This is a genomic window from Deltaproteobacteria bacterium (assembly GCA_016709225.1).
Lineage (GTDB): Bacteria > Myxococcota_A > Polyangia > Nannocystales > Nannocystaceae > Xiheibacterium > Xiheibacterium phototrophicum.
Genome location: JADJEE010000001.1, coordinates 1,153,431 through 1,268,773, shown reverse-complemented (window position 1 = coordinate 1,268,773; position 115,343 = coordinate 1,153,431). Strand labels below are relative to the sequence as shown.

General features: G+C 72.3%; 93 protein-coding genes and 3 tRNA genes (2 of these 96 cut by a window edge). 53 read left to right on the top strand and 43 right to left on the bottom strand.

All coding sequences use genetic code 11. The features are described from left to right. Together IPH07_05315 and mazG are read right to left on the bottom strand one after the other, a co-directional pair. Window positions 1–540: the 5' portion of a hypothetical protein gene (locus tag IPH07_05315; protein ID MBK6916799.1), read on the bottom strand. The gene continues 78 nt to the left of window position 1, outside the view; only the first 540 of its 618 coding nucleotides appear in the window; it begins with the start codon at window positions 538–540; its stop codon lies off the left edge, out of view. 184 nt (window positions 541–724) lie between these two features. After that, complete coding sequence (gene mazG / locus IPH07_05310) at window positions 725–1,621, bottom strand: nucleoside triphosphate pyrophosphohydrolase (GenBank protein MBK6916798.1); 897 nt, start codon at window positions 1,619–1,621, stop codon at window positions 725–727. 76 nt (window positions 1,622–1,697) lie between these two features. On the opposite strand from mazG, the gene IPH07_05305 reads away from it, so the two are divergent. The 10 genes from IPH07_05305 (at window position 1,698) to IPH07_05260 (ending at window position 12,726) form a co-directional block, all read left to right on the top strand. Further along, entirely contained in the window at window positions 1,698–2,756 is a 1,059-nt protein-coding gene (locus IPH07_05305; GenBank protein MBK6916797.1) for a PhoH family protein, read from the top strand. A 73-nt stretch (window positions 2,757–2,829) separates the two neighbouring features. Next, window positions 2,830–4,557: a TldD/PmbA family protein gene (locus IPH07_05300; GenBank protein MBK6916796.1), complete on the top strand. Its 1,728-nt coding sequence runs from the start codon at window positions 2,830–2,832 to the stop codon at window positions 4,555–4,557. 136 nt (window positions 4,558–4,693) lie between these two features. Further along, complete coding sequence (locus tag IPH07_05295) at window positions 4,694–5,437, top strand: hypothetical protein (GenBank protein MBK6916795.1); 744 nt, start codon at window positions 4,694–4,696, stop codon at window positions 5,435–5,437. Between the two features lie 58 nt (window positions 5,438–5,495). Continuing rightward, a complete protein-coding gene (locus IPH07_05290) occupies window positions 5,496–7,352 on the top strand; it encodes a GAF domain-containing protein (protein ID MBK6916794.1) in 1,857 nt (618 codons plus the stop codon). Further along, window positions 7,349–7,819: an rRNA maturation RNase YbeY gene (ybeY, locus tag IPH07_05285; GenBank protein ID MBK6916793.1), complete on the top strand. Its 471-nt coding sequence runs from the start codon at window positions 7,349–7,351 to the stop codon at window positions 7,817–7,819. The genes IPH07_05290 and ybeY overlap by 4 nt, the downstream gene beginning before the upstream one ends. Next, window positions 7,816–8,715, top strand: a complete 900-nt coding sequence (locus tag IPH07_05280; GenBank protein MBK6916792.1) for an isoaspartyl peptidase/L-asparaginase — start codon at window positions 7,816–7,818, stop codon at window positions 8,713–8,715. The genes ybeY and IPH07_05280 overlap by 4 nt, the downstream gene beginning before the upstream one ends. Window positions 8,716–8,765: 50 nt before the next feature. Then, window positions 8,766–10,046, top strand: coding sequence for a hypothetical protein (locus tag IPH07_05275; GenBank protein MBK6916791.1), 1,281 nt, complete (start codon window positions 8,766–8,768; stop codon window positions 10,044–10,046). After that, complete coding sequence (locus IPH07_05270; protein ID MBK6916790.1) at window positions 10,046–10,858, top strand: hypothetical protein; 813 nt, start codon at window positions 10,046–10,048, stop codon at window positions 10,856–10,858. Before IPH07_05275 ends, IPH07_05270 begins: the two co-directional genes overlap by 1 nt. A gap of 176 nt (window positions 10,859–11,034) precedes the next feature. Continuing rightward, a complete protein-coding gene (locus IPH07_05265) occupies window positions 11,035–12,183 on the top strand; it encodes a hypothetical protein (protein MBK6916789.1) in 1,149 nt (382 codons plus the stop codon). Window positions 12,184–12,216: 33 nt separating this feature from the next. Beyond that, window positions 12,217–12,726: a hypothetical protein gene (locus IPH07_05260; GenBank protein MBK6916788.1), complete on the top strand. Its 510-nt coding sequence runs from the start codon at window positions 12,217–12,219 to the stop codon at window positions 12,724–12,726. Window positions 12,727–12,737: 11 nt separating this feature from the next. Here IPH07_05260 and IPH07_05255 read toward each other — a convergent pair. After that, window positions 12,738–12,821: transfer RNA gene (locus IPH07_05255), tRNA-Leu, on the bottom strand. A gap of 187 nt (window positions 12,822–13,008) precedes the next feature. Here IPH07_05255 and IPH07_05250 point away from each other — a divergent pair. The 4 genes from IPH07_05250 (at window position 13,009) to IPH07_05235 (ending at window position 16,776) form a co-directional block, all read left to right on the top strand. Then, on the top strand, window positions 13,009–13,560 hold the full coding sequence (locus IPH07_05250) for an OmpA family protein (GenBank protein ID MBK6916787.1): 552 nt from the start codon (window positions 13,009–13,011) through the stop codon (window positions 13,558–13,560). A gap of 127 nt (window positions 13,561–13,687) precedes the next feature. Further along, window positions 13,688–14,287, top strand: a complete 600-nt coding sequence (locus IPH07_05245) for a YqgE/AlgH family protein (protein MBK6916786.1) — start codon at window positions 13,688–13,690, stop codon at window positions 14,285–14,287. Window positions 14,288–14,419: 132 nt separating this feature from the next. Beyond that, a complete protein-coding gene (locus tag IPH07_05240; GenBank protein ID MBK6916785.1) occupies window positions 14,420–15,928 on the top strand; it encodes a hypothetical protein in 1,509 nt (502 codons plus the stop codon). Window positions 15,929–16,029: 101 nt separating this feature from the next. Continuing rightward, window positions 16,030–16,776 (top strand): hypothetical protein, encoded by a 747-nt coding sequence (locus IPH07_05235; GenBank protein MBK6916784.1) that lies wholly within the window; start codon window positions 16,030–16,032, stop codon window positions 16,774–16,776. Between the two features lie 50 nt (window positions 16,777–16,826). Here IPH07_05235 and IPH07_05230 read toward each other — a convergent pair whose 3' ends face one another. From IPH07_05230 to IPH07_05220, 3 genes are all read right to left on the bottom strand, one after another. Further along, on the bottom strand, window positions 16,827–17,300 hold the full coding sequence (locus IPH07_05230) for a PilZ domain-containing protein (protein MBK6916783.1): 474 nt from the start codon (window positions 17,298–17,300) through the stop codon (window positions 16,827–16,829). A 49-nt stretch (window positions 17,301–17,349) separates the two neighbouring features. After that, window positions 17,350–17,709, bottom strand: a complete 360-nt coding sequence (locus tag IPH07_05225; protein ID MBK6916782.1) for a DUF423 domain-containing protein — start codon at window positions 17,707–17,709, stop codon at window positions 17,350–17,352. Window positions 17,710–17,777: 68 nt separating this feature from the next. Then, the gene (locus IPH07_05220) at window positions 17,778–18,530 is read right to left on the bottom strand and encodes a DUF5329 family protein (GenBank protein ID MBK6916781.1); all 753 of its coding nucleotides are present in this window, start codon (window positions 18,528–18,530) and stop codon (window positions 17,778–17,780) included. Between the two features lie 111 nt (window positions 18,531–18,641). Here IPH07_05220 and IPH07_05215 point away from each other — a divergent pair, with 111 nt between their 5' ends. After that, window positions 18,642–20,138 carry a replication-associated recombination protein A gene (locus tag IPH07_05215; GenBank protein ID MBK6916780.1) on the top strand — a complete coding sequence of 499 codons (1,497 nt, stop codon included), beginning with the start codon at window positions 18,642–18,644 and terminating at the stop codon, window positions 20,136–20,138. On the opposite strand, the gene IPH07_05210 is transcribed toward IPH07_05215, so the two are convergent. Continuing rightward, complete coding sequence (locus IPH07_05210; GenBank protein ID MBK6916779.1) at window positions 20,135–20,278, bottom strand: hypothetical protein; 144 nt, start codon at window positions 20,276–20,278, stop codon at window positions 20,135–20,137. The genes IPH07_05215 and IPH07_05210 overlap by 4 nt on opposite strands. 186 nt (window positions 20,279–20,464) lie before the next feature. Between IPH07_05210 and IPH07_05205 the strand changes: the two genes are divergently transcribed. After that, on the top strand, window positions 20,465–21,238 hold the full coding sequence (locus tag IPH07_05205; GenBank protein ID MBK6916778.1) for a pyridoxine 5'-phosphate synthase: 774 nt from the start codon (window positions 20,465–20,467) through the stop codon (window positions 21,236–21,238). Here the strand turns inward: IPH07_05205 and IPH07_05200 are convergent. Beyond that, complete coding sequence (locus tag IPH07_05200) at window positions 21,216–22,928, bottom strand: hypothetical protein (GenBank protein MBK6916777.1); 1,713 nt, start codon at window positions 22,926–22,928, stop codon at window positions 21,216–21,218. The two genes, IPH07_05205 and IPH07_05200, sit on opposite strands and share 23 nt — an antisense overlap. 107 nt (window positions 22,929–23,035) lie before the next feature. On the opposite strand from IPH07_05200, the gene IPH07_05195 reads away from it, so the two are divergent. Next, a complete protein-coding gene (locus tag IPH07_05195; GenBank protein MBK6916776.1) occupies window positions 23,036–23,743 on the top strand; it encodes a hypothetical protein in 708 nt (235 codons plus the stop codon). A 16-nt stretch (window positions 23,744–23,759) separates the two neighbouring features. Here the strand turns inward: IPH07_05195 and IPH07_05190 are convergent, their stop codons facing one another. The 5 genes from IPH07_05190 to IPH07_05170 all read right to left on the bottom strand — a co-directional run bounded on the left by IPH07_05190 (window position 23,760) and on the right by IPH07_05170 (window position 29,860). Further along, window positions 23,760–24,143, bottom strand: coding sequence for a thioredoxin family protein (locus tag IPH07_05190; GenBank protein ID MBK6916775.1), 384 nt, complete (start codon window positions 24,141–24,143; stop codon window positions 23,760–23,762). Between the two features lie 122 nt (window positions 24,144–24,265). Continuing rightward, a complete protein-coding gene (locus IPH07_05185) occupies window positions 24,266–25,564 on the bottom strand; it encodes a thioredoxin family protein (protein MBK6916774.1) in 1,299 nt (432 codons plus the stop codon). A 74-nt stretch (window positions 25,565–25,638) separates the two neighbouring features. Further along, entirely contained in the window at window positions 25,639–27,405 is a 1,767-nt protein-coding gene (locus tag IPH07_05180; protein MBK6916773.1) for a hypothetical protein, read from the bottom strand. A gap of 12 nt (window positions 27,406–27,417) precedes the next feature. Next, window positions 27,418–28,104, bottom strand: coding sequence for an ABC transporter substrate-binding protein (locus IPH07_05175; GenBank protein ID MBK6916772.1), 687 nt, complete (start codon window positions 28,102–28,104; stop codon window positions 27,418–27,420). 85 nt (window positions 28,105–28,189) lie between these two features. Then, window positions 28,190–29,860 carry a TolC family protein gene (locus IPH07_05170; protein MBK6916771.1) on the bottom strand — a complete coding sequence of 557 codons (1,671 nt, stop codon included), beginning with the start codon at window positions 29,858–29,860 and terminating at the stop codon, window positions 28,190–28,192. A 100-nt stretch (window positions 29,861–29,960) separates the two neighbouring features. Here IPH07_05170 and IPH07_05165 point away from each other — a divergent pair, with 100 nt between their 5' ends. Continuing rightward, complete coding sequence (locus IPH07_05165) at window positions 29,961–30,845, top strand: hypothetical protein (protein ID MBK6916770.1); 885 nt, start codon at window positions 29,961–29,963, stop codon at window positions 30,843–30,845. 48 nt (window positions 30,846–30,893) lie between these two features. Here the strand turns inward: IPH07_05165 and IPH07_05160 are convergent, their stop codons facing one another. From IPH07_05160 to IPH07_05130, 7 genes are read right to left on the bottom strand one after another with little or no spacing between them, the layout of a single operon-like run. Further along, window positions 30,894–32,276, bottom strand: coding sequence for an FAD-dependent oxidoreductase (locus IPH07_05160; GenBank protein ID MBK6916769.1), 1,383 nt, complete (start codon window positions 32,274–32,276; stop codon window positions 30,894–30,896). A gap of 22 nt (window positions 32,277–32,298) precedes the next feature. Further along, window positions 32,299–33,207, bottom strand: a complete 909-nt coding sequence (gene hpnD, locus IPH07_05155; GenBank protein MBK6916768.1) for a presqualene diphosphate synthase HpnD — start codon at window positions 33,205–33,207, stop codon at window positions 32,299–32,301. A 14-nt stretch (window positions 33,208–33,221) separates the two neighbouring features. Continuing rightward, on the bottom strand, window positions 33,222–34,196 hold the full coding sequence (gene hpnC / locus IPH07_05150) for a squalene synthase HpnC (protein MBK6916767.1): 975 nt from the start codon (window positions 34,194–34,196) through the stop codon (window positions 33,222–33,224). Window positions 34,197–34,199: 3 nt separating this feature from the next. After that, window positions 34,200–36,443 (bottom strand): hydroxymethylglutaryl-CoA reductase, degradative, encoded by a 2,244-nt coding sequence (locus IPH07_05145; protein MBK6916766.1) that lies wholly within the window; start codon window positions 36,441–36,443, stop codon window positions 34,200–34,202. After that, entirely contained in the window at window positions 36,440–37,435 is a 996-nt protein-coding gene (mvaD, locus tag IPH07_05140; GenBank protein ID MBK6916765.1) for a diphosphomevalonate decarboxylase, read from the bottom strand. The genes IPH07_05145 and mvaD overlap by 4 nt, the downstream gene beginning before the upstream one ends. After that, entirely contained in the window at window positions 37,432–38,349 is a 918-nt protein-coding gene (gene mvk / locus IPH07_05135) for a mevalonate kinase (GenBank protein ID MBK6916764.1), read from the bottom strand. The genes mvaD and mvk overlap by 4 nt, the downstream gene beginning before the upstream one ends. Window positions 38,350–38,354: 5 nt before the next feature. Beyond that, a complete protein-coding gene (locus IPH07_05130) occupies window positions 38,355–39,431 on the bottom strand; it encodes a type 2 isopentenyl-diphosphate Delta-isomerase (protein MBK6916763.1) in 1,077 nt (358 codons plus the stop codon). Window positions 39,432–39,736: 305 nt separating this feature from the next. Between IPH07_05130 and gluQ the strand changes: the two genes are divergently transcribed. Beyond that, the gene (gene gluQ, locus IPH07_05125; GenBank protein MBK6916762.1) at window positions 39,737–40,663 is read left to right on the top strand and encodes a tRNA glutamyl-Q(34) synthetase GluQRS; all 927 of its coding nucleotides are present in this window, start codon (window positions 39,737–39,739) and stop codon (window positions 40,661–40,663) included. A gap of 86 nt (window positions 40,664–40,749) precedes the next feature. Continuing rightward, a complete protein-coding gene (locus IPH07_05120) occupies window positions 40,750–42,978 on the top strand; it encodes a S9 family peptidase (protein ID MBK6916761.1) in 2,229 nt (742 codons plus the stop codon). On the opposite strand, the gene IPH07_05115 is transcribed toward IPH07_05120, so the two are convergent. Next, window positions 42,979–43,320 carry a divalent-cation tolerance protein CutA gene (locus tag IPH07_05115; protein MBK6916760.1) on the bottom strand — a complete coding sequence of 114 codons (342 nt, stop codon included), beginning with the start codon at window positions 43,318–43,320 and terminating at the stop codon, window positions 42,979–42,981. 136 nt (window positions 43,321–43,456) lie between these two features. On the opposite strand from IPH07_05115, the gene IPH07_05110 reads away from it, so the two are divergent. Beyond that, window positions 43,457–44,194, top strand: a complete 738-nt coding sequence (locus IPH07_05110; protein ID MBK6916759.1) for an SDR family NAD(P)-dependent oxidoreductase — start codon at window positions 43,457–43,459, stop codon at window positions 44,192–44,194. 59 nt (window positions 44,195–44,253) lie between these two features. Next, window positions 44,254–47,211, top strand: a complete 2,958-nt coding sequence (locus tag IPH07_05105; protein ID MBK6916758.1) for a serine/threonine protein kinase — start codon at window positions 44,254–44,256, stop codon at window positions 47,209–47,211. A 15-nt stretch (window positions 47,212–47,226) separates the two neighbouring features. On the opposite strand, the gene IPH07_05100 is transcribed toward IPH07_05105, so the two are convergent. From IPH07_05100 to IPH07_05085, 4 genes are all read right to left on the bottom strand, one after another. Further along, window positions 47,227–47,859, bottom strand: coding sequence for a hypothetical protein (locus IPH07_05100; GenBank protein MBK6916757.1), 633 nt, complete (start codon window positions 47,857–47,859; stop codon window positions 47,227–47,229). 96 nt (window positions 47,860–47,955) lie between these two features. Next, complete coding sequence (locus tag IPH07_05095) at window positions 47,956–48,408, bottom strand: D-tyrosyl-tRNA(Tyr) deacylase (protein MBK6916756.1); 453 nt, start codon at window positions 48,406–48,408, stop codon at window positions 47,956–47,958. Continuing rightward, window positions 48,405–49,502 (bottom strand): glycosyltransferase family 2 protein, encoded by a 1,098-nt coding sequence (locus IPH07_05090; GenBank protein MBK6916755.1) that lies wholly within the window; start codon window positions 49,500–49,502, stop codon window positions 48,405–48,407. The genes IPH07_05095 and IPH07_05090 overlap by 4 nt, the downstream gene beginning before the upstream one ends. Before the next feature lies 1 nt (window position 49,503). Continuing rightward, window positions 49,504–50,106, bottom strand: a complete 603-nt coding sequence (locus IPH07_05085; GenBank protein MBK6916754.1) for a class I SAM-dependent methyltransferase — start codon at window positions 50,104–50,106, stop codon at window positions 49,504–49,506. A 137-nt stretch (window positions 50,107–50,243) separates the two neighbouring features. Here IPH07_05085 and IPH07_05080 point away from each other — a divergent pair, with 137 nt between their 5' ends. Then, window positions 50,244–51,203, top strand: coding sequence for a GDP-mannose 4,6-dehydratase (locus IPH07_05080; GenBank protein ID MBK6916753.1), 960 nt, complete (start codon window positions 50,244–50,246; stop codon window positions 51,201–51,203). Here IPH07_05080 and IPH07_05075 read toward each other — a convergent pair. From IPH07_05075 to IPH07_05060, 4 genes are all read right to left on the bottom strand, one after another. Continuing rightward, entirely contained in the window at window positions 51,200–51,634 is a 435-nt protein-coding gene (locus tag IPH07_05075) for a tellurite resistance TerB family protein (GenBank protein ID MBK6916752.1), read from the bottom strand. The genes IPH07_05080 and IPH07_05075 overlap by 4 nt on opposite strands. A gap of 153 nt (window positions 51,635–51,787) precedes the next feature. Then, window positions 51,788–53,467, bottom strand: coding sequence for a hypothetical protein (locus IPH07_05070; GenBank protein ID MBK6916751.1), 1,680 nt, complete (start codon window positions 53,465–53,467; stop codon window positions 51,788–51,790). Between the two features lie 64 nt (window positions 53,468–53,531). Continuing rightward, window positions 53,532–54,563 (bottom strand): flippase-like domain-containing protein, encoded by a 1,032-nt coding sequence (locus IPH07_05065; protein MBK6916750.1) that lies wholly within the window; start codon window positions 54,561–54,563, stop codon window positions 53,532–53,534. Beyond that, on the bottom strand, window positions 54,560–55,498 hold the full coding sequence (locus tag IPH07_05060; GenBank protein ID MBK6916749.1) for a glycosyltransferase family 2 protein: 939 nt from the start codon (window positions 55,496–55,498) through the stop codon (window positions 54,560–54,562). Before IPH07_05060 ends, IPH07_05065 begins: the two co-directional genes overlap by 4 nt. Before the next feature lie 222 nt (window positions 55,499–55,720). Here IPH07_05060 and IPH07_05055 point away from each other — a divergent pair, with 222 nt between their 5' ends. Next, a complete protein-coding gene (locus IPH07_05055; protein MBK6916748.1) occupies window positions 55,721–58,324 on the top strand; it encodes a hypothetical protein in 2,604 nt (867 codons plus the stop codon). 136 nt (window positions 58,325–58,460) lie between these two features. Next, complete coding sequence (locus tag IPH07_05050) at window positions 58,461–59,375, top strand: hypothetical protein (protein MBK6916747.1); 915 nt, start codon at window positions 58,461–58,463, stop codon at window positions 59,373–59,375. A gap of 3 nt (window positions 59,376–59,378) precedes the next feature. Here the strand turns inward: IPH07_05050 and IPH07_05045 are convergent, their stop codons facing one another. Continuing rightward, window positions 59,379–60,854: a thioredoxin domain-containing protein gene (locus IPH07_05045; GenBank protein MBK6916746.1), complete on the bottom strand. Its 1,476-nt coding sequence runs from the start codon at window positions 60,852–60,854 to the stop codon at window positions 59,379–59,381. A 162-nt stretch (window positions 60,855–61,016) separates the two neighbouring features. On the opposite strand from IPH07_05045, the gene IPH07_05040 reads away from it, so the two are divergent. Further along, window positions 61,017–62,339, top strand: coding sequence for a hypothetical protein (locus IPH07_05040; GenBank protein MBK6916745.1), 1,323 nt, complete (start codon window positions 61,017–61,019; stop codon window positions 62,337–62,339). Window positions 62,340–62,361: 22 nt separating this feature from the next. Here IPH07_05040 and IPH07_05035 read toward each other — a convergent pair whose 3' ends face one another. Beyond that, on the bottom strand, window positions 62,362–63,144 hold the full coding sequence (locus tag IPH07_05035) for a 1-acyl-sn-glycerol-3-phosphate acyltransferase (protein ID MBK6916744.1): 783 nt from the start codon (window positions 63,142–63,144) through the stop codon (window positions 62,362–62,364). 349 nt (window positions 63,145–63,493) lie between these two features. On the opposite strand from IPH07_05035, the gene IPH07_05030 reads away from it, so the two are divergent. From IPH07_05030 to IPH07_04970, 13 genes are all read left to right on the top strand, one after another. Continuing rightward, the gene (locus IPH07_05030; protein MBK6916743.1) at window positions 63,494–64,561 is read left to right on the top strand and encodes a hypothetical protein; all 1,068 of its coding nucleotides are present in this window, start codon (window positions 63,494–63,496) and stop codon (window positions 64,559–64,561) included. Between the two features lie 7 nt (window positions 64,562–64,568). After that, complete coding sequence (locus tag IPH07_05025; protein ID MBK6916742.1) at window positions 64,569–65,120, top strand: sigma-70 family RNA polymerase sigma factor; 552 nt, start codon at window positions 64,569–64,571, stop codon at window positions 65,118–65,120. Beyond that, window positions 65,117–65,905 carry a hypothetical protein gene (locus tag IPH07_05020; protein MBK6916741.1) on the top strand — a complete coding sequence of 263 codons (789 nt, stop codon included), beginning with the start codon at window positions 65,117–65,119 and terminating at the stop codon, window positions 65,903–65,905. Before IPH07_05025 ends, IPH07_05020 begins: the two co-directional genes overlap by 4 nt. Before the next feature lie 53 nt (window positions 65,906–65,958). Next, window positions 65,959–66,717 carry a hypothetical protein gene (locus IPH07_05015; GenBank protein ID MBK6916740.1) on the top strand — a complete coding sequence of 253 codons (759 nt, stop codon included), beginning with the start codon at window positions 65,959–65,961 and terminating at the stop codon, window positions 66,715–66,717. Window positions 66,718–66,759: 42 nt separating this feature from the next. Further along, a complete protein-coding gene (locus IPH07_05010) occupies window positions 66,760–69,273 on the top strand; it encodes a hypothetical protein (protein MBK6916739.1) in 2,514 nt (837 codons plus the stop codon). A 141-nt stretch (window positions 69,274–69,414) separates the two neighbouring features. Then, complete coding sequence (locus IPH07_05005; protein ID MBK6916738.1) at window positions 69,415–71,250, top strand: hypothetical protein; 1,836 nt, start codon at window positions 69,415–69,417, stop codon at window positions 71,248–71,250. Between the two features lie 35 nt (window positions 71,251–71,285). Then, window positions 71,286–71,948: a methyltransferase domain-containing protein gene (locus IPH07_05000; GenBank protein MBK6916737.1), complete on the top strand. Its 663-nt coding sequence runs from the start codon at window positions 71,286–71,288 to the stop codon at window positions 71,946–71,948. A gap of 54 nt (window positions 71,949–72,002) precedes the next feature. After that, window positions 72,003–73,235, top strand: coding sequence for an AAA family ATPase (locus IPH07_04995; GenBank protein MBK6916736.1), 1,233 nt, complete (start codon window positions 72,003–72,005; stop codon window positions 73,233–73,235). Beyond that, entirely contained in the window at window positions 73,235–73,870 is a 636-nt protein-coding gene (locus IPH07_04990) for a TIGR02646 family protein (GenBank protein ID MBK6916735.1), read from the top strand. The genes IPH07_04995 and IPH07_04990 overlap by 1 nt, the downstream gene beginning before the upstream one ends. A gap of 63 nt (window positions 73,871–73,933) precedes the next feature. Beyond that, window positions 73,934–77,773: a DUF3857 domain-containing protein gene (locus tag IPH07_04985; protein ID MBK6916734.1), complete on the top strand. Its 3,840-nt coding sequence runs from the start codon at window positions 73,934–73,936 to the stop codon at window positions 77,771–77,773. Further along, window positions 77,770–81,561: a tetratricopeptide repeat protein gene (locus IPH07_04980; GenBank protein MBK6916733.1), complete on the top strand. Its 3,792-nt coding sequence runs from the start codon at window positions 77,770–77,772 to the stop codon at window positions 81,559–81,561. The genes IPH07_04985 and IPH07_04980 overlap by 4 nt, the downstream gene beginning before the upstream one ends. Window positions 81,562–81,609: 48 nt before the next feature. Further along, window positions 81,610–83,358 carry a DUF4215 domain-containing protein gene (locus IPH07_04975; GenBank protein ID MBK6916732.1) on the top strand — a complete coding sequence of 583 codons (1,749 nt, stop codon included), beginning with the start codon at window positions 81,610–81,612 and terminating at the stop codon, window positions 83,356–83,358. A gap of 64 nt (window positions 83,359–83,422) precedes the next feature. After that, window positions 83,423–84,082: a glutathione S-transferase N-terminal domain-containing protein gene (locus tag IPH07_04970; protein ID MBK6916731.1), complete on the top strand. Its 660-nt coding sequence runs from the start codon at window positions 83,423–83,425 to the stop codon at window positions 84,080–84,082. Window positions 84,083–84,121: 39 nt separating this feature from the next. Here IPH07_04970 and IPH07_04965 read toward each other — a convergent pair whose 3' ends face one another. Next, complete coding sequence (locus tag IPH07_04965; protein MBK6916730.1) at window positions 84,122–85,981, bottom strand: hypothetical protein; 1,860 nt, start codon at window positions 85,979–85,981, stop codon at window positions 84,122–84,124. Window positions 85,982–86,072: 91 nt separating this feature from the next. On the opposite strand from IPH07_04965, the gene IPH07_04960 reads away from it, so the two are divergent. Beyond that, a complete protein-coding gene (locus IPH07_04960) occupies window positions 86,073–86,510 on the top strand; it encodes a hypothetical protein (protein ID MBK6916729.1) in 438 nt (145 codons plus the stop codon). Between the two features lie 11 nt (window positions 86,511–86,521). Here IPH07_04960 and IPH07_04955 read toward each other — a convergent pair whose 3' ends face one another. Further along, a complete protein-coding gene (locus IPH07_04955) occupies window positions 86,522–88,060 on the bottom strand; it encodes a hypothetical protein (protein MBK6916728.1) in 1,539 nt (512 codons plus the stop codon). Window positions 88,061–88,209: 149 nt separating this feature from the next. Here IPH07_04955 and IPH07_04950 point away from each other — a divergent pair, with 149 nt between their 5' ends. The 3 genes from IPH07_04950 (at window position 88,210) to IPH07_04940 (ending at window position 91,647) form a co-directional block, all read left to right on the top strand. After that, on the top strand, window positions 88,210–89,742 hold the full coding sequence (locus IPH07_04950; GenBank protein ID MBK6916727.1) for a hypothetical protein: 1,533 nt from the start codon (window positions 88,210–88,212) through the stop codon (window positions 89,740–89,742). Then, a complete protein-coding gene (locus IPH07_04945; protein ID MBK6916726.1) occupies window positions 89,739–91,034 on the top strand; it encodes a cytochrome c3 family protein in 1,296 nt (431 codons plus the stop codon). The genes IPH07_04950 and IPH07_04945 overlap by 4 nt, the downstream gene beginning before the upstream one ends. Before the next feature lie 70 nt (window positions 91,035–91,104). After that, entirely contained in the window at window positions 91,105–91,647 is a 543-nt protein-coding gene (locus IPH07_04940) for a hypothetical protein (protein MBK6916725.1), read from the top strand. A 386-nt stretch (window positions 91,648–92,033) separates the two neighbouring features. Here the strand turns inward: IPH07_04940 and IPH07_04935 are convergent, their stop codons facing one another. Continuing rightward, the gene (locus tag IPH07_04935; GenBank protein ID MBK6916724.1) at window positions 92,034–93,128 is read right to left on the bottom strand and encodes a hypothetical protein; all 1,095 of its coding nucleotides are present in this window, start codon (window positions 93,126–93,128) and stop codon (window positions 92,034–92,036) included. 148 nt (window positions 93,129–93,276) lie between these two features. Between IPH07_04935 and lepA the strand changes: the two genes are divergently transcribed. The 3 genes from lepA to IPH07_04920 all read left to right on the top strand — a co-directional run bounded on the left by lepA (window position 93,277) and on the right by IPH07_04920 (window position 98,924). Beyond that, complete coding sequence (gene lepA, locus IPH07_04930; protein MBK6916723.1) at window positions 93,277–95,118, top strand: elongation factor 4; 1,842 nt, start codon at window positions 93,277–93,279, stop codon at window positions 95,116–95,118. Next, window positions 95,115–97,451, top strand: coding sequence for a signal peptidase I (lepB, locus tag IPH07_04925; protein ID MBK6916722.1), 2,337 nt, complete (start codon window positions 95,115–95,117; stop codon window positions 97,449–97,451). The genes lepA and lepB overlap by 4 nt, the downstream gene beginning before the upstream one ends. Window positions 97,452–97,718: 267 nt before the next feature. Next, window positions 97,719–98,924 (top strand): hypothetical protein, encoded by a 1,206-nt coding sequence (locus IPH07_04920; GenBank protein MBK6916721.1) that lies wholly within the window; start codon window positions 97,719–97,721, stop codon window positions 98,922–98,924. A 25-nt stretch (window positions 98,925–98,949) separates the two neighbouring features. Here IPH07_04920 and IPH07_04915 read toward each other — a convergent pair whose 3' ends face one another. Next, the gene (locus IPH07_04915; protein MBK6916720.1) at window positions 98,950–100,815 is read right to left on the bottom strand and encodes a hypothetical protein; all 1,866 of its coding nucleotides are present in this window, start codon (window positions 100,813–100,815) and stop codon (window positions 98,950–98,952) included. A 533-nt stretch (window positions 100,816–101,348) separates the two neighbouring features. Here IPH07_04915 and IPH07_04910 point away from each other — a divergent pair. The 5 genes from IPH07_04910 (at window position 101,349) to IPH07_04890 (ending at window position 106,682) form a co-directional block, all read left to right on the top strand. Further along, a complete protein-coding gene (locus IPH07_04910) occupies window positions 101,349–101,609 on the top strand; it encodes a hypothetical protein (protein MBK6916719.1) in 261 nt (86 codons plus the stop codon). A 53-nt stretch (window positions 101,610–101,662) separates the two neighbouring features. Further along, a complete protein-coding gene (locus IPH07_04905; GenBank protein MBK6916718.1) occupies window positions 101,663–102,031 on the top strand; it encodes a hypothetical protein in 369 nt (122 codons plus the stop codon). A gap of 37 nt (window positions 102,032–102,068) precedes the next feature. After that, window positions 102,069–102,142 (top strand) — tRNA-Arg (locus IPH07_04900). A 69-nt stretch (window positions 102,143–102,211) separates the two neighbouring features. After that, the gene (locus IPH07_04895) at window positions 102,212–103,792 is read left to right on the top strand and encodes a family 43 glycosylhydrolase (protein MBK6916717.1); all 1,581 of its coding nucleotides are present in this window, start codon (window positions 102,212–102,214) and stop codon (window positions 103,790–103,792) included. Window positions 103,793–103,889: 97 nt separating this feature from the next. Further along, complete coding sequence (locus tag IPH07_04890) at window positions 103,890–106,682, top strand: serine/threonine protein kinase (GenBank protein MBK6916716.1); 2,793 nt, start codon at window positions 103,890–103,892, stop codon at window positions 106,680–106,682. Between the two features lie 8 nt (window positions 106,683–106,690). Here IPH07_04890 and IPH07_04885 read toward each other — a convergent pair whose 3' ends face one another. Continuing rightward, a complete protein-coding gene (locus IPH07_04885; protein ID MBK6916715.1) occupies window positions 106,691–107,875 on the bottom strand; it encodes a penicillin-insensitive murein endopeptidase in 1,185 nt (394 codons plus the stop codon). A gap of 544 nt (window positions 107,876–108,419) precedes the next feature. Between IPH07_04885 and IPH07_04880 the strand changes: the two genes are divergently transcribed. Together IPH07_04880 and IPH07_04875 are read left to right on the top strand one after the other, a co-directional pair. Then, window positions 108,420–109,580 (top strand): hypothetical protein, encoded by a 1,161-nt coding sequence (locus tag IPH07_04880; protein MBK6916714.1) that lies wholly within the window; start codon window positions 108,420–108,422, stop codon window positions 109,578–109,580. Beyond that, on the top strand, window positions 109,577–110,206 hold the full coding sequence (locus IPH07_04875) for an ATP-binding cassette domain-containing protein (GenBank protein ID MBK6916713.1): 630 nt from the start codon (window positions 109,577–109,579) through the stop codon (window positions 110,204–110,206). Before IPH07_04880 ends, IPH07_04875 begins: the two co-directional genes overlap by 4 nt. A gap of 24 nt (window positions 110,207–110,230) precedes the next feature. On the opposite strand, the gene IPH07_04870 is transcribed toward IPH07_04875, so the two are convergent. The 7 genes from IPH07_04870 to pheS all read right to left on the bottom strand — a co-directional run. Beyond that, on the bottom strand, window positions 110,231–110,788 hold the full coding sequence (locus tag IPH07_04870; GenBank protein MBK6916712.1) for an adenine phosphoribosyltransferase: 558 nt from the start codon (window positions 110,786–110,788) through the stop codon (window positions 110,231–110,233). A gap of 31 nt (window positions 110,789–110,819) precedes the next feature. Continuing rightward, window positions 110,820–111,614 carry a 5'/3'-nucleotidase SurE gene (surE, locus tag IPH07_04865; GenBank protein ID MBK6916711.1) on the bottom strand — a complete coding sequence of 265 codons (795 nt, stop codon included), beginning with the start codon at window positions 111,612–111,614 and terminating at the stop codon, window positions 110,820–110,822. A 75-nt stretch (window positions 111,615–111,689) separates the two neighbouring features. Then, a tRNA-Pro gene (locus IPH07_04860) sits at window positions 111,690–111,763 on the bottom strand. A gap of 85 nt (window positions 111,764–111,848) precedes the next feature. Beyond that, window positions 111,849–112,301, bottom strand: coding sequence for a MerR family transcriptional regulator (locus IPH07_04855; GenBank protein MBK6916710.1), 453 nt, complete (start codon window positions 112,299–112,301; stop codon window positions 111,849–111,851). Between the two features lie 106 nt (window positions 112,302–112,407). Next, a complete protein-coding gene (locus IPH07_04850; GenBank protein MBK6916709.1) occupies window positions 112,408–112,689 on the bottom strand; it encodes an integration host factor subunit alpha in 282 nt (93 codons plus the stop codon). Window positions 112,690–112,806: 117 nt separating this feature from the next. Further along, complete coding sequence (locus tag IPH07_04845; GenBank protein ID MBK6916708.1) at window positions 112,807–115,308, bottom strand: phenylalanine--tRNA ligase subunit beta; 2,502 nt, start codon at window positions 115,306–115,308, stop codon at window positions 112,807–112,809. After that, window positions 115,302–115,343 carry the final stretch of a phenylalanine--tRNA ligase subunit alpha gene (gene pheS, locus IPH07_04840; GenBank protein ID MBK6916707.1) on the bottom strand. The gene runs 984 nt beyond the window's last position, so 42 of the gene's 1,026 nt are visible here — the last part of the coding sequence; its start codon lies off the right edge, out of view; it ends in the stop codon at window positions 115,302–115,304. The genes IPH07_04845 and pheS overlap by 7 nt, the downstream gene beginning before the upstream one ends.

Genomic DNA, 115,343 nt, shown 5'->3' with positions numbered 1-115,343 from the left:
GAGCGCGCCGAGCAACGGCAGGCCCCACATCATGCCCATCGCGGCGACGCCGAGCGCTACGCCGCACCAGCGGTAGCGCAGCGCGCGATCGATCTTCGCGCCGCGCTTCACCCCCGCGACCATCACTGCCAGCTGACGCTCCTCCTCGGGAAGCAGAGGTTGTGCTTCCGATCTCGCGGGCAAGTACGCGTGATTCTGCCAGAGTAGCCGCGTCGCGATCTGCTGCAGTCGGGCCAGCTCCATGGCCGGGCGCGGGTCGACCGACAGCAGGTAGGGCAGGTCGTAGGTCTTGAGCTTGGGCACGTAGACGCGCGCCCGCCCGAGCGCACCGACCGCCTCGACCAGGAACTGCCGCGCCTGCTCACCGCGTCGCAGCTTGTCGCCGCGATCGTCTCCACCACGACCGTCGAGGGTGAGTACCGCCAGCGTCAGCGCGTCGCTCGCGAGCTGGAGCTGACGGGCGATCTCCTGGCGGGTCGCCGGCGACATGGCGGCGTCGCGGTATCCGGTGACGAGGGCGGGCAGGGTCGCGAAGCGCATCGCAGGATCAGGGGCGGGCGGTGGGCGGAACTCGGAAGGGAGCCCCACGATCCAATCTAGTGTACGGACCCGGCAGCGGCCAGCGGCGCGTCGCGACTTGGGACGGTCGTCCCCGCGACGCCAACGCGGTTGGCATCCGACCCGACCGACGCGCGTCCGCGGTGCCGTTGCGGGCGCGTGGCCGCTAGGACCGCGACGCGGCGCTTCGCTCGGCGCGCTTGGCGTCATCCCACAGTCGATCGAGCGCCGCGAGATCGACGCTCTGGGGATCGACGCCGCGCTCGGCGAGCGTGCGCAGCACGTGGCCGAAGCGCCGCTCGAACTTCTCGTTGGCGCCGGCCAGCACCGACTCGGCGTCGAGCCCCAGCTTGCCAGCGATGCGCACCAGCACGAACAGCACGTCGCCGAGCTCGTCGGCGATCGCGGCGTGGGTCGTGGGCGACGGCACCGCGACGGCCTCGTCGCGGGCGCGCTCGAACTCGCGCAGCTCTTCGTCGAGCTTCGCGAGCGCGCCGTGGACGTCGGGCCAGTCGAAGCCCAACGCGGCGGCCTTCTCCTGCAGGCGGGCCGCCCGGTGCAGGGCGGGCAGTGTGCGCGGGACCCCGAGCGCCGACGGATCGCGCTCGGGCTTGGCACGCTTGCCCGCCTCCCACCGACGCGTGACCTCCTGCGCCGTGAGGGTCTCGGCCTCAGGCCCGAACACGTGGGGGTGCCGATCGATCATCTTCTCGCGGATCGCCGCGACCACGTCGTCGAGATCGAAGGCGCCCTCGCGCTCGCGCAGCGCGGCGTGGAACACGATCTGGAACAGCAGATCGCCGAGCTCGCCGAGGTGCCGCGACGGGGTGTCCATCGCCTCGAGCACCTCGTGGGTCTCCTCGAGCAGGTAGGGCCGCAGCGAGTCGAGGGTCTGCTCGCGATCCCAAGGGCAGCCATCGGGCGCGAGCAGCCGCGCCATCAGATCGCGCAGGCCCTCGAGGCCATCACGTAGGCCCAGGGCCCGGTGCCGGGGCGTCGTGGCGCCATCGGCCGCGTCTGCGGGCGATGGGTTCTCCTGGGTCGGCCGCCGTGCTACGGTCATGGGGACTCGATCTCCCTTACCACGACCCATCGCTTTGGCAGAGTCCGTCAAGCTCACCTTCGAAGACCAGGCGCCGATGCAGCTGATGCTCGACGCGGTCGGACGCAACCCTTCGACGATGGCGCGCGACGGCACGGCCGGCGTGCTCGAGCGGGAGACCGGGGTCGCGCTGCACGTGCGCGGCCACGAGGTCACCCTCGAGGGCGACGACGACGGGCTGGTCGAGCGGCTGCTCCGGCAGCTGTACGCGCTGGCCCAGCATGGCTCGCCGGTCGCCCCCGCCGACCTGCCCCGGGCGCTCGAGGTGTTGCGGCAAAACCCCGCCGCCGAGCTGCGCGAGGTGTTCGAGGACACCATCCTCGAGCGCCAGAGCGACGGCAAGCCGATCGTCCCGCGCAGTCTGACGCAGAAGCGCTACGTCGCGTGCATGCGCCGCCACGTGCTGACCTTCGGGGTCGGCCCGGCCGGCACCGGCAAGACCTTCCTCGCGATGGCGGTCGCGGTGCGGATGCTGCTCGAGAAGCAGGTGCGCCGCATCATCCTCTCGCGGCCCGCGATCGAGGCCGGTGAGCACCTCGGGTTCCTGCCCGGCACCCTCGAGGAGAAGATCAGCCCCTACCTGCGGCCGTTGTACGACGCGCTGCACGACATGGTCCCGGCCGAGAAGGTGCTGCGGCTCATGGAGCGCGAGACCATCGAGATCGCGCCGTTGGCCTACATGCGCGGGCGCACCCTGAACGACGCGTTCGTGATCCTCGACGAGGCGCAGAACACGACCCGCGAGCAGATGAAGATGTTCTTGACCCGCATCGGCACGAACACCCGCGTGGTCGTGACGGGCGATCCATCGCAGATCGATCTGCCGGGGGGGCAACGCAGCGGGCTCATCCACGCGCTGCGGATCCTGCAGGGGACCGAGGGCATCGCGGTCACGACCTTCGCGCCCGAGGACGTCATGCGGCATCCGCTCGTGCAGGCCATCGTCGTGGCCTACGAGCGGGATGCTCGCCGCCGCGCCGAGGCGCGGGAACGCGCCGAGCCCGCGGGCGACGGGCCCGGCGTGGGCATCGCGGGACCCGCGGGAACGCCGGGCGACGGCGCGCATGCGGGGGGGATCGGCGAGAACGGCAGCTGAACGGGGTTCGGCCGCGATTCTTGCCGGTTCGGGGCGCGCCGGCTATGCCGGGGGTTCGAACCCGGACCCATCCATGGCTGCCCGCACGCTGCCCAAGCTCGAACCCATCCCCCGTACCGCGCTGCGCGACACCGTGCTCGAGGTCATGGAGCGCGAGCTCGCGCGCTCCATGCAGGGCCTGCAGGTCCCTGGCAGCCCCAAGCCCTACTTCATGCAGTACACGCTGCGGCGGGTGCACTCGCTGCGTCTGCGTGCGGCCTACGGCTCGCTGACGCGGGCCCGCGAGCATACCGGCGCGCAGATCTACACCGACGTCCGCGTCGGCAGCCACAAGTTCGACAACGTCATGGATGGCGGGCTCGATACCCGCGCCGAGGAGCGCGAGAGCGCCGACTGGGTCGACGCGCCCGACGACCTCGATCTCGCGGCGCTGCAGGTCTCGCTGTGGAAGCTGAGCCAGCTCAAGTTCGACGAGGCGCTGCAGGACTACTACGACCACCGCAAGGCGCTGGTCTCCGAGTACCTGCGCGACGAGGTCGACGCATTCTCGCGCGAGACGCCCGTGATCCACCGCGAGGAGCTCCACCAGGATCCGTTCCCGCGCGCGGCGTGGGAGGGCATGTTGCGCGACCTCTCGCGTCGCTTCCTGCAGCATCCCGAGGTCCACGACCCCGCCATCACGCTGACCGCCGAGCGCGTGCACCGCTGGCTGGCGACCAGCGAAGGCACCCGCGTGGTCACCGAGGACGTCTACGTGGAGCTGTCGATCGGCGGCTGGATCCACACCGACGACGGCGTCTACACCGAGGCCTCGCGCGAGCTCTACCTGCGGGCGGTCGACGAGGTGCCGACCCGTGCCGAGCTCGAACGGCTGGTCGACGACGTCATCGTCGAGCTCGGTGAGCTGCGCCGGGCCGCGACCCCGGGCTCGTTCATCGGGCCGGCGCTGCTCGCCGGGCAGGCCGCCAGCACGCTCTTCCACGAGGCGCTCGGCCACCGTCTCGAGGGCGAGCGCCTGGTGGCCCGCAACGAGACCCGCACGTTCGCGCAGAAGGTCGGCCAGCGCATCCTGCCGCCGGGCCTCGACGTGTTCGACGATCCCACCCAGACCAAGCTCGGCGCCCGCTCGGTGTGGGGCAGCTATCGCGTGGACGACCAGGGCGTGATGGCCCAGCGCGCGGTGTTGGTCGAAGATGGCGTGTTGAAGGGCTTCCTGCAGGGCCGCAACCCCACGCCCGACGCGGCCCACAGCAACGGCCACGGCCGCCACGACGGCCTGCAGCCACCCACGGCGCGCATGGCCAACTTCGTGGTGCAGCCGCGCCCCGGGACCGCGCGCACGTGGCCCGAGCTCGAGGCCAAGCTGATCGAGATCGCCAAGGCGCAGGGCCGATCGCAGGCGATGATCATCCACCGCGTCCGCGCCGGCGAGACCCAGACCCAGGCCTATGACTTCCAGGTCTTCAAGGGCGAGCCCGCCGAGGTGTGGCTGCTGGACGTCGAGACCGGCAAGCGTCGGCGGGTGCGCGACGTCGAGCTGATCGGCACGCCGTTGTCGGCACTGCAGCGCATCGTCGCGTTCGGCGGCGACGCGGATCTCGACCAGGGCTACTGCTACGCCGAGAGCGGGTCGATCCCGGTCAGTGGGATCGCGCCCGCGATCCTGCTCTCGGAGGTCGAGATGCAGCAGGGCAGCACCACCGGCTTCCACGAGCCGCTGCTGCCACCGCCGTTCGCCGACGACGGCTCGCGTGGCCGCACCGCAGCGCTGCGCCGTCGCGGCAACCGTCGCCGGCGTTGATCCGGGCGCGCCGCCGTTGCGTCCGCAATGCGGCCGGACGCGCGGACGCACCGCACCGCGAACGCACGTCCGCGCGCGGGCCACGACCGACCATGGCCCCCTGGCAGCCGCGCCGCGACCACTGCACGAGGAAGGGGTGTCCGCCGCAGCTCCCCATGCGATCGAGTCGACGCCCTCGGCCTGGCTCGAGCTGCGCGACTGTGCCAGCGCGGCGCAATTCGCCGCGGCGCTGCTGTGCGGTCCGCTGGCCCCCTTCGCCGATCCGCCGCCCTCGCGCGAGCAGCTGCTCGAGATCCTGACGGCGCTCGACCGCGAGACGAGGCGGGTGTGCGCGCTGGTCAACGCGCTGCAGCCCGCCGCCAACGAGCGGCCGGCGGTCGCGGTGGTGCCGTCTTCGCTCGCCACCCCACCGATCGCGGCCACGGCGTCGCCCGTCGTCGCGCCCGCGAGCAAGGCCGCGGCGCGCCGGGTTCGCGCGGCGGAGCCCGCCGCCGGTGACGAGGTCGATGCGATCCTGCAGGCGGTCGAGCTCGAGCTGCTGTCGCGCGCGCAGCTGATGCCGACCGTCGAGGTCGGCAGCCACGGCCGCGCCCGCGTGGCCGGGGCCCACGGTGATCTCGCGCCGGTGTTGGTGCAGCTCCTGCTCGACGCGGCTGCTCTGGGGCCGGCGGATCCCGGCGTGCAGCTGCGGGTGTTCACCGACCTCGCCGAGGATCTCGGCGACGCGACCTGCGTGGTGTTCGAGGTCCGTCCCGACCCGCGGGCGCCGGGGAGCTCGTGGCCGACGCACCCGCAGACCGCCGCGGGCATCGCGGTCATGCTCGGTCGTCGCGGCGCGCGTCCGTTCGCGCAGCTGCGCGTGCCGGCGCTCCGCCCCTAGAAGGGCACGCCGCGGCCGATCGGCCGGCGAGCCGGCGAGCCCCCGTATACTGGCGCCGGTGCCCCGCACGTTCGAGGACTTCGCCCAGGTCCGCGCGCACATCCTCGGCCAACCGCGGATGTGGGGCACGCTCGACATCCTCGCCGACGGCAGCCTGTCGATCCGCCGCAAGCGGGCCAACGTGGTCGTGCTCGACGCGCGCACCAGCTGGCCGCCGGAGCACTACGACGTGCTGCTGGCGGTGGCCCCGGCCCACGAGCTGTCCGAGGCGCTGGCGCGGCTGCGGACCCGGCGGGTGCAGGTGCTGCCGCTGCCGGCCACCTCCCTCATGGTCGAGCGGGTGCTGGGCGAGGCGCTGCACTCGGCGGTGCAGAACGACCAGGCCGCGATGGCCGATCGCCTGCTCGCGCTGGGCACGGCGCTGAACGCCGAGCGCGACGCGACCCGCGTGCTCGAGCTCATCCTCCGCTACGCCCGCGAGTTCACCCGCGCCGACGCTGGATCGATCTACCTGGTCGAGGACGAGGGCAAGCGGCTGGTCTTCAAGATCTCCCACAACGACTCGGTGTCGGCCGATCTGTCGGAGTTCTCGTTCCCGGTCAGCGCGCAGTCGATCGTCGGCAGCGCGGTGCTGCGCGGAAAGACCGTGCGGGTCGACGATCTCTACGGCGAGCTCGATCCGCAGGCGACCATGCCGCCGTGGAGTCATGACCGCAGCTTCGACCAACGCTTCGGCTACCAGACGCGCTCGATGCTCACGGTCCCGATGATCACGCCCGACCGGCGCGTGCTCGCCGTGATCCAGCTGATCAACGCACGCCGCGACGTCGCGCCGCTGCGGACCCCGCAGGACTTCGCGCTGCGGGTCGAGCCGTTCGGCGACGAGGACGAGACGGTGTGCAACGCGCTCGCCGCCCAGGGCGCGGTCGCGCTGGAGAACGCGCGGCTGTACGCCGAGATCCATGCGCTGTTCGAGGGCTTCGTGCGCGCCAGCGTGCACGCCATCGAGCAGCGCGATCCGACCACCAGCGGTCACAGCCAGCGGGTCGCCGACCTCACGGTCGCGCTGGCGAAAGCGGCCGACTCGGCCAGCTCGGGGCGCTTCCGCGACGTTCGCTACAGCGCCGACGAGATCCGCGAGATCGAGTACGCCGGGCTGCTGCACGACTTCGGCAAGGTCGGCGTGCGCGAGCAGGTGCTGGTCAAGGCCAAGAAGCTCTACCCCCACCAGCTCGAGCTGCTGCGTTCGCGCTTCGATCACATGCGCACGGCGCTGCGGGTGGAGCTGCTCACCGCCCAGCTCGCGCGCGCCCGCGACGGTGGCGGCGACGACGAGGACCTGCGGTTGCAGCACGCCGCCCGGGTCAGCGCGCTCGACGACGCCATCGAGGCGGTGATGCTGGCCAACGAGCCGACGATCCTGCCGCAGGCGGTCAGCAGCAAGCTGGCCGAGATCGCGAAGCTGGAGTTCGCGTTCGAGGGCACGCCGCTGCGCCCGCTGGGCCACGAAGAGCTGGTCGCGCTCACGGTGCGTCGCGGCAGCCTCACCGCCGCCGAGCGACTCGAGATCCAACAGCACGTCACCCACACCTACAATTTCTTGGTGCGGATCCCGTGGGGCCAGCAGCTGCAGGGCGTGCCCGACATCGCCGGCAAGCACCACGAGTACCTCGACGGCTCGGGCTACCCCGCGCGCGCGGACGCCCCCGCGATCCCGCTGCAGGCACGCATGATGACGGTCGCCGACATCTTCGACGCGCTGACGGCCGCCGATCGGCCCTACAAGCGCGCGGTGCCGCTGGCGCCCGCGCTCGAGATCCTGCGCGCCGAGGCGAGCGCGGGTAAGCTCGACCCCGACGTGCTCGACCTGTTCATCGGTGCCAGGGTCTACGACGCGCTGGCGGTGCCGCGGTGATCCGCGTGCGCCTGCAGGTCGATCGCGCGGTCGATCGCGCCGTCGATCGCGACACCCGACGCGCGCTGGTCGAGCGTTGCCACCGCATCGCGCGGGCGCTCGGCATCCGCAGCGGCGCGCTCGAGCTGCTCGGCCTGCGCATCGTCGACGACACGACCATGATCGCGTTGCACCGCGAGCACATGGGCACCGCCAAGCCGACCGACGTGCTGTCGTTTCCTGGCGAGGGCTACGGCGAGGGGGACATCGCGATCGACTGGGATCAGCTGCGCCGCCAGGCCGCGGTCGCCACCCCCGCGGGCTTGCGCGCCGAGGCCGAGCAGCTGCTGCTGCATGCGATGGTGCACCTGTGCGGCCACGATCATGCGACGCCGTCCCAGGCCCGCCGCATGCGCCGCGCCGAGACCCGGGCGGCCCGCGCGGCCGCGTTGCCCCGGCCCACGCGGCCGTACGGAGCCGGCGCGTGATCACACCGGTGCTGGTCGTGCACGGCGGTGCCGGACGACTCGCGCCGGGCCACGAGGACGCCGCGAAAGCTGGCGTGACCGCGGCCGCCGCGGCCGGCCGCGCGATCCTGCAAAGCGGTGGCGAGGCACTGGACGCCGTGGTCGCTGCGGTGCGCGTGCTCGAGGACGCCGAGGTCTTCAACGCCGGCCGCGGCGCCTGCTTCAACGCCGACGGCATCGTCGAGGTCGACGCCGGCGTGATGCGGGGCCGCGATCGCGGGGTCGGGGCGGTCGCGGCGGTGCCCGAGCTGGCCGACGCCGTCTCGCTCGCCCTCGAGGTGCTGCGCGATGGTCGACACTGCCTGCTGGCGGGACCGGGTGCGGTGGCGTTCGCCCGTGAGCGCGGCGTGGGTCGCTTCGGGCGCGACGCGGTGTGGACCGCCAAGGCCCAGGCGCGCTGGCGGCAGGCCCAGGCCGGCGGCGGCCGCGACGGGCAGGCCGACACCGTCGGTGCCGTCGCGATCGACCGGCACGGCGAGCTGGCCGCGGCATGCTCGACCGGCGGCGTGTTGTTCAAGCGACCCGGGCGCGTCGGCGACTCGCCGCTGCCGGGCGCCGGCTACTATGCCGCCGCCGGCCTGGGCGCCGCGTGTGCCACCGGCACCGGCGAGTTCATCCTGCGGCAGGTCGCCTGCCACGCGCTGCTGCTGCGGGTGCAGGCAGGGCTGCCGCTGCAGGCGGCCGCCCAGGCGGTCTGCGACGAGGTCGCAGCGATGGACCCGCGCGCCAGCTGTGGGCTCATCGCGATCGATCCGACCGGCGAGCTCGCGGTCGCGTGCCGCAGCGAGCACATGAGCCACGCGATCGCCCGCGGCGACGCGGCGATCGTCGCCGACGTGCGCGTGCGTGCAGGGTAGGGCGGGCGCGCTTGCCCAAGTCCCCGGGTCCGTGCCACAAGGCCGATGGCGTGCGCACGCGTCGATCCCACCCGCGACCAGCGGTCCCGTCGGCGGCGCGACGCGGGCTCGCGTGGCGCGGGCCCGCGCGTTGCTGGCTCGCGCGGCTGTCGTCGCTGGCCCTCGTCGGCGTGCTCGCATGGCCGCGCACGACCCTCGCCGCGCCCGTGACGACCACGTGGATCGTCGAGGACGCACAGGGCCAGCGGGTCGCGCAGGTCGTCGTGCGCGACGGCAGCGCGCCGCCGCTGTCGCTGCCGCCGGGGCGGTACGTGCTGGTGGCGGCCGACGGCGACCGACGCGAGGTCGTGCTCGACGATGGCGAGCCGCTGCAGATCGGCTCGCCGCCGCCGTCGCCGGCCGCTGCGGTCGACGACCGCGCGGCGCCTGGCCACGCGAGCGCCGACGCGCCGGCCCCCGCGGCCGCGCCGAGCCGCACGCGTCGCGGCAAGCCGCGGGATCCCGCACGTGCGCGCGCCATCGCGGCGCCGCTGTCGGCCATCGTGATCCCCGGCGTCGGCCATGCGGTCGCGCGCCGCCCCGCGCCGGCGTTCGGCATCTTCGCCGGCGCCGCCGTGCTCGGCTTCGCCGCCTTTGCGCTGCACCGCGCCGCGCCCGATCGCGAGGGCGCGGCGCTCGGCGATGCCAGTCACGCGGCCACGCGCGAGGCGCTGCGCCAGGGCGCGTTCACGCTGGCGACCGACACCCTCGCGCTGCTCTGGATCGGACAGATCGCCGACGCGTGGGTCGCTGCCACCGGCCACCGCGTGCGGGCCCGCCGCGATCACGTGGTCGCGGTCTCGCTGCAGCGCGCGACCACCGTCGGCCTGCGCCCCGGCGCGCCGACCGTGGGCCGCTACGACGAGCTCTCGCTGGGCGTGGTCGGCCAGGTGATCCCGAAGCTGTGGTTCGGGCTGTCCGATCTGAGCCTGCACTTCGGTCGCGGCGACCGTCGGGTCAGCGTGCAGGCGGGCCTGCGCGTGGCCGGCCGCGTACTCGAGCGCCGCCGCTTCTGGTTGGTCGTGGCCGCCGGCGCGATCCTGCAGGGCACCAGCGCCCGCAGCAGTCGCCGGGCCATCGCCGACGACGCCACCACGCCGGTGCGGGGCATGGTCGGCAGCACGGTATGGGCCCAGCTGGAGTCGCGGATCTTCGTGCTCGATCGGCTGTCGTTCACGATCGCGCCGCGGCTGTCGCTGCCGCTGGCGACCCGCATGTACGGCGCCGATGCAGCGCTGCCACGCTTCGCCCCCGCGCTCGAGCTGGTGGTCGCACCGGAGGTCTACTTCTGATGCGCGCACGGCTTGCCATCGCCGCCGCGACGCTGACGAGCGCGTGCGTGTTCGGCTTCCGCGGCGAGGCCGAGTTCGACGGCGAGCACGACCTCGCGGACGTCACCGCGCTGCGCGTCGACTTGCCGAGCACGCCGCTGTCGGTGTTCGGCTGCGATGCGGCGGCGCCCGGCACCTGCCCGGCCGCGCTGCGCTACGAGGGCCGCTGGCTCGCGACCGGCGGCACCCGCAAGGACGCGCGCCGTCACGCCAGCGCGCCGGCGCTGGTGTTCGAGCGCGACGATGCGTTCGCGTGGCTGCAGGCCGACATCCCCCTGGCCACGCGCGGGCTGGTCGACCTCGAGCTGACCGCGATGGAGCTGCCCGGTGATCGCGATCTCGAGCTGCATACCGACCTCGGCGACATCGACGTCGCGGGCATGACCGGTGCCGTCACGGTCGAGATCGGCGTGGGTCACGTGCACGTCGACGGCGGCGACGGCGGGGTCAGCATTGCGGTGCAGCGCGGTGATGCGATCGTGATCGGCCCCGGCGATGCCTTCGTCACCTGCGACGCCGGGCGGGTCGAGATCGACAGTACGGCGGCGGGTCGCAACCTGTTCGTGCGCGCGCCCGCGGGCGCGGTCGCGGTGACGCTGACGGACGCGACCGACGTCGACTACGACGTCACCGCCGGCGGCACGATCCGCGTCGGCACCGACGCGGCGGTGGTCGTGACCGAGGGCCGTTGGCGGCGGCGCGTGGGCGAGGGCGCCGCACAGGTGGTCATCACGGCCGGCGGCGACGTGCGCATCGACGAGCACGCAGGCTAGCAGTCCGATCGCCCTGCGCAGTTCTGCGTAGGCGCGGCGACGGGCCGCTGGGAACCTGGCCGGGTCTGCGGCGAACCTGGTGTCGGACTCCCGTGCTGTGCCCGATCCCGAGGCGTGGGCGACGTGCTGCCCGCGGTCGTTACGCGTGCGCCTGGGTGCGGCCGGGGCTCGTCGCCGTGGCCGTCGTGCTCGCGGCCTGTGACGACGGCGGACGCAACCGCGGCGCACCGCAGTGGCAGCCGACCCAGGGCGACGACGGCGACGGCGGCCCCAACACCACGCTCGATGTCGATCCGCTCGACGACTCGACCGGCCTGCCACCCGAGGGCGAGGGCGAAGGCGGTGACGAAGGCTTCCACTGCGCCGGCGAAGACGTGCAGGCGTGCCCATGCCCCGATGGCGAGGGCGAGGGCATCCAGTCCTGTGTCGAGGGCATGTGGGGCCCGTGCGAGTGCATGGTGCCCAGCAGCGACACCGGCGTGTCCGGTGGGTCGAGCGGCGGCGACGAGTCGGGCGGCGAGGCCGGCGACGGCACCACCGGCATGCCCGAGCCGCCGGCGACCGAGGTCTGCTACCCCGGCGCCGACGGCTCGTACACCACCTGCTTGCCGCTGGTCGCGATCGATCCCGATGCGCCGCCGGCCGGCTACGAGTACCCGCCCACGCTGGGGGGCGATCCGAACTATCGCCGGCCGATCGCCGTGCTCGACCTCGAGGCCATCGACGACGCCACCGCGCTCGCGCCCAACTTCACCCTGGGCGAGCTCGCACAGGCCTACAAGGGGCGCTACGGCATCGTGCAGCCCCACGCAGTCGCCTCGCTGCAGGCCCTGCGCGACGACAACGGCGCGCTGAACGTGAACTCGGGCTACCGCTCGCCCGACTACAACCTGCAGGTCGGCGGCGCGACCTACTCGCGGCACATGTACGGTGACGGCTTCGATCTCGATCCCATCAGCGTCAGCATCGCGACCCTCGAGGGCGCGTGCACCGACGCGGGCGGCATGCTGGTCGAGTACGAGACCCACGTGCACTGCGACTTCCGCTTCGACGACGTCGACCCGGCGTTCTACGGCAGCCCCGACATGGCCGCGCCGGTCGAGCCCGCCTTCGTCGCCGACGTGCACCACCAAGGCGATGTGCACTGGCTCGAGCTCGGCGGCTTCGACGAGGGCCTGCCGCGCATCACCTGGGTCGCGCACGACGACCACGGCCTGGTGCTCGCGCGCGGTGGCGGGCCGATGTTCGTGGCCCCCGCGGGCGCAACCGTGATCGACGTCGGCATCGGCCATGTGATCGATCGCAGCGTCGCGCGCGAGCCTTGACCTCGGCGCGCGCGTGCGCCCAAACTGGCGACCATGCGCTCGCGCAACGCTTCGCTCGTCGTCGTCGCGCTGCTGCTCGCGTGCGGCGGCGACGAGACCTCCGTGCCGAGCAGCAGCGATGGCAGCGGTGGTGCCACCACGGGGGCGTCGACGAGCGGCGGCAACACCACCGGCACCACGCCGGGCGACGACGGTCGCACGGCCACCGACGCCACGAGCGTCGGCACGACGGCCGGTGACGACGACGGCGTGCCCCACGAGTGCAACGAATCGCTGCCGTGTCCGCCGGGGGAGGGCTGCTACCTCTCGCTCTACGACGGCGAGTACTGCGTCGAGGTCGAATGCGTCGACGATGCCGATTGCCCCGCCGGCCTGGTGTGCGTGCACGGGGCCGTGCGGCTCATCGGCGGCAACTGCGAGGCGCCGAGCGACGATGACAGCAGCGGGGGCTCGAGCTCGGGCGGGGGCTCGAGCTCGGGCGGGGGCTCGAGCTCGGGCGGCACCGCGGGCTCGAGCGGGGGCTCGAGCTCGGGCGGGGCCTAGCAGTGCTCGGGTACCAGAGGTCGGAATCGAACCGACATGACCTTGCGGTCGGCGGATTTTGAGTCCGCTGCGTCTACCAATTTCGCCACTCTGGCGTGGTGGGGCGAAGGAGGTAGCACGACAGGCGGCGCGCTCGCAAGCGTGCTCGCTTGCCCAAGTGGGGCAGACGGAGGTGGCGGGTCGAGATCGGCAGGCCGCGGCGTGTTGCGCCGGGCGACGCGTTGGTCCGCGCACCCGCTGGCGTCACGGCGTGGGCACGGCGCTTGCGAAGGCAGCCGCGCCATGGTCCATCCCCTGTTCTCGCGCGCGTTCCCGCGGTCGTGCTCGGCGCTCGTCGCCCTGGCGCTGACCTCCTCGATGCTCGGCGCCTGCGCGCCACGGGTCTTCCACGACGGCACCACGATCGCGATCGTCGGCACCGCCCCGCCGCCGCCAGCGGTCGTGCAGGTGCCGGCGCGGATCGAGCTGCGCGAGAAGATCCAGTTCGCGAAGAACTCCGATCGCATCCTCGAGGTCTCCCACGCGGTGCTCGACGAGGCCGTCGGTGAGATCCAGGCCCACCCGCAGATCCGCCGCATCCGTGTCGAGGGCCACGCCAGCGCCGATGGCAACGCCGACCACAACCTCGATCTGTCCGCCCGACGCGCACGCGCGGTGCGGGCGTACTTGGTCGCGCACGGGGTCGCCGAGGGCATGCTCGACGCCGAGGGCTTCGGTGCGACCCAGCCCGTCGCCGACAACGACACCGCGCAGGGCCGCGAGGCCAACCGCCGCGTCGAGCTGCGCGTCATCGAGGTCGACGACGGCGCCACCGTCGGGCCGGCGACGCCGTAACGGCGCACGCGGGCGATGCGCCCCGCCGCGCGGCGATGGAACTCGCGCGGCGACGCGGCGCATCGAGATGCACGGCGGCCGCGTCCCGGCCATACTGCGGTTGCAGCCCGCGAGGCGAAGAGCCGCTTTGTCCGCCCACCCCGAGAGCCTCGTCCGCCATGTGCTCTGCGCCGTGCCGCAGCTGGTGGATCCGAACTTCCGCCGCGCGGTGGTGCTGATGCTCGACCACGACGACGAGGGCGCGCTCGGGCTGGTCGTGAACCACCTCGGTCGCAACCACATCGCCGACGTCGTGCCGGGCCTGGGCCTGCGCTGGTGCGGACCCACGCGGGCACGCGTGCGCATCGGCGGGCCGGTGTCGCCCTCGCGGGGCTGGATCCTGCACGACGACGCGCACTGGGATCCCGCTGCGCAGGCGCTCATGCCCGAGCTGTGGCTGACGACCTCGCTCGAGCACGTGGTGGATGCCGGCCACCAGGACACCGGCGCCGGCGACTCGCGCGTGATGTTCCTGCTCGGCTACGCCGGCTGGGCGCCACAGCAGCTCGAGGCCGAGTGCGCCCAGGGCAGCTGGTTGCCGGTGCCGATCGGCGGCGATGCGCCGCTGTCGTCGCGGTGGTTGTTCGAGACGCCGCCCGATCAGATGTGGGAAGCGGCGTTGCGGGCGATCGGCATCGACCCCGGGCGGGTGTCGGGCCTGCTCGGCGGTCGCGTCGGATCCGCCTAACCTCGCTGGCGCAAGTGTGCGGGGTGGATCACCTCGTCGCGTCGGGATGACGCGACAGGAATCTGCGACTAGACGTTTGTGGTGGGTATCGCTAGCCTGCGCGAGCGTTCCCCGCCGCCCTTGGAGCCCTCGATGCGACGAACCATTTTCGTGACGCTGTGCCTCGCCGTCCTGCCCGCCACGGCCTTCGCCGCGGGGGCCCCGATCGCCCCTGACGCCCCGTGGGCGCGGCACGCCGACGACGAGCTGTCGCGACCGCTGCACGAGCGGCTCTACGGCATCACGAGCGAGCAGCTCGCAGCGTTGCCGACCACGCGAGAGGGCGACATGGTCTTCACCCCCGATGGGCTCGGCGCCGACACCCTCGCGGCGTTGGGTCGCGCGCCGCTGCACGCGATGTCGTACGACCCCACGCCCGGCGTGCTGTACGTGGCGATGACCGGCGTGACGCTGTCGCCGACGTGCGGCAACACGGACACCGCCAACGCAGCGCTCAACTGCACGCCGCTGGTCGACAGCGTCACCGAGTTCCCGCCCTACGGCAACGGCAGCGCGCAGGCGTCGATGTTCCAGGAGCTGCAGAACTACTACGAGCCCTTCAACATCGTGATGACCTCGAACCGTCCGCCCGACTGGCTGCCGTACACGATGGCGGTGATCGGCGGCGCGTCGAACCAGGGTGCTGGCGTGTGCGGCGTGGCCAACGTCGCGTGCGACGGCCTCAAGCGCAACCACGTCTCGCTGTCGTTCCCCGAGAGCTGCGGCGGGGTGGCCGAGGTTGCCGCGCAGGAGACCTCGCACAACTGGGGCCTCGAGCACACCGACGATCAGACCGACTTGATGTATCCGTTCAACAACGGCGGCTTCAAGACCTACGTCGACACCTGCAACGACATCAGCCACGCGACCGGATCGGGCGTCACGCAGTGTGGCTACATCCACGAGATCTACTGCGAGGCGGGCGGCGGCGAGCAGCAGAACAGCTACCAGGAGCTCATGGGCGTGTTCGGTCCGCGGGTGGCCGACACCGTCGCGCCGGTGATCACCAGCACCACGCCGGCCGACGGCGCCGTACTCGGCACGCTCGACTCGGTGCTCATCACCGCCACCGTCGAAGAGGACTCGAACTTCCTCGCCGCCAAGTGGACCTGGCTCGAGGGCCTGCCCGAGGGCGTCGACGAGTACACGCGCTGCACCAACCACGTGTGCACGCAGGACATCGACCTCACGCCTGGCACCGATCCGAACACCGTGGCCTGGGACTTCGCCAACTTCGCCCAGGCCCCGGTCGGCACCTACAGCTTCCAGTTCGAGGTGATGGACGCGTACGGCAACTACGACAGTCGCGTCATCACGATCGAGGTCGTCGAGGGCAGCACCACCACCGGAGGCAGCGCCGACACCACCGGCGGCACCGCCAGCGCGGGCACCGGGGAGGGCACCGCCGAGGGCGGCAGCGCCGAGGCCGGCGAAGGGACCGACACCGACGGCGGCACGGATGCCGGCTCCGACACACTCGACGCGACCGGCGGCAACCCGGAGGGCACCGGCTGCGCGTGCGGGCCGACGTCCTCGCCGGCTGCGTCCGCTGCGTGGGGTCTGCCGCTGTTGCTGGCCGCCCGCCGACGCCGTCGTCGCTAAAGCACAGGGCGGTCGGTGCTGCGCGGACGCGGAGCTGGCCGACAACGGGCCGCGGCGGTGGGTCGACAGCGGTCGCACGGGACCGCACGAAGGCACCAGAGGTGTCCGAGCCGATCCATCCCTCGCCGTTGCCGTGGCCGGTCGTCGAGTCCGTGCTGCTGGCGATCGCACGGGTCGCACCGACCAGCTTGCACGTGACCCGCGATCCCGCGGCGCGCATCGGTCGTCACGCAGGCGAGGGCGATCACCCGCGCTTGCAGGTCGAGGCCGACGGCGTCGCGTGTGCGGTGTGGATCGGGGACGGCGTGACCGCGTGTGTCGACGCCCGCGCGGCGCTGGTCGAGCTCGCGGCCCGCTGTCGCCACGACCTGTTCATGGTCGAGCCGATCGTGCCCGGCTGCGGCATCGGCCTGCACATGCTGCGGGCGATCGATCCCCAGCTCGTCGAGCTGACCACCGACGAGATCGGCGACGGCCCCGAGCGCACGCGCGAGCGCAAGCCGTGGGAGCCGCCGGCGAAGTGGGTCGTCGGGCACGTGCGACCGTGGCGATTCGAGGCCGACGCCGAACTCGCGCGCGAGGGCTTCGTGGCGAGGCTGTCGCGCATGTCGGCGCCGCAGATGCTGCTCGCCGCAAGGCGCGTGCTGGCCCGCTTTCCCCGTGCCCACGAGCTGCTGCTGCTCGGTGTGGTGGAGCTGGTCGCGCGCGGCGACGAGGCCGGTGCGCGCGCGCTGTGGGGCGAGCTCGAGGGCAGCGACGATCCCGGCTCGGTGCGACGACTCGCCCGCGCCGCGCTGCTCGATGGCTTCGCCGCGGCGTGGCTCGAGCCGCCGCGCGCGACCGGTTAGCGGACCCTGCGGGCGCCGCGTCGGCCTGACGTGTGCGGCCGAGCGCCGCCTCAGCCGACGGCGCCCATGCGACCGGTGCCGTGCCGCCCGCCGCCGTCGGCGGCCTGCAGTGAGCGCTGCAGCGACAGCGGCGGGCCGCAGAAGCGCACCCCGACCTCGTCGGCGCCGGTCCGGCGCACGACCTCGACCGGCAGATCGATCCGCAGCGACGAGCGCTCGGACGTGAGGCTCACGACCACGCGATCGCCGGTGCGCAGCGGCAGGCGGCCATCGTTGCGCAGCCGCAGCCCGCCGGCTCCGATGTCGAGCACACGCGCCGGCGCCTGCATGTCGGCGTCGCGGGTGATCGCAGCGAGATCGACGAGCATGCGTCGATGGCGACGCCGCTCGTCGGGCGCAGCGTTGCTCTGCTCGAGCAAGACCCGCAGCCCGGTGAGCTCGTCACGCCCGGCGTCGTGGGGCGCGTGCACCAAGGAGACATAGCGCAGCACCGCCGAGAGGAACGCTTGCTCGAAGGGCGTCATGGCGTGCTCGCGGCATCGACGGCGGCGGCCGCCGCGTTGACGGCCAGCGTCAGCTTGGGCCGCGCCGTGCGTCGTCGGGCCCACGCTCGGGCGCCGGCTCGGCAAGCTCGCGCGAGGCCACGGCGGCGGCGGCGAGCGCCAACCAGCCGGCCATCAGGCACAGCCCGCCCAGCGGCGTGATCGCGCCGAACCACCGCGGTGCGCCCAGGGCCATCGCCATCAGCGTGCCCGAGAAGATCGCGATGCCGGCGGCGAACGCCGGCACCGCGACCCGCAGCGCCCGCGCGCGCGCGCGTGACAGCCCGATCGCAACCAGCACCACCGCGTGGAGCTGGGCGTAGTCGGCCGCGGTGCGCCACCAGCCCAGCGCCTGCGCGTCGATGCGGCCCGACAACGCGTGGGCCCCCATGGCCCCCGCGGCCACGCCCACGAAGCCGGCCACACCACCGACGAGCAGCGCCGCGCGCACGGGCGAGCTCACGGCGCACCGCCCTTGGCCAGCGCGGCCCGCCGTGCGTCGAGCTGCGCGAGCAGCCAGCCGCGGAACTCCTCTTCGCTGCCGTCCTCGTGCAGCACGCGATAGGGCTCCATCGTGGAGAACGCATCGGTCGCGATCTCGTCGATGAAAGTCTCGAGATCGCGGACGTCGGCGCCGAGGAACTCCCACTTCTTGCGCAGCATCTCGGCGAAGTCGGGCGCGGTGTACTCCCTGCGCTTGCCCTTGGTCTTGCCGCTCGGCAGCTTGCGGGCCGGCGCGACGAAGGTCTCGCGGCTGCGCTCGACGATCGTCAGCGCGTCGAGGATGCCCAGCGTCACGGGTGCGTTGGGATCGTGCCGTGCCGGGCCGGTCGCGCGCGGTGCCCGGGTCGCACCTTCCATCTCGTCCAATGCCGCGAGGTACCAGTCGCGCGCCTCGAGCACGGTGCCGTCGGTGAGCCGCACCCGCAGCGGCTCGGCCTTGCTGCGGTCGATCGCGGCGACCGCATCGACGAACTGCCGCGCGGTGGCGAACGTCAGCCGCGTGACCCGGTGCTCGAGCTCGTCGGCCATGGTCGCGCCGTCGAAGGTCTCCTCGCCGCGGACGAACACCGCATCGACCTTGCGGACCTCGTCGATCAGCGCCCGGATCTTCTCGGCCTCCGACGGCTCGCCAGCGTGCTCGGCGGGCTCCATCCGCTGGACCTCGTCCTTCTCCATCACCCGCGCGTTGGGGCTGCCGCACGCCGCCACCGACGCGAGTGCGACGACGAACGGGGCGTGGGCCCGCCGCCAGCTTCGGCGTAGACTCGCCCCGCCGCCGCCCCAAGGCCGTGCGATTCGCACGCACGAAGGCTAGCACGCATGGCACGCCGTGACGCCCCCGAGCTCTTCGATCGCGCCGACGATGTGGGCGCGCCTGCGTCGGGCTCCACCGACCCCGACCAAGGCGCGCGCGATGCGTTCGCGCCGCTCGCCGAGCGCATGCGCCCGCGGACACTCGACGAGTTCGTGGGGCAGTCCCACCTGCTCGGACCCGGCCGTCCACTGCGACGTGCGATCGAGACCGGCCGCGTACCGAGCATGATCCTCTGGGGCCCGCCCGGCACCGGCAAGACCACGCTCGCGCGGCTGCTCGCGCGCCACGGCGAGGCCGCGTTCGAGACGCTATCGGCCACCGCCGCCGGCGTGAAGGATCTGCGCGAGGTCATCGAGCGCGCGAAGACCCGCCGACGTCATGCAACCGCGGCCGCGATCCCGACGCTGCTCTTCATCGATGAGATCCATCGCTGGGGCCGCGGCCAGCAGGACGCGCTGCTCCCCCACGTCGAGGCCGGCGTATGCCGCCTGGTCGGCGCGACCACCGAGAACCCCAGCTTCGAGGTGAACTCCGCGCTGCTCAGCCGCGCCCGCGTGTTCGCGCTGCAGCCACTGGGCATCGAGGACGTGCGCGCGCTGCTGCGACGCGCGCTCGAGGATCCCGTGCGTGGGCTCGGGGCCCGCGCGCTGACGGCCGACGACGATCTGCTGCGCGCGCTCGCGGCGGGTGCCCAGGGCGACGGTCGCCGCGCGCTGTCGGACCTCGAGACCATCGTCGACCTGATGCCCGACGGCGCCACCGCGCTGACCGCCGAGCACATCGGTGCGGCGCTCGGCCGTCGCGCGCTGCGCTACGACAAGGCCGGCGAAGAGCACTACAACGTGGTGTCGGCGTTCATCAAGTCGATGCGCGCCAGCGATGCCGACGCGGCGGTCTACTGGCTGGTGCGCATGCTCGAGGCCGGCGAGGATCCGATGTTCGTCGCACGACGCATCGTGATCTTCGCCGCCGAGGATGTCGGCAATGCCGACCCCCAGGCGCTGGTGCTGGCCCAGGCCGCGGCTGCGGCGACCCACCTGGTCGGCCTGCCGGAGGCATCGCTGCACCTCACGCAGGCAACGCTGTACCTGTCGCTCGCGCCCAAGAGCAACGCCGCGCTCGCCAGCTACGCGGCCGCGCGCAAGGAGGTGCAACGCTCGGGCGCACTGGCGGTGCCGATGGACGTGCGCAACGCCGTGACGGCGATGATGAAGGCCGCGGGCTACGGCGCGGGCTATCGCTATCCCCACGATCTCGCCGGCGGCCTCGACCGCGAGCACGACAGCCACTTGCCCGAGGCGCTGCGCCGCACCGGCGCGACCAGCTTCGCGCGCGTCGGCGCTCAGGGCTGGGAGGCCGCCGCGCTCGCACGCCTCCAGGCCGCGCGGTCCGAGGCCGCGCGCACCCACGCGGCCGCCGGGAAAGAACACGCCGACGCGTCGCCGAGCAACGACGACGCGTCACCGCCCGACGACGCGCCGCGCGAGCCGACGGACGACTAGCCCTTCTTCTGCTTCTTCGGCGCGGCGGCGGCCTTGCCGGCCTGGGCCACCTCGCGGCGGCGCTTGAGCCGGTCCTTGAGCTTGCGCTGACGTTGGCGCCGGCGCGCCTTGGGGGTACGACGATTGTCTCCGCGTGCCATGTGGCGGGAAGGTCCCGCACCACCCCGGTCGCCGTCAAGCGCCGTCGAACAGGACGCCCGCAGGTGCTCGCCACCACGTGCGCCTGGCCGCTGGCGCGGTCGCGCCGTCGAAGTCGAGCCTGCGCGGTGAAGGGGTCGAGCGCGGGGTTGCGTCGATGGGCGACGCCCTGGTAGCGAAGCGCGGCCATGGTTGCGCTCTCGGTCAACGTCAACAAGGTCGCGACCCTGCGGAACTCGCGGACCGCCCAGCACGGCGCGCGCGCGGCTGGCCGCCCCAGCGTGGTCGCAGCGGCGCGCACGTGCATCGAGGCCGGCGCACCGGGCATCACCGTGCACCCCCGCGCCGACGCGCGCCACATCACCGCGACCGACGTGCTCGAGCTGCACGATCTGCTCGCACCGCTGCGCGACCGCGTCGAGTTCAACATCGAAGGCGACCCCCGCGAGGACCTCGTGGCCCTGGTCGAGCGCGTGCGCCCGCACCAGTTCACCCTCGTGCCGGTGGCCCCCGGTGAGATCACCAGCGCCGCGGGATGGGCGGGCGATGCCGACGCGCCGACGCTGACCTCCGCCATCGCTCGCGCCCACGCGGTCGGCACCCGCGTGAGCATCTTCGTCGATCCCGAGCCCGCCGCGGTGCGCTGGGCTGCGGGCCTCGGAGCCGACCGCGTCGAGCTCTTCACCGAGCCATTCGGCCGCGCCTTCGCGCAGGGAGGGGCCGCGGCCGACGCCGCCTTCGAGGCCTGCGCCGTCGCGGCGACGCTCGCCCACGGCCTCGGCCTGGGCGTCAACGCCGGGCACGATCTCGATCTCGACAACCTCGTCCGCTTCCGCGCGCTGCCCCACCTCGACGAGGTCTCGATCGGCCACGCGTTGATGAGCGACGCGCTGTGGCACGGGCTCGCAGCAACGGTGCGGGCGTATCTCGACGTGCTCGCTAACCCTCGAGCTCCGCAATGATGCCCTCGACGCGGACCTGCTCGCGGCGGCGACCGGGCACCAGCTCGAGGTAGCGGCGGTAGTGCGCGATGGCCTCGTCGCGGTGACCGAGCTCGCGCTCGATGTCGCCGAGCAGGCGATGCAGCTCGCCGACGTCGGGCGCCAGCGCGTGGGCGACCTGCGCCGAGCCCAACGCGCGCTCGGGGTAGCCGCGCGACAGTAGCTTGCGCGCGTGGGTGATCGCGCCCGTCGCCTCGATGAAATCGCGGTACTCCTCGGTGAAGAACAGCGGGTCGGGCGGAAGATCGTCGAGCGGTACCGCCGGCGCGTCGGTGCGACCGAGCAGCCGCGAGAGATCGAAGGCCTGGAAGCGCCCGAGTGCCGACGGACCCTCGGCGACCCACAGCACCATCGCGGTCGCGTCGACCACCACGGACTGCGCGACCGCGAAGTTCTCCAGCGCGTTGGGATTGCCCAGGCCGAGGTCGGCGCCCTTGGTGCCCCGTCGATCGCGGAGCACCGACACCAGCTCCGCGGGATCGACGTCGCCGGCCTGCGACAGCAGCTCGCCCAGGCGCTCGTAGCGGTAGCCGCTCGAGGTGTAGCGCCGCACCCAGTCGTTCTGCAGATCACCCTCGAAGGCCTCGCGCAGCATGTGATCGGTGGCCCATACCACCGGCTCGCCCTCGCCGCGCACGACCCGATGATCCTCGCGCTGGCGCGCGCCGAGTTCGACGAACACCGCCTTGCGCTGCACGCCGTCGGCGACCAGCACGATGCCCGAGGTGCGCAGCGAGGCCGCGCGCAGGATCTCGACCGCGTGCTCGAGGGTATCGGCCTCTTCCAGCACGCGACGCAGCACGATCGGGCCCGGCGCGCCGTCCTCGAGCGGCTCATCGGTGCGGGCAGGATCGAGCGCCACGAAGATGCCGCGCGCGTTGATGCCGGTCACCACGCCGATCTGTCCGGCCCAACCGACCGAGACGAAGGGATAGCGACCGTCGGGGCGTACCACCGACACGATGCGATCGGGGGCCTCGTCGTGGTCGATGTCGAACCACAGCGAGCGACCGATGAGCAGGTTGCCGGGCTCGGCCGCGCTGCGCTTGCGCGAGACCGCAAACGCGGCGCCCTCGACGATGACGTCGTCGAGCCGCGACACCAACGAGTCGAAGCTCTGGTAAAGGAACAGCCGGTGGTAGGCGCCGATGCGGCCGCCGCCGGCCTCGGGCATCGCCTGCGCCATCGCGGCCAGCTCGCGGCGGTAGACCTCGTCGAGGTGACGGTCGGCGTCGCGGTAGTCCCAGCGGGTCAGCATGGTCGCGGTCCAGCCTTCGAGCCATGCGCCGTAGCGGGCGTCGACGCGGGCGGCGACCAGCTCGTCGAGCTGCTCGAACAGTCGCGCGCTGAGGCGGCCGCGCGCGTCGCCGATCTGCTCGGGGCTGCCCTCGAGGTGGAGCAGCCACAGCTTGCCGTCGCGGGCGAGGTGCGAGCGCCCGTAGTGCAGCTCGCGCCCGGACTCGCTGACCTCGAAGCGCTCGGCCGGCACGTCGATGTCGGGCCCGTCGAGGTCGGTGTAGTTGAGGTAGCCCGAGTAGAGCAGGGCCACCAGCACGAAGGTCGTGCCGAGCAGGGCGAGCGCCGCCCGCAGCAACGCGAACATCGCGTTGTCGCTGTTGCGGGGGCCACCACCGAGCGCGAGCTTCGCCATCGCCGCCAACCGTCATAGCATCGATCGGCCGACGCTTTTAGGTGCCGGCGGCGCCCCATCGGCGCTGCCATCGGCGCTATGCTCCCGCGCCCGAGGCGACACACGTGATGTTCCGCCCGCACCGCCACACATCCATCGCCCTGCTCGGGCCCATCCTGGCCGTCGCGACGCTGCTCGCCAGCGCCTGCGCCCCCGAGACGCCGCCCAAGCCCGACGCCCCCGCCAAGGCCGGCGACGACCCGGCCACGCCTGCGGTCGCCGCGACATGGACGCCGAGCACCCCTGCGGTGCTGACCTTCGCGGCCGAGCGCGGCAGCTTTGCCGACGCCGGCGACGCCGCGAAGATCCCCGAGGCCAGCCGCGGCCTCGTGCGCGTGAGCCTGCTCGATGGCCCCGCGCCGCCGCCCGGCATGGTGTGGGTCGGCAACTTCCGCGATGCGCAGCAAGACGGCAGCGTCGCGCTCACGACCGTGCCGCGCGACGCTTACGAGGAGCTCGCGCTGGGCCAGGGGCTCTCGAGCAGCTTCGAGCTGCCGCAGGGCCTGCAGCCGCCGCAGCAAGTCGCCCCCAGCGACGCCGAGGTCATCGTCTACAAGACCGCGTGGTGTGGCGTCTGCAAGAAGCTCGAGGGTTACCTGAAGAAGAAGGGCGTCGCCTACGTGGCCAAGGACATCGAGAAGGACCGCGACGCCGCTGCCGAGCTGCAGGCCAAGGCCGCCGCCAAGCACGTGCAGACCGGAAGCGTGCCGATCGTCGACGTGCGCGGCGAGCTGCTGGTCGGCTTCGATCGCGCACGGCTCGAGCAGCTGCTCTAAGCGGGTGCGCGTGCCCTCACGGCGTCGGGGCGGCTGCGCCCAGCAGCGCCAGCAGCTCGTCGGCATCGACGTAGGTCTTCACCACCACGCGCGCCCGGGGGGCCTGCGGCGCGGATGCCATCAGCGCCTCGCGCAGCGCCGAGGCGTCATCGAAGACCAGCAGCCGCGGCAGCGACAGCGCGTCGAAGAACGCCTGCATGCCCTCCTGCGCGGGGGTGCCGGCGCTGACGTCGACGCGCACGAGCGCGTGGTCCCGCAGCGCCGCCAGCACGCGGGCATCGGCGAGCGTGTTGCGTTCGAGATCGAGGCACGGCGCGCACCATGTCGCGCCGACGTCGATCACGACCGGCGTGGTGCCGGCCTCGCGCAGCGCGGCGACCAGCGCCTCGCGATCGTGCACGCGTCGCCAGGGGCCGGCGTCGACCGCTGGGCCCGTCTGCGACGCCGGGCTCGCGCCCCCCTCCGCGTGCTCCGTCGCCGGCGCACACGCGAGCGCCACGGCGATCGACGCCGCAGCCCGCCTCATCGCACCGGCGCAATCGCGAGCCGGAAGGTCTCGGCGTCCACCAGCGCCCGAAAGCGCACCGCAGGCTCGGGCATGGTCGCGTCACCCTCGCGGCGCGCCGCGATCTCGGCCCGCAGATCGATCGCCGATCCGTACACCAGCACGCTCGGCAACGTCTCGCTGTCGAACATCTCCTGCAGCCGCGACTGGTCGTCGGTGCCCTCGGAGACATCGATCTTCACCAGCGTGTAGTCGTCGACCAGCGTCGGCTCCACGCTGGGGTGACCGAAGGTCTGCAGCTCCATCTCCTTGCACGGCAGGCACCAGCTGGCCGCGAAGTCGACCAGCACCGGGCGCGTCGGGTCGCGATCGGACAGCGCCGCGTCGAGCTCGGCGAAGTCGTGCACGTAGCGCCACGGCAGCTTCACGAACATCACGTTGTTGAGCGCGACGATGGCCCCGAAGGCCGCCACCGCCACCGCCAACGCCTTGCGCACCTGCTCGCCGCGATCGCCATGGAAGCTCAGGTGCACCGCACCGGCCGCGATGCCGGCCAGCGCCAGCGCGACGCCGATCCAAAGCCCGAACTGCTCGTGCAGCACGAAGTCGGCCAGGTCGTTGGAGAGCGGCCGCATGAACCAGTACGCCATGACCAGCAGCGCGATGCCGAACACGCTCTTGACGTGTTCCATCCACACGCCGGGGCGGAACAGGCTCGCGCCCAACGCGACCGCGAAGAACAGCGTGCCCATGCCGAGCGCGTAGGTGAACAGCAGCGAGGCCCCGAACGCGACCGAGTGCCCCTGCGCGGACGACTTGGCGATCAACGCCAGCAAGGCCACCAGCGCCGGTCCACTGCACGGCGCCGAGATGAAGCCCGACACCAGCCCCATGAGGAACGCGCCGACGGGTCCCGCCCCGCCGACCGTGTTGAGCCGGCTCTGCAGCGACACCGGCAGCTGGAGATCGAAGGCGCCGAACATGCTGGCCGCGAGCGCCAGCAGCAGCACGGTGATGGGCAGCACCACCCGCGGATCGGCGAGCCAGGTGCCGAACGCCCCGCCGGTCGACGCCACCAGCACGCCCAGCGAGGTGTAGAGCGTGGCCATGCCGAGCACGTACGCGCTGGCGAGGAAGAGCGCGCGCGGTCGCGATACGCCCTTGGCCCCGAACACCGCGACGGTCACGGGGATGAGCGGGTACACGCAGGGCGTGAGGTCGACGAGCACGCCCTGACCGAAGGCCCAGGCGTAGGTGCCGAGCTCGGCGGAGGGCGACGCGCCGGCTGGCGCGGCGAGGAGGGCGAGCAGTGACATGGGGTCCTTGCGGCGAGCACAACGATGCAACGCCGCGGCGCAGGACGCCAGCCTTCGCCGGCGCGGCGTGCGTTCTACGGCGGCTCGACCCCGAGGCACACGCCCTGCAGCTGGATCTCCTCGAGCTCGGCCGCGGACAGCGCGGTGCAGCAGGTCTCGTCCTGGGCCTGCAGGATGAAGTCGACCAGCAGCGGCAACGGCAGGCCGTAGCAGCACGCGGGCTGGCGGTCGCGCTTGCAGTCGGGCGCCACCAAGCAGTCTCCCGCGCGGGGATCGAGGCACTCGAGCCGCACCGACGGGTTGGGGTCGGTGTAGTCGAGCACGACCGAGGTGTCCTCGAGCATCCGCGCGCCGATGAGCCCGTCGGGTTGGATCGCCTCGGGCGCGACGTCGAGCCGCAGCGCGACCGGCAACGGATGGCTCGCGGGCACCACGATCGCCTCGATCCACGCGTCGGGATCGGGTGTCGCGGTGGTGCCCTGCAGGAACGGCTCACCGAGGATCGCCATCGATGCATTGGCGCGGTCGCGCTCGATCGCACGCGCGTCGGTGTCGGGATCGGCGGAGTAGGGCGGCGCGGTGTCGCGGACGTCCCCGGTGCTGGTGATCGCCTGGGTGTAGCGGGTGCACTGCGCGACGAGGGCGGCTTGCCGGTCGGCGACGCGGCGACACGGATTCGCGTCGCGCGTGCGCGTCGAGCCGGCGACCAACGCGACGGCCCGCACGGCGATCCGCGGCAGCGGAGCGTCGACCCCGGCCGCCGGCCAGCCCGTGAACGCGATGACGCCGTCGTTGCCCCACAGGCACGCGTGGTCGGCCTGCGTCGCCGCGCTGCACGCCGTCAGCTGATCGAGCGGGCCGAACATCCGGATCGCGCTGTCCTCGAACAGCACCATGCTCGGCACCGAGGTTGCGACCACCAAGCTCGCGGGGCGCCCACCGAGCACGGGATCGGAGGCGGCCGCGCAACCGCCGTCGAGTTCCGGCCCCGGCGTGGACTCGCACACTGCGGCCTCGAACGGGTTGAACGCGTCGACTTGGTAGCGCAACGCGCACGGCGGCGTCGCGACACAGGCATCCAACACCATGCGCGTGGCCTTGAGCGCAAAGTTGGGCTGCGCCCGTGCGAGATCGAAGCCATCGACGCGGCAGCCCTCGGGGTCGTAGTCGCAGCGATCGCCGACGTCGCGTCCGAGCAGGCGCCCGGGGAACTGCAGCGCGAGGAAGGCCCGGCCCTGGTCGGCGAGGTCGTCGTCCGAGCCGGGGAACTCGGCGTAGAACGTCATCGTCGCGGGGCCGTCGTTGGGGTGACGCATCGCGATGGCGAAGTCCCGCAGCAGGTTGCCGCCCAGCACGCCGCGGGGCTCCACGGGCGCAGCGGCGGTGCCGGCGAACCACGACCAGCCGTCCCTGCCGCCCGCGGGCGCGCGCACGAGCGGCAGATCGTGGAAGCGGAAGCGGGCCACCGCCGCGGCCAGGACATCGGCATCGGGCGCGGCCGCGGCGAGCCCCTCCGCGGAGCGAATCTCGAGGCACTCACGATGGAACTCGGGCCCGGTCAGGCCCTCGCGCGCCAGTGCCGACATCGGCGCGAGTGTGTCGATCAGCAGCGTCCCACAGGCTCGGTCGCCGTCGAGCTCACAGCCGCCACGCGCAGCAGCGCCGGGGCAGCCCTCGTCGACGAAGGCGAGGCGCGGCAGCGGCGACGCGTCGCCGCTCATGAGCCGGATCGGATCGCCGAACAGTCCCTCGGCATCGAGCGACGGCGAGCCGCAGCCCACCAAGACGAAGAGCCCGCATGCACGGCGGTGCAGGCGGGCTCGGGCTCGGGCGGGCGTCACGTCCCGGGCAGTCTATTCGGTCTTGGCGAGGTCGGCGAGCTTGGTGTCGAGGCGGGCGATGAGGCCGTCGACGCCCTCGTCGCGCAGGATCTTGCCGAACTCGTAGCGGTAGTTCTTCGCCAGGCTGACGCCGTCGGTGATCATGTCGCGGACCTGCCACTTGCCGTCGACGACGTGCATCACGTACGCAACTTCGACCTGCTGGGAGGCGCCGTCCTTGTTGGTGAAGGTCACGCGGGTGGTGACCTTGCTGGCGCGCGGGCGCTTCTCCTCGCCGAGGTACTCGACCTTGCCGGTGTCGGCCTGGCGCACCCGCTTGAGATAGTTCTGGCGGATGAGGCGGGCGAGCAGCTCCTCGAACTCGGCGCAGCGGGGCTCGCAGCGGCGGTCCGCGCGGTTCTTGCCGCCCAGGGCCAGGTTGGCGATCGCCTTGTAGTCGAGCAGCTGGTCCACCGCCTCCTGCAGGGCCTGGTCGGGGACCTTCGACTTCACCAGCAGCTGCACCACGTCGTGCTGCTTCTTGAACTCGTCCATCGCACTGCCAGCCGCCGCGATCTCCTCGGCGGCGCCGGCCTCGAGTGCCGCGGCATCATCCTCCGTCGCGGCATCACCCCCACCGCCACCACCGCCCGCGGCGTGGGCGGAGACGGGAACCAGGGCGCTGGCGATGACGATGGAGCTGATGAAGAGGCGGAGCATCGGGATGGACCTCGTGGGCAGTTGCGCCCGTTTGGCAGGGGCTTGAGACGGGGGGTCCGCGTCGACGATTCAGCGGGACGCCAGTCTAGCGAGCTTCGGACGACTTTCGCGGTGAGGCGCCCCACAGCGGCACCCCCACGGCGCGGGAGAGCCGCGCGGCGGCGATGTTGTGCTGGCCCACCGCTTCTACGTGGGCGAATCGCCACTTGTACCACTTCTCCAGCGCCCGAAGCAGCTCGCCGGAGTTGCCGCCGCCGACGGAGTCCTTCTGTTCCTGGGACACCACCAGCTTCCACGCCTCCTTCGTGCCGGCCCTGCGCAGCTCCAATGTGGCGCCCGCGTCGACGAGGTCCGCGAAGGCCTCCTCGACGTCACGACCCAGCAACAGCTGGGCGGCATCGCGCTGGTACTCGGCGGCGCGGAGGTCCGCGCGGCTGGCGAGCAGATCGAAGGCATCGTTGTGGAAGTCGAAGCGCCAGCGTAGCGCCAGGGCCGCGGTGACCCGCGAGAAATTGTAGTTGTCGACGTAGTAGAGCGTGCTCATCGCCGTGTCGGCGGCGTTGGTGCGTGCGACGCCGACCGAGAGCGCGATCCCGAGATCGGGCAAGAAGTTCGATCGCGCCAGGCGCTCCTGCGCCTTGCGCAGCTGCACGCCGGCCGCCGCCATCTTCGCCTCCGGGCGGCTGCGCACGGCCAGCTCCTTGTAGTGGGCGAGGTTGCGCCGGCCGCCTTCGAGCTGGACCGCCGCCAGCTCGGACTTCGCGACGTCGAACCCGCGTGGCGCCGCGGCGCCGGCGAGTGCCCACAGGGCGGACAACGCGAGCGACTCGACCTTCAGCGCCTCGCGCATCTGCTCCTCGAGCTCGTAGCTCGCGAGCCGAACCTTCATGCGGTCGTCGGGATCGCGATCGGGATTGCCGGCATCGTCGTCGTCGAAGTCGTCACCGCCGAGGTCCTTCTCGACCCGCGCGCTGGCCTTGTCGAGCACACCCTGGGCCTCGCGCAGGATCACGATCGACTCGCGCGCGAGCTGCAGCGTGGTGTGGGCCTGCTCGACGCGCAGCAGCGTCTCCTGCTCGGTCGCGGTCTTCTGCAGCTTCGTGAGGGCCACGGCCGCGTCGGCGGCCTTGCGCACGTTCTTGATCTTCCCGAAGGTGTACAGCGGGATGACGGTGTCGAGCTGGAACGCGAAGCGCACGCCCGCGCGGCCGAGCTGCTTGAAGTAGTCGCCCGCGCTCTGGATGTCGAGGTTGGGGTCGCCGCCGGGATGGCAGAACTGGAAGTCCTGCATGCTGGCGTCGGCCTTCTGCAGCACGACGTCGTCGCACTTCACGTTGGCGCCCGGGCTGAGCACGGTGGTGGTGTCGATGATCGGCACCCACGCGAACTGGGCCTTGCGTGCACGCGCCCGCATGGCTTCGACCTGCGCCTGTGCGGCACGCACGGCGGGGTTCACCAGCGCGAAGCGGGTGATCTGCTCGAACGAGAGCACGGGCACCCCCGACGGGCGCGGGCCGTACGGGTCATCGCGCTGGGCGACGGGCACCTCGAACGCGGACGCGCCCCCGGCCGTCGTGGCGCCGGCGCCAGGCGCATCCAAGTCGTCGTCGGGGACGTCGCGGGGACCGACGCGGGGCGAGCTGGTGGCGCCGGCGTCGGCGCTCGCCGGCGGTGCCGCCGAACCCCGTGCGGGCCACGCGAGCGCCACCGCCAGCGAGAACACTGCAGGCCCGTGCCAGCCGGTCGCGCGTCGCACCGTGCATGGCGTACTCCGGGCCCGGCCCACAATCAAGGGCCCGGCCTTGCGCGATGTGATCGCGGCTTCGTATGCTCGCCCGCGAACGAGGACGCCAGGAATGCTCTACGCCGCCTTTCTCGATGCGATCGAAGGGCAAGCGCGACGCCTGCTGCGGCTGGGTGGCGCCGATGCCCGGCGATTCTTGTCTGGCAGCGTGTCGGGCGATCTCGACGCACTCGCGCCGGATCGCGCCGTCACGGCGGCGTTGCTCACGGTCAAGGGCAAGCTGGTGTCGGAGCTGGTGGTGTTGGCCGGAGCCGACAGCATCGACGCATGGATCCCACAGGATGTCTTCGATGCGGTCGCGCGCGCGTTCGACGAGCACATCGTGATGGACGACGTCGTGCTCGAGCCGGTGCCGGATCATGCGGCGGCGATCGTCTGGGACGACGACGGCGAGACGGTGGCGCTGCCGGCCGGGATCACCGTGGTCCACACGCGTCACCCGTTGCCCGCGCAGCTCGCGGTGGGCCCCGCCGAGCTGCTGCAGCGCGCGCTGGCGGCGGCCGAGCCGGTCGACCGCGTCGAGTTCGAGCGCGCCCGCATCGAGAGTGGCACGCCCGGCTGGGGCGCGGAGCTGCGACCGGGCTTCTTCCCGCCGGAGGTCGGCTTCGTCTACGCGGTCTCCTACACCAAGGGCTGCTACATGGGCCAGGAGCCGCTGGCGCGCCTGCACGCGCGCGGGCAGGTCCACCGCGTGATGGTGCGGGTGGTGCTCGAGCGCGCGTGTGCGGTCGGCACCGAGCTCGCAGCCGAGGCGCGCGAGGACGCCGGCACGCTGACGACCTGCGTCGGTGAAGTGGGGGGCGCTGCGGGGCTCGCGATCGTGCGCCGCGAGTTCGCGTCGCCAGGCGGCGTGCTGCGGACCCGCGGCGATGCAGCGGTGGCCGTGCGCGTGGTGTCGGGGCCGCTCGGCGACGACGAGGGCCTGCGCAAGAGCTGAGCGGCGCAGCAACGGCCTCGGGGGACGAGACCGTCGACGGGGACTCTGCTAGCGCTCGAGCACGGCGGCGGCGGCCATGTGACCGCTGCAGACCGCAGACTCGATGGTCGCGGGGATGCCGGTGCGCACCCAGTCGCCGGCGAAGTAGAGCCCCCGCACCGGCGCGCGGGTCTCGGGGCGGAAGTGATAGGTGCCGGCGGCGTGGCTGATGGTCGCGCGCTTCTCCTTCACGACCTTGGCCTGTCGCACGATCGGCCGCGCCGCGGGGAAGTAGCGTGTCATCTCGCTCTTCCACAGCTCGACCAGGGTCTCGGGGCTGTCGTCGACGAAGCCGCGGGCCCCCGACATCGTGCAGTTGAGCAGCACGGTGTCGCTGGGATCGCGGCCCTCGATGCGAGTGCGGTCGAACATCCAGTGCAGCGGCGAGTTGACCAGCCCGAGGAACGGCACGTCGTCGAACAGCGGTCGCTCGAGGAACAGCCACAGGTTGATGATCGGGCTGGTGGTGAGCTTGGCGACGTCCTGCAGCACCGGCGTGCGCAGCACCGCCTCGGGTAGGCACTCGAGCAGCGCGAACGGTGGCACCGCGGTCACCACCTCGCGGGTGGCGATGCGCTCACCACCGCGGAGCACGACGCCGGACACCCCACGATCGTCGATCTCGATGGCACGCACGCTGCTGCCGAAGCGCAGCTCGGCGTCACGGCTGCGAAGCCACTGCGTGGCACCGTCGACGTACAGCCGCGACAGCGGCACGCGCGGCACGCCCAGACGCGACGCGTCGCGGGTGCCGAGGAACGCCCGCTCGAGCACCGCGACCAACATCGCCGCCGACGCGATGAGTGGGTCGTCGTTCAGCACGGCCCAGATGAGTGGATCCCAGAACGCGCCGCGGATGCCCTCGGTCTGCCCCAGCCGGTGCAACCACGCGTCGCAGGTCTCGTTGTCGTCGGGCCGCACCACCTCGCCGCGCAGGAACATGCCCATGCGCAGTGCCGAGGCCTTGTGCAGCGGGCCCAGCCCCCGCATCGTGAGCAAGCCGGCCGCGAGGTGCAGCGGCGCCGGCAGTGCGGGGCAACGCAGCTTCACCCGGCGGCCACCCGGCTTGACCATGTCGATCGACAGGTTGCGTTGGAACGCGACGTCACCGTCGGTGCCGATGGTGCGCAGGAACGCCAGCGTCTCGTGGTAGCAGCCCATCATCAGGTGCTGCCCGTTGTCGAGCTCGAGCCCGCTGTCGTGGCCGAACGAGCGCGAGCGTCCGCCGCCGGCCTTGGTCGCCTCCAGCACGATCACGCGACGGCCGGCCTCGACCAGGCGCACGGCCGCGGCGAGGCCCGCGAAGCCAGCCCCGATCACGACCACGGGCGGCGTGGTGTTCGTGCTGGCGCCCGCGCCGTTGCTGTCGGCGTTGGTGCTGGCGGTGTCCATGCGTGTGGCTCCTCGCGCGCCTTCACGAGCGCAGGCCGAAGCCGGCACGCGCAATCGCCAGCGCGGCGACCTTCAGCTTGTCGCGCCGGCGCAGCGAGGCCCGGCGGGTGTAGACGTTGAACTCGCGCTCGCGGATCTCGACGAGGATGCGGTGGTAGGTGCGGCCCATGACCTCCGCGGGCACCAGCGCGCGCAGGTCGGCCTGCGCGAGGGCGTCCCAGGCCTGGCGGTACTCGGCCTCGGCCGCGGCCGCGAACTCGCTGGCGAACGCGACGAAGCGAGCGTCGTAGCGCTGCTCGAGGATGTCCTCGTCGCGCAGACCGTGGCGCTCGAGCAGCGCCAGCGGCAGGTACACGCGGCCGCGCAGCGCATCCTCGCCGACGTCGCGCAGGATGTTCGTGAGCTGCAGCGCGAGCCCGAGGTGCTCGGCGTAGCGGGCCGCGGCTGGCGAGGTGTCGCCGAAGATCGCGATGCACAGCAGCCCCACGCACGACGCGACGCGGTAGCAGTACAGCCGCAGCTCCTCCATGTCGGCGTAGCGCGTGCGCTCGAGGTCCATCTCGCAGCCGGCGATGATCTCGTCGAAGCCGTGGCGCGGGTAGGGGAAGCGCTGGAGGCTCTGCTGCAGCGCCTGGCCCAGCGGCGTGGTCGGAGCGCCATCGCCCGCGTCGTAGACGCGCGCGACCTCCTCGCGCCAGTGCTGCAGCCCGGCGCGCGCCTGCGCGACACCCTCGTCACCGGGCGGACGCTCGTCGACGATGTCGTCGACCACGCGACAGAACTCGTAGACCTGCTTGAGCGCGTCGCGCTGCTCGGGCCCGAGGAACAGGAACGCGAACGCGAAGTTCGAGGAGCTGCGCTTGGTCAGCCGGCGCAGCAGCTTGACCCCACGACGGGGAAGCGACTGCGCGAGCGGGCCCAGGCGGTCCATCGTGGCGGCCCCGTTCACGCCTCTCCGCGCAGGAACCGGCGGCCGAACGCGAACAACGAGCGCAGCGCGATGCCGGCCATGTCGCGCTTCTCCAGCGTCGGGCGGTGGATCAAGGTGGTGTACTCGAGCGCCTCGATGCGATCGAGGATCGCCATGCCGCCGCGCCAGGTCGCGTCGAGCTCCATCGACAGGCCCGGCGAGACCCGGCGGATGAGCGGACGGCCGCGGTGGAACATCGCGCGCACGCGGGCGAGTTCGTAGCGCATCAGCTCGCGGAACTCTTCGGTCATGCGACGACCGAACAGATCGTCGTGGGCGACCCCGAAGTGCACCAGGTCCTCCTCCGGGATGTAGATGCGACCGCGCGGGATGTCGACCGAGAGGTCCTGCAGGAAGTTCGCAATCTGCAGCGCGCTGCAGATCTCGTCGCTGAAGCGGTGCAGGTCGGGCTCGCGATGACCGTGCACGAACAGCACCAGCTGGCCGACCGGGTTGGCCGAGTGGGTGCAGTAGCCGAGCAGCTCGTTGAAGCTGGTGTAGCGGTGCTTGGTGAGGTCCATGCGGAACGCGGTGAGCAGCGCTCGCAGCGGCCCGATCGGGATGTTGTGGCGCCGCACGGTGTCGCGCAGGGCGATGAACACCGGGTGCTCGACGTCGCGGTGGTAGCAGGCCTCGAGCAGGCTCTCCCACGCCGCGAGCGCCTGCGAGCGACGGCCCTCGAAGCGCGGCTCGTCGGCGAAGTCGTCGGCGGTGCGGGCGAAGGCGTAGATCGCCGCGACGTGCGGCCGCAGGTGCGGCGGCAGGAACTTCGACGCGACCGGAAAGTTCTCGTAGTGGCTGGCGGCCATGCGCTCGCACCAGCGGTAACCGGCGGCGGTCGTCCACGGTCCCGGCGGCGCGCCGTCGGGCGGAGCCTGGCGGAAGCTGCCATCGTCGTCGACCAGCTGGGCCGGTACGCAGTAGAGACGGGGTTCGGTGGCGTTGACCATGGTTCAGCTCGATTGCGAGGGGTTGCGCAGGGTCGCGAGCAGGGCGGTCGCGCGCTCGACCTTGATCTCGCCGCACTCGACGAGCAAGGTGGCGAGCGACTCGACCTCGGTTCCAACGGCGCCGGCGGACAGCGCCACGGCGCGCGCGTGCAGGGACATGTGGCCGCGCTGGATGCCCTCGGTGGCCATCGCGCGCAGGGCCGCGAGGTTGCTCGCGAGACCCGCTGCGGCCATGACCTGGCCGAGGAAGGCGGCCGAGGGCGCGCCGAGGATCTCGAGCGCGAGCTTGGCGACGGGGTGGGCCTGGGTCGAGCCACCGACCACGCCGACCGCGGCCGGCAGGCTCATGCGGCCCTCGAGGTGGCCCTCGTCGCCGACGCGCCAAGTCGCGAGCGGACCGTAGCGGCCGGTCTGCGCGGCGTAGGCGTGGGCCGACGATTCCATCGCGCGCCAGTCGTTGCCGGTCGCGAGCACGACCGCGTCGACGCCGTTCATGATGCCCTTGTTGTGGGTCGCCGCGCGGTAGGGATCGAGCTCGGCGAAGCGCGAGGCCGCGACGATGCGCGTGACCACCTCGGGGCCGGTGAAGCCCTTGCCGGCCAGCGCCGACGCGGGCACGCGGCACGAGACATGGGCGCGGCGACGATCGGCGAGGTTGCTCAGGATCCGCAGGCCGGGGTTCCAGCCGGTGAGCTCGGCCAGCCGCACCGCGACCTGCTCGGCCACGGTGTTGAGCAGGTTGGCCCCCATCGCGTCCTGGCAGTCGACCAGCACGTGGACGACGGCCATGTCGTCGGCCAGCACGCGGGCCTCGATCGCACGTGCACCACCGCCGCGGGCGACCAGCCGCGGATGCGCGGCGTCGGCCAGTGCGAGCAGCTCGGGCTCGTGCTCGCGGACCACCGCGAGCACGTCGACGGCGCTGCGCCGCGCGCTCTCGCGGACCAGCTGCACCTGGGCGATCATCCACGGCGGATCGGAGTGGGCCGCGAAGCCGCCGCCCTCGCGGATCATCTTCGCGGCATTCGACGCCGCGGCGACCACCGAGGCCTCCTCGACGCACATCGGCACCAGCACGTCGCGGCCGTTGATGCGGAAGTTGGTCGCGATCGCCAGCGGCAGCTCGAAGGTGCCGACGACGTTCTCGATCATGTGGTCGGCGTGGGCCTCGTCGAGCCGCGCCTGCGCGAGCGCCTCGAGCCGCTCCGGCGGCAGCCCGGTGGCCTCGGCGACCGCACGGCGCCGTGCCGCGGGGCTGAGCTTGAAGAAGCCCGACAGTCGCGACACGGTGGGCACGCGGGCATCGGTGCGCAGGCCTTCGCTGGGCGCCCGTAGCTCGCCGAGCAGCGGCCAGCCGAGCTGGCGCAGCGGCTCGGCCAAGCGGTCGATGGCACCGCGATCGGGCGCGAACAACACCACCAGATCACCGCCGCCGGCCCCCGAGGGCTTGGCCGCGACGCCGGCCTTCGCACACAGCTCGACGATGCCGACGATCGCATCGGTGAGGATCGGCACCGCCGCCGCACGCTGCAGCACGTCGAGGCCCCGCACGTGCAGTGCCACCGCCTCGCGCAGGCTCGCGAAACCGCCGCCTCCGGCCGCAATCGCCTCGGCGAATCCGGCCGCGGCCGCGCGCAGCAGCGACATGCCCTCGCGGTAGCCCTGCGCGGCATGGGTCGCCGACGCACGCACCGCCTGCACGAACGAGCTCGTCACCGCGGGGGCGCCGGCGTCGACGAACCCGAGCGACAACCAGCCGGGCAGGGTGACCGCATCGACCTGGCGATCGACGAAGCGGATGGTCGCGCCGTGCACCGCCGTGGCCACGTCGGCACCGCTACCGGTGCCGCCCTGACTCTCGGCGTGGGCGGCCTGGGCCAGCGCCAGCGCGTGGGTGCGGGTCTCGTCGTCGGCGAGCTCGAGACCGGCGGCCGCGAGGTGATATCCGACCACGGCGGCCGCGACTGCCGCGCTCGAGCCCAGCCCGAGCTTGCGATGGCCGAGCGTGAAGCCGCCGGTCTCGACCGCGGGTGCAGAGCCGATCGCGGCCCCGCGGGCCTCGAGGAAGGCGGCCGTGCGGGCGTGCGCGCAGCTCACCACCGCGGAGCTGGCCGCGGGTCGATCGTCGCTCGCGTCGTGGGCGACCGCGCGCACGTCGACCGCTGTGACGTAGGCGGGCGCGCCCTCGAGCACGGCGTATTCGCCGATGAGGAACGCCTTGCCCGGCGCCGACACGGTCAGCGTCACGGCAGCACCTCGACGTGGGCATCGGGACCAGGCGCACAGGTGCGGACGCCGAGCACGCCGGGCAGCTCACCGAGGCGGCGCGCCAGTGCGGTCGCGGTCGCGGCCTCGCACAACACCTTCACGTGCGGGCCGGCGTCGATGGTCGCGTAGCCCTCGAGCCCCTCGGCCCGCGCGGCCCACAGCGCACGCACGACCTCCACGGTGGTGCCGTTCCAGTACAGGATGCTGGGTGCGCTGGCGATCATGCACGCGTGCATCTTGAAGCAGCTGTGCTCGACCACCGCGCCGAGTGCGGTCAGATCGCGGGCGCGCAGGGCCGCTTCGGCGCGATCGAGATCGGCGTCGCTGCCGTCGACCCAGGCGTCGTAGTAGGGCGAGGTCTGTCGCGAGCGTTCCATGCCGGCGGTCGAGCCGATCGGCTTCTTGCCGGCGGTGGTCTGCACCACGAGCAAGCGCAGATCCCAGGTGTCCGCGGGCAGCAGTGGGCGCGCCACACAATCCGCGCCGTCCGGTCGCACGCCGCGATCGAGCCGCACGAAGCCGCCCCACAGCGAGCGTGCGGCGCTGCCCGAGCCCTGGCGCGCCAGCACCGACAGCGATGCGGGCTCGAGCGGGCCCTCGAACGCAGCCATGCCCGCGAGCGTGAGCGCGGCGAAGCCACTGGCGGAGCTCGCCAGACCGGCGGCGGTCGGCAGGTGGTTGGTCGAGGTCACGCGCGCGCTCGGGCGCGGCCCCTCGCGGCCGGCGGCGCGCCACAGCCGATCGAGCTGCGCGAACACCTTGCGGGCCGACTCGTCGGCATGCACGGCGCCATCGAGCTCGAAGCGATCCTGGGCCGCCGGCGCGACCTCGGTCTGCGTCCACAGCCCATCGAGGGTCATCGACAGCGAGCCGGTCGCGGGCAGGTTGAGCCCCGGCGGGTTCGACTCGCGCTTGCCCCAATACTTGACGAGCGCGATGTTGGAGTGGGCGGCGGCCCGTGCGGTCTTCATCGACCCACCTCCACGACCAGCGGTGAGAGGCCGCGCGCTTCGAAGGCCGCCACGAGTGCGGTCGGGTCACCGGCCGGCCACGCCAGCATGCAGCCGCCACCGCCGGCACCCGTGAGCTTCGCACCCGCGGCACCGGCCGCCCGCGCGACACCACACAGCTCGTCCAGGATCGGCGACGACACGCCGAGCCCCGCCAGCACGCCGTGGGCAATGTCGGCGAGCTGCCCGAGGCGCGCCACGTCGCCCTCGAGCAGCGCGCGCTCGCCCAGCTCGGTGGTGCGACCGAGCACCTCGATCATCGGCCGCGCCAGGGTCGGCCATCGCTCGAGCGCGAGGTGGACCTTGGCGACCTCGGCGGCGGTGCTGCGCGCGTGGCCGGAAGGCACCACGAGCAGCGTCACCGGCCGCGGCAGCGCGACCTGGACCGGCGCCGCGCCGCGGACGAACCGCAGCACACCACCGCGCGCCGCGACCTGGCTGTCGATGCCCGAGGGCGTGCCGTGGAAGACCTGCTCGCCGACCATCGAGGCCTCGACGATCTCTTCGACCGCGGCGTCGGGCCCCAGCGCGAGCTTGGCCAGCGCGACCGTCAGCGCCGCGGACGAGCCCAGCCCGGCGCCGGCGGGAATCGAGGCGTCGCCACGGATGGCCCAGCCCTGCAGCGGTCCGTCGCAGTGCGCGAGCACGTCGGCGCAGGCCCGCGCGACCGGATGCTCGAGCTCGGGCACGAGCTGCAGCGACAGCGACCACGCGGGGATGTCGAGGGTCAGCGGTGCGCGCGGATCGTCGAGGCGCTCGGCCTCGAGTCGCAGCGCGTCGGGCAACGCGGCCGCCAGCGCAGGCTGGCCGTGCACGACGGCGTGCTCGCCGAACAGGATGATCTTCGCGCACGCCGATGCGCGTGGATGCAGCACGGGCATCATCGGGGGACCTTGGCGCTGCTGCGATCGGGCTGCCACGCCGCGAGCGCTCCGGTGATGATCTTGGGGGTTCTGCGTAGATCGGCCACCGTCTTGCAGCCGCACAGCAACATGATCGCGCGCACGGTCAGCATCGTGCGGCGCAGGAAGGTCTTGGCGCCCTCGTAGCCACCGACCTTGTGGGCCTTCAGCACCGCCGCCGCGATGCCGCCGCAGGTCGCACCGAGGGCGACGGCGCGCGCGACGTCGCTGCCGTTGCGCAGGCCACCGGTGGCGATGATCGACAGCGGCAAGTCGGCCATCTGCAACACCGACGCCGCGGTCGGGATGCCCCAGTCCCACAGCTCCTCCGCGATGGCCTTGTCGTCCTCGTCGACGGCGCGGTGGGCCTCGACCGCGACCCAGCTGGTGCCGCCGGCGCCGCTGGTGTCGACGGTGCGCACACCGGTGTCGATGATGCGCTGCGCGACGCGGCGCGAGAGCCCGCAGCCGGTCTCCTTGGCGACCACCGGGATCGCGAGCTCCTCGACCAGGCGTCGCATGGTCTCGAGGCCGCGCGAGAAGTCGCGGTCACCACCTGGCTGGACGATTTCCATCGCGGGGTTCAGGTGCAGGCACAGGGCGTTGGCATCGACGCGACCGCAGAGGTCGGCGATCTGCTGGGTGGACATCGAGCGGGCCTGCACGATGCCGAGGTTGCCGAGCAGCAGTACGTTCGGCGCGACCTCGCGGATTTCGAAGGTCCACGCGGTCTCGGGGCGCACGAACATCGCGCGCTGCGAGCCGAGTCCGAACGCGAGCCCGAGCTCGTCGGCGGCGCGGGCGATGTCGCGGTTGACCTCGGCGGCCTTCTCGGTGCCGCCCGTCATCGCCGCGACGATCACCGGCGCCGACAGCTTGCGACCGAGCAGTTCGGTGGTGGTGTCGACCTCGTCGGCGTGCATCTCCGGCAGCGCGTCGTGGACGAGCTCGACACACTCGAGCAGGGTCGACTTCTCGCGAAAGCCGACGTTGGGGCCAGCACACAGCGCCAGGTGGTCCTTCTTGCGCTGCGAGATGTCGAGCCGGTCGGCCATCTTGGCGTGGAGCTTACAGACTCGAGCGTACAGCGCCAGCGTGGGCGAGTGATCGACCGCACGAGAGATTCTCGAGGCGCGGAGCGGTGTTGCATCGATGCAACACCGTCGCTCGCGGGCCACGGTTTGCGATCGCGCAGCGTGTCGAAAGCAGGCGCGCAGCCGTAGTCGCGGTCACTGCGGCGGCAGCGTTCGCAGCCGCATCGCTCACGGCGCCAGCATGCGGCCGCGCCGCGCGGCGCCGTGGCGTGCACGCAGCTGCACGTGCGGCCGCGCGGGCGCATTTGCGGCGACAATCCAGGCCCATGACCGAGGCCCCCGGAGCCGGTCGCTACGCGCCGTCGCCCACCGGGCCGCAGCACCTCGGCAATGCACGCACGGCCCTGCTGGCGTGGCTGTCGGCGCGTGCCAGCGGCGCGCGTTTCGTGCTGCGCATCGAAGATCTCGATCCCGATCGATCGCAGCCGCGCTTCGAGCAGCTGGTGATCGACGATCTGCGGTGGCTCGGACTCGACTGGGACGAGGGCCCCGACGTCGGCGGCCCCCACGGGCCGTACCGGCAGTCGCAGCGCGGCGATCACTACGCCGCCGCGATCGCTCGGCTCGCGACGTATCCGTGCACGTGCACGCGCCGCGAGCTGCGTGAGATCGCCTCCGCGCCCCACGGCGTCGAGCCGATCTACCCCGGCACGTGTCTGCGGCATGGGTGCGATCCCACGCGGCCGAGATCGTTGCGGTGGCGCGCACCCAGCGGGAGCGCGAGCGCCCACGACCGCCGACTCGGCGAGCTGACGCAGGACGTCGCGCGCGACATCGGCGACTTCGTGCTGCGCCGGGGCGACGGCGCCTTCGCGTACGCACTCGCGGTGGTGGTCGACGACGCGGCGATGGCCATCGACCAGGTCGTACGCGGCGAGGATCTGTGGCCGGCGACGCCGCGGCAGGTGTGGCTGCAGCGAGCGCTCGCGCTGCCGACCCCGAGCCATCTTCACGTGCCGCTGCTGTGCGGACCCGACGGCACCAAGCTCTCGAAGCGACACGGCGCCCCCGATCTCCAGACGCTGCGTGCCGGCGGGGCCGACCCGGCGCGGGTGGTTGCAGTGCTCGCGGCCTCGGCCGGGCTCGTCGACGACCGGCGCACCGCCGTGCAGCCGCAGCGGCTCATCGCGGACTTCGATCCCGCGCGGCTGCAGCACGGCCGCCACACCCTCGATCCCGCGCGACTGCGCTGACACCGGCGCCGCACCACGGGCGTGACAGCGCTTGTCGAGCGCGACGCCGGGGCGCTACAACCCCGTGCCGCCCGGCAGCGACCGCCATGACGACCTCCGCCCCGACCCGTCCGCGCCCTTCGTTCCCCCGTCGAAAGCTCGCGCTCGCGGTGCTGTGCGCGCTCGCGTGTCGGCCGGGGGCGACCACCGAGTCGATCCCGCCCGCGGCCGATCCCTCGGCCCGCGGCCACGGGCCCGCGCCGATCGTGCCGCCGTCCGACGCCAGCTTCACGTACCCCGCGGCCACACGCGGCGACGTGGCCGACGTCTACCACGGCGTCAAGATCGCCGACCCGTACCGCTGGCTCGAAGACATGGACTCGCCGCAGACGCGCGCGTGGATCGAGGCCGAGAACGCCCTGACCGACGCCCACCTCGAGGGCATCGCGGCGCGCCCGAAGCTGCTCGCACGGCTCGAGCAGCTGTGGAACTACGAGCGCTGGGGCGTGCCCACGCGACAGGCTGGGCAGCTGGTGGTCGCGCGCAACGACGGGCTGCAGAACCAGTCGCCGATCTACGTGCTCGACGACAAGGGCAGCGAGCGGCTGCTGCTCGATCCCAACACGCTGTCCGACGACGGCACCGTCGCGCTGGCCGGGCAGGCCTTCAGCCACGACGGCAAGCGCATGGCCTACGGCACCTCGGCGTCGGGCTCCGACTGGCAGGTCTGGCGCGTGCGCGACGTCGCGACCGGCACCGACACCAGCGACGAGCTGCAGTGGATCAAGTTCGCGTCGCCGGCGTGGACCAAGGACGGCAAGGGGCTGTTCTATCCTCGCTATGCCGAGCCCAAGGCCGGCGCCGCGCTGTCGGGCGAGAACTACGATCAGAAGGTCTACTTCCACCGCCTCGGCACGCCGCAATCGGCCGACACGCTGGTCTACGCCCGCGCCGATCAGCCCAAGTGGGGCTACGACACCGAGGTCAGCGACGATGGTCGCTGGCTGGTGATGACGGTGCGCATCGGCACCGATCCCAAGAACACGGTGCTGCTGCAGGACCTGCGCAAGCCCGCCAAGGGACGCCCCACCATCGAGCTGCTGACCGGCTTCACCGCCAAGTGGGAGTTCGTCGGCAGCGACGGCGACACGCTGTGGTTCCGCACCGACGAGGGCGCGCCGCGTTCGAAGCTGGTCGCGATCGACGTGCGCAAGCCGAGCGTGCACCGCGACGTGATCGCGGAGTCGCTGCGCACGCTGCAGACGGTGCACCTGGTCGGTGATCGCTTCGTCGCCAGCTACCTCGACAACGCTCAGTCGCGGGTCGCGATCCACCGCGTCGACGGCAGCCTCGAGCGCGAGCTCGAGCTCCCGGGCATCGGCACCGTCGCCGGCTTCGGCGGCAAGCGCAGCGATCGCGAGACCTACTTCTCGTTCACCGGCTTCGCGACCCCGACAGAGGTCTGGCGGCTCGATCCCACCACCGGCGCGACCACGCCGTGGCGCAAGCCCAAGGTCGCGTTCGACCCCGCCGACTACGTCACCGAGCAGGTCTTCTACAAGAGCGCCGACGGCACCACGATCCCGATGTTCGTCTCGCACCGACGCGGGCTCGAGAAGAACGGCAACAACCCCACCTACCTGTTCGGCTATGGCGGCTTCGACATCTCGCTGACGCCGTCGTTCTCGGTGCCCAACCTGGTGTGGATGGAGCAGGGCGGCATCTATGCCGTGCCGAACCTGCGCGGTGGCGGCGAGTTCGGCGAGGCCTGGCACCAAGCCGGCACCAAGCTCGACAAGCAGAACGTGTTCGACGACTTCATCGCCGCCGCCGAGTACTTGGTCGCGCAGCGCTACACCAAGCCGGCCAAGCTCGGCATCGGCGGGCGCAGCAACGGCGGCCTGCTGGTCGGCGCGGTGCTGACCCAGCGGCCCGATCTGTTCGGCGCCGCGCTACCGGGGGTCGGCGTGCTCGACATGCTGCGCTTCGACAAGTTCACGATCGGCTGGGCATGGACCTCGGACTACGGCTCGACCGCCAACCCCGACGAGTTCGCCGCGCTGCTGGCGTACTCGCCGTACCACAACGTACGCATGGGCACGCAGTACCCCCCGACGCTGGTGTACACCGCCGATCACGACGACCGTGTGGTGCCGCTGCACAGCTACAAGTTCACCGCCGCGCTGCAGTACGCCCAGGGCGGCCGCGCGCCGGTGCTGATCCGTGTCGACACCAAGTCCGGCCACGGCGCCGGCAAGCCCACCCGCAAGCAGATCGAGGAGTGGGCGGATCTATGGAGCTTCCTGGTGTTCCACCTGCGGATGGAGCTGCCGTAGTCAGGCGGTCTGCGAGCGACCGCCGAGCTCGGCGTGGACCCACGCCGCGTACGCGGCCGCGACCGCGAGGGGCTCGAGCGCGATGATCTTCGGACAGTCGTAGGGATGCGCGGCGGCGATGTGCGCCATCGCGGCCTCGAGCGCGTCGGCGGTGGTCTCGAGCAGCACCACCGCCTCGTCTTCGCGGCACAGTGCACCCTGCCAGCGATAGATCGAGCGCCCCGGCAGGATGTTGCCGCACGCGACCACCCGGGCCTCGACCAGCGCCTGCACGAACGCCTCGGCCTGGGTCGGCGGGATGGTCACGAACAGCACGCGGATCGAGTCGGGCGGGGTGACCATGGCGGTGTGCCGTGATGGTCGAGGCGTCGCGCCGCGCTTGGCAAGCGCTGCGCGCCCACGCGGCGGATTTTCGGTATGGTCGGGCCCGCGGCGTGCCGATGCGAGAGCGTCGGCGCGGGGCGGGACGGAGGACGACGTGAAGCTTGCGCTGCTGGGGGCCACCAAGGGCATGGGTCGAGCACTCGCGCGATTGCTCGCTGCGCGCGGTGACGCGGTGTGTCTGCTGGGCCGCGACCCCGACGACCTCGAGCGCAGTGCCGCGGACCTACGTGCGCGCGCACCACAGGCGACCATCACCGTCGCGCGTTGCGATCTCGAGCGGCCCGACGACTTCGAGCCCGCGCTCGCCACCGCCGAGGCGTCGCTGGGTGGGCTCGATGCCGTGGTCGTGACCGCGGGCATGTTCGCGACCCAGGACGCGCTCGAGGCCGACCCGGTGCTGCTGCGTCGATTGTTGACGATCGACTTCACCCACACCGTGTCGTTCTGCGAGGCCGCGCGCGTGCGGCTGCTGGCGCGCGGCGGCGGCACGCTGTGCGTGTTCTCGTCGGTCGCCGGTGATCGCGGGCGCAAGCCGGTCGGGCTCTACGGTGCGGCCAAGGCCGGCCTGTCGGCGTACCTCGAGGCGCTCGATCACCGCTTCCACGCCGCGGGCCTGCGCACGGTGTGCATCAAGCCCGGGTTCGTGAAGACCACGATGACCGCGGGGCTCCGGCCACCGCCGTTCGCCGGCGAGCCCGAGCAGGTCGCGGCCACGGCCCTGCGGGCGATCGATCGTGGCCGTCCGATCACGTACGCGCCATGGATGTGGCGCTGGGTGATGCTGGTCATTCGCGCACTGCCGCGGTTCGTCATGCGACGCGTGGGGTTCTAGAGGCCCCGTGGCCGAAACGACGTCTGCGGGGACGCGTTCGCCGTACGCCGCCACGCGCCATGCATTCCTTGTCGGCGCGCCCCCAACTGCGCGACCATGTCGAGCTGCACATGTCGCCGGAGGGCACGACGGGTGAGCTGGTGGTGTTGGCCGGCGGGCGGGTGAGCTCGCCGACCGTCGGCTACGACGATCCGCCGCCCCAGGCCCGTCCTTCGCTGCCGGAGCTGCCGCGCAAGATCGGTCGCTACGCCGTGCTCGACGTGATCGGCATCGGCGGCATGGGCGTGGTGTGCACCGCCTACGATCCCAAGCTCGATCGCAAGGTCGCGCTCAAGCTGCTGCGTCAGCGCGAGTTCGAGGATCCCAAGCGCACTGCGACCGCCCGCGCGCGATTGCACCGCGAGGCGCGGGCACTGGCCAAGCTCAAGCACGGCAACGTCGTCGCGGTCCACGACGTCGACGTGTTCGAGGGGCGCCTCTACATCGCGATGGAGTATGTCGAGGGGCAGTCGCTGTCGGAATGGCTCGACGAGCGTCCCCGCAGCTGGCGCGAGATCGTGGTGAAGTTCGTGCAGGCCGCGCGCGGGCTCGCGGCCGCCCACGCCGCTGGCATCACCCACCGCGACTTCAAGCCCGCGAACGTCCGCGTGGAGTCGGGCGGGCGCGTGGTCGTGCTCGACTTCGGCCTCGCGCTCGAACACGGCGATCCCCACAGCGTCGAGCGTTCGCTCGATGACGACGACGACGACCGCACACCGATCGCCGCACAGCCCGAGCGACTCACGGCGGTCGGTCGTCGGGTCGGCACGCCGGCGTACATGGCCCCCGAGCAGATGCTCAACCAAGGCGTCGGGCCGGCCGCGGATCAGTTCGCGTTCGGGGTCTCGCTGTACGAGGCGCTGTGGGGCGTGCTGCCGTTTCGCGGCGACGCGAAGACGGCCATGTACGCCGCGCTCGACGGCCAGATCTCGCCGCCGCCGCGCGACCGCGAGGTGCCGGCGTGGCTGCATCGCGCGGTGTTCCGCATGCTCGCGCGCGAGCCGGTGGGTCGCTTCCGCGACATGCACGAGCTGATCGACGCGCTCGAGCGCAGCACGGCGCGGCGGCGGCGTCGACGGTGGTTGGCGGCCGGCGGCGTGGTCGCGGCGGCGGCCGGACTCGCCGGGGCGCTGTGGCTGGGCACCGGCGACCCATGCCCGACGGCGCGCGAGCGGGTCACAGCGGTGTGGGGTCCCGCGCAGGCCGAGGCCGTTCGCAGCGCGTTCGCGGACACCGGCTCGAGCTTCGCGGCGGCGGCATTCGAGCGGAGCAAGGCGATCCTCGACGAACGCATGGCCGGCTGGCTGGCCCTGCATGAGCAGGTCTGCGAGGCCACGCGCGTCCGCGGCGAGCAGTCCGACGCGCTGCTCGACCACCGCATGGCGTGCCTCGACGATCGCCTGCTCGAGGCCTCGGCGCTGGTCGAGCTGCTGGCCGGCGACGAGGTCGACGCGCGCATGGTCGAGCAGGCCATCGACGCGACCCTGCGCCTGCCCGCGACCGCGCCGTGCTTGGCGGCCCGCCCGGGCGAGAACGATGCCCCGCCGCTGCCGCACGAGCAGGACCAGGTGCTGCGCGTGCGCGAGACCCTGGCCCACGCCGAGGCGCAGCTGCGGGCCTATCGCAACGCGCCCGCGCTCGAGCTCGCCCGCGCGGCCTGGCTCGAGGCGGGCGCGCTCGAGCACGCGCGCACCCGCGTACACGCGCGCATGGTGCTGGCCCACGCGCTGCGGCGTGGCGGCGAGTTGGCGGCGGCCCACGAGGCCTACGTCGCCGCGATCCGCGACGCCGCGCGGGCGCACCTGTTCGAGTTCGAGGCCGACGCGTGGACCATGCTCGTGCAGCTGGTCGGGCTCGATCAGCACCGACCCGAGCAGGGCCTGCTGCATCGCGTCGCGGCCGAGGCCGCGCTCGAGCGGGCAGGGGAGCTGCCGTGGCAGCAGGCCGGGCTGGCCCACGCGCTCGGCGTGGTGATGCGCGACGCCGATCAATCCGAGCTCGCGCTCGAGCAGTTCCGCGTGGCCATCTCGGTGCGGCAGTCGATCGATCCCGACGAGCCACAGCTGGCGGGGACCCGCAACGATCTCGGCTTGACGTTGATCCGCATGGGGCGCTGGGCCGAGGCCGAGGAGCAGCTCGCGCTCGCACTCGACGACGCACGCCGCGTGCGCGGCGAGGACCACCCGCTGGTCGCGACGACCTCGCTGAACCTCGGCAACGCGGTGCTGGAGGGGCGCCGCGATCACGACCGGGCGCGCGCGCTGTACCAGCGCGCGCTGGCGATCCGCGAGGCGGTGTATGGTCCGCTGCACCCGAGCGTGGCCGAGGTGCTCATCGCGCTGGGCGTGCTGCACCGGCGCCAAGGCGAGTGGGCCGCGTCGCAGGGGGCGTTCGTGCGGGCGGTCGCGCTGATGGGCGGTCGGGACAGCAAGGACATCCGCGCCGCGGCAGCACTCAACAACCTCGGCCAGAGCGCGATGGCGGCGGGTGACGACGCCGCGGCCGTCGACGCCTTCACCGACGCGATCGCGGTGTTCGAGCGCGCGGGCCGGACCCGCGTGGTCTCGCGCCTGCGCAGCGTCATCCATCGCTGCGAGGCCAACGTCCACCTCGGGCACCTGGCCGCCGCCCGCAGCGACTGCGACGCGGCGCGGCAGCTGCTGCCGGAGCTCGCCGACCCTGCCAGTCACGACGTCTCCGACCTCGCGGTCGCCCGCAGTGCGCTCGCCCGGAGCGAGGGCCGCGGCGCCGAGGCGGTGGCGCTCGCCCGCGAGGCGCTCGAGCACGACCTCGCCCATGATCGTCCGCTCAGCGACCAACGCCGCAGTCAGCTCGCGCTCGCACAGGCACTCGCCGCCCATGAGCCGGCGGCGGCCGAGCTCGCCACGCTGCGCCGGACGCTCGCGCACGACGCCGACCGACTCGACGACGCCGCGCTGCGCGACGAGATCGCCGCGTGGCTGGCCGTCACCCCGTGAGCACGCGCGGCCGCGTCAGGGCGTGTGGTCGCCGTCTTCGTCGACCCACAGGCCGAGCCCGCCGCACTCCGCGGCGATCATCGACGACAGCACCAGCTTGCGGGTCTTGCTGGCGTTGGTGAGCGGCGAGGTCGCGGTCGCCAGCACCGGGCCGTCCCACGGCGAGTGGTCGTAGATGTGTGGACCGTTGAAGGTATAGAGCAGCTGCGCGTCGAGGTCGGCCAGGATCTGCACGATGGTCTTGTTGGCGAAGACCACGTCGCCTTCGAAGACCCAGCGGCCGATGACGGTGAACAACACTTCGTCGGTCTCCTGCGCGCCGATGCGGACCCGCTCCACCAGCTCGTTGCCGTCGCGCGTGCACAGCGTCACGCCGTTCGCATCGAGGATGGTGTTGCCGACCACCTGTGCGATCACCGGCCCGGTGGCGGGGCCCTGGTGCACCTCGGTGCCGACGGTGGTGTAGATGAGGCACTCCTCGCTCGCCGTCGAGGCCCCCTCGTACACGGCGATGTCACCGTTGCCGGGGTAGTTGGCCGGCGACGGGAAGAACCCCGCACGCAGCGTTGCCTCGAGCTCGTCGGCCTCCGGCCCGCGATCCGAGGTCGCACACGCACACACCAACGCGAGTACACATACCGTCCGCATCGTAGCCAAGGTACCCGAGTTCACCGAGGTCGCAAGCGCAGTGCATCACCTTCGCACCATCGATCTCGATGCTCGATCCTTCGGGCAAGTCGTCGCTCACAACAGCGCGCCATCGTGGGTCGCAAAGGGAATCGATACCGGCCCATCGCCGACCTGCCGCACGATCATGTGGGCCGCGAATCGGCCCTGCTGCACCTCGAGCCCCGCATCGCGCAGCGCACTGCACACGCGCTCGTAGAGCGTTCGCGCCAGCTCGGGTGTCGCGGCCCCCTCGAAGCTCGGCCGCCGACCGCGGCGCAGCGACGCCATCAGGGTGAACTGGCTGATCACCAGCAGTGCGCCCTGGACCTCGCGGACGTCGAGGTCCATCGGGGTGCGGCCCGGGAACACGCGCATCTCGGCGAGCTTGCGCGCGGTGGTCAGGGCGTCGGCCTCGACGTCGCCTGGCTCGACGCCCACGTAGGCCACCAGCCCGCGGCCGATGCGACCGACGATCTCACCGTCGACCTCGACCGACGCCTCGCTCACCCGCTGCACCAGCGTCTTCACGGCGGTCGCCCCGAGCTCGATGGCGCTTCGCCACCGCCCGCATGGGCCGGGCCGGAGGCCTCGGACGGCGCGAGCGCGGCGGCGGGGCCGGGCGGCGGCGCCAGGACGGCGGGCGGCCGTCCGTGCTGCGCGAGCACGGGCGAGCGCGGTGGCGACTCGCGCACCGAGACGATCTCGCGGTTGGTGATGGTCGTGCGCACCAGCAGCTCGGCGACCAGACCGGTGCCGACGAACTGGATCGACGCGAGCGTGAGCAACACGCCGAGCGTCAGCAGTGGTCGCGTGCCGATGGGCTCGCCCATGAACCACAGCACCGTCAGGTACGCCAGCAGCGAGAGGCCGACCGTGCCGCTCACGCCGGCCAGCAACCCGAACAGGTGCAGCGGCCGGGTGCGGAAGCGGGTCACCATCAGCACCGTCAGCAGATCGAGCGAGCCCTCGAACATGCGAAGGGCGCCGAACTTGCTGTGCCCGTGCACGCGGGGCCGGTGCTGCACCACCAGCTCCTCGACCCGGAAGCCGCGCTCGCTCGCCAGCACCGGCAAGAAGCGATGGAAGCCGCCGTAGACGCTGAGCTCGCGGATGCACGCGAGCCGGTAGGCCTTGAAGCCGCAGTTGAAGTCGCGCAGCGGCACCCGTGAGACCCACCGGACCACGCGGTTGAAGAACTTCGACGGCAGCGTCTTGCCCAGGGGGTCGTGACGCACCTGCTTGAAGCCCGACACCAGGTCGGCGCCGGCGTCGATGCGCGCGAGGAACTCCGGGATGCAGGCGGGGTCGTCCTGCAGGTCACCGTCGAGGGTGATCACGACCTCGCCGTGCACCCGCTCGAACGCGGCCGCCAGCGCCGGCGACTTGCCGAAGTGCTTGCGCAGGTGGACCACGCGGATGCGGGGATCCGCGGCGGCCAGTGCGTCGAGCAGGTCGGCGCTGCCGTCGGTGCTGCCGTCGTCGGCGAACAGCACCTCGAAGCTGCGGCCGCAGCCCTCGAGCGCTGCGATCAACTCGCGATGCAGCTGCGGCAGCGACTCGCGTTCGTCCCACACCGGCACGACGACCGAGACGCCGAGGCTGGTGGATTTCACGTCCGCCACCTTACTCGTCCGCGCGCGCGCGCGCGACCACCATCGTCCACGGTGGCACGAGCGGCGCGCCGCGCAGCTCGAAGCGTTGGCCGATGAACTCGAGGAAGCCGCGTCGACTCCATGCCTGCAGGTGCTCGGGATGGTTGCCCAGCCGGCGCAGGTGGTGCCCGCGCGCGAGGTTGGCGAGCCGGAACATCGGCTCCCACGGCACCGACGCGACCAGGTACGGGCGGCACAGTCGAGCCAGCACCGGCAACATCGCGCTCGGATCGGCGAGGTGCTCGAGCACCTCGAGCATGAGCACGACATCCGCGGCGTGGTCGTCGGCGAGGGTGAGCGCGTTGCCCTGCTCGATGCGCGCCCGGCTGCCGAGGCGCGCCCGAGCGTGCGTGACGGCGGTCGCCGACAGCTCGACGCCGATGAGCTCCGCGCCCAACCCTGCATCGGCGATCGCCGCCAACATGTGGCCCTCGCCACAGCCGATCTCGAGCACCCGTCGCGGTCGAAGCGCCGCGACCTCGCGCACCAGCACCCGCGTGAAGTGACCGATGAGCGCGCGCTGCAGGGGATTGCGGCTGGCGTGCTTGCGGGCGTTGCTGCTGGGTTCGGCCATGCGGTGGGCCATGCGGTGGGCCATGCGATGGAACGGGTGCGCGGACTCGTGTCCGCGAGCTGCAGGTATACTGACGGCCGGCCGTGCTGACCAGCGCCCGCGCGCGGGGCCGCAGCGGCCATCTGGATCGACCTGCCATGCACTACGCGAAGTATCTCGTCACCGGTGGCGCCGGCTTCATCGGCAGCCACCTCGTCGATCGCCTGCTCGAGTCCGGCGGCACCGTCACCGTCATCGACGACTTCAACGACTACTACGATCCCGCGTTCAAGCGCGCCAACATCCGCGAGCACCTGCAGCACCCGCGCTACCGCCTGGTCGAGGCCGACATCCGCGACCAGGGGCGCATCGACGCGTTGGTGCGCGACACGACGCCGGAGTGCATCGTGCATCTGGCCGCGCGCGCCGGCGTGCGGCCCTCGCTGGTCGACCCGTACCTGTACGAGACCACCAACGCCGGCGGCACGCTCAACCTGCTCGAGGCCGCCCGCCACCACGGCGTGCGCAAATTCGTGTTCGCGTCGTCGAGCTCGGTCTACGGCCTCAACACCAAGGTGCCATTCGCCGAGACCGACGCGCTGCTGCGGCCCGCCTCACCGTACGGCGCGACCAAGCTGGCCAACGAGGCCATGTGCCACGCGTACAGCCACCTGTACGGGCTGCCGATCGTGTCGCTGCGCTTCTTCACGGTCTACGGCCCCCGCCAGCGGCCCGACCTCGCGATCCGCAAGTTCGCCGAGCGCATGCTGGCCGGTCGTAGCATCGAGCTGTACGGCGACGGCTCGACCTCGCGCGACTACACCTTCGTGGACGACATCATCCGCGGGGTGCGGGCCGCGATCGAGCTCGACGCGCAGGGCCACGAGGTGTTCAACCTCGGCAACTCGAGTCCCGTCACACTCGCGGAGCTGGTCACCGCGCTCGAGCAGGTGCTCGGTGTCACCGCCATCATCGAGCGGCTGCCCGAGCAGCCCGGCGACGTGCCGCGCACCTTCGCCGACGTCACCAAGGCCGAGCAGCGGCTGGGCTTCGCGCCCAGCACACCGCTCGGTGAGGGACTGGCGGTCTTTGCTCGCTGGCTGCGGGCCGGCCGCTAGCGCGCGTACTTCTGCTGCAGCACCCAGATCACCGTCTGCGCGGTCTGGTCGTCGATCTGCAGCAGGCGCTGCATGGTCTCGAGCAGCTGGTCCTCGGCCTCGTCGACGTCGCCCGAGCTCATCGCGATGTCGGCGGCCAGCACGAAGGCCTTGTAGCGCAGCGCCGGCGTGCTCAGGTGCTGCAGCGCCGCGACCGACTCCTTGAGGCTGTTGTACTTGCGCAGCATCTTCTGCGCCTCGCCCACCAGGTTGCCGAAGTTCTCGCTCTTGAACTCCGACAGGCAGGTGACGAACGCCTCGACGGTGGCGATCTCCTCCGACTCGATCGCACCGTCGGCACCCGCCATGAGCAACATGGCGTGGACCAACAGCACGTTGTCGTTCGGCTGCTTGGTGGAGGTCATTCCGGTGAGTTTGGAGAGCAGGCCCATGGGTGTTCGGTACTCCGAGGGGATTGGCGGACGTGGCGGGTGCAGGAGGGTGGAGGAGGGTGGGCGGTGGCCCCACGGGGCTCGCCGCCGGCCAAGGGTGGAGTCGTGCCGCCGGCGATTGTGACACCGCCGGCGGCGAGCAGGCCCAGCTCGCTAGGACTGCGGCTTGCCGAGGGCGTAGCCCTGATGCGCGCGATCGACCACCCGGGGCGGCAGCTCGACGACCCGCTGCTCGTTGAGGGTCGGCGCGAAGTTCGACAGCTCGACCCACGGCAGCAGCATCGACTCCTGGAAGTTGGTCGAGTTGGCGACGTAGATCGAGGTCGCGTCGGAGCCGATCGCCATGCGCGCGAACTGCAGGTCGCAGCCGGTGGCGTCGACGCGATCGCGAACGGTGATCGCGTCGTCGGTGAACTCGATCTGCCGCGCGAAGGCGACCTCGGTGCGCGGCTTGCCGGTGATGAGGATCTTCTGCAGCGTGGTGCGCACGAGGTTGGGGTTGTAGCGCCCGAGCGTGAGGTTCATGGCGCGGAACGCCGCCTGCTTGACCGGGCTCGGCAGTTGGTGCTTGCGCTTGCTGAAGCGCCCCTTGGTCGAGAAGCGCCCGGCCGCAGGATCGGCCTCGCAGCTGTGGTCGTCGACCAGGTGCGAGACCAGCACGTCGTCGTCCTTGGTCTTGAGGATCGGCCCGGTGTCGCTGTAGAGCGGGCCGTCCTGATCGTACACCTTGAGCACGCCGCCCTTGTTCATCGCCAGCACCGCGTAGTAGCGCGGGGTCTTCTTCACGAACAGCTTGCAGTTGGGGAACCACTTCGTGAACGGCCCGCGATGATCCTCGAGCGTGCCGTCGCGGTGATCACCCTGCCAGTCGAGCCACGCGTGCATCCAGTCGTAGACGTAGTGCGCGCACATGCGGTTGTCGTCGTTGAAGTAGCGACGGCGCTCGGGCAGCGCGCGCTGCAGGTAGGTCTGCGCCACGCGGCCGGCCAGCGGGAAGCGGTCGGCGAAGACCTCGAACCCGTGGGGATAGAAGTGATAGGTGTTGCGGCTGCCGTACTCGCCGGCGTACGAGCCATCGGGGTGCATGAAGTAGCTGGCGAACTCGATCGCGCGCCCGACCGGTGCGACCAGCGACTCGTCGCGGCTCTTCTGCCACAGCTTGGCGAGGAACGCGATCGAGCACGAGTGGTAGCCCGGGTCGGCGCCCTCGTACTCCTGGAACCAGCCCTCTTCGTTCTGCCACGACAGCGTGATGTCGCGGAAGTCGTCGCTGGCCTTGCGCAGCGCGGGGTCACCGGTCAGCTCGAACACGGTGTAGAGCGCGAGCGCGGCCAGGGCCTGGTGGTTGGCCAGCTGTCCGCTCTCGTTGTGCTTGACCAGCCAGTGCCCGCGCGCCCGCAGGAACTCGAGCAGGTCGGGCCGACGCAGCCCGAGCACGCGGTAGCTCTCGGCCATCGCGTAGGTCGAGAACACGTGCGCGCCCAGGGCCCGCTCGAACGGGAAGTAGTCGTCGCAGGAGCTGTCGGCGTGGGACCAGTTCTTCGCGAACTCGATCGAGCCGATCACCAGCTCGCGCAGCCGCTCGTTGCGGTAGTACGGGTTGCCGGGGAACGGGTGCTCGTAGGCCAGCGCCAGCGGCAGGCAGAACTCCTGGCTCATGCCGCACGGGAAGTCGATCGTGCGGTAGTGCCAGAACTCGCGATCGAAGCAGCCGTAGGTGCTCGAGAACGGGTTCTTGTCGACCATCAGCAGGATGCGAGGCAGCGCGCGGATGGCCTCGAACGCGTACCAGTCGCGGTGACCTGCGGGGGGTTGGGAGAAGCGCTCGGACATGGATCGACCTCTTCGAAACCAGACGGGACCACCGACGCCCCTTGCGACGACGGCGACGCGGGCGTCAACCCGCGCGCGAGAGGCGTAGCACGAACCGCACGGTGAAGGGGATGCCCGCAATCGCGAACAGCAACGTGCCCAGCACGGCGTAGCCGAAGGTGGCCGCCAGCAGCGGCCCCTCGAGGATCGGCCGGTAGCCGGTCGCGCCCAGCAGGTACACGAACGCGCCGTCGCGGGTGCCCATGCCGGCCAGGGTGATCGGCACCATGCCGGCCAGCACGGCCGCGGGCCACAGCGCCAGCGTGCGCAGCGGATCGACCTCGGCGTGGGTCATCCACAGCAGCGTCTGCAGCATCGCGACCGCCGCGGCCCACGACGACAGCGACAGCAGCGCCGCGACCAGCAGGCGCCGGGGCGCGCGCAGCAACGCGCCGAACGCCAGCAGCAGCTGCTCGACCTGCGCGGGGCGCCGCCGCAGCAGCGGCAGGCGCAGCACGAGGTCGGCACGCCGGACCACGAGCACGATCACCGCCCACTCGAGCGCCAACAGCACCGCCGCCAGCACCACCGCGCTGCGGACCCCGACCATGGCGCCCCCGACCAGCGTGATGAGACACAGGCTCTGCAGGTCGATGGCCCTCTCGGCGAGCACGCTGCCGGTGCCGACCAGCACCGGCGCGACGTCGCGGATCGCGACCCCGCGCAGGACGTCGCTGGCGCGCCCGGGGGTGAGGAGCGCCAGCGGCCAGGTCGCGAGCATGGCCTCCAGCGCGCGCGCCAGCGACAGTCGGATGCCCATCGCCGCCAGCACGACGATCCAACGCTGCGCCGCCAGCCACAGGTTCGCCGCCACCAATGCGACCGCGGCCAACAGCAGGCTCCAATCGGCGCCCGCGAGCGCCGCGAAGAAGGCTTCGGGGCCGGCGAGCCGGCGCACCAGCACGAGCATGACCACCACGGTCACCACCAGCGGCGGCAGGATGCGCCAGTCGAGGCGGAAGCGGCGGGCCGCGGGCTCGGGCGCCGCTGCTGTCGCGCGCGCGGGCCCTTCGGGGTCTGGTTGCGGGGTCTCGGGCGGCGGCGCGCCCTCGATCACGGCAGCCTACGGTTGAGCATGTCGGCGAGCATGCCCATCATCAACAGCTGGAAGCCGGTGGTGAACAGCAGCACCGTCGTCACATCCATCAGCTGACCGGACATCGCCGAGATCGACGCCACCAGCAGCGAGGCGATGATGAACAGGCCGGCGGCGGGGATGAACACCCGCAGCGGATCGAAGTAGAGGATGGTGCGGAAGATGAGCTTGGTGAAGCCGATGGTGTCGGCGATGGGGCGGATCTTCGACTTGCCCTCGCGCTTCAAGTAGTCGATCTGCAGGTACTTCACGTGGAAGCCCGCCGAGAACATCGCCAGCGTGATGGTCGTGGTGTAGCTGAACTGATCGGGCAGGATGTTCTCGAAGCGCTGCAGGATGTCCTTGCGCATCAGCCGGAGCCCGCTGTTGAGATCGGGGATGTCCTGCCGGCTGAGGTACGACGCGAGCTTGCGCAGCACGTACTTGGGCGGGCGCCGCAGCATCGCGACCGCGGCCTTGGGCCCGGTGCGCGCACCCACGACCATGTGGAAGTTGCGGCGGTGGCTGAGCAGCTCCGGGATGTGCTTGGCGGGGTAGGTACCGTCGGCGTCCGTGATGAGGATCCACGGGTGGGCCGCCGCATTGACGCCGGTCTTGATCGCCGCGCCGTAGCCGCGGTTGTGCGGGTGACGGATCAGCCGCAGCTCGTCGGATTCGTACTTCGCGATCACCTCGGCGGTGCGATCGGACGAGCCGTCGTCGACGATGAGCACCTCCCACGGGATGTTCGCGAGCTCGCGCCGCAACAGCGCCAACATCTCCTCGATGACCGGGCCCGCGCCGCGTTCTTCGTTGTACGCGGGGATGACGATCGACACCCCGGCGTGCTCGTGCATGAAGGCACCGGTGGTCGTGATGGACGCATCGGCGTTGGTGATCGGAACCAGGTCAGTCATGGAACAGCGCCTAACCGTGCGTTTCCACAAGCACACGGCCCCGATGCTTTACCACAACGAACCCACGCCGGGGCGGGCCACGATCACCTCCGGCGCACCACGCCACGGCGCCGTCGCCGTAGCCGCTGCGGCAGTTGAAGCGAGCTCGGATCGCACTGTAGACTCCGCCGGCCCAAACGGCGTCCGCCCCCCGCGGCGCGGCTTCGGTCTCCAAAGACGCCCATGCCTTCACCGCGCTTCGGTCGGGTCATCGCTCGTGTCGGCGTCGCACTTCGCAGCTGGACGATCGCGCTCGCGCGGCAGTGGCCGAGCTGGATCGTGGTCGCGCTCGCGTGCGTGCTGATCTGGCCGGGCCCGCTCGGGCACATGCCGCTGTCGCAGGATCACACGATCCACCTCGCGCGCGCGTGGATGCTGGGCGAGGAGTGGAAGGGTGGCCATGTCTCCGGCTGGTCGACCTACTGGTACTTCGGCTTCCCGCTCGGCGAGCTGTATCCGGTGTTGGGCGATCTCTCGGTGCTGCTGCTGCGCGCGGCGTCGTTCGGGCTGCTGCCGTGGGCGAAGTGCTACGGCTTCGTGTTCGCCGCCGGCTACATCATGCAGGGCCTCGCGCTGCTGCGGGTGTCGCGGGCGATGGGCCTCGGCCCCGCCGCCGGTGTGATCGCGGCCGCGCTGGCGTACTTCGACGAGGGCGTCCTGCGCGAGGGCGGGTGGAGCTACACGGTCTACTTCGGCGTGTGGCTGCAGCCGATCGCGTGCGCGCTGATCTGGTGGGCGGTCGCCGAGATCGCGATGATCGTCCAGGCCGACACGCTGGCGCCGCGCAAGCTGGTGCTGCCGGCGGTGCTGGTGTGCGCGGCCCTGCTGGCGCACCCGATCGCACTGCCGATGGTCGCGCTGGCGTGCGCGGTGATGGTGCTGGCGTTGGGCCTGCGCGCCCGCATGGCGCGGGTGCTGGTCGGCTTCGGCTCCGCGGTGGGCCTCGGCGGCGCGCTGGCGGCGTGGTGGGTGGTGCCGCTGTTCGCCAACCGGGCGTGGATGGCGAACTTCGGCACGCTCTACAGCGACCTCGGCACCATGGTGTCGCGGGTCGCGACCGCGGGCTCGTGGGCCAAGCACATGCAGCCGGCGGTCGGCTACGGCATCGCCGCGGGCCTGCTGTGGTGCGTCATCCGAGGCACGCGCTTCGCCAAGGGCCTCGCGGTGCTGGCGGTGCTGCTGTGGATGATGTCGACCTCGGACTTCTTCTTCCGCTTCCGACTCGACTGGCTGTCCGAGAGCTTCCGCTACCTGCAGTACCAACGCTTCATCATCTGCGCCAAGCCCGGGCTCTACCTCGCCGGCGCCGCGCTGCCAGTGGCAGCGGTGCGCTGGGGCTGGGCGCGTTGGCGTCGTGACGACGCTGGGGGCCGCGACGTCGCGATGGGGCTCGGCGCGATCGCGTTCGCGCTGGCGGCCGGCGGCGCGATGATGGGCAGCGCCGGATGGGCCGCCAACAAGGGCGGCGTCGGCGACTTCCGCATCGAGCACATCAAGGGCGACAAGCGCTTCGAGAAGGACTTCGCGGCGTTCAACGAGTGGGCGCGCAAGAAGTGGGAAGGCCGCGAGGAGTACTTCCGCTTCGCCTACAAGGCCCGCCGACACAGCCACGTCTACGCCGACGCGCCCGCGTACAACCATGCGCCCGCGTACAAGCTCGGCTACACCCCGGGCGAGGTGTTCGTGCATCGGCCCGAGACCGAGCAGGCCAGCGTGCTCGACCGCCTGCGCGTGAAGTACGTGGTCGGTACCAGCGGTGGACGCGGCGCCAAGGTCGTCAAGCGCTTCGGTCGCATCAAGGTGTTCGAGCGCAAGGTGACCGAGCAGGTCGCTCGCATCGTCGGTGACGGCGAGCTCGAGGTGTTGGTCGACGACGCCGATCACGAGCGCGTGTCGGTGCAGGTCACCGGCGCCACCGAGGGCTCGCGCCTCGAGTTCAACATCGCCGGCTACCCCCGCTGGCAGCTGCTCAAGGACGGCGTGCCCGTCGAGTGGTACGAGGTGCCGGCGACCGGCAAGGGCCGCATCGCGACCCAGGCCGAGCGACGGGCGGGCGAGTTTCGCACCGGCAAGGGCAACCTGACGCCGGCCACCGACCCGATGCTGTTGTCGGTCGACGCCGAGGACGGCGTGTACGAGCTGCGCTACCGCCACTGGATGGCCGCCGATCTGCTCGGCGTGGGTCTGTGGGCGCTGGCGATGGCGCTGTGCGCCGCGATGCTGGCATGGCCGGCCCGCGCGGCGAAGCTGCTGGCCCGCATCGAGGGCTGGCTCGGCCCGTGGGTGATGGGCACCCTCGGTGCCGCGGTGGTGGTGGTGCTGCTCGCCCGCTACGCGATGGGCTTTCGCGCCGAGTCGCACTTGACCTCCGGCTGGCTGCGCGCGGGCAAGGCCGACGACGTCACCGGCTTCGAGAACGGCCCGCTCAAGATCGATCGCCTGATCGGGCCCGCGGTCACGGTCGACGCCACCGCCGACGAGCCTGCGACGATGGTGCTCGAGGGCGTCGAGCCCTCGGGCGACAGCCTCGAAGGATGGTTCGCCGTGGACGACGGCGATCTCAAGAACGTGCGCGGTGACTTCGAGTTCGTGATCGAGGGCCGCAGCAGCGGCGCGCAAGCGTGGGTGCAGCTGCTGCGGGTGCCGATCCGCAACCGCGGCGGCCACCAGAAGCTCGACGTCCCGCTCGCCGCGCTCGAAGGTGCCAGCCCCATCGATCTGAGCGTCACGGTGCGCGGCAAGTCCGGGAAGACCGCGCGCATGGGCTTCGACATCGATCTGCGCTGAGACCCGCGCCGCGCGGGCGGGCAGGGGGTTGCCCTCGTCGCGCCGGGGTCGGCCGAAAACCCCGCGTAAACCGCTGCGGCCGGCGATGGACAAGGGCGGTGCCGCGGACCCACCATCGCGCGCGGAGTCCCTCGCCATGCACTGCCCTTCGTCGCCGTCGTCGTGCCCCTGGTCGCGCCATCACGCCACGCGGTGCGTGCTGCTGCTGTTGCTCGCGCCGGCCTGCGTCGGGCGCACCGCCGAAGGCGACGGCAGCAGCGGCAGCGGCGGCGTGAGCAGTTCGAGCGAGGGCGGTGCGACGACCTCGACCAGCTCCGCGGGCGGCACCACGGCCACGTCGAGCACCACCACCGCGGCCGACACCGGCACCACGACCACCAGCACCACCACTGCGGCCGATTCGAGCAGCGGCGCCGACACCTTCAGCTTCGTCGATCCGACCGATGCGAGCACCGGCGTGGGCATGCAGCCCAACGGCGCCGAGTGCATGGACGCCACCGCATGCAGCTCGGGCTTCTGCATCAACCCGCCGGGCCCCGGCGGTGGCGTGTGCTCCGAGTGCGCGATGGATGCCGACTGCGACATGGGCACCTGCTCGTTCGAGTTCCAGGTCGGCTACGCCGTGTGCACCGATGGCGGGCTCGGGGATGGCTGCGACAGCGACCGCGGATGCATGGGCGCACTGGTGTGCAGCTCGACGTTTGCGGGCGGCGGCCCGCAGCGCTGCAGCGAGTGCAGCGACACCACACCCTGCGCTGGCGAGGCCGTGTGTGCGCCGCACTACGACGGCAGCCTGTTCGCGAGCTGGCGCGCGTGCGTCGAGCTCGGCAGCGTGGCCGACGGCGGCGGCTGCCCGGTCGACGACATGGGCCAGGGTGACGGCAGCGTGTGCAGCTCGGGCATCTGCGGCGTCGACACCATCATGATGGGCAACACCGCGGTCGGCATCTGCAGCACGTGCGACGACGACACCGACTGCGCCGAGGGCACCACCTGCACACCCGCCAACGTCGCCATGATGGGCGTCGTCGAGCCCGGGACCTGCGGCTGACGGCTACGACGGCGGCGGCGCGAAGCCCCGCGTGAGGCGATCGTAGAACGGCTCGGAGCCGCCGGCATCGTCCTGCGCGAACAGCTGCGCCTTGGCCAGCTCCTCGCGCACCAGCGCCTCGAACGACTCGAGCCCCTGCGCGCCGACGAGCACGCGGCCGTTGACGAAGAACGTCGGCGTACCGTTGACCCCGAACGCGCGCGCGTCCTCCTCGTCGCGCACGATCGCGGCCTCGATCGCCGCGGCCAGACTGGCCTTCGCGATCCGCTTGGGGTCGAGGCCGACGCGCTTGGCCGCGAACTTCCAGTTGGCCTCGCCGAGTTCCTTGCGCGCGAAGAGGAGATCGTGGAAGCGCCAGAACTTCGAGCGGGCACCGCCTCGCGCAGGTGCGAGGGCATCGACCGCCAGCGCCAGCTTCGCGAGCTCGCGGGCGTGGCGGTGGAACGGCAGCGGCAGGTTGCGGAACACGATGCGCACGTCGTCGGGGTGGGCCGCGCGCAGCTGCTCGAGCACAGGCTGGACGCGCGCACAGAAGGGGCACTGGAAATCCGAGAACACGATCACGGTGACCGGCGCGTCGCGAGGGCCGAGCACCGGGCGATCGAGCGCCGCGATCGCGTAGTTCACCGCCGGGTCGGGTCCACCCGCGGTGGCGGACGCCGGTGGGCCCGGTGTCGGGGGGGCTGCCGATGCCAGGATCTCCTCGCGGATCGCGGCACGCGGCAGCCCCTCGCGGACCAGCGCCGCGATCGCGGCGCGTTCGTCGTCGACGAGCGCGACGATGCCGTCGACGTCGAGCGGCGCCGCGCGCCCGTTGACGAACCCGACCCCCGCCGCGCCGATCCCCAGCGCCCGCGCCGCGCTGGTGTTGGCGTCGATCCACGGGCGGTGCACGCCATCGGCGAGTGCCTGCAGCACCGCCTCGCGACCCAGGCCGAGCTCCTGCGCCGCCGCCACGAGCGCCTCGCGGTCCCCCACCGGCGTCGCGAAGAGCCGATCGTGCATGGCCCAGAAGCGTCCGCTGCGGCCGGCCTCGATCGCCACCTGGGCGGCGTCCTGCGCCAGCGCTCGGGTCACGGCCGGCACGTGCACGAACTCGACGCGGACGTCGTCGGGCCAGCGCACCCGCGCGGCCTCGAAGCCGGCCGCCAGCGTCGCGCTGCCCCGATCGGTGAAGTCGCCGAACAGCACCGCGGTGACGAGCGGCGAGGCGGCCCCGCGCGCGACCACGAAGCCGTCGATGCGCAGCGCAACGCGACCGTCGCGAAGGGCGGCGCGCCAGCTTCGTGCGTCGCCACGCGGGGATACACCCGTGGGCGTTGCGACGACCTCGGTCTCGCTCGCGACCGCAGGCGTGTGCACGGGGGAAACCGGCGCGCCGTCGGGATGCTGCGCGCAGGCGAGCGCCGCCGCAAACCCGCAAAGCCAACGAAGCTGGGCCGCGAAGACCCCCGTGCGCACCGCCGATCTCGCGCCCATGTCACGGACGAACCTAACATGCAGCTCGCATCTGGTTCGCGCGCAGATCGGCCGGGCTCACATCGCGTCGCCGTGCCTCGGTCGTGCCGCTTTGATCACATCGCGCGCGACGGCGAATTCCAGCGGGCCGCGATCGCGGTTGTGCATACTGCGGCCATGGGCATGAAGCGGGCGATCGTGTGGCTGGGCGCCACCGCGATGTTGGGGTGCGGCAACGGTTCGGGCACGGCGCGCACCTCGGGTGACGGCGAGAGCTCGGGCATCGGCAGCGTATCGGCGGACAGCGGTGGCAGCACTGCCGGCACCGACGCGACCGCCGGCTCGATGACCGCGGGCGAGGGCGGCACCAGCAGCGGCGGCGTGACGGCGGCGACCACCGCCAACGACTCGGCGGCCGACGGCCCCAAGTTCGACCTCGGCACCACCCCCGACGTCGACCTGCACTGCGGGGGCAAGGGCGGTGGCGGTGGTGCGACGGATTTCTCGTACATCTGGATCGCGAACTCCAACGAGAGCACGGTCAGCAAGATCAACACGCAGACGCTGGTCGAAGAGGGTCGCTACATCACGCGCCCCGACAGCAACGGCAACCCTTCGCGCACCTCCGTCAACCTGAACGGCGACATGGCCATCGCGAACCGCAGCGGCGGCGTCACGATGATCTACGCGCTCATCGACAACTGCCCCAACCCCGCCAACACCTCGAGCGGCCCCGCCGACGTCAAGCCGTGGCCCGATGGCTGCGTCGGCTGGCATACGCCGATGGCGTACATCAGCCAGCGACCGGTGGCGTGGACCTCGGGGGTCTGGAACGACACGCTGTGCCGCTGGGACGACACCAAGCTGTGGACCTCGGGCGCCAACGATCCGCTGATCGACGTCGTGTTGCTCGACGGCGAGACCGGCACGATCGAGCAGACCGTGCCGCTGCCGGGTGAGGTCATCGCGAGCTACTTCGGCATCTACGGCGCCGCGGTGAACTCGGTCAACGACTTCTGGGGCAGCCAGCTCGGCATCGGGCACATCGTGCGGGTCGACTTCGCCAGCTTCGATGTCGAGACCTTCCCCATGGCCACCAGCGGCTACGGCATGGCCGTCGACCGCAACGACCGCGTGTGGACCTGCGCGTACGAGGCCGGCCGCTTCGACTACGACGCCGGCACCTGGCAGACCGCGTTGGTCAACGGTGGCGGCGGTTGCATGCCCGATGGCCAGGACCTCATCTGGTTCGCCAACGACCCGCTGGTCGCGGTCGACATCGAGACCCTCGGCGTGGTGCAGACCATCGACATCCCCAACTACGTGCACGGCGTCAGCATCGACTTCGACGGCAACGTGTGGGGCCCGGCGATCTACACCAACGAGGCGTACCGTGTGGATCCGGCGACCGGCATCGTCGACACCGTCGCGGGCCTGAACTACCCGTACACGTACAGCGACATGACCGGCTTCGGTCTCAGCCAGGTCGGCAACCCGAGCGGTTGATCGCCGCGGCGGGACGTGGCGTTCAGCCCCGCGCGACGCGGCGCGGGGTCACGGGCATCGCCACCGGCGCGAGCTCGCCGTCCACGCCGATGGTCGTGTCGACCTGCGGCGTGGCCGGCTCACCGGGCCGCCGCGGCGCCTTGTAGCGCGCGCGCAGCTCGGGCAGCGCCGCGGTGATGTGCGCCCGCACGCGCTCGGCGAGCAGCGGTGCATCGTCCTCGCCGAGGCCCTCGGTCGAGATCGGCTCGAGCACGCAGACGCAGGCGTCGGCCGCGAGCAGTCGCATGCCGCCCTTGGCCCGCATCGCACGACTGCCGGCCACGGCCAGCGGTAGGATCGGCACGCCGGCCCGGATCGCCAGGGTGAACGCGCCCAGCTTGAAGGGCAGCAGCTCGGCGGACTTCGAGCAGGTGCCCTCGGGGAAGATCATCACTGGCACGCCGGCCGCGAGGGAGCGCTCGCAGGCGTCCATCATCTCGCGGATGCTCTCGCCGTCACCGCGCCGCAGCGGGATGTCGCCCGACAGCCGCATCGCCCAGCCGACCAGCGGCATGCGAAAGAGCTCCTCCTTCGCGATCCAGCGCATGTCGCACGGCACCCACGACAGCAGCAGCGGATCGGTCACCGACTCGTGGTTGGCGACCACGACGTAGCCGCGTCGGCCGATGTCGGCCGGCAGCGTGCCCTCGACGGCGAGGCTCCACTGCGGCGCGAAGTGGGTGATCGTGCGGCCGAGCCGTCGCATCCAGCGGCCGGGGATCCGCTGGCCCTCGTCGCCGCGGTGTCGCAGCCGTGCCACCGCCATCGGCGGCAGGAACGAGACCACGCAGCCGACGAACCCGAGGTACCCGAACGCGGTGAGCGGCGCCGAAGAGATCGACGCGAGACGACGGGCGAGGGAACGAAGACCGAACACGACCCGTCCAGGCGTAACGCATGCCGCCGCCTCGGATTGTCGCGATTGCGTCGCCGGCCTCGAAGCGGCGCGCCGCATGGCCTGGCGCCGGGTTTCGAGCCCCCGAGGGGGGCGGGCCCCGGACGGTTTGCACGCCATCGGCCAGCTCGGCGCACGCATCGGCACCGTATACTGCGGCTCCCCGTTGCGAAGCCGTCGCCCACGTCGCGCCGCCCCTGGGCCCCGCCTGGGCACGGCCGTGCTCGTGCTCGCGCCGTGGCAGCTCTACCCGCGCGACGCCGCGGCCGATCCGCCGCGCTACGAGCTGCACTGGACGGCGCCGACCGCCTGTCCCGACGCCGACACCGTGCGCGCGCGGGTCGACGCGTTGCTGGTCGGGGCGCCGCCGCGCGAGTCCCCGCCGCTGCGCGCGACGGTGGACGTCGAGGCGATCGCGCAGGGCTGGCGACTGCGCCTCGCGACCTCACAGGCCAGCGGCGCCCGTGTGCTCGAGGGTCCCGACTGCGGCGAGCTGGCCGCGACCGCCGCGCTGATCGTCGCGATCGCGGTCGACCCCCGGGTGCTGACCCGCATCGACGATCCGGTCGCGCCGCCGGTGCCCGAGCCGCCGGCCCCCGCGGTCGTCGCTTCGGTGCCCACGCCATCGCCGACGCCCACCGTCGCCTCGCCGTCGGCGCCCCCCGAGCGCACGAAGGTGGCGGTGAACCGCGCGGCGGAGGCCACACCGACGCCCCCGAGCAGCTCGCGACGCGTGCGGGCACCGGTCGCACTCGCGCTCGCGCAGCTCGGCCTCGATGTCGGCAGCCTGCCGGGGCCGAGTGCCCACGTCGGCGCGTCGATGGGCCTGCTGTGGCCGCGGGGACGCGCGGTGGTCGAGGGCGACTACGTCGCACGTCGACGCCTGCGCTCCGCGAGCAACCCCGACATCACGGTGCTGGCCCAGGCGTGGTCGGTCGGCCTGCGCGGATGCGTGGTCGCATGGCAGCGACGACGGCTGTCGCTGCCGGTGTGCGGCAGCGCCCGGGGCGGCCTGCTGCACGGCCGCGGTGGCGGGGCCCTGCTGCCCCGCGAGGCGCGACAGCCGTGGCTCGGCGTGGGGCCCGGGGTCCTGCTGGTCGCCGCGCTGCGGCCCCGGATCGCGCTGGTGTTCGGCCTCGACGCCCTGGTCGCGGCGCTGCGCGGGGGCTTCCGCACCAACCGCGAGGATCGCTTCGCGCAGCCGTGGCCGCTCGCGCTGCAGGCGAGTGCAGGGGTACAGCTGTCGGGCCTGACGAGAGTCGCCGGCGGCGGACAACCACGCAGGTGAGCCCCAGGTGGCGGATCGAGATCGCGACACAGGCAGCGAGGCGGGCGTCCCGCTGGCGGCGCTCTACCGTGCCCACGCGGATCTCGTGTGGCGCGCGTTGCTGCGCCTGGGCGTCCCCGAGCACGCCGCCGAAGACCTCGTGCACGAGGTCTTCCTGGTCGCGCGCCGCCGGCTCGGCAGCTACGAGCCCGCGCGCGCCTCGGCGTCGTCGTGGCTGTACGGACTCGCGCGCGGGGTCGCGGCCAACTGGCGCCGGGCCCACGACCGCGGGCGGCGTCGACTCGCCGCGGTCGAGCCGTGGGTCGGCGACGTCGATCCCGAGCACGAGCTGGCACGCTCGCGCGCATCGGCGCTGGTCGAGACGTTCCTCGCCGGCCTCGACCCCGAGCAGCGCGAGGTCTTCGTGCTGTGCGAGATCGAGGGTCTACGCGGCGCCGAGATCGCGGCCTGCTTGGGCCTGGGTCCGAACCAGGTCTACTCGAAGCTGCGACTCGCCCGGCGGCACTTCGTCGAGTTCCTCGCCGGCCACGGCGTGCGCATCGACCCGGAGGCGCGATGAGTCGCCGTGAACCCGTCGATGCGCCGCTGCCCGCGGCCGCGCGCGCGCTGCTGGCCGCGTATCGCGGCGATCGTCGCATGCCGAGGGCCGCGTTCGCGCGGGTCGAGCGACGGCTCGAGCACCCCGCGGCGCACGGCATGCGCGTCGCGGTGATCGCCGCGGCCGCGGCCGCAATCACGATCGCAGCGCTGGTGGGACTGCAATCGATCACCACGCCGCGCACGGACGCGGCGGTCGAGCACGACCTCGCCAGCGACGTGCGCGAAGCTCCGCCGACGCCGGCGCGGGCGACCGAAGCCGACCGCGGCCATGCGACCGCCATCGGCGATCCCGACGGGCGCACGCCGCCGGTCGCCGAGCCGCCGTCGTCGTCGGCCGCCACGGCGGCCCCGGGCGCGTCGCGGCCGACGGGCGCCGCTGCATCGATGCCCGCGCCGCGTCCGCGCGCGCGCCCGGACACGCCCGACGACGACGACACGCGCTCGCCGGCGAATGGCGGCGACACGACCGAGGTGGCCTCGACGTTGGCGATCGAGCGGACGCTGCTCGGCCGCGCGCAGCGGGCACTGACCGCGGGCGAGCTCGCGGCCGCACGCAGCATCGCTGCCGAGCATCGCCGACGCTTCCCGGGCGGCGTGCTGCGACCGGAGCTCGACGCGATCGACACCGTCGCGCGCTGCCGCAGCGATGACGGCGAGGGACCCGCGCTGGCCTCGGCGTTCGCGGCCACGCACCCGGGCTCGCCCCTGCGGGCGACCGTCGACGAGGCCTGTGCGCGGCGTTGAAATTTTCTTCGGCCGCCGGTGCTGAACCCGACACTCGGCGAACAACCACGGTCATGGCACGATGGATGGACATGGGTCGCACGGTGGGGTTGGTCTCGGGTTGGGCGTGGATGGCAGCGCTGACAGGCTGCGTGCTGGACGAGAAGGGCGTCGGCATCGAGAGTGACAGCGACGCGTCGTCGTCGTCGGGCGGCACCGCGATGGGCACCGCGAGCGACGCCAGCATGGGCTCGACGTCGGCCGGCTCCACGAGCGCGACCGGCAGCGACGACACGACCTCGGTCGGCACCGACGACTCCGCCGAGGGCACCGACAGCGCGACCACGACCGGCGGCTGTCCCAACCCCGACGTTTGCGACGGCCCCGAGCCTGGCTTCGAGCAGAACATCGTCGCGTCCGGCGGTTGTGGCAACGTCGAGGTCTATGCCGCCGATGGCATCCTCCACGTGCTCGGCGTCCACACGGACGACATGAGCGACGTCATCGGGCAGGCGGGCGCGGCCGGTACGCCGCTCGAGTTGGTGCTCGACATCGCCGCCGCAGAGGTGTTTGCGACCATCGCCGTCGGCGAGGACGCCGACCTGATGCAGTGCACGGACTACCTCGCCCCCGAGACCGATCCGTTCGTGATCTACTGGCTCGCGACCAGCGGCACCGTCACGATGGTGGTCGATCCGCCCGACGAGAACGGCCTCACGACCGTCGACGTGACGCTGACCGATGCCGTCTTCTCGCCGCCCAAGGGCGGCGACGAGGTCACCGTGCCGTCGTTCGTGTGGACCGACGTGCAGGTGGGCTGGCTGCCGGGCTGACGCACGCAGGGTGGTTGCGAACGCGCTACGCTGGCGCGTCCCGTGGCCGCGAAGCTCCGTCTCGACCTGCTCGCCGTCGTGGCCCTGGTGGGTTGGTTGCTGTGGCCGATCCCGTGGCAGCCACCGCTGTCCCAGGATCACACCGTCCACCTGACGCGGGCGTATCTGCTCGGGCAGCAGCTCGCGCAGGGGCACCTGTCGGGGTGGAGCTCGTGCTGGTACTTCGGGTCGCCGACCGGTGAGCTCTATCCGCCGCTGGGCGACCTCGCGGTGGTGCTCGTGCGCGCGGCCAGTCTCACGCTGCTGCCGTGGCCGCAGGCCTACGCGTGGGTGTTCTTCGCGGCGGTGTGCACGATCGGCATCGCGATGGTGCAGACCAGCCGCGCGCTGGGGTGGGGCAGCGCGCCGGGCCTGGTGGCCGCGGCCGCGCTGCTGCTCGATCCGGGGGCGCCGCGCGAGGGTGGCTTTGCCTTCACCGTGACCTTCGGCGTGTGGCTGCAGCCGCTGTCGGCGGCGCTGCTGTGGTGGGCGCTGGCGCTGTGGTTCCGCGGGCTGCACCGCGCGCGCACCGACGTGCACGGCCTCGTGCTCGGCAGCGGCTTGGCCGCGCTGGCGCTGGTGACCCACCCGGCGGCCTTGCCGACGCTCGCGCTCGCGAGCCTGCCATTGGCGTGGTTCGCGGCGACCGCGGGCCAACGCGTCGCGACCGCGGTGCGACTGGGCCTCGCGTTGCTCTGCGCGCTCGCGCTGGTCGGCGCATGGTGGCTGCCGCTGTTGGCGATGCGCGACGCGATGGCCAACTTCGGCGTGCTGCACCGACCGCTCGCCGACATGCTGCACGATGCGGCACGCGGCGAGCTGTTCACCCACCTGTCGCCCGCGCTGGGCTACGCGGGCTTGGGCGCGATGTTCGTCGCGCTGTGGTGCCGCGCACGCGCGCCGTTCGCCGCGTTCGCAGCGGTGGTCGCTGCCGCGCTGTGGCTGGCCGCGAGCGCCGATTTCTACACCTGGCTGCGACCCGATCGCATCAGCGAGGGTTTCGCGGCGCTGCAGTGGCAGCGCCTGCTCATCGGCGCCAAGCCGGGCGTGATGCTGTGCGTGGGCTGGGCCGCGGCCGCGCTGGTGCGGGCGGCGAGGCGCCCCACGCGGCCGTGGCGGCGCCGGCTCGCGACCACGACGGTGGCGGTGGCCTGCGGCGTCGTGACGCTCGACGTCGCACGGGTTGCCCGCGACGGTGGCGTGGGCACCATCGCGCGCGCGCGCGCCGGCGAGAGCCCCGAGGCGCTCGCGTTCGAGCGCGACTGGGCCGACGCGCTGACGTGGCTGCGCACCCAGTGGCAGCACCGCGACGGCTTCTATCGCATCGCCTACGAGACCGTCTCACGCCACGGCCATGGCCTCGCCGACGCGCCCGTGTTCACCGACGCACCGGCCTACAAGATCGGCTACACGCCGGGTGAGACCTTCGTGCATCGGCTCGACGCCGACGAGCGGACCGTGCTCGATCGCTTGCGCGTGCGCTACCTGGTCACCGTGACCGGCCGCGGCGGCCACGAGGTCGCGCGCTTCGGTGTGATCCGCGTGCTCGAGCGACCGCTGGTGGCGGCCATCGCCGAGCTCGAGGGCCCCGGCAGCCTGCAGATCACGCGCGACGATCCCGACGGCGACGGTGTGGAGCTCGACATCGACGGCAGCGGCCCCGACACCGCGCTGGTGTTCAACCTCGCCGGGTACCCGCGCTGGCGACTGCTGCACGACGGCGAAGAGGTCGCATGGCACGAGCGCGCGATCACCCGCAGTCACCGTCCGCAGCTCGGCTACGGCGACAGCGCGCGACCCGACGAGCCGATCCTGCTCGCGGCCCCGGCCGCGGACGGCCACTGGCAGCTGGTCTACGAGCGCTGGCGCGGCGCCGACATCATCGGCTGGCTCGCGACGATCACGGCGGCGCTCGTGCTCGGTGCGGCGTGGCGATCGCCCCACCGCGCCGGCGCATGGCTCGACGCGCGACCGTCGCGGGTGCCGCCGTGGGCACCCGCGGTGCTGGCCGCGATCGCGATCGCGATCGCCGTGCGCCGACAGCTCGCGGGCCGGCGTGACGACGCCGACCTCGCCAGCACCCGCGCGTGGGCAGGCGATGTGGCGATCGAGGCGCTCGAGTTCGCCATGCCGCGGATCGATCGCGCGATCGTACCGGCGCTGGTGCTGCGCAGCGATCACGCCGCACGGGGCAGCGTGACGTTCGATGCGATCACGCTGCCCGCGATCCTGCACGGCTGGGTCGCGCTCGCCGATCATGACGTGCTGCGGGCGCGCGGCCACGCCGAGCTCGTGCTCGAGGTCCGCGGGCCCACCGGCGACTGGCGGCGACTCGGCACCGTGCCGGTACGCATGAACGGCGGCGCGGTCCGCTTCGCGATCCCCACCGCACCCGGCGGGACCGACGACCCCGCGCTGGCGACAGGCGGCGGCCCCGTCGTCGCACGCGCCGTGCTGTCCGCCACACTGCAGGGCACCGCGACGATCGCGTTCGATCTCCAGCTCGCGCCGCCCTGACGTGCGCGCCCGTGGCGGCCCCGAGACAACCACACGCCGGTCGAGCGCTTGACCGGCCCCGGCGTTCGTTGCCCAACGCCTTCGCCATGTGCCAAGCTTCGGGTCACTCGCATGGATTGCCGCCGACGCCACCTTCGACGCGTGTTCGCCCCGACGCTCGCGCCCTTGCTGGGCCTCTCGCTGGCGGGCTGTCCCAAGGACGACGGCGGGGTCCACGGCCAGGAGGGTGGCAGCAGCACCGCCGCGCCCGCCGACAGCTCGGCGGGTGCCTCGAGCGGCTTCGTGGCCGAGTGCGACCCTGGCGAGATCCGTTGCAAGGATGCCACCGCGCTCGAGCGCTGTGCGCCGACTGGCAAGGAGTGGCTGCCGGATCCGTGCCCGAGCAAGACCGTGTGCACGCCCTGCGACAACGACAACTGCACGCAGGATCAATGCCTGGGCCCGTGCGACTCCGAGGATGACCTGCCGTCCTCGGCGGGCTGCTCGTTCATCGCCAACCGCCAGATCCTCCGCGAGCAGATGTTCTTCGACTCGCTGGTCGTCGCCAATCCCAACTCCTCCGAGATCGCGACCGTACAGCTGTGGCAGGTGCCCGAGGGCAGCAACCAGGAGGTCGCGGTCGGCGAGGCCGTGATGCTGGCACCGCTCGAGGTGCACGTGTACGAGCTCGACACCAACTTCGTGCTGTCGGAGAGCTCGGCCTACCGCACCGGCGGCAACTACCGCGTGTCCAGCGACGAGCCGATCATCGCGTACCACCACGCGCCCGGCCAGCTCAGCAACGGCAACGACTCGTCGATGCTGCTGCCCGAGAGCGCGATGCGGCAGGAGTACGTGGTGATGTCGTACGCGCCGGGCCGCAATCAAGACGGCCAGCCGAGCTACTTCGAGGTCGTCGCGCTGCAGGACTTCACCACCCTCGAGTGGTTCCCGCCGGTCGACACCTCGGGCAACGGCCTGCCGGTGCCGTTCGTCGCCAAGGGCGAGTCGGGCCTGCTCAAGATGAACCGCTACGACACCGTGCGCATCGCCGCCTCCGGCAACAACGAGGAGAACCAAGACCTCCGCGACGTCTCGGGCACCATCGTGAAGGCCGACAAGCCGTTCTGGATCACGTCGGGCACCAAGTGCGCGCGTGTGCCGGTACGCGACCCCGACATGTACCCGATCGGCCACTGCGATCCGCTGCAGGAGCTGCCGATCCCGCTCGAGTACTGGGGCACGCAGTACGTCGCGCCGGCCTCGCCCGATCGCCACGACGAGGAGTTCCTGCCCGAGGGGACGATGCCCGACGGCGAGCTCGGGCACGAGCGGCACCACTGGCGCGTGTTCGCGGGCGCCGACGACGTCACCATCACGACCGACCCGCCGCAGCCGGGCACGCCGATCACCCTGGCCAAGCGCGGTGACTTCGCCGAGTTCTCGGTCAGCAACAACACCAGCTTCGTGTTCCAAGGCGACAAGGTCTTCATGCCGGTGCAGTACCTGCAGAGCCAGCGCTGGAACAGCGACCCCGACGGCAGCGGCGTCGGCATGGCCGAGCCCGCCAGCGAGTACACGATGGTCGGCGACCCGGCGATGTACCAGATGGTGCCGGTCGAGCAGTTCCTCAACCGCTACGTGTTCGTGCCCGCGGTCGGGTTCCCGATCAACTACGTGCAGGTGATCAAGAAGGCTGGCAGCGCGGGTGTGCGCGTCGACGGCGATCTCATCCCCATGTACACGCCGATCACCGGCGAGTGGCAGGTCGCCGACTACGTCATTCCGGAAATCCGGCCCGGCGAGGAGGTCAGCGCCCATGTCATCGAGAGCGACGAGCCGTTCGGCATCATCCAGGTCGGCTACAGCCCCAACGCCCCCGACGACGACTGCCTCAAGGACGACGTCAACGCCAGCACGCCGCCGCCGCCGTACCGCTGCCTGTCGTCCTACGCGTACCCCGGCGGCATGAAGAGCGAGCCCATCTTCATCCCTTGACCGCGCGAGGGACCCCGGGCTAGAGCTGCCGCGCCATGGTCGACACAGCCGAGCAGAAGCAGTACTGGGACGCGCCGGGTGAGCGGCGCTCGCCGTGGCACCCCGCGGTGCAGGCGTTCGCCCGCCCGAAGATCGAGATCGCGATCGCGGGCATGGAGCTGCCCGGTGGCGACGCCAAGCCGACGATGCTCGAGGTCGGGGCCGGCAACGGCTACTTCAGCATCATCTTGGCCGAGACCTTCGACCTGACGGTGCTCGACTTCTCGCAGCACATGCTCGACACCAACCCGGTCGATGCGCCCAAGGTCTGCGGCGACGCCCAGGCGCTGTCGCAGCCCGACAAGAGCTTCGACTACGTCTTCTGCGGCAACCTGCTGCATCACCTGCCCGATCCGGTGCAGGCCTGCCGCGAGATGCGTCGGGTCGCGCGGCGCCAGGTCGCGCTGGTCGAGCCCAACGCCAGCAACCCGCTGATGTTCGCGTTCTCCGGCCTCAAGAAAGAGGAGCGGGGCGCACTCAAGTTCACCGCCAAGCACGTGCGCGGGCTCGCCGAGCAGGCCGGCCTGCACACGCGCATGTTCGTCACGCAGGGCTCGATCGTGCCCAACGCGACCCCGCCGGCGCTGGTGCCGTGGCTGCAGCGGGTCGACTTCCGCCAGCCGCTCGGCTTCTATCACGTCGGCGTCTTCGACGTCTGACGCGCGCCCTCGGGCCGCAGGGCTCCGCGGCGGTGCTACAATCGCGGCGTGCGAGTGAGCCGCCTCCAGCTCGCGAACTACCGCGGGTTCGCCGAACTCGAGCTCGCGTTCGACCCGCGGCTGACCGTGCTGGTCGGGGTCAACGGCGGTGGCAAGTCGAGCGTGCTGGACGCGCTCGCGATGGTGCTGCGGGGCGTGGTCGAAGGCGAGGGCGCCCTCGCGGGGGCGGTGGCGTCGCTGCGCAATGGCGCGGCGAGGGGCAGTGTCAGCACGATGCTGACGCCGCCGTCCGGGAGCGCTTGGGCCAGCTCGCTCGGCGTGCCCGGAGCCGCCGCAAGCCTCGAGGTTCGCATCAAGCCTGGCGGCGTCGGCTTCGTCGGAGCACCGCTCTCGATGGTGGCCGTCGACGGCAGCGTTCCCATCTTCGCCCACTACACGGTGGCCCGCGGTGCCACCGATGCGACACCCGGGAGCACGGCCCCCTCGACATGGTCACCCGAGCGAGCGTGGGAGCACGCGTTCGATGCGAGCGCGAACTTCGAGGCGCTCTTCGCATGGTTCCGCGAGCGGGAAGACCTCGAGAACGAACGCATCCGACGGGACGGCACGGGGCTCGACCCCCGTCTCGATGCCGTTCGCAGCGCCATCGCGCGCGCGATGCCCGGCTTCGACAGCCCGCGGGTGCGTCGCCCCAATGGTTCCATCGACGAGCACCCTGCATTTCGAAGGCCGACCCTCGTCATCGACAAGGCCGGCGAGATGCTGGCGTTCAACCAGCTGAGTGACGGTGAACGCTCGTTGCTCGCGATGATCGCTGATATCGCGCGACGGCTCGCGATCGCGAACCCGGCTGGCGATCCGCTCGCCGGCCGCGGCATCGTGCTGATCGACGAAATCGAGTTGCACTTGCACCCGAAGTGGCAGGCGGACGTCCTGGAACGACTGCTCGCGGTGTTCCCATCGCTGCAGTTCATCGTCACGACGCACGCGCCGCTCGTGCTCACGCACGTGAAGGCCGAGCAGGTCCGCGTGCTCCACCAGTTCCAGGTATTCGCGCCGCCCAATCCCGTCGAAGGCAGGGAGGCCGGGGCGATCCTCGGCGAGGTCTTCGACACGGACCCACTCCCGGAAACCACCCGCGACGCCGTCGCTCGCATCTCGCATCTGATCGATCAAGACGACTTCGAGCGTGCGCGCGAAGAACTCGCACGACTTGCCGAACTGCTCGGTGAGCGCGATGCCGAGGTGGCGCGGCTGCGAGCCACCATCGAACTCCTCGCGAGCTGATGCGCCGGATCGACAAGGGGCCGCCGCCCGCATCGCTCTCCCACCACGCCGCGCACCCGGACGCGACCTACGACGACTATCGCGAGAAGCAGGACCTCCGCGAGGCACTCGTTCGCGATCAACGCGGGCTGTGTTGCTACTGCATGCGGCGGATCCGAGCGACCTCCGACGGCGTCCGCATCGAGCACTTCCGTCCGCGTCGCCACGAAGAGCTGCAGCTGAGCTGGACCAACCTCCTCGGGGCCTGCCCGGGCGTGGTGAAGAATGCCCGCGAGATCCACCACACATGCGACGTCAGCAAGGGCGACCAGGAGATCAGCGTGGACCCGCAGCGGCTTCGTCCCGGCGAGATCCGCTACCTCGCCGATGGCACGATCACGACCGCGGATGTGGACGCCCAGGCGGACATCGACGACGTGCTCCGCCTCAACCATCCGACACTCGTCGGCAACCGTCGCAAGGTGCACGACGAGCTGATACGCCAGCTGATCGGCGCCGGCGGTCGCGGGGCCTGGGGGGTCGCAAGGCTCGCGCAGAAGTTGGCGGAGATTCGCGAGGGACCTGCGCTGCCAGAGTTCGCGGGCCTGATGGAGTTCTGGCTGGAACGACGCCTCCGACGCCTCGAACCCGCCTGATCGGCCCTGAAACCCACCTCCCCCGTGGCACGCAGCGGCCCGATCGCGCATCATCGCGACCGCATGATCGCCCGCCGAGCCCCGAGCAGCGCTGCCTCCACGCCGTCGCGGCCTGCGTCCGCGAAGGCCTCCGAGGCCGCACGACGCGCGGGCACGCTGGCGGTGCTGGTGGCCGTGCTCGTGGCGCTGGTGGCCGCGCCGTCGTCGGCGGCGCCGGCCCGCGGTGCGACGGCCAAGGCCGACGCGACCCCGTGGGCGAGCGCGGCCGCCCGCGCCAAGGGTCCCGGTCGGTGGAAGCGTGAGCTCGAGCGGCGCCGGGCGATCCTCGCGGGCCACCGCGGCACCGATCCCGCGGCCGTGCTCGCGCTGACCGGCGCGCTCGGTGAGCTCGGTGGCGAGATCGAACCTGCGACGCTCGCCGGCTTCGTGCAGGGCGTCGCCAAGGACAGCAAGCGCCACCCGCTGGTGCGCAGCTTCGCGGGCTACCTCGCGGCGCGCCTGGCCGAGCAGAAGGGCGATCTGGCGGCCGCCGGCACCCAGCTGCGGGCCCAGGGCTACCTGCTCGACTGGCTCATCGTGGGCCCGTTCGACAACGCCAACCGGGCCGGCGAGACGACCGCGTATCCACCCGAGCAACAGGCCGCCAAGCTGGCCTTCGATCGCGACGAGACCATGGTCGGCAAGCTCGCGGGCGAGCCGCTGTCGTGGCGCCCATGGGACTACGAGAGCCTGCCGCGCGGCGGCTACGTCGGCTTCGACGATCTGCTGCGACCTGCCGAGCAGGCGGTCGGCTATGCGACCGCGTGGATCCACGTCGACGCCGACACCAAGGCCGCGTTGCACATCGGCACCGCCGGGCCCTACGCGGTGTGGGTCGACGGCACCGAGGTCGGCCGCGGCGACGCCTATCGCGCCCCGGATCCGCTGCAGGACAGCCACCCGATCACGCTGCGCAAGGGCGACAACCGCGTGCTGGTGAAGGTGGCGACGCTCGAGAACATGTGGGGCTTCTTCGCGCGCGTGAGCACGCCCGAGGGTGCGCCGCTCGTCGGCGCGCGCGTGCACGTCGAGCTGCCCAAGGCGCCGCACACCAGCGTGGCCCCCAGCTCGAGCCACACGGTCGCATCGCTGCGTCGTGCGCTCGAGCAGCGCGCCGACGCGGCCAAGCGCGGCAACGCGGCGCTCGAGCTGGTCGAGTTCTACCGCTACACGCATCCCTTCGATCGCGACGACAAGACCGCGAGCCAGCGCGCGGCGCAGGTCGACGCCACGCTCGGCAGCGCGCGCTCGGCATTGCTGCTCGCGATCCTCGAGCCCGACCCCAACGGCAGCCGCAAGGCGCTGGCCGCGGGCGTCTCGCGCTCGCGCAAGCGCGAGCCGGCGCTGCACGGGCAGCTGCTGCTCGAGCTGGCCTGGCGCGAGCGCTCGCTCGGGCTCGAGCAGCGCTACGACGAACTGCTCGACGAGGCCAACGCGGCGGCGCCCGACGATCCCGTGATCGAGCTCGCGCTCGCCGACCGACTGCGCGAGCGCGGACTGCCATGGGCGGCACTGCGCTGGACCGAGAGCCTGGCCGGCCGCCACCCGTCGTCGCAGAGCATGCAGCTGGCGCTGGCGTCGGCGCTGCGCGAGCTGGGCCGCACCACCGATGCGCTGGCGATCTACGAGCGCATCGGTCGCGAGCACGGCAGCGAACGCGGCACCGTCGCGGCGCGCATCGATGGCCTGCTCGAGCTCGGGCGCGCCGACGAGGCTGCCAAGCTCGCCGACGGTGGCGCGCTGGCGATGCCGGGCCTGCCCGAGGCGCACGCCGAGGTCGCGCGCCTGCAGCAGGCCAACGGCAACCTCGAGGCCGCCCGCGACGCGCTCGCCCGCGCGGTCGCGCTGGCGCCCCAGGACGCCGACCTGCACGCGCGGCTGGGTCGCCTGCTCGCGCGCACCGGAGCGCGCGAGGCCGCGGTCGCGAGCCTCGAGCGCTCGCTCGCGCTCAAGCCCCAGCAGCCCGACGTGCGCGACCTGCTGGCCTCGCTCGACACCCGCGCGGGCAAGGACCTGCTGGCGCGCTGGGGCGTGTCACTCGAGAAGGTCGGCGCCCAGCCGACGCCGCCGGCGTGGAAGGGCCAACAAGCCGGCTTCCTGCACCACCGCATGGCGGTGAAGGTGCTCGCCAACGGCCTCACCGAGCGGCTCGATCACCGCATCATCCGCATCCTCGACGATCGCGGCGTGCGGAGCCAGGCGGTGCAGGCCTACGCCTACGATCCCGCCGAGAGCATGGTCGAGGTCCGCCGCGCCCGCGTGCGTCGCAAGGACGGCACCATCGAGGAGCTCGGTGACGTGCGCACGCTGCAGCTGGCGCAGTCGGGCTACCGCATGTACTACGACCAGCGGCTGATCCAGGTCGGCTTCCCGGGCCTGCGGGTCGGCGACACCCTCGAGGTCGCGTTCTCGCGGCGCGATCTGGCGGCGCGCAACATGTTCGACGAGTACTTCGGTGACGTGCAGGCGCTGTCGGGCACCGAGCCGCGCAAGTTCGTCGAGTACGTGCTCGAGACGCCGGCCGACAAGCCCATCCACTTCAACGTCGAGGTCGCCCGCGCGACCAACCGCGCCGGCACCGTCACCACCTATCGCCACGCGCTGCGCGACGTGCCGGGCATCAAGCCCGAGAACGGCATGCCGGGCTGGATCGAAGTCGCCAAGTTCATCCACGCCAGCACCTACGCCACCTGGGACGACGTCGGTCGCTGGTACTGGGGCCTGGTCAAGGAGCAGCTGCAGGTCGACGACGCCATCAAGGGCGCGGTGAAGGGCGTGCTGGCCAAGCTCCCCGCCGGCGCCGACGAGGCCGCCAAGGTCGCGGCGATCTACGAGCACGTGGTCCGCAATACCCGCTATGTCGGGCTCGAGTTCGGCATCCACGGCTACAAGCCGTACCGCACCACCGATGTCTACAGCCGCCGCTTCGGCGACTGCAAGGACAAGGCGAGCCTGCTCAAGGTGATGCTCGCCGAGGCCGGCATCGACAGCCGCCTGGTGCTCGTGCGCACCCGCGACCAGGGCAACGTGCCCGAGCTGCCAGCGTCGCTGGCGGTGTTCAACCACGCCATCACGTACGTGCCGAGCCTCGATCTCTACCTCGACGGCACCGCCGAGTGGGCCGGGCCCCGCGAGCTGCCCAGCGGCGATCAGGGCGCGACCGTGTTGGTCGTCGCCGACGGCAAGGGCGCCAAGCTGGGCAAGATTCCCTTCAGCAAGGCGGCCGACAACGTGCGTGACTCGAAGCAGCGGGTGAAGCTCGACACCGAGGGCGACGCCACCCTCGAGCAGGACCTGGTGGTCGCCGGCGCGGCCGCGGCCGGGGTCCGCTACGAGTTCCAGTCGGAGGGCGAGCGCATCGAGAAGCTGCAGAAGGCCTTCGGCGAGCTGTACCCGGGCGCGACGGTGACCGGGCTCTCCAGCCGCGGCATGGACGACATCCTGGTGCCGCCCGAGCTGCACGCGACCATGAAGGTCGCCGGCTGGGCGCAGGCCCAAGGCGACGGCCGCCGACGCTTCCGCGTGCTCGGCCGCGCCTCGCGGCTGACGCAGTCGTTCGCGCCGCAGGACGATCGCAAGTACGACCTGCTCATCGACACGCCGTCGGTCGAGCACCACGAGATCAGCTACAGCCTGCCGCGCGGCAAGCGATTCTCGCAGCTGCCGGCGGCCCGCAAACTCGAAGGGCCGTTCGGTCGCTTCGAGCTTGCGGTCGACGCCACCGACGAAGGTGCCCGCGTGCGCACCACCATCGAGCTCTCCCGCGCGCGCGTCGGCGCCAAGGAGTACCGGGCCTTCCGCGAGTTCCTGCGCGAGGTCGATGCCGGGCTCGAGCAGACCTTCACCGTGGAGGACGCGCGATGATCCGCATGCGTCATGGCCTGCGCGCGGTCGCGACGACCGCCTTGATGTTGTTGGTGTGCGTGCTGGCGGCCTGCCACGGCCGTGGCCGCGGCACCGCCAAGCCCGGCGACGACCCGGACGCGTGGGCGGCTCGGTTGGAGCGCCACCTCGCGCGGCACCCCGACGACCTGGTCGCGGTCCGCGATCTCGCGCTGGTGCGATGGCTGCACCAGGGCCGCACCGACGACGCCATCGGCGGGCTCGATCGCGCGGCGAAGGCCGGCGATCCGCTGGCGGCGGTCGCACGGCTGCGCATCGCCGACGCGCGGCTCGACGGCGAGGCCGCGGTCGCGCAGGCCTACGCGATCCTCGAGCGTGCCGCGGCCGTGCCCGCCGACGCGCCCGATCGCGAGCTGCACGCCGCCGCAGCGATCGTCGCCGCGCGCGTGGTCGCGGGCCTGCACGGCGAGCGCGACGACGACGACGCCCGCTTCGTCGAGATGTTCGATGCGCTGCCCGCCAAGGGCCTGCCGTCGGCCGCCCGCGCGCCGCTGCTGAGCGTGCGCGCCAACATCGAGCGCAACCGCGGCCACGACTACGCCAAGTACTTCCGCGAGCAGGGCTGCGTGCAGCAGTTCGAGGTCGGGCCGATGCAGGGGCGGCAGGGCGAGCTCGAGCTGGCCCGCGATCACGGGCCGTTCGTGGTCGATCCGGCCGGCGACGCCATCGCGCTGGCTTGCGTCGTGCGGCTGTGGAACCCGACCATCCACGCCGGCATCCGGCGCGTGCGCACCCAGCTCACGGTGCCCGGCGACATGCTCGAGCTGGAGCTGTCGGCCGAGGAGCCGATGCGCGCATGGCTCGACGGGCAGCTGGTCCACCGGACCGATCGCAGCGACCGCTACCCGCGTTCGCGCGCGGTCGTGCAAGTGCCGGTCGCGCCCGGCACCCACACCCTCGAGCTCGCCACCGTGATCCCCCGCGATCGCGCGTGGCTGCTGGTGCGCGCGACGACCCCCGACGGCCGCGCGGTCGAGGTCACGCCGGGCGGGCAGGGCAGCGCGCGCATCACCGGCAAGGCGGTGCTGCAGGACTCGCCGTGGGCAGCGATTGCCGACGACGCCGACGGCCCCATCGCCGCGCCGCTGTTCGCGATGCTGCAGCTCGACGACGCGATCCACGACGGCGACGTCGACGACGCCGAGCGGCTGCGCGACCGCCTCGATCGCCGCAAGCGCTCGGCCGATGCCGCGTGGTCGGTGGCACAGTTCGAGCGCTTCGATCCGACCCGCGGCCGCACGGTCTCGCTGGCCCGCGAGCAAGCCGCGCTCGCGACCGCGCTGCGGCTCGATCCCAAGCTGGCGATCGCACGCCTGCGACAGCTCGAGCTGCAGCTCGAGCGCGGCGAAGTCGCGGAGGTCGTCGAGGCCATCGAAGACCCGGCGCAGGTGCTGCCGGGCCTGCGCGGCGAGCTGCTCAAGGCGCGCGCGCACCTCACCCGCGGCGACGAGGCCAAGGGCGACGCGGCGATCGCCCGCGCGGCCAAGCTCGCGCCGGGCAACTGTCGCGTGCTCGCGATGCAGCGCTCGCGCGCGCGCGACGAGGACGACGTCAAGCGCGAGGACGCGATCAGTCAGCGACTCGCGCAGTGCGGCGGCACCATCGAGCTGCGCGCCCAGCTGGCTCAGCGCCGCGGTCGCTTCGCCGAGGCCGAGGCGCTGTGGCACGAGGCCATCGACCGCGTGCCCGACGACCTCGAGGCGATGGAGGCGCTCGCACGGCTGCAGCTCACCCGTGGCGAGGTCGCGAAGGCCAAGGACGTGGTCGGCAAGGTGCTCGCCCGCAACCCGCTGCGGGCGGCCGGGCACGTGATGCTCGCCGACATCGCCGCCGCCGGCGACGACATGGCCGCCGCACGGCGCCAGATCCGAGCCGCGCTGGCGCTGTTCCCCCACGCCGACGCGCTGCGCCGCAGCGCGACCCTGGTCGGCATCCCCGACGAGCTCGACGCGCTGCGCGTCGATGGCCTCGCGGCGCTCGCCGAGTACCGCAGCTCGGGCAAGCAGTACCCCGGCGTCAGCGAGGTGCTGGTGCTCGACCGCAGCGCCGCGCGGGTCTACGCCAACGGCGGCCAGCGACAGATCGTCCACCTGGTCGTGCACCTGCTCAGCAAGGCCGCCATCGATCGCTACAACGAGATCGACATCCCCGAGGGCGCGCGCCTGCTGACGCTGCGCTCGATCAAGCCCGACGGGACCCTGGTCGAGGCCGAGGTGGTGCCCGGCAAGGACGGCATCGAGCTGCGCGACCTCGCGGTCGGCGACGTGGTCGAGTACGAGTTCGTCGTCGAGCACGATCCGGCCACCGCGCTGCCCGGCTACGTCGACGTCTCGACCTTCCGCTTCGCGTCGCTCGACATCCCCTACCACCGCACCGAGCTGCTGGTCGCGCACCCCGAGGCGATGGCGATCCGCGAGGATCGTCGCGCCGGCGGGCCCGCACCGGTGATGGGCGCGATGACCCTCGGTGACGAGACCGTGACCACACGGCTGTACCGTCTGCGACAGCAGGAGCGCATCGGCGACGAGCCCCAGCATCGTGGCCTGCTCGACGAGCTCCCCAACGTCCGGGTCTACACCGCGCTCGACGTCGACGACTACCTCGATGGTCTCGCGGTGCAGGTCAAGGGCGGCGGCCGCAGCAACCCCGAGCTGCGACGGCGCGTGCGGGCGATCGTCGGCAAGCGCACCGAGCCGCGCGCCAAGCTGGCGGCGCTGTGGCGCTGGGTGGTCGAGAACATCGACGATGCGGGCGACCTCGCGGCGCCCGCGACCGTCACGCTCGCGGCGCGCTCGGGCAGTCGTCTGATGTTGCTGCGCACCATGCTGCGCGAGGCCGGCCTGCACGCGGAGCTGTGGCTGGCGCGCGACAAGTTCGGCCCGGCTCCGCTGGCACAGGGCCATCCCATGCCCGAGAGCTACGACGCCGCGTTGCTGGCGGTGAAGCTGCCGGGCGAACGCGACCCGCGGATGATCCTCACCGCCTCGAAGGTCATGCCGCTCGGCTACCTCAGCCCCGGCTACGCCGAGAGCCCCGCGCTGCGGGTGCACGTCGAGGACGACGACGGTCCCGCCGGCGCGGTCACGGTGCCCAAGGCGCGACCGGAACTCCGCGATCGACGGCACTGGGACCTCGACATCGCGCTCGACGGGGCCGGCAACGCCCACGCCAAGGGCAAGCTGACCCTGGGCGGCGCCGAGGGCCTGGTGTGGCGTCAGGCCCTGCGCGACGTCGATCGCGATCGCGTGCGCGAGGTGTTCCAGCAGGCCGAGCTGCAGTGGCTGCGGGGGGCGAGCCTGCGCGAGCTCGAGATCAGCGGCGAGGACGATCTCGACGAGCCGCTGGTGCTCAGCTTCGAGGCCGACGGGGCCCGCTTCGCGATCGACCAGGGTGGCGCGTTGCTGGTGCGTGCCGATCCGCTGCCGCTGTCGACCGCCGCCCGCATGGCGACCTTGCCCTCGCGCAAGACCGGCATGTTGATCCCCTACGCACCCGAGCTGCGGGCGACGCTGACGCTGCACGTCGAGGGGGGCCGCTTCCGCGAGGTGCCGGCGGCGGTGAGCATCGAGAACCGCTTCGGCAGCTACCGTCGCACCGTGCAGGGCGGCGCCGGCGACGAGCGGGTGGTCCTGGAGCTGCGCTCGAGCGTGACCCCTGGTGTCGTCGCCGCGAGTGACTACCCAGAGTTCGTCGAGTTCGCCCGCGCGGTCGAGGCCGCCGAGCAGGCGCTCGCCAAGTACACGCCGTGACATGGGCGTCGCTTGACGGCGGCGCCGACCTCGGACCAGCATCGCGACATGGTTCGTCGCGGATGGTGGTGGTCGTGGGTGGGTGCGACCCTCGTGGGTCTCGCGGGCGAGTCCGCTTGGGCGGCCGACGTCGCGCTCGAGGCCCCGGTCGGCGCCGCGCTGCGCAACCCTGGTGACGCCTACTCGGTGATCCAGCCGCTGCTCGAGGCCCGGGGCCACACCGTCACCATCGTCGACGCCAGCGAGCTCGACACGCTGCCGGAGATCCAGCAGTACGCCGCCATCGTGCTGAGCGGCAGCGGCTACGCGGTCGGCCACGATCTGCCGCTGTTCGACGCCGTGATCCAGGACTACGTCGAACAGGGCGGCGGCCTGGTCGCGACCGGTTGGGTGTTCTATTACAACGACGCCATCGTCGCGCCGGGCTTGAACGCCGTCGCGCCGGTGCTGCCGTCGATGTCGTTCATCAACAACGGCACCGTCGACCCCGCGGGCAACCACGAGATCGTCGAGGGTCTCGGCAGCTGGGCGAACCCCTCCTACGACGCCTACTCGGGCGCCCACAAGCCAGGCGCGCTCACCATCAGCAGCAACGGTGGGACCCCCGACGGCGCGCTGTGGGAGGTCGGCGGTGGCCGTGTGGTGACGCTCGGCCCGCTGTTCACCGCGGAGTACGAGGCCTACGCGACGCAGGCCCTGCACGATGGCTCGATCCCCGACGCCACCGAGATGTTCCTGCGCGCGATCGACTGGGCCGCGCAGGGCGGATTCCCGCCCGGCTGCGGCGACGGCATCGTCGACGAGGCCGCCGGCGAGCTGTGCGACGACGGCAACCACGACAACCACGACGCCTGCGTGAGCCCGTGCGTGCCAGCCACCTGCGGCGACCACTTCGTACAGACCGGCATCGAGCCCTGCGACGACGGCGACGACGACAACGGCGACGGCTGCTTGGTCGGCTGCATCCTGCCGACCTGCGGCGACGGCTTCGTCTACACCGGCACCGAGCCCTGCGACGACGCCAACGACGACGACACCGACGCGTGTCTCAGCGGCTGCATCGCGGCCAGCTGCGGCGACGGCTTCCTGCACGCGGGCGTCGAGACCTGTGACGATGGCGACCTCGACGACGGCGACGACTGCCCAGGGTCGTGCCATCCGGCGATCTGCGGTGACGGCTACGTGCTGCAGGGCACCGAGGCCTGCGACGACGGCAACGCCGATCCGACCGACGCGTGCCTGGTCGGCTGCGTCCTGCCCAGCTGCGGCGACGGCTTCGTCCACGCCGGCGTCGAGGCCTGCGACGACGGCAACGACGACGACAGCGACATCTGCGTGGGCACGATGTGTCAGCTCGCGGCCTGCGGCGACGGCTTCCTCCACGTCGGCATCGAGGACTGCGACGACGGCAACGACGTCGACGACGACGGCTGCACCCACTGCAACGTCGACGCGTCGGCGAGCAGCTCGGGCGGCGAGGGCGGCTCGAGCGACGGCAGCTCGAGCGACGGCAGCAGCGACGGCGGCAGCTCGAGCGGCGGCTCGACGGGCAGCAGCGACGGCGGCAGCTCCGGCCAGGCCAGCGCGGGCAGCAGCGGGGACGACGGCCCGGTCGGCAGCGAGGGCAGCGGCGCCGACGACAGCGGCGGCGGCAGCTCGGGCGCGCCGGCGGTCGACGACACCGGGACCGGCGGCTGTCAGTGCCGCAGCGACGGCAGCGACGGCAGCGGGGCCGCTGCGGGGCCGTGGTGGGGCCTGCTCGTCGTGCTGCTGCGACGACGTCGACCGCGGGGCTAACCTCGCGGGGCGCCGTGACGTACGAGGCCATGGCGCGTCACGTTCGCACCGCGAGGAGGATCCCATGATCGAGCTGCTCACCGCCGCCACCCCCAACGGCCACAAGGTCTCCGTCGCGCTCGAGGAGCTCGCGCTGCCCTACGAGGTGCGCGCGATCGACCTCGGGGCCAACGAGCAGAAGACCCCCGAGTTCCTCGCGAAGAACCCCAACGGCCGCATCCCGGTGATCATCGATCACGACGCCGACGACTTCGTGGTCTTCGAGAGCGGCGCGATCCTGTGGTACCTCGCCGAGAAGACCGGCAAGCTGCTGCCGCAGGACCCCAAGGGCCGCAGCGTCGCGTTGCAGTGGTTGATGTTCCAGATGGGTGGCGTGGGTCCGATGATGGGCCAGGCCAACGTCTTCGCGCGCTACGCCCCCGAGCGGATCCCCTACGCCATCGAGCGCTACCAACGGGAGTCGCGTCGCCTCTTCGAGGTGCTCGAGCGGCGCCTCGGCGAGGTCGAGTGGCTCGCGGAGAGCTACTCGATCGCCGACATCGCCAACTGGTGCTGGGTGCGCACGCACGCGTGGTCCGGCGCGAGCATCGAGGGGTTGCCGGCGCTGCAGCGGTGGCTCGACGCCATCGCGGCGCGGCCGGCCGCGGTGCGCGGGCTGGCGGTGCCGGGCGAGCGCGTGAACACGCAGGAGCGCACGAAGCTGGCGCAGAACATCCTGGTGTAGCGCTCGCGCCTCGCGAACGGGCGCGGCTGCCCCCGCGCGTCACGGGCCGGCGCGCAGGGTGATCGCGATGGTGTCGCGATGCTCGCGAAACCGGACGCCGAGCGCCTCGTCTTCCAGACAGCGCTGCAGCGGCACCAGCTCCTTGGCCGAGAGGCCCGGCAGCTTGGCGACCGCGATCGCGGCCACGCGGCCCTCGGAGAGCGTCGCGTCCACGCGCACGGCCGTCCGCGGCGCGGGCTTTCGCGGCAGCTCCGGCAGGCAGCGGGGCAGGGCCGCCGCGAAGGCCTCGAGCCGCGGCTGATCATCGCCGGCCAGCGGGAAGGGCTGCTCGATGGCGAGCCGGGCCCCGAGCGCCGCCCAGGCCAGGCGCGCGGCCAGGCGCTCGCCGGCCGCCACGCTGGGTGTGCCGGCGGGCCGCGACTCGTCACCGAGCCAGCCGAGCACCGCGAAGCGCGGGCTCGCGCCGCCAGCGGTCGCGATCGCGGCGTCGAGGATCTGCTCGTATGCAGCGTCGAGCCCGAGATCGATCGTCACGGTGCGCTCGCGTGGATAGGCCCGGCGCAGCTCGTCGAGGCGACGCTCGAGCTCCGCGCCCGAGCCCAGCGTACCCTGCAACCACGCGCCGTCGATCGCGAGCTCGAAGCCGCGACCACCGACGTGCACGTCGATGCGCGCGTCCTGCAGCGCGCGCCCACCCACGCCGGCCTCCTGCGCGCGCACCACCACCAGCGGCAACGCGACCGTCACGGTGCCACCGCGCTCGTGGGGCTCGGCGATCGCGAGCTCGATGCGCGCCGCGCCGCCACGACGCAACGCCCGCAACGCGCGACGCAGCTGTGGCGCGGGCGTCTGCGGCTCGACCACCAGCAGCAGCGTGCCGCGACCGTCGGGCAGCAGCACGGCCTCGATCGCGTCGGCGATGGCGGTGATGTCGTCGTCGTCCAGCGGCAGCCGCCGCGACTGCGGGCGACCGACGTCGAGCTCGATCTGCCCGCCGGCGATGCGCACGACCGGCGCCATGCTCTCGGGCACGCCGGTGCCGCGGGGTCGCAGCGCGCCCATCGGGTCGGGCGCGCGCGCGGCCGGCAGGGTCGCCAGCGCGACCCGCTCGAGCTCCTCGTCGAGCGCCGCGCGGCGCTGCAGCAGCGACGACCACGTCGGCTGGGCCGCCAGCTCGGTGCGCACGCCGGTCACCAGCGCCACCAACGGGACCGGGCCCGGCCAGCGAGGGCGCAGGTGCACATCGCCGTCGTCGAGCACGTCACCCAGGTCCTCGACCTCGATGTAGCGGATCTGCTGCGCGATGGCCTCGCGCTGCGCCGGTGCGGCCTCGATCGCGGCATGCAGCGTCGTGCGGGCGTGATCGAACAGCCGCCAGCGAGCGTTGTCGCGGATCTGCGGGTGACCAGACTCGGCCAGCGTGCGGTACGACAGCGTGCGGATCGCCAGGCCCTCGGCGTCGCCGGGCGGCTGCAGATCGGAGCTCAGCATGGCGATGGCGTCGTGCACGAGCTGTGCGGCGTCGTCGTCGGCGATGCCGGCCTCGTCGAGCGCCATCGCGATCGCGAGCAGTCGCGACAGCGCCTCGCGGGTGGCCTCGACGCCGCGCCCGGTGCCGTGGCCACCCAGCGCGGCCCACAGCACGTCGCGGGCGTCGGCGTCGTCGCCCATGCGCGCGGCGTCGAAGAGGTCGAGCAGCCGGGCCAGTCGCACCGCGCGGGCTCGGCTGTCGCCGTGCTCGAGCGCCGCGAGGCGATCCACCTCTGCGTCGTCGACGCCCGCCGCCGGCGCGTCGACGAACGGCGTGGTGGGGCCGTCGCCACCGCGGCGGTGGGTCCGCGTGCCGGCGCACGCGACCAGCAGGGCGAGGGACAACGGCGCAGCAGATCGGATGGGCATGGCGTGATGGGTGGGAAGGCGAGACCGAGCGAACCTCGCCTCGCCGAGGATAGCGCGACCGGCCGAGCAGCCAGCACCGAGCGGGCAGCAGGTGCTCGTCGACTCGGTCTGGCTCGTCGACGGCGAGTACGCCGCCCCGTATCGCCCCTTCACCGAGGGCATCGAGCTCTTGCGCGGCGATGACCGACAGCTGCTGTTTTCCGGCTCCCGCACCGCCCCGGTGCCCCCGACCGCCCTCGCCTTCGCGCACATGCCCGCCAACGCCGTCGGGGCGGTGCTCGAACTGAGGATCTCTGCAACTCAGGCCGCCAGCGTGCTGACCTTCCTGAGCATCGACGACCAAGAAGGAGCGCCCGCGCAGCGTCCCCGCGAATTGTACGCCACCGCGAGCAGCCGCTGGGTCATGACCGACTTCACGCTACCCATCACGCCCGGTGGCGCCATGCCGACATGGCAGCTCGTCGGGCCGACCAACAGCAACGTCACATCGGTCGGCATCCGCCTCAAGGCCTGGATCCTGCGACTGTGATGGGCCGGCGGCTACGGCGGATAGACCGCGAAGTGAGCCTCCGCGTCATACGGGAACGGCAGCTGCGAGGCGCCGGCGACCGCGATCCGCCCATCCGGCGCTCGCGCGAGTTCCAGCCAACCTCCGACCTCGATGACGTGCCGCGTCCAGACGACCGCGCCGTTCTCATCGAGGCGCATGACCACGGCATGAGGATAGCCTCCAGGCTCCGTGATTGCGCCCGCGGCCCAGGTCGTGCCGTCTTGCGCAACCACGACATCGCGAACGTAGTCGTGGTCGTCGGCACCGCCGTCCCACGACTGCGTCCACAGCTCGGTCCCATCCGCGTCGTACTTCCTCAACCAGAAGTCGAAGTACGGCGACGCGCCGGGCTGAGCGCCCGCGACCACCGACCGGCCAAGCCGATCGACCCCGATCCCGTATCCCCAGTCCGTCAGGGGTCCGACCTCGAACCGCTCCCACTCGAGCCCGCCATCGGCGTCGTACTTCCGTACCACGATGTCCGCGCCGGTCCCATCGTTGTACTGCGCCGCCGACACCAACAGGTTGTCACACGCGTCGGCTGCCACCGACCAGTTCACGTCGGCTTGTCCATTGCCACTCGAGAGGAACTCCGACCAAAGCAGCAAGCCATCCGTGGTGAACTTGAGGATCGCGGACTCGGTCCCATTGACGGGATTCTCGCGGCTCCCCACCACAACCAGGTCATCGCTGCCATCCACCACGACGTCCTTCGGGTAGTCGTTGCGCCCCACCGGCCCGTCGTACACCGCGCTCCACAGCTCCCCTCCATCGGGATCCAGCATCCCCACCAGCCAGTCGACGTTGTCCAGCGTGCCCGTCACGCCCGCGAACGCGATGTTGTCGGCGCTGTCGATCGCCACCGGCACGTCGAAGCACAGCACCCCAGGCGGGGCAGGGTAGGTCACCGTCCACAGCTCCTGGTACGCAGGATCGTACTTGCGGATCCAGACGCTGTTGTTCACCGAGCCCGCGAACACGAGGTTGCCCGCCGAGTCGAACGCAGCCCCATTGCCGCAGTCGGCCCAGCCAGTCGGCCCGCCCATGAACAGCGTGAACTCCGGCTCCACGTCGTCGCTGCTCGTGCAGTCGTTCTCGCAGCCATCGCCACCCATGGCGTTGCCGTCGTCGCACACCTCGCCAAGCGCAACCTCGACCACGCCGTTGCCACACCCACCGCCATCGCCGAGATCCAGCGGCAGCCCGTCGTCACCCGAGCTGCTGCCCGTCGCCGCCGGCAACATGCACGCCGGCCCGTCGTCGCTCGACGAGCTGGTCGTCGCACCGCCCGTACTGGTACCCGGATCGCCGCTGCTACCGTCGCTGGTGCCGACGCCGGTCGTGCCCTGCGTCCCCGTCATGCTGCCATCGCCCGTCGTGCTGCCCGTGGCGGGCCCCCCGGTGCCCGACGACGATGCGCCCGTGCTCGCCGTGCCCGCTACCACCACGCCCGGTTCGTGCGAGCACGCGACGCCACCCATCCACCACGCGCCTGCCCACGCGTACGCGGCCCGCCTTCGCCACTTCATCGTTCCCAGCATACGGCGCCACGTCGATCGCGCAATGGCGACGCGCGCGGCTCCGACGACTGCGACCACGCAGTTGCCTTCGTCTTCCAGCCTGGGTCGGGCCGCGCTCGCGTAGCGAAGTCGCGGCGTTGTGGCATAGCATAGCCGCCGTGCCCTGGGCCCGTGCACTGTGTCGCCTCGCGGCGTCGCCACGCGCCCGCGGATCGCGGCATCGCAGGGCGGCCCACGGCCGCGCGCTGCCGTGGGCGCTGGTGGGCGCGCTGGTCAGCAGCGCGTCGGCGCAGGCGGCCGATGTCCGCACGGTCTCGCGCACGATCGGCGAGGGCTACATGGTGCGGCAGCCCGGGCCCGAGGGCACGCTGCTCAGTCGCCGCCGGCTCGTGCAGTACGTCGGCATCGGCGTGTACCGCATCCTGCCGCCCAAGCGCGTCGACGAGCTGCAGCGCGCGCCCGAGGACGGCCAGCTGCAGGTGGTGTCGAGCCTGCGGATCCGCCACGACTTCGGCACCTTCCGTCGCTCGGCCCAAGGCGCCAGCGCGGGCCTGCTGAACGCCATCGACGGCCGTCAGCTCGACATGCTCTACGGCTACCTCGAGGGCCGCAACCTGGGCGGCGCGGTCGACTTCCGCGTCGGTCGCCAATTCGAGATGAGCGGGCTCGACTTCTACGCCTTCGATGGCGGCTGGATCCGTGCCCGCACGCCGGCCCACCTCGCGTTCGAGGCCTTCGGCGGCTTCACGGTCAACGCCAGCGACATCCTCGGCCTGGTCGACTACGCGCCCGACGGCACCAGCAACACACCGAGCGACAGCATCACGACGCCGATGGTCGGGGCCGCGTTCGCGATGGACAGCGTCAAGTTCATGGACGCTCGCTTCGCGTACCGGCGCACCTGGACGCCCGAGCGTTTCGGTCGCGACCTCGAGGGCACCGACGGCAGCCGCGGACTCGGTCGCGGTGTCGATCAGGAGTTCGTCACCGCGACGCTGGCACTGCGCCTGGCGGCCGGCAAGGTGTCGCCGTCGTTCGCGGCCCGCTACAACCTCGGCACCGATCGACTCGACGACACCAGCGCGATGCTCAGCTGGGCGCTGACCGACCTGCACACCCTGCGCGCGCAGTACATCCGCACGGTGCCGAGCTTCGATCTCGACTCCATCTTCAACGTCTTCGCGAGCGAGGCCATCGAGGACGTACGGGCGGTCTACGAGGTGCGACCGGGGCCGTACTGGACCCTCTACGGCCGCTTCCAGGGCCGCATCTTCCGCGCCGACACCACCGCCGCGCTGGCCACCGCGCCCGATCGACGCACGCGCTTCGGGGGCGGCGGCGCGACCGGCTTCGCCTACCGTCGCCGCCGCTTCGCGGCGCGTGGTGACCTGTTCGGCATGGCAGGGGAGGGCGGCGGCCGCATCGGCGGCGACCTCGACACCCGCACCCACGTGGTCTACGACCGCCTCGCGCTCGATGCCCGGCTCTACGCGGTCGGCTACCGCGACGATCTGGTCGCCGCGCGCCGCGGCTACTCGGCGGCGCTGCAGCTGGGCGGCAACCTCCGCATGGCCCACGGCATCTACCTCAACCTCGTCGGCGAGCAGCTGTTCACCAGCTTCTATCGCTCGGCCTTCCGCGCGCTCGCGATGCTGAGCGTCGACTGGGCGGTGCGGGGAGGTCGTCGATGAGCCGCGCATCGCTGCTCGTGTTGCTGTCGTTCTGCGTGGCGCTGGTGTGCGGGCTGCAGCAATCGCTCGCGGGCCCGCAGCCCGGCGTGCGACCGGCCGGCACCGGCCGCGGCCCGGTGCTGCGCAAGGGCAAGCCGCCCCGCAACATGGGCGAGATTCCGGCGACCGCCGGCGTCGCGAGCGGTCCCGTCATGCGCGGCGGCGCGGTCTATCCCGCGCAGGACATCCCGCTGCGCTTCACCCACGATCAGCACCTCGGGCTCGGGCTCGACTGCGATGCGTGCCACGCCGCGGCGAAGGGCAGCCACAAGTCGGCCGACCTGCTGCTGCCGACCGGGGCCGCGTGCGATGGCTGCCACGGCGACCAGCACCCGCGCACGCCCGAGACCCCGGCCCGCTGCGCGACCTGTCACACCCAGCTCGACGAGCAGAACCGCCTGCGCGCGAGCGTCCGCATGCCGCGGCCGCTGCTGCACTTCGATCACGCCAAGCACGTCGACGCCGGCTCGAGCTGCCGCGACTGCCACGACATGAAGGGCGTGCGGCTGGGCTCCGTGCTGCAGCTACCGAGCGAGCAGAGCTGCCTCGGCTGCCACGACGGCTTCCAGGCCGCCAACGCCTGCGCGACCTGTCACCCCGCGGGCGCCGACGGGCGCCTGATGACGCGCGCCCAGGACGATCGCGCGTTGCCAGCACTCGTGCCCCGCGGCGCGAATGCCCACGGGGCCGCGCACGATCTGGCGTTCGTCGAGGACCACACCAGCATCGCGAAGGCCAACCCGCAGCTGTGCGCGAGCTGTCACGACGACAGCTTCTGCACCGATTGCCACGGCGGCTCGATCCGGCCCATGCGGATCCACGCCGGTGACTACCTGACGCTGCACGCCCAGGACGCCCGCGGTGCGCTCTCGGATTGCCAGAGCTGTCACCGTCAACAGAGCTTCTGCCTCGGCTGTCACGAGCGCGTGGGCTTCTCCGATCGCGCCGGTGGTGAGTTCGGCGTCGGTGGCCCGCTGCAGTTCCACCCCGATGGTTGGTCGGGTGCGCCCGGCATGCCGCAGGCCCACGCACACGCCGCGCAGCGCAACCTCTCGGCCTGCGTGTCGTGCCACACCGAGGACAGCTGCCTGGCCTGCCACGCGACCACACAGGCGGCCAAGCCCGGCCTCGATGTCAGCCCGCACGGGCCCGACTTCGCGCGCTCGGCGAGGTGCGATGCGTTGGCGAGCCACAACCGCCGCGTGTGTCTGCGCTGTCACGCTCCCGGCGACCCGCAGCTCGAGTGCCTGTGATCGCGCGGGCCCGCGCGCGCTTCCCAGCGCAACGCCGCCTTGCTACGATCGCGAGCGGGTGGGGCAGCGCATGCGAAGGCAGCGGGTGCTTGGGGTGATCGCGTGGTTGCTCGCGGCCTGCACGTTCGACTCGGGCGGCGAGCCGACCGGCGGCGTGGCCGAGCACGACGACGCCGATGGCACCGCGACCGCGGCGGTCGACACCACCGATGCCGGCGACGGCGAGAGCGGCCCCGGCCGCACCTCGGCCAGCGCCGGCGGAGCCAGCCACGGCAACACCGGTGTCGTCACCGATGCCGACGGCTCCGCGGGCGACGGCGCCGGCGACAGCAGCGGCGCCTCGCAGGGCGACGGCGGCGACTCGTCGGCCAGCAGCGGTGGCGACGACAGCAGCATGGCGATCTGCGGCAACGGCATCGTCGAGCCCGGCGAGACCTGCGAGACCGCCGACTTCGACGGCTTCACCTGCGACGAGCTCGGCGAAGGCTACGGCGGCACGCCCAGCTGCGCCGGCTGCCAGATCGACGATGGGCCCTGCTGCGTCGGCGCCGGCACGCCGTGCGCACCGTGGAACCACGACTGCTGCAACGGCTGCTACTTCGTCTGCGGCTAGGGCGGCTCGCGCGGGGGAGGGCGAGCCCGGTGCAGCGACGCGCCGCACCCGGTCGCGATCAGTTCATCGGCGAGTAGACCGTGAAGAGCTCGACCTCGGTCATCGCGACCAGGCGGTAGTTCTTGCCCGGGTCGATGAAGACCGGTGCGGCCGGGAGCAGCTCGACGCGGTCGCTGTCAAGGCCCACACGAACGAGCCGCCGAAGGTCTTGGCGGAGAAGGGGGGGCCGTAGTCGGACTCCTCGTCCGGCAGATCCGAGGTCTCGTCGTCGGTCGCGACGGTCGCCGAAGGTGCGGGCGCGACGTCGTCCTGGGGCTCTTCGGGATCCGTCATCGTGGGCGCGCGTAGCCTACCCGAAAACGCCGGCCGAATGCGACGCGAAGGCGTCAGCCGGCCTTGGGTGCGCCGCTCGGCTTCGCCGGCGTGAGCGGCTTGGCGCCACCGGGCGACTGCGGCTTGGCAGGCGTCACCGGTGTCGGCTTCGCGGCCGCCGGCTTGTCGCTCGCCGGCTTGTCGCTCGCTGGCTTGTCGCTCGCGGGCTTGTCGCTCGCCGGCTTGTCGCTCGCCGGCTTGTCGCTCGCTGGCTTGTCGCTCGCCGGCTTGTCGCTCGCTGGCTTGGCGTCCTTGCCCTTGCCGGCGTCCTTCGTGGCGCCCTTGTCCTTCGTGGCGTCCTTGCCCTTGTCCTTGCCGCCCTTGTCCTTGGCGGTGTCCTTGCCGGCATCTCCGGTCGCGCCAGCGTCGGCGGGCGGCTTGTCCTTGCCCGGCTCCTCGACGTACTCGGCCTCCTTCGTGCCACCGGACTCGCTCGCGCGCTTGCTGCTGCGCGAGGTCTCGGCGACCCGCGCCCGCCTCGCGGCGTCGTGGTCCCACTGCTCGAAGCGACCGTCGCCGTTGACGTCGTAGCCCACGCGATCGATGCGACCGGCGAGGTAGTACGTGACCATGTCGGGCTTGCCGTCGCCGTCGCGGTCGGTCTCGATGCGCAGCAGTCGACCCTTCTCGTAGCGCCGCCACGCGTCGACATAGCCGTCGCGGTTCAAGTCCTGCTCGTCGAGCACGAGCGCGCGGTCCTGGTAGTGGCGACCGACATCGATGCGACCATCGAAGTCGAGGTCGAACTGCTCGCGGACGATGTTGGCCTTGTCGTCGAAGTGGAAGTAGGCGTCGAGGCGGCCGTCGAAGTTGAGATCGGCCTGCTTGCAGACCAGCGTCTGGCCCTGGGCGCCGGCGTAGATCGACACGAGATCGCCGCGGCCGTCGTGGTTCAGATCGACCTGGTCGGCGCGACCACCCTTGGTGTCACAGCGGGCCGTGTCGACCACCAGCGCGCGCATGTTGGGATTGGGCGGCGCCGACACGGTGGGTGCGCCCTCCGCGGACTCGTCGGGGGCCTTGCTGCCCTCGTCGCGCTTGGGCTTCGGGCCGCAGCCCGTGGCCAGCGCGCATGCCAGCACGATACCGCCGGGCCAACGGGTCAGCACCGCGATCCCAGCGCGGGCACCGGCAGCACCGCGTCCACTCCACCGCCCACGACGTCGCACGAGGGGTACTCTAGGGGTGCCCGCCCGCCATCGGCAAGCCAGCGGCTTTCGTGGTACGTCTGCCGCCCCGCCCAGCTGGCGCTTTCACATGCCCGATCCGCAGGCCAAGCCCGTGGTGCCCACCGCGCCGCCGCAGAGCCAAATCCGCAGCTTCTGCATCATCGCCCACATCGACCACGGCAAGAGCACGCTCGCCGATCGGTTGATGGAGGCCACCGGTCTCATCGGCGACCGTGAGGGCCGCGCGCAGTACCTCGACCGCATGGACATCGAACGTGAGCGCGGCATCACGATCAAGGCCCAGAGCGTGCGCATGGCGTACACGGCGCCCGACGGCGAGGTCTACGAGCTGAACCTCATCGATACGCCGGGCCACGTGGACTTCGGCTACGAGGTCTCGCGCTCGCTGGCCGCGTGCGAAGGCGCGCTGCTGGTGGTCGACGCCGCGCAAGGCGTCGAGGCCCAGACGCTCGCGAACGTCTACATGGCGCTCGACGAGAACCTCGAGATCATCCCCGTGATCAACAAGATCGACCTGCCGTCGGCCGAGCCGGAGCGCGTGCGCGGCGAGATCGAGGAGATGGTCGGGCTCGACTGCTCGAACGCGCTGATGGTCTCCGCCAAGAGCGGCATCGGCATCGACGATCTGCTGCTGGCGATCGTCGACCGCGTGCCGCCGCCCAAGGGCGACCGCGAGGCCCGCGTGAAGGCGCTCATCATCGACAGCTGGTGGGACAGCTACCGCGGCGTCATCTCGATGGTGCGGGTGTTCTCGGGCCGCATGCGCGCGGGCATGAGCGTGCGCATGATGGCGACGGGCAAGAGCTACCAGGTCATCGCAACCGGCGTGTTCGCGCCCGAGATGATCGAGCTCGCGGAGCTGTCGGCCGGCGAGGTCGGCTTCGTGGTGTGCAACGTGAAGGAGGTCGGCGACAGCAAGATCGGCGACACCATCGCCGAGCCCGACGACACCCACGCCGAGCCGCTGCCGGGCTTCAAGGAGATCCAGCCGATGGTCTTCGCCGGCGTGTTCCCGACCGACAACGCCGACTATCCCAACCTCCGCGACGCGCTCGCGAAGCTGTCGCTCAACGACGCCAGCTTCAGCTACGAGCCCGAGACCTCGCTGGCGCTCGGCTTCGGCTTCCGCCTGGGCTTCCTGGGCCTGCTGCACATGGAGATCGTGCAGGAGCGACTCGAGCGCGAGTACGACCTCGACCTCATCACGACCGCACCGAGCGTGAAGTTCATCGTGCACGGCAAGGACGGCAGCACCGCCGTCATCGACAACCCCGCCAAGTTCCCCGACCTCGGCGACTACGAGTCGATCGAGGAGCCCGTGATCGAGGCCCGCATCCAGCTGCCGCAGGAGTACGTCGGCCCCATCCTCGAGCTGTGCGAGCAGCGACGCGGGATCCAGAAGGACCTGCGCTACCTGACGCCGTCGCGGGTGCAGCTGGTCTACGAGCTGCCGATGGCCGAGGTGGTGTTCGGCTTCTACGACATCCTCAAGAGCCGCTCACGCGGCTACGCCAGCATCGACTACGAACCCGCCGGCCACCGCAAGAGCGACATGGTGCGGCTCGACCTGCTGGTGAACGGCGAGAACGTCGACGCACTCTCGCTCATCACCCACCGCGAAACCGCCTACAACCGCGGCCGCGACCTGTGCATCAAGATGAAGGACCTGGTGCCGCGCCAGCAGTTCGAGGTCGCGATCCAGGCCGCGATCGGCTCGCGCGTGATCGCCCGTACCACGGTCAAGGCCATGCGCAAGGACGTGACCGCCAAGTGCTACGGCGGCGACATTTCGCGCAAGCGCAAGCTGCTCGAGAAACAGAAGAAGGGTAAACGGCGTCTGAAGGCCATTGGCGCGGTCGAGATCCCACAGGCGGCGTTCCACGCCGTGCTGAGCCTGGAGGGCGAGTGAGCGAGCCGGCGCAGGCGCCGGACGCGGCCGCTGCGGCGCCGCGCAAGCGTCGTTCGCGGCGGCACGTCAAGTCCGCCGCGCGGCTGCTACAGAAGGAGGCCCGCCGGATCCTGAAGAAGCACGGCACCCGCATCGCGGCCGATCCGGCCGACGCCATGCGGGCGGCGGTGGCGGCGATCGACACCCTGCGCGCCAACGACGACTGGCACGGCGTCGAGGACGAGGCCGAGCGCCTCGACGAGCTGCTGCACCGCCACGCCAGCTTCGCACGCAAGAGTGCCATCCGCGAGACCGTCGAGAACGTGCTCATCGCGGTCATGGTCGCGCTGGGTCTGCGCTCGTGCTTCTACGAGCCGTTCAAGATCCCGTCGGGCAGCATGATGCCGACCCTGCGCGCGGGTGATCACATCTTCGTCAACAAGTTCGTCTACGGCATCCAGGTGCCGTTCACCACCACCGTGGTGGGCGAATCACTCGGGCACATCTCGCGCGGCGACGTGGTGGTGTTCCGATATCCGCTCGACGAGTCCGAGGACTTCATCAAGCGGGTGATCGGGCTGCCCGGCGACGAGATCCGCGTGGTCGGGCGTCAGGTCTCGATCAAGCGCGAGGGCGACGCCGATTTCGAGGTGCTCGCGCGCGAGCCGATGAGCGAGCGCTGTCTCGACGAGGCCGGCGTGAAGACGGTCTCGAACTGTCAGCTCTTCCACGAGACCTTGGACGGCAAGACCTACGTCGTCCGCTACGTGCTGACGGTGGAGGACCGCGACGACCTCGCGCCCAAGCCCCGCACCTGGAAGGTCCCGGCCGGGCACCTGCTGGTGATGGGCGACAACCGCAATCTCTCCCACGACAGCCTGCAGTGGACCGTCGAGGTCGAGGCGGTCGGGGTCGACAGCCTGCTGACCGCCAAGGACCTGCGCGACCTCACCGGCGACACCCAGTTCCAGCTCGAGCGCAACGAAGAAGTCACCGAGCTCGACGACGGCCGCCACGACCGCGTGACGTACCTGGCCAACCACCGCTCCGAGGGCCACGACGTGGTGCTCGAGGTGTGGCGCAAGCCGTCGCTGGGCGCCGTCGCGGTGTTCGAGACCGTCGCATCGGGCATGGCCGGCGGCCGCCCGGGCACGATGGCCGAGCTGCTGACCGCGGCCACCGGTGGAGCCGAGCGCGACCGGGCGCTGGAGCAGGGCGCCGCCGTCGATCGCATGCACGTCGCCCACGACCCCGACGGCCGCACCGCGGTGCTGCTGCTCGAGAACGAGGCCTCGGTGCTGCACCTGCGCTGCGGCGCGGGGGTCTGCCGCGACGACGCCAAGCTGGGCCTGCTGCTCGCCGACGTGCTCGCGCGCTTCCAGACCAACCCCGCCCAGGACGCCCGCACGCTGCTCGAGACGCCCAAGCGCGTCCGCTACACGCCGCAGTGGTCGGGCCGCGGAGACGCACGCGAGCACTTCTTCGAGCGCGTGCTGGTCAAGCCCGGCAAGGCCGCCGGCAAGTCTGGCCGCGACGAGGTGCGCCTGCGGGCGTTCCGCAAGCCGCAGGAGACCGCGAGCTTCGTCCGCGACGCGGCGCTGTGGTCGTTCGGCAGCTCGACCGGCATGGCCCAGCGGGTCCCCGAGCTCGGCGAGGACGCGCTGCTGGTCGCGCGGCCCGACGGCTTCGCGCTGGTGCTGACCGACGAGACCCGCGAGATGGTGGTCGTGCTCGAGTGCGGCAGCAGCTTCTGCAGCGACGCCGGCAAGGCCACGGCGCTGGGCAAGGTCGTGGCGGAGGGCGTGCCCGCGGCCGCCGGCGACCGTCGCAAGCTGCGGGTGTTGTTGACCTCGGGCGACGTGCCGGGCTGGGAGGAGCTCCCGGTCGGGATGCCGGAGCTGACGGTGTTCGATCGACTCTCGCTCGAGGGCACCGTCCGCGGCCACGACCACAGCGTCGAGATCGAGGCCTGGCTCAAGCCGCCCGAGGGCCTGGCAGCGAAGGTCGCGGCGCTGGGCAACCAGTACGGCTTGGTCGCCGACGCCTCGGTGGCCGAGGGCGCGATGGCCGGCGAGCTGCCGGCCGACGACGAGGGCGAGGGCGCGTTCGCGATGGTCTTCGGCGTGCCGCAGTCGGACGTGGTCGTGCGCATCGAGTGCCGCAAGGGCCTGTGCCTGGACCGCGCGACCGCGGTCTCGTTGGCGCACCGCGCCGCCGGCAAGGCCGTCGACCGCACCAACTTCATCGATCCCGCCGCCGTGCGCCACCGGCCGTTCGTGCCGCGCGGCAACGTCAAGGGCCGCGCCGAACGCATCTGGCTGCCGCTGTCGCGCTTCTGGCTTCCGATCGAGTGAGCTGGTCGTGGCGCTTCCGGCTGCCGCTGCCGCGCTTCTGGCTTCCGATCGAGTGAGCTGGTCGCCGCGCTCGAGCCCCCCTGGCCGGCCCATGGTTCTGACTTTACATAATATGTATTATCGGCAATTCCTGGACTGGGGCTTGGGGGCGTGCGCCCGGACCGAAACCCGCCCGGAGGCCCCGCTGCACCGCGAATTCGGGTCCGCAGCGCCGAGCATGCGATACCCGCGGCTTCGCCCGTGCCGACCTCCGACCACGACGCCCCCATGCCTGCGCCCACCGATGCGGTGGCCGCCTTCCTGACCCGCGCGGCCCGAGGCACGCGGCGCACGAACGCCGAGCTGGTGGCCCAGCTGGCGTCGCTGTCGGTCACCGACGACGCGACCCGCGACCTCGCGGCACGGCTGGTCACGCGGCTGCTGACCAAGGCCCCGCTGACGTACATGCAGGCCCGGCTGGGCGCGTCGCACTGGCAGGCCCGCATCGATGACCGCGCGCAGCCGAGCCGCTTCAGCCGGCTCGTGGTGAGCCGCATGAACCGCGTCAACCGGCGGGCGTTCGAGCGCTACGAGGCCGACGACGGCAGCACCCGCGCGACCATGCACCGGCTCGACGAGCTCGCCGAGCACCCCGAGCACATGGTGCCGTACTTCGAGGTGCTCGTGCAGAACGCGACCGCGGCGATCTTCGGCGAGCACGAGGCCGATCAAGCGCGCCTGGCCGATGAGTTCCTGCCGCGGCTGCTCGACGCCGACGCGCTGCTGCTGCGTTGGATCGAGGACGTGCTCGCGCGTGGCGGCCCGCTCAAGCACGTCGGCGGCGACACCAACACCATCGTCGGCGTGTACGACTGGATCCGCGAAGACCCCGAGCTGGGCTTCGCCCGCATCCCCACCGATTGCGACGACCGCTTCGACCTCGGCGCCGGCTTCGGCACGCCCTACCTCGAGTCGCTGTTCGGGGTGCCCCTGCTGGCGCTCGATCTCCATGCCCCCAGCGATGCACGTGGCCTGGGCCTGTCGTTTGCGGTGCGCACCGGTGGCCACGGCCAACGCCGGGCCATGAACGCCGTCGAGCGCGACGCCTACCTCGAGCGACTCGATCGGCAGCCATGGCGGCGCTACGACGTGTTCGCGGAGCCCCTGCCCGCACGCTCGGACCGCGTGCTGGTGGTGTCGTTCGGGTTCCTGTCGTCGACGGTGTCGAGCCTGTCACCGCTGGGCCAGCAGCTGGCGCCCAAGCTGCGCCCGCTGCTGACGACGTACACGTGCGTGCGACGCATCCTCGACTGCGCGGGCCCGGGCAAGGACGTGTCGCTGTTCACGGTGCAGCGCGCGACCGCCAAGGCGTACATGAACCGGGCAGTGTTCCTGCGCCTGGTCGATGGCCGGCTGGTCGATCACGGCCTCGCGGCCGAGCCCCACCAGGGTCGCTACGTTCGCGGTGTGATCCCGGCGGGCCGTCGCGGCTGACGGCCCACCGGCGACGCCACCGGCGTCAGCGCGCGCGGCGACGACGGCGACCCACGACGAGCACGCCCGCGCCGACCAGCAGCAACGAGGCCGGTGCCGGACCGCGCCGGGTGGTGCAGCCGCAGCCGTTGTCGCTGCCGTCGCCGACGCCCGCGGAGTCGCTGTCGCTGATGCCACCGCTGTCGTCGGCCGAGTCGGTCGCGCTGGCGCTCGCGCTCGCGTCGCCCTCACTGGCCGACGCCGAGTTGCTGTCGGAGTCGGCACCGCCCGAGCTGTCGGCGGCCGTGGTGCCGCCGCTCTCATCGGCGCCGCCGGTGGTCGCGGCCGCGGGCTCGAACTCGAGCTCGAGCCACGGCGCGTTGTAGGGCTCCTCGAGCGGCGGCTCGCCGACGCAGCTCACGTAGTCGTAGGTCCAGCCCGGCGCCAGCGTCCAGCCGGCGTCCGGATCATCGGGCTCGCCGCTGGCCGACAGCGACACCACGATCTGGCGCACCTCGCCGGGACCAACCGTACCGATCGCGACCCCGGTCGTGAGGTCGGCGGCGGCGACCGCATTGCCATCGATGTCGCCGGCGTTGCCGTCGATCGTGAACGCGTCGAGCGAGAGCCCGTTGGGCAGCGGCATGGTGAACGCGATGTTCTCGGCGTCGACCAGGCCGACGTTGTTCATCGTGACGGTGACGGTGGCGTCGTCGTCGATCGCCAGCGAGCCGGGATCGATGCTGGCGCCGGTGCCCTTGCCGGAGAAGTCGGGCGCGTTGACGCCGATCGCGAACGCCACCGTGGTCGGCACGTAGGAGTCACCGGTGGTCTGGGTGCGCAGCACCGCCGCGGTCTGGCCGTTGTCGAGCTGGCCGTCGTCCGACGACAGGCCCACATGGGTGATGTCCCAGCCCTGGCGACCGCCGCTGGCATTGATGCCGAGGATCGCGTCGTGGTTGGCGTTGCCGAAGCTGCCCGAGCTGTCGAGCAGGCCGTCGGCGCCGTTGATCTGCGAGGCGAAGAAGTTGTTCTGCGGGTTGTTGGGGCCCGACAGGTTCACGAACGGCCCAGCGGCGTTGGGGCCGATGACCAGCTGGTCGCCGACCAGGTTGGCGTCGCCCTCGATCGCGCTGACCACCGCGCCGCCGGTGAACGGACCCATCGGCGGCGTGCAGAAGCCCTCGAACTCGTAGTCCTCGGTGGCGTTCTCGTCGACGAACGAGCCGCCGACGAACACGGTGAGGTTGCGGATCTGCTGCGCGCTGTCGCGGTACGCGACCACCAACGTCCAGCCCGCCGCGTTCAGCGAGTTGATCGAGGTGTCCTGGGTGCCGGGCACGCCCGAGACGTCGTAGGTGCCGGCGCCGTGCTCGGCCACGAACGCGGTCACGTCGGCGGTGCGCATGTAGTAGTGGGCGAGGAAGCCGTTGCCGGGCTCGTCGATCACCAGACCGGTCTCGGGATCGGGCGACACGTCGGTCGCGTCGACGCCGAAGCCGAGCGTGACGGCGTCGTCGAGGAACGCGGTCACGTCCTCGGTCGGTCCGTAGTACGTGCTGCCGCCCCACACCAGCTCCGCGTAGAGCACCTCGGCGTCCTTGGGCAGCACCAGCACCGCCTCGGCGCCGTTCTCGGTCCAGTCTTCGGTGGTGTTGACACCCCACGGATTGGCCAGATTGACGGGGTGGTTGTCGATCGAGGTCGGGTCGAGGGTGATGAAGGTGCCGATCGAGTCGCGCGTGCCGGGGCCGTTGGCGTTGAGCTCCTTCGCGAGGCCCAGCGTGTTGCCGGTGGCGGTGACGTTGCCGGCGGCGGTGGTGTTGAAGCGCAGCGTGCTGGCGCCGGCGGCGACCGGGGGCACGGCCACGCCGACGAGCGCGAGCCAAGGCAGGAGACGGGTCCGAAGCATGGCCGCATCCTAACAGCGGCGTGCCGCGTCGCGGCCACCTGGCCGAGCTGCGAAACCTCGCGTCGTGGCGTGGGTGCGGACTCGCGCGCGCGCCGGAAATCGCACCGCATGTGGAGCGGTATGCTCGGGCTCTCCGATGGCAAAGAACCGCGCGCTCGTGGAGTTGCTCACCCGTGCTGGCCCCGCCTACTCGCGCGTGCCGGCGCGCCTGCGGGAGGTCCCGATCACCGCCGCCCGCGAGCGTGTGCTGGAGGTGGAATCGCTGCTGCATCTGCGAGATGGATTCCGAACCCTGGACGGTGCGTTGTACGTGCGCCCGTCGGTGACGGTGGCCCAGGTGCGCGGCAACGACGACTGGAACGCGCTCACGCTGTGGCGGGGAACCTGGCGTCACGCCACGACACTCTACTTCTTCGCAGAGGACGTTCTCGGGCGGCAGTTCGCGCTGCACCGCCACGGGATCGTGCGCCTCGAGCCCGCCACCGGCGCGGTCGATCCGTGGGCGGACGATCTCGAGGGGCTGGGCCGCACGCGTGCTCGCGGAGCCCGACGCGCTCGGCCACGCCGCGGTCACCCAGTGGGAGGCCGAGCACGAACGACTGCGCGCCCACGAGCGCCTGCAGGCCCACGACCCCACGATGCTCGAGGTGCCCGAGGCCACGACCTGGCGCGCACGCGAGGACGTCGAGCTCATGCGTCGGTGGGCGCTGGTGTTCCGCGTCCATCTGGCCCACCCCGACACCGCGCTCGATCCGTCGATGATCGACGAGGCGGCGTGGTGGGGTCCGGAGTAGGACGCGCTCGCGTCGAGGCCGCCGCGCTATGCTGATGGCAGGCCCCGCGTCGCATGGCTGCCTCGCACGAGTACCGGCTCACCGCCGTCGACGACCGGCTCGAGGTCTGGCAGCGCGGTGCGCCCGATCTCGCCGGCGCCGCGCGCTTCGTCGCCGCGATCGAGACCGCGCTGGCCGACTGCGGCGCACGCAAGCTCGTGTTCGACAACCGCGAGACCACCGCGACCGAGGCCGCGGTGCGCGAGCACATCATCGCGTGGGTCCGCGCCATCAGCGAGCGCTGTGTCGTCGCCGTCGTGCTGCGCTCCGAGATGCTCGCCGTCCGCCTCAACATGGAGGCCCTCGCCCACCGCGCCCGCACCCGCGCCTTCGGCGACCAGGCCGAGGCGCTCGCGTGGCTCGCCAAGCACTCGCCCGGCTGACGCGGACCGTCGGCTCTGCTACCTTCGCGCCGGTCAGGCTCGCGTAGCTCAGTTGGATAGAGCGACGGTTTCCTAAACCGTAGGTCGCAGGTTCGATCCCTGCCGCGGGCGCCCGCGATCCACCGCGATCGATCGTTCTACGGATTGCCGCCCCCGGCCCCTGCGTGCCACGACTGATCCGTGGCCCGACGCGCGGCAATCCTGGTGACGTGGACGTTGGCGTGCAGCCTCGACGCCGAGGGCGGTGATGGCCGCAGCGACGGTAGCGAGGGCTCGAGCTCGGGCGCGCAGGGGTCGACGAGCGCGGGCCCTGCGACGACCGCGGCGACCACCGTCGGCGAGGCGTCGAGCTCCGGTGAGGGCGACGCGTCGAGCTCCGGCGAGGCGCCGCCGGAGCCGGTGGCAGGCATCACGGCGGAGTACTTCGCCGAGCACGTGACGCCGATCGCGACGACGATCGAGCCCGAGGTCGTGCACGCGTGGGGCATGGCGCCGCCGTGGGGCGACCAGGCCGATCACGTCTCGGTGCGCTGGCGCGGGTTCTTGACCGCGCCGAGCAGCGACCTCTACACCATCCTCGTCGATGCCGACGACGGCGTGCGGGTGCGCATCGACGGCACGCTGGTGATCGACGACTGGCAGCCGCACTACGTGACGCGCTCGCAGGGCCAGATCGCACTGGTCGCCGACCTGCCCGTGGCGATCGAGATCGAGTACTTCGAGTGGGACCTCGAGGCCTCGATCGCGCTGTCGTGGTCACGCACCGACGTGCCCGAGCAGACCATCCCGCCGTCGGCGTTCACGACCCTGCCCGAGCTCGCGCCGAGCTCCGCCCCGAAGCCGCCATACCGCAACCCGGTGGTCGGCTTCGATTGCCCCGACCCGGGTGTGGTCGCGCTCGACGACGACGACACGCCCGGCTACGCGATGGTCTGCACCGGCGGCAAGTTCCGCGTGCGCCGCAGCGCGCAGCTGGTCACGTGGCACGACACCGACACGTTCCTGCTGCCCGATGGCAAGCCGCCGTGGGCCGACAACGGCGGCCGCAACTGGGCGCCCGAGCTGCACCACCAAGGCGATGGCCTGGTCGCGTACTTCACCACGGTCGACGGCAGCAACCGCCTGTGCATCGGCGCAGCTTGGGCCGACACCATCGACGGGCCGTGGACGGTCTCGGACGGGCCGCTCGTGCAGCACAACCAGGGCGTCATCGATGCCACCGTCGCCGACGACGGTGGCACCCGCTACCTCGTGTACAAGATCGACGGCAACAGCGTCGGCGCGCCCACGCCGATCCTCGCGCGCGAGCTGTTGCCCGACGGCTCCGGCTTCGCGGCCGGCTCGAGCGCGACGCAGCTGCTCGTCAACGAGCCCGGCACCTGGGAGGGCGGCGTGATCGAGGCGCCGTGGCTGGTGCTGCACGACGGCGAGTGGTTCCTGTTCTACAGCGGCAACGTCTACGACCACCGCTATCGCACCGGTGTCGCGCGGGCGCCCGCGCTGCTCGGCCCCTACCAGAAGCACGGCGCACCGATCCTCGGCAACAACGAGCGCTGGGTCGGGCCCGGCCACGGCAGCGTGGTCCACGTCGGCGACGACGACATCTTCGTCTATCACGCGTGGACCAACGCCGGCGACGGCACCCACGACGGCGCGCTCGGGCGGCAGGTGCTGGTCGATCGCATCGTGTGGGGCGACGACGGCTGGCCGGCGATCCACGACGGCAGTCCCAGTCGCACGCTGCAGCCCTGGCCCGAGTGAGGCCGGGACCCCGTCCGCGGGCGGCCCGCGGCGGTGCAATCGCGGCGCAATCGTGGATCGACGGGTCGCGCGTCGTACGATCGACCCTGGAGCACCCGTGCCCGAGCTGCCCCTCTCGACCACCTGCGAGGTCGCGCGCAAGACCTCGGCAGACCCCGAGTCCCAACCCGCGTGCGCGCCGGCGACGGCGGCACGCGAGTGGCCCGACGCCGCCGTCGCGCACGGCGGTGCGATCGGTCGCTACGTCGTGATCGAGCGCGTCGGCGAGGGCGCGATGGGCGTGGTCTATGCCGCGTTCGATCCCGATCTCGATCGGCGGGTCGCGATCAAGCTGCTGCAGCCCGATGGCGAGGCCGAGGCCGGCAGCATGGGGCGCGCTCGCCTGCTGCGCGAGGCCCAGGCGCTCGCCAAGCTCTCCCACCCCAACGTGGTCGGCGTGCACGACGTCGGCACCTTCGAGGGCCGCGTGTTCGTGGCGATGGAGTTCGTGCGCGGGCAGACCCTCACGCAGTGGTTGGCGGCGGCGCCCCGCAGCCGCGAGGAGATCGTCGCGACCTTCGTGCAGGCCGCCCGCGGGCTCGCGGCGGCCCACGACCAGGGGCTCATGCACCGCGACTTCAAGCCCGACAACGTGATGATGGGCGAGGACGGTCGCGTGCGGGTGCTGGACTTCGGGCTCGCCCGCAGCGCGGGCGCGACGCTGCCCGGCGAGCCCTCGGAGCGCGAGCTCGCGACCGATCCGGCGCGCAGCGTCGAGCCCGGGCCGCGCCCAGACCCGAGCCTGCGCAGCGATCGCGAGCTGGTCAGCGACCGGCTGCGTGCGCGTGCGACCGTCGACGTGATCGATCGCTCCGCTGGCTTGGTGATCGGCGCCGACGCCAGCGGCCGCGTCGACGTGCGACTCACCCGTACCGGCGCGATGGCGGGCACGCCGGCGTACATGGCCCCCGAGCAGCACCGCGGCCTCGACGTCGATGGGCGCGCCGATCAGTTCGCGTTCTGCGTGGCGCTGTGGGAGGCGCTGTACGGCGTGCGACCGTTCGAGGGCAGCGATCGCTTCTCGCTGGCGATCGCGGTGTGCAGCGGACGACGCCGCCCGCCGCCGCCGGAGATCCGCGTGCCCGCGCACCTTCGGCGCGCGCTCGATCGCGGGCTCGCGGTCGAGCCCACGGCACGCTTCGCCAGCATGCACGAGCTGCTCGCAGCGATGCAGCCCGGACGCACACGCGGACCGTGGCTCGCGGCGGCGGCGTTGCTGGGCCTCGGCGGGCTCGCGGTCGCGTCGCTGCGTCCCGGCGCCGCCGACCCCTGTGCCGACGCCGCTGCCTCGCTCGCGTCGGTGTGGTCGCCTGCGCGACGCGACGCGATCGCGACCCGCTTCACCGAGGTCAGCGCGTCGCTCGGGGTCGACACCGCCGCGCGGGTGAACACCGCGCTCGACGACTACGCCGGCCGCTGGGCCGCGCTCGCCCACGACGCCTGCGCCGCCACCCACGTGCGCCACGAGCAGTCCGAGCAGCTGCTCGATCGGCGCAGCGCCTGCCTGCACGTGCGACGGGCCTCGCTGGCCTCGGTCGCGGCGCGCTTCGAGCAGGCCGACGATGCCATCGTGCACCATGCCGCCGACGCCATCGCGGGCCTGCCCGAGCTGTCACGCTGTGAGGACGACGCCGCCCTGCTGGCCGCCGTCGCGCCGCCCGAGGACGCCGCGGTCGCGCGCGAGGTCGAGGCCGTCCGCGATGCGCTCGCTGCCGCCGAGGTCGACGGCCACCTCGGCCGCTACGCGCAGGCCTACGAGGACACCGCGGTGCTCGACACCCGTGCGCGCGCGGCGGGCTACCGACCGCTGGTCGCGGAGGTGAAGGCGCTCCGGGGTGACCTCGCGCAGATGGCTGGCCTCACCGCCGACGGCCGCCGCCTGCTCGAGGACGCGGCCCATGGCGCGCTCGCGGTCGGTGACGACGCGCTGTTCGTGCGCGCAGCGACCGAGCTGGTCGGCACCGTCGGGCTCGGCCTGTCGCGCTACGACGACGCGTTGGCGTGGGCCGGCCACGCCGCCGCGATGCTCGAGCGCTTGCACGACGGCGACGGTGCCCGCGCCGGGCTCGCGCAGGCGATGTGCAAGGTGCTCGCGGACAAGGGCGACGGCGTGTTCGCGCTGGCGCAGTGCGTGCGCGCGCTGGCGCTGGCACAGGCGCGCTGGGGCCCCGACAGTCTCCACACCGCACGGGCCCACCAGGCGCTCGGCATGGGCTACTTCGCGCTCGGGCGCTACGCCGAGGCCGAGGCCGAGTTCACGCGGGTCGAGACCATCGTCGCGCGGGACAAGGGCGAGCACCACCCCGACTACGCGCAGATCGGCAACGCGCTGTCGGCCACCTGCTACCACCAGCACGGCGCCTCGGCCTGCCTCGATCGCTTCCGTCGCGTCGTCGAGCTCACCGAGCAGGCCCTGGGCACCGAGCACGAGGGCGTCGCCGACGTGACCAACAACCTCGCGATCGTGCTGGTCGAGGCCGGCCTCCTCGACGAGGCCGAGCGCCGCGCGACCCGGGCGCTGGCACTGCGTCGCCGCGACTACGGCGACGACCACCCCGGCGTGGGCGCGTCCTTGGTCGCGCTCGCCAGCGTCGCGCAGGCCCGCGGCGAGCTGCAGCGGGCCGCCACCCTCAACGACGAGGGGCTCGCGATCTACCGCGACACCCGCGGACCGCGGCACCCCGACGTGGCCGCGACGCTCCACCAGGGCGCGTCGATCCGCCTGGCGCTGGGCGATCGCGCCGGTGCGCGCGCGCAGGCGACCGAGGCCCTCGAGCTCGCGCGCGAGCTCGGACGTCCGCGCGTCGAGCAGGACGAGCTACGCACGTTGCTGGCGGCGACCGAGCACTGAAGCGAATGTCAGCGGCAGTGTTCGCCGTGGGGCGGGCAGCCGAAGCGCACGTGCAGGTGATCGGCGTGGGCGGGCTCGTGGCGCACGAGCCCCTCGTGGGACCAGCGACCATGGGGGAACTGGAACACCTCGCGCAACACGCGACGCGACACACCGTGCTTGCGCGCCCACTCGTAGATGCGCCCCTGCACCGCGAAGTCGAGGAAGATGATGGTCGGGCCGCCGGCCGTCTTCGACTGGCGATGGAACGCCTCGATGAGCGCCCAGGTGGCCGCGAAGTCGAGCTCGGCCTCGTCGGCCCCGACGAAGCGCTTGGGGTAGGCCGACGGCGAGCGCACGAAGTAGAGCCCGAGGTCGACGTCGCGCCCGGTGCGGTGCGACTTGTGGCCTGACAGCCGTCCGCCCGAGCGCGCCGAGAGGTCGCCGATCGCGAGTCGGTGCACGCGGGGGTACTTGCGCTTCACCTCGCGGATCGCCGCGCGCGTCGACTCGACCACGTGGGGCTGACCCCACGCACGGGTGGGGTGCCGCAGGTAGTAGGCGCGATCGGTCGGCAGCTGCACCGCGCCGATCAGCACGCGACCGTGGGCCGGTGCGGCCACGCGCGCGGACGACCCCGATCCCGAGCGCGTGCGAGCGGGCGGGGGCGGCAGCTCGGCGTCGGCGAGCGGCGGGGGCGGCAGCTCCGACAACGGCGTGGGCGGGTCGACGGCGGCCCGCGCGGTGCTGGCCTTGCCGACGCCGACCGGCGCCGCGATGGGTGCGGCTGGCTCGGGCAGGCGCAGCCGCTGCCCCACGTGGATCATGTTGCCGGTGAGCGCGTTGGCCTCGCGCAGCGCGACCACGGTGGTGCCGTTGCGCGAAGCGATGCGTCCGAGGGTGTCGCCCTTGGCGACGATGACCTCGCGTGCTGCCGGCGCCGGCACGACCTTGGTGCCGCGCGAGCCGCTGACCGCCCGCTCCCTCGGCGGAGGCGACCGCGGCGGGCTGGCGACGGCGCGGCACGCCGAAGGCAACGCGAGCTCGATCCCCGCGCGCAGGACATCACCGAGCTCGGGGTTGGCCCCGCGCACGTCGGCGACGGTGCAAGCATGCGCGCGCGCGATGCTCCAGAGGGTCTCGCCCGGCGCGACGACGTGGGGCTCCGGCGCCGCCATCGCGACGAACCAGTGCATGAGAACGAGGCTGCGCATGGGTCGGCCTCCCCGAGTTGTGGACGTCGCGACGCGTGCCGGCAAGTTTTTGAACCCAACACGTCCGTGCAAGTCGCCCAGCCGCCGCGACCCGAGCTCGGGCAGAACGCCCACGCCGCGCACGCGCCCCCGGTGCCGATGCACAGGGATCCGAGCGTCGGAGCGCGACGCGACGCATGGCATGTTGGTTGCTGAAGCGAGCGCGCGACGGCGCCACCGCGCCCGCGCCACCGACGATGTCCGACCCCACGCACGGCCCGCGAACGGGCCCCGAGACGACCGGCGTCGAAGCCCCGGTCGAGCTGCGGGACCACGATGTGATTCCACTCGAACAAAGTGTTTTCAACCCATGGGAACTACATGAGTTCCCAAGCCCCGCGGAGGTCGAGCCCACGCGCATCTTCGTGGCCGTGCGACGGGCCGCGCCGCTGCCGGTGCCGTGGCGCTTGCGGGCCGTGGCGGCGCCGCGATCGCGCGACCTGGCGCGTGCGAAGCGACGTGGAGGTCGCGAACCTCCGCGCACTGTGGCACTCCTAGCGTCGTCGTGACCAAGGGCCCGAGCGTCGCGTCGATCGCACGGACGATCCTCACCCGCCCGCCAGGCCTGGTGCACGTCGTGCTGCCGATGGTGGCGGCCGCGGTGGTGACGCTGGCGCTCGGCTCGGCGCGGCACCTGGGGTTGCCTGCCGCGCGCGGCCTCGCGTTCACACTCGTGCCGGCCGCGCTGCTGGTGACCCTGCACGTGCGCACCTCGGGCTTCCTCCACGACGACGGGGTGGCCGCCACCCTGCCCTTGCCGGTGCCCCCGGCGACCCGCTTCGCGCTGGCGCGCGCGCGACACCTGCGGGGCCTCGCGTTGCAGACGCTGTGGTTGACGATCGCGATCGGGGTGGCTGCGCGGGCGTTCACCGACGCGCTCGCGCCGACGCTGGCGCTGGTCGCCGACGCGTGGGTGGTGTGCCTCGCGGCGGTGGGCACCGAGCCGATGGGTGCTGCGATCGCGGCACACCTCGGTCGACGTCAGGGCGACGGCAGCCTCGGGGCCCAGCTGCAGCGCTCCCTGGGTGGCGGCTGGACGCTGCCCGAGGCGGTCGTGCATCTCTACGCGCCGGCGTTCTCGCTGGCGCTCGCGGCCGCGCTGGCGATGCCGGCCCAGCTCGCGATCGATCGCGTCGCCGATGGGCTCGCGCTCCCGCGCGGCCTGCTGGTCGCCTGTGGCCTCGCGGCGCTGGTGGTGCTGGTGCTGCGCGTGGCGGCGCCGCGGGTCTACGCGCGCGGGGTCTTCGACGCGGTGCCGTGGCTGCGCGAGGCCATGCGCACGCTCGCGGGTCCGCCGACGCCCGAGCCGGCGCCGCGGTGGATCGGCGCGGTGTCGGATCCGGTCCTGCGCCTGCTGCTGCTGCAGCACCTGCGGCTCACGCCGGTGCCACGGCTGCGGCTGTGGGCACTGCTCGGGTGTGCCGGCGTGCTGGCGCTGCGGGGTCGGCCACTGGGTGCGGCCGAGCTGGGACTGCTGGTGGCGACCGCGGCGCTGTGGTTGCTGCCGGCCGCGGCGGTGCTGCGCGAGCGCGATGCACGGGCGCGACTGCTCGCGCCGCTGCCGGTGCGTCCCGCCGGCGCGCGGGCACTGGCGCTGCTGCTGGCGCCGGTCGTGCTCTCGCTGGTCGCGGTCGCACTGCGCACCGCCGGAGCTGCAATCCGATGACGAACACGACGCCCGCACCACTGCTCGCCCGCGGCCTGCACAAACGTTACGGCACCCGCTCGATCCTCACCGACGTCTCGCTGGAGCTCACGCGCGGCGAGGCGGTGGTGCTGCGCGGGCCCAACGGCACCGGCAAGTCGACGCTGCTCGGCTGTATCTGCGGCGACGTCGTGCCCGACGCCGGCGACATCGCGATCGCCGGCCACGATCTCCGCACCCAGCCGCTCGAGGCCCGGGCGGCGCTGCGATCGCTCGCGCAGGAGACCGAGCTGCCCGCGGGCCTCACCGGCCGCGAGTGGCTGGCGTTCCACGCGACCGTGTTCGGCGCGGCGGCACCGGCCGACGCCGACATCGATCCGCAGCTGCGCGCGGTCATCGATCAGTTCGCGAGCACCTACAGCGTCGGGCTACGGCGGCGCCTGGCCTTCGCGGGGCTGATGTTCGGCACCGCCGCGCTGTTCGTGCTCGACGAGCCCTTCGCGGGGGTCGACGTCGACGGTCGCGCGCGCATGGTGGAGCAGCTGCGTGCGCGGCAGGACGCAGGTGCGGCGGTGCTGCTGGCGGCCCACGACCACGAGCTCGGCGACATCGCGGCGCTGTCGCCCCGCGTGATGGCGCTCAGCTGACCCGCGCCCGCGGCAGCGAGGCGCTCAGTCGAAGCCCAGCACGGCTTCCACGCGCAGCCCCGGCAGCTTCGCGCGGCCACCCAGGGCCCGCAGCTCGATCAGGAACAGCGCGCCGACGACCTCGGCGCCGGTGCGCGACGCCAGATCGCGTGCGGCCGCGGCGGTGCCCCCGGTCGCGAGCAGGTCGTCGATCACCAGCACGCGCTCGCCGGGCACGATCGCGTCGGCGTGGATCTGCAGCCGGTCGGTGCCGTACTCGAGGGCGTAGCTGGCCTCGAGCGTGGCCGCCGGCAGCTTGCCGGGCTTGCGCACCACCACGAACCCGGCACCGAGACGATCGGCGACCGCCATGCCGAACAGGAACCCGCGCGACTCGATGCCGACGATCTTGTCGACCTTGCCGGCGAGGTCGGCCACGCACGCGACGTGCAGATCGATCGCCGCACGCAGGGCCGCGCGATCGGCCAGTACCGGCGTGATGTCGCGGAAGAGAATGCCGGGCTTGGGGAAGTCGGCGATGTCGCGGAGCTTGCTGCGGACCAGCTCGAGCTGGGCGATCGGATCGGATGCGGGCGATGACATGGCGGCTCCTCGCAGACGGCTCGGTGGAGGTTCAGGCGGGGGCGTCGGCGAGGTCGGCGACCAGCGCCTGCGCGGGTCCGAGATCGGGCGCGGTGAGGTCCATGTGCAGCGGCGTGATCGCGACCAGGTGGGCCGCGACCGCGCCGGTGTCGTGATCGAGATCGGTCGAGCCGGGCTCGGGCGGACCGCCGATCCAGTAGTAGGGCCGCCCCATCGGATCGGTGCGCGGCTGCACGCCGTCGCGATAGCGTCGCTGACCGAGCCGGGTGACGCAGATGCGTCGCGGCGCCGCGAGCTCGGCGGGTGTCGGCGCGACCGCGGCCGAGACCCCTGCCCGCGCCGGCACGTTGCAGTTCACCAGCAGCGGTGCGGGGGCGGCGAGCAGCCGTTGGGCCAGACGCACCGCGACCGGTGCCGCCCAGCTGGCCCCGTGCTCGCCGCGCTCGGCCGAGATCGCGAGCGCTCGAACCCCCCGCAGGTAGCCCTCCGCCGCGCCGCCGACGGTGCCCGAGTAGAAGACGTCCGAGCCGAGGTTGTAGCCGGCGTTGATGCCCGAGCAGACCAGGTCGGGTGGTCGCTCGCACAGGTGCATCATCGCGAAGTAGACGCAGTCGACCGGCGTGCCGGTGAGGTACCACCAACCGGGACGGATCGACTGCGCACGCAGGTGCGTGTGGAACGAGATCGCGTGCCCCGAACCACTGCGCTCGGTCTCCGGCGCGCACACGATCACCTCGCCGACCTCCGCCAGCGCCTCGGCCAGCACGGCGATGCCCGGCGCCAGCACGCCGTCATCGTTGGTCACGAGAATGAGCGGGCGCGTCATCGGAGCCGGCGGTGGAAAAGATGTCCCAGGGCCCGCACTCGTCGGTGAGTGGCGGGCCCTGAGGGACCGTTCCTGTCGGGGCGGCGGGATTCGAACCCACGACCCCTAGACCCCCAGTCTAGTGCGCTACCAGGCTGCGCTACGCCCCGAAACGGCCGGCGGTGGATACCGCTTTCGTCGCCCGAGGGCAAGCCCATCGACGATTTTAGGGCGCCGCCCCTGGCCGCGGGCCGCCTACTCGTGCTCGACCAGCGCGCGGGCGCCCCCGCGACGGCTGACGAACGCGGCGGGATCCGCCGCGCGGCGCTGGGCCGGGTCGTCGCCGTCGCCGGCGTTCACGAACGCGCGGACCTCGTCGAGCAGTGTGCTGACCCGCTGCAGCGACGCGCGGGCCGCGAACGCGGGGCTGGGCTTGGCCAGCTCGACCGGCGCCCCACCCTCGTCGCGCTTGACCGGCTCCTTGAGCTCGGCCCGGGCGCCGGCGATGGTGAACTTCTTCTCGTAGAGCAGGTGCTTGATCCGCAGCAGCGTGACGACGTCGCGCCGACGGTAGACCCGCTGCTGCGTGCGGGACTTCTGCGGCCGCACGGCCGAGAACTCGCCCTCCCAGTAGCGCAGCACGTAGGGCTCGACGCCGACGATCTCCGCGACCTCGCCGATCTTGAAGTAGAGCTTGTCGGATCCCAGATCGACGCCGTCGTCGACGGCGCCGCGGCTGCGCGCGGCAGCCGAGGTCTTGGCGCGTCGACCCGAGGTCGACTTGGCGCTGCGGGAGCTCGCGGCCACGGCGGCGTCAGGTCTCGTTCAGGGCCTGCTTGAGCACCGGCGAGGGCTTGAAGGTCAGCACCTTGCGCGGCTCGATCGTGATCTCGGTGCCGGTCTGCGGATTGCGACCCGGCCGGGCCTTCTTCTCGCGCACGAGGAAGTTGCCGAAGCCCGAGATCTTGATCTTCTCGCCGGTCTCCAGCGTCGACTTCATGACATCGGAGATCTTCTCGACGAGATCGGCGGCCTCCTTCTTGGAGAAGCCTCCGACGACGTCGCACACGCGATCGATGATGTCGGCCTTCGTCATGGCAGCCACGGATCCTTGCCGATCCCCGCTGCGATCGCAAGGCCTCCGCCGGCGGCGACACCGTCGCCGCCACGCGTGCGAGGTCGCGGCGCCGCGAGGCCGGTGGCCCGGCGTACGTCAGCGGCGGCGCAGACCGGCATCGTCGGCGAGCAGCCGCGCGCACGCGTGCGCGACGATGGCTTCGTGCACCGCCGCGACCTCGTCGTCGGTGACCGAGCGCCCCTGTGCGCGGTAGTGCAGGCGCAGCAGCACCGCACGCCGTCCCGCCGCGACGCCCTCGCCGCGGTAGTCCTCGAGCCACTCGATCGCGGTGCGCCCACGATCGCCGGGCTCGAGTCGCGGGCGATCCTCACTGCGCGCCGCGTCGCCCTGCGTTGCGATCGCAGCGTCGTGCAGCGCGGCCACGATGCTCGCCGCCGGCAGCGATTGCGAGACGTCCAGCGAGAGATCCCGCCACGTCGCGGGAAACCGCGGCAACCCGTGATGCCGCGGCACCACCGGGGCCGCCAGCGCGGCCAGCTCGAGCTGACCATAGGCGACCGCGCAGCCGCGCGGCAGATCCCAGCGTGCGAGCACCCGTGGGTGCACGCGACCGAAGCGACCGACCACGCGTTCGTCGAGCACGATCTCCGCCTGGGCGCCGGGGTGCAGCCACGGCACGCCGGTGGCGGCTGCGACCACGCGACCGGCTCGACCGAGCCGCGCCAGCACCTGCAGCAGATGGCCCGCCACACGGCGCGGATCGGCCTCGGCGTCGCCCTCCCCCGCCAGCAAGACCGCAGCGATGGTGGGCTCGTGCGGCAGAGCGGCATCGATCGCGGCGGTGGGGCCGTCCTCGACGGCGTGGGCCCCGTGACGGTAGACCCGACCACACTCGAACAGCTGCAGCGCGCGGCCATGGCGGGCGCGGTTCAACGCCACCGCGTCGAGCATGCCCGGCAGCAGGTGGGTCCGTAGTGACGCGGCCTCGGTGCGCATCGGGTTGGCCACGCGCACGATGTCGACGCCGTCGGGGTCGTCACCGACGGCGGCGATCGAGGCCGCGCTGGTGAAGACCATCGACACCAGCTCGTGCAGCCCGCACTCGCGCAGGGCGTCGGTGACCGCGTTGGCGACGCGATGCCGTGCACGCGCGGCCGCCGTGCCCGGGGACGGCGGTGCCGACGGGGGATTGACGACCATCGGCAGCTGCTCGAGTCCAAAGTGACGCACGACCTCGTCGACGAGATCGACCTCGCGCTCGAGATCGGGGCGGTGGCTGGGCGCGATCGCCTGCCAACTGGCGGCGTCGGTGCGATCGAGGGTGACGCCGACGCCGTCGAGGATGCGAGCGGCGTGCTCGTCGGGCACCCGCATGCCGAGCAACGCCGCGGCGCGTGCGGGCCGGTACGCGATGTGGCGCCGCGCGGGCAGGCGACCGTCGCGAATCGTCTTGGCGATCGGCGTGGCGCCGGCGAACGCATGCAGCCAGGTGCAGGCCTGGGCGCACGCCGAGCGCAGGCCCGCGTCCCAGTCGACGCCGCGCTCGAAGCGATGGCTGCTGTCGGTGGAGAGCCCGTGGCGCCGCGCGCTGCGACGGATCCCCGCCGGCTCGAACCACGCGGCCTCGAGCAGGAGCGCGTGGCTGTCGGGCGCGACGCCCGAGTCTTGCCCGCCCATCACGCCCGCGAGCGCCATCGGTCGCTCGGCGTCGGCGATCACGAGGTCGCTGTCGACCAGCTCGAGCTCGCGGCCGTCGAGCAGCGTCATCCGCTCGCCGCCGCGGGCTGCTCGCACGAGCACGCGCCCCTGGGCAAGTCGTGCGCGATCGAAGGCGTGCAGCGGCTGCCCCCACAGCATGAGCACGAGATTGGTGACGTCGACGACGTTGGACAGCGCGCGCAGGCCCACGCGGTGCAGTCGGACGCGGGCCCACAGCGGCGACGGCCCGACCTGCGCGCCGGCCAGCGCGACGCCGTGGTAACGACCACAGCGCTCGGGCGCGGCGAGCTCGACCAACCCGTCGTCGTCGGGCACGTCGGGCAGCGCCAGCGCAGGCGCCCGCCAGCGGGCACCGAGCTTCACTGCGACATCCCGCGCGACGCCGACGTGGCCGAGCGCGTCGGGCCGGTTGGGCGTCACCGACAGCTCGATCACGGTGTCGCGCACGCCCGGCACGTACGACGCCAGCGACGCGCCTCGGGGCGCATCGGTCGGCAGCACGAGGATGCCGCCGTCGTCGCCACCGATGTCGAGCTCGACCTCCGAGCAGATCATGCCGGCACTGTCGACACCGCGCACCGGCTTGCGACCGATCGCGAGCCCGCCTGGCAGCGAGGTGCCGGGCTGCGCGAACGCAACCTTGCCCCCCGGCGCCGGCACGTTGGCGGCGCCGCACACCACGGTCACCACGCCGGTGCCGTCGTGGAGCTGCACCACGCGGAGGCGATCGGCGTCGGGGTGTGGCGCGATCGCGACGACCTCACCGATCACCACGGTGTCGAGGCCGTCGCCGCGACGGTGCACGCCCTCGACCTCGAGCCCCAGCGCGGTCAGGCACGCGCACAGCTCGGCGTCGTCGGCCGGCAGCGCGACGGTGTCGGCCAGCAGCTCGCTCAGCCAGGTTCGCGAGATCAGCATGGGTACTGCTCCAAGAAGCGCACGTCGCCCTCGAA

Coding starts and splice junctions, on each gene's coding strand:
- mazG (MBK6916798.1), bottom strand. CDS start 1,621: ATGACCGTAGCACGGCGGCCGACCCAGGAGAACCCATCGCCCGCAGAC.
- IPH07_05305 (MBK6916797.1), top strand. CDS start 1,698: ATGCAGCTGATGCTCGACGCGGTCGGACGCAACCCTTCGACGATGGCG.
- IPH07_05300 (MBK6916796.1), top strand. CDS start 2,830: ATGGCTGCCCGCACGCTGCCCAAGCTCGAACCCATCCCCCGTACCGCG.
- IPH07_05270 (MBK6916790.1), top strand. CDS start 10,046: ATGCGCGCACGGCTTGCCATCGCCGCCGCGACGCTGACGAGCGCGTGC.
- IPH07_05260 (MBK6916788.1), top strand. CDS start 12,217: ATGCGCTCGCGCAACGCTTCGCTCGTCGTCGTCGCGCTGCTGCTCGCG.
- IPH07_05250 (MBK6916787.1), top strand. CDS start 13,009: ATGGTCCATCCCCTGTTCTCGCGCGCGTTCCCGCGGTCGTGCTCGGCG.
- IPH07_05240 (MBK6916785.1), top strand. CDS start 14,420: ATGCGACGAACCATTTTCGTGACGCTGTGCCTCGCCGTCCTGCCCGCC.
- IPH07_05230 (MBK6916783.1), bottom strand. CDS start 17,300: ATGACGCCCTTCGAGCAAGCGTTCCTCTCGGCGGTGCTGCGCTATGTC.
- IPH07_05225 (MBK6916782.1), bottom strand. CDS start 17,709: ATGGGGGCCCACGCGTTGTCGGGCCGCATCGACGCGCAGGCGCTGGGC.
- IPH07_05215 (MBK6916780.1), top strand. CDS start 18,642: ATGGCACGCCGTGACGCCCCCGAGCTCTTCGATCGCGCCGACGATGTG.
- IPH07_05210 (MBK6916779.1), bottom strand. CDS start 20,278: ATGGCACGCGGAGACAATCGTCGTACCCCCAAGGCGCGCCGGCGCCAA.
- IPH07_05205 (MBK6916778.1), top strand. CDS start 20,465: ATGGTTGCGCTCTCGGTCAACGTCAACAAGGTCGCGACCCTGCGGAAC.
- IPH07_05200 (MBK6916777.1), bottom strand. CDS start 22,928: ATGGCGAAGCTCGCGCTCGGTGGTGGCCCCCGCAACAGCGACAACGCG.
- IPH07_05195 (MBK6916776.1), top strand. CDS start 23,036: ATGTTCCGCCCGCACCGCCACACATCCATCGCCCTGCTCGGGCCCATC.
- IPH07_05185 (MBK6916774.1), bottom strand. CDS start 25,564: ATGTCACTGCTCGCCCTCCTCGCCGCGCCAGCCGGCGCGTCGCCCTCC.
- IPH07_05175 (MBK6916772.1), bottom strand. CDS start 28,104: ATGCTCCGCCTCTTCATCAGCTCCATCGTCATCGCCAGCGCCCTGGTT.
- IPH07_05165 (MBK6916770.1), top strand. CDS start 29,961: ATGCTCTACGCCGCCTTTCTCGATGCGATCGAAGGGCAAGCGCGACGC.
- IPH07_05160 (MBK6916769.1), bottom strand. CDS start 32,276: ATGGACACCGCCAGCACCAACGCCGACAGCAACGGCGCGGGCGCCAGC.
- hpnD (MBK6916768.1), bottom strand. CDS start 33,207: ATGGACCGCCTGGGCCCGCTCGCGCAGTCGCTTCCCCGTCGTGGGGTC.
- hpnC (MBK6916767.1), bottom strand. CDS start 34,196: ATGGTCAACGCCACCGAACCCCGTCTCTACTGCGTACCGGCCCAGCTG.
- mvaD (MBK6916765.1), bottom strand. CDS start 37,435: ATGAAGACCGCACGGGCCGCCGCCCACTCCAACATCGCGCTCGTCAAG.
- IPH07_05130 (MBK6916763.1), bottom strand. CDS start 39,431: ATGGCCGACCGGCTCGACATCTCGCAGCGCAAGAAGGACCACCTGGCG.
- gluQ (MBK6916762.1), top strand. CDS start 39,737: ATGACCGAGGCCCCCGGAGCCGGTCGCTACGCGCCGTCGCCCACCGGG.
- IPH07_05120 (MBK6916761.1), top strand. CDS start 40,750: ATGACGACCTCCGCCCCGACCCGTCCGCGCCCTTCGTTCCCCCGTCGA.
- IPH07_05115 (MBK6916760.1), bottom strand. CDS start 43,320: ATGGTCACCCCGCCCGACTCGATCCGCGTGCTGTTCGTGACCATCCCG.
- IPH07_05105 (MBK6916758.1), top strand. CDS start 44,254: ATGCATTCCTTGTCGGCGCGCCCCCAACTGCGCGACCATGTCGAGCTG.
- IPH07_05100 (MBK6916757.1), bottom strand. CDS start 47,859: ATGCGGACGGTATGTGTACTCGCGTTGGTGTGTGCGTGTGCGACCTCG.
- IPH07_05085 (MBK6916754.1), bottom strand. CDS start 50,106: ATGGCCGAACCCAGCAGCAACGCCCGCAAGCACGCCAGCCGCAATCCC.
- IPH07_05080 (MBK6916753.1), top strand. CDS start 50,244: ATGCACTACGCGAAGTATCTCGTCACCGGTGGCGCCGGCTTCATCGGC.
- IPH07_05075 (MBK6916752.1), bottom strand. CDS start 51,634: ATGGGCCTGCTCTCCAAACTCACCGGAATGACCTCCACCAAGCAGCCG.
- IPH07_05070 (MBK6916751.1), bottom strand. CDS start 53,467: ATGTCCGAGCGCTTCTCCCAACCCCCCGCAGGTCACCGCGACTGGTAC.
- IPH07_05060 (MBK6916749.1), bottom strand. CDS start 55,498: ATGACTGACCTGGTTCCGATCACCAACGCCGATGCGTCCATCACGACC.
- IPH07_05055 (MBK6916748.1), top strand. CDS start 55,721: ATGCCTTCACCGCGCTTCGGTCGGGTCATCGCTCGTGTCGGCGTCGCA.
- IPH07_05050 (MBK6916747.1), top strand. CDS start 58,461: ATGCACTGCCCTTCGTCGCCGTCGTCGTGCCCCTGGTCGCGCCATCAC.
- IPH07_05045 (MBK6916746.1), bottom strand. CDS start 60,854: ATGGGCGCGAGATCGGCGGTGCGCACGGGGGTCTTCGCGGCCCAGCTT.
- IPH07_05040 (MBK6916745.1), top strand. CDS start 61,017: ATGAAGCGGGCGATCGTGTGGCTGGGCGCCACCGCGATGTTGGGGTGC.
- IPH07_05035 (MBK6916744.1), bottom strand. CDS start 63,144: ATGGCGGTGGCACGGCTGCGACACCGCGGCGACGAGGGCCAGCGGATC.
- IPH07_05020 (MBK6916741.1), top strand. CDS start 65,117: ATGAGTCGCCGTGAACCCGTCGATGCGCCGCTGCCCGCGGCCGCGCGC.
- IPH07_05015 (MBK6916740.1), top strand. CDS start 65,959: ATGGCACGATGGATGGACATGGGTCGCACGGTGGGGTTGGTCTCGGGT.
- IPH07_05000 (MBK6916737.1), top strand. CDS start 71,286: ATGGTCGACACAGCCGAGCAGAAGCAGTACTGGGACGCGCCGGGTGAG.
- IPH07_04990 (MBK6916735.1), top strand. CDS start 73,235: ATGCGCCGGATCGACAAGGGGCCGCCGCCCGCATCGCTCTCCCACCAC.
- IPH07_04985 (MBK6916734.1), top strand. CDS start 73,934: ATGATCGCCCGCCGAGCCCCGAGCAGCGCTGCCTCCACGCCGTCGCGG.
- IPH07_04980 (MBK6916733.1), top strand. CDS start 77,770: ATGATCCGCATGCGTCATGGCCTGCGCGCGGTCGCGACGACCGCCTTG.
- IPH07_04975 (MBK6916732.1), top strand. CDS start 81,610: ATGGTTCGTCGCGGATGGTGGTGGTCGTGGGTGGGTGCGACCCTCGTG.
- IPH07_04970 (MBK6916731.1), top strand. CDS start 83,423: ATGATCGAGCTGCTCACCGCCGCCACCCCCAACGGCCACAAGGTCTCC.
- IPH07_04965 (MBK6916730.1), bottom strand. CDS start 85,981: ATGCCCATCCGATCTGCTGCGCCGTTGTCCCTCGCCCTGCTGGTCGCG.
- IPH07_04955 (MBK6916728.1), bottom strand. CDS start 88,060: ATGAAGTGGCGAAGGCGGGCCGCGTACGCGTGGGCAGGCGCGTGGTGG.
- IPH07_04945 (MBK6916726.1), top strand. CDS start 89,739: ATGAGCCGCGCATCGCTGCTCGTGTTGCTGTCGTTCTGCGTGGCGCTG.
- IPH07_04940 (MBK6916725.1), top strand. CDS start 91,105: ATGCGAAGGCAGCGGGTGCTTGGGGTGATCGCGTGGTTGCTCGCGGCC.
- lepA (MBK6916723.1), top strand. CDS start 93,277: ATGCCCGATCCGCAGGCCAAGCCCGTGGTGCCCACCGCGCCGCCGCAG.
- IPH07_04920 (MBK6916721.1), top strand. CDS start 97,719: ATGCCTGCGCCCACCGATGCGGTGGCCGCCTTCCTGACCCGCGCGGCC.
- IPH07_04915 (MBK6916720.1), bottom strand. CDS start 100,815: ATGCTTCGGACCCGTCTCCTGCCTTGGCTCGCGCTCGTCGGCGTGGCC.
- IPH07_04905 (MBK6916718.1), top strand. CDS start 101,663: ATGGCTGCCTCGCACGAGTACCGGCTCACCGCCGTCGACGACCGGCTC.
- IPH07_04885 (MBK6916715.1), bottom strand. CDS start 107,875: ATGCGCAGCCTCGTTCTCATGCACTGGTTCGTCGCGATGGCGGCGCCG.
- IPH07_04875 (MBK6916713.1), top strand. CDS start 109,577: ATGACGAACACGACGCCCGCACCACTGCTCGCCCGCGGCCTGCACAAA.
- IPH07_04870 (MBK6916712.1), bottom strand. CDS start 110,788: ATGTCATCGCCCGCATCCGATCCGATCGCCCAGCTCGAGCTGGTCCGC.
- surE (MBK6916711.1), bottom strand. CDS start 111,614: ATGACGCGCCCGCTCATTCTCGTGACCAACGATGACGGCGTGCTGGCG.
- IPH07_04850 (MBK6916709.1), bottom strand. CDS start 112,689: ATGACGAAGGCCGACATCATCGATCGCGTGTGCGACGTCGTCGGAGGC.
- IPH07_04845 (MBK6916708.1), bottom strand. CDS start 115,308: ATGCTGATCTCGCGAACCTGGCTGAGCGAGCTGCTGGCCGACACCGTC.